This is a genomic window from Algoriphagus yeomjeoni, assembly GCF_049821175.1.
Lineage (GTDB): Bacteria > Bacteroidota > Bacteroidia > Cytophagales > Cyclobacteriaceae > Algoriphagus > Algoriphagus yeomjeoni_A.
Genome location: NZ_CP187512.1, coordinates 4,707,844 through 4,823,186 on the forward strand (window position 1 = coordinate 4,707,844; position 115,343 = coordinate 4,823,186).

90 protein-coding genes (1 of these 90 running past the window's edge) are annotated in these 115,343 nt (G+C 40.7%); 47 read left to right on the forward strand and 43 right to left on the reverse strand.

Features of this window, described 5'->3' with window-relative positions; all coding sequences use genetic code 11:
- Positions 1-509: 509 nt before the first annotated feature.
- Positions 510-3,206 carry an alginate lyase family protein gene (locus ACPUEN_RS19510; RefSeq protein ID WP_425637607.1) on the reverse strand — a complete coding sequence of 899 codons (2,697 nt, stop codon included), beginning with the start codon at positions 3,204-3,206 and terminating at the stop codon, positions 510-512.
- Between the two features lie 244 nt (positions 3,207-3,450).
- On the opposite strand from ACPUEN_RS19510, the gene ACPUEN_RS19515 reads away from it, so the two are divergent.
- The gene (locus tag ACPUEN_RS19515; RefSeq protein ID WP_425637608.1) at positions 3,451-3,840 is read left to right on the forward strand and encodes a DUF302 domain-containing protein; all 390 of its coding nucleotides are present in this window, start codon (positions 3,451-3,453) and stop codon (positions 3,838-3,840) included.
- A gap of 297 nt (positions 3,841-4,137) precedes the next feature.
- Positions 4,138-5,406 (forward strand): aminotransferase class V-fold PLP-dependent enzyme, encoded by a 1,269-nt coding sequence (locus ACPUEN_RS19520; RefSeq protein ID WP_425637609.1) that lies wholly within the window; start codon positions 4,138-4,140, stop codon positions 5,404-5,406.
- Positions 5,407-5,465: 59 nt separating this feature from the next.
- Here ACPUEN_RS19520 and ACPUEN_RS19525 read toward each other — a convergent pair whose 3' ends face one another.
- The 3 genes from ACPUEN_RS19525 to ACPUEN_RS19535 form a co-directional block, all read right to left on the reverse strand.
- The gene (locus tag ACPUEN_RS19525; protein WP_425637610.1) at positions 5,466-5,840 is read right to left on the reverse strand and encodes an iron chaperone; all 375 of its coding nucleotides are present in this window, start codon (positions 5,838-5,840) and stop codon (positions 5,466-5,468) included.
- 55 nt (positions 5,841-5,895) lie between these two features.
- The gene (locus ACPUEN_RS19530; RefSeq protein WP_425637611.1) at positions 5,896-7,455 is read right to left on the reverse strand and encodes a M81 family metallopeptidase; all 1,560 of its coding nucleotides are present in this window, start codon (positions 7,453-7,455) and stop codon (positions 5,896-5,898) included.
- A gap of 138 nt (positions 7,456-7,593) precedes the next feature.
- The gene (locus tag ACPUEN_RS19535; RefSeq protein ID WP_425637612.1) at positions 7,594-8,691 is read right to left on the reverse strand and encodes a VanZ family protein; all 1,098 of its coding nucleotides are present in this window, start codon (positions 8,689-8,691) and stop codon (positions 7,594-7,596) included.
- Positions 8,692-8,842: 151 nt separating this feature from the next.
- Here ACPUEN_RS19535 and ACPUEN_RS19540 point away from each other — a divergent pair, with 151 nt between their 5' ends.
- Positions 8,843-9,181, forward strand: a complete 339-nt coding sequence (locus ACPUEN_RS19540) for a nucleotide pyrophosphohydrolase (RefSeq protein ID WP_425637613.1) — start codon at positions 8,843-8,845, stop codon at positions 9,179-9,181.
- 8 nt (positions 9,182-9,189) lie between these two features.
- Here the strand turns inward: ACPUEN_RS19540 and ACPUEN_RS19545 are convergent, their stop codons facing one another.
- From ACPUEN_RS19545 to ACPUEN_RS19560, 4 genes are all read right to left on the reverse strand, one after another.
- Positions 9,190-10,674 (reverse strand): sulfatase, encoded by a 1,485-nt coding sequence (locus ACPUEN_RS19545; protein ID WP_425637614.1) that lies wholly within the window; start codon positions 10,672-10,674, stop codon positions 9,190-9,192.
- Positions 10,675-10,732: 58 nt separating this feature from the next.
- Positions 10,733-11,443, reverse strand: a complete 711-nt coding sequence (locus tag ACPUEN_RS19550; protein WP_425637615.1) for a 2-phosphosulfolactate phosphatase — start codon at positions 11,441-11,443, stop codon at positions 10,733-10,735.
- Positions 11,444-12,538: a glycine cleavage system aminomethyltransferase GcvT gene (gcvT, locus tag ACPUEN_RS19555; RefSeq protein WP_425637616.1), complete on the reverse strand. Its 1,095-nt coding sequence runs from the start codon at positions 12,536-12,538 to the stop codon at positions 11,444-11,446. It lies immediately after the preceding gene.
- Between the two features lie 108 nt (positions 12,539-12,646).
- Positions 12,647-12,973: a HesB/IscA family protein gene (locus tag ACPUEN_RS19560; RefSeq protein WP_111612711.1), complete on the reverse strand. Its 327-nt coding sequence runs from the start codon at positions 12,971-12,973 to the stop codon at positions 12,647-12,649.
- A gap of 90 nt (positions 12,974-13,063) precedes the next feature.
- On the opposite strand from ACPUEN_RS19560, the gene mce reads away from it, so the two are divergent.
- Together mce and thiL are read left to right on the forward strand one after the other, a co-directional pair.
- The gene (mce, locus tag ACPUEN_RS19565; protein ID WP_425637617.1) at positions 13,064-13,465 is read left to right on the forward strand and encodes a methylmalonyl-CoA epimerase; all 402 of its coding nucleotides are present in this window, start codon (positions 13,064-13,066) and stop codon (positions 13,463-13,465) included.
- 241 nt (positions 13,466-13,706) lie between these two features.
- Positions 13,707-14,735, forward strand: a complete 1,029-nt coding sequence (thiL, locus tag ACPUEN_RS19570) for a thiamine-phosphate kinase (RefSeq protein WP_425637618.1) — start codon at positions 13,707-13,709, stop codon at positions 14,733-14,735.
- Positions 14,736-14,876: 141 nt separating this feature from the next.
- Here thiL and ACPUEN_RS19575 read toward each other — a convergent pair whose 3' ends face one another.
- The 9 genes from ACPUEN_RS19575 to ACPUEN_RS19615 form a co-directional block, all read right to left on the reverse strand.
- Complete coding sequence (locus ACPUEN_RS19575) at positions 14,877-16,454, reverse strand: M1 family metallopeptidase (protein ID WP_425637619.1); 1,578 nt, start codon at positions 16,452-16,454, stop codon at positions 14,877-14,879.
- Positions 16,455-16,624: 170 nt separating this feature from the next.
- The gene (gene tsf / locus ACPUEN_RS19580; RefSeq protein ID WP_111612707.1) at positions 16,625-17,455 is read right to left on the reverse strand and encodes a translation elongation factor Ts; all 831 of its coding nucleotides are present in this window, start codon (positions 17,453-17,455) and stop codon (positions 16,625-16,627) included.
- Positions 17,456-17,664: 209 nt separating this feature from the next.
- Complete coding sequence (gene rpsB, locus ACPUEN_RS19585; protein WP_111612706.1) at positions 17,665-18,426, reverse strand: 30S ribosomal protein S2; 762 nt, start codon at positions 18,424-18,426, stop codon at positions 17,665-17,667.
- A 33-nt stretch (positions 18,427-18,459) separates the two neighbouring features.
- Positions 18,460-18,846 carry a 30S ribosomal protein S9 gene (rpsI, locus tag ACPUEN_RS19590; protein ID WP_111612705.1) on the reverse strand — a complete coding sequence of 129 codons (387 nt, stop codon included), beginning with the start codon at positions 18,844-18,846 and terminating at the stop codon, positions 18,460-18,462.
- 9 nt (positions 18,847-18,855) lie between these two features.
- A complete protein-coding gene (gene rplM / locus ACPUEN_RS19595; RefSeq protein WP_091697417.1) occupies positions 18,856-19,299 on the reverse strand; it encodes a 50S ribosomal protein L13 in 444 nt (147 codons plus the stop codon).
- A gap of 181 nt (positions 19,300-19,480) precedes the next feature.
- Positions 19,481-20,191, reverse strand: a complete 711-nt coding sequence (locus ACPUEN_RS19600) for an RluA family pseudouridine synthase (RefSeq protein WP_425637620.1) — start codon at positions 20,189-20,191, stop codon at positions 19,481-19,483.
- A 79-nt stretch (positions 20,192-20,270) separates the two neighbouring features.
- Positions 20,271-21,347: a sensor histidine kinase gene (locus ACPUEN_RS19605; protein WP_425637621.1), complete on the reverse strand. Its 1,077-nt coding sequence runs from the start codon at positions 21,345-21,347 to the stop codon at positions 20,271-20,273.
- On the reverse strand, positions 21,348-22,040 hold the full coding sequence (locus tag ACPUEN_RS19610) for a response regulator transcription factor (RefSeq protein ID WP_425637622.1): 693 nt from the start codon (positions 22,038-22,040) through the stop codon (positions 21,348-21,350).
- Between the two features lie 151 nt (positions 22,041-22,191).
- Positions 22,192-22,983, reverse strand: coding sequence for a DUF3108 domain-containing protein (locus tag ACPUEN_RS19615; RefSeq protein WP_245947081.1), 792 nt, complete (start codon positions 22,981-22,983; stop codon positions 22,192-22,194).
- Positions 22,984-23,162: 179 nt separating this feature from the next.
- Here ACPUEN_RS19615 and recA point away from each other — a divergent pair, with 179 nt between their 5' ends.
- A complete protein-coding gene (recA, locus tag ACPUEN_RS19620) occupies positions 23,163-24,191 on the forward strand; it encodes a recombinase RecA (protein ID WP_425637623.1) in 1,029 nt (342 codons plus the stop codon).
- A gap of 76 nt (positions 24,192-24,267) precedes the next feature.
- On the opposite strand, the gene ACPUEN_RS19625 is transcribed toward recA, so the two are convergent.
- Positions 24,268-25,515, reverse strand: a complete 1,248-nt coding sequence (locus tag ACPUEN_RS19625; RefSeq protein ID WP_111612934.1) for an ABC transporter permease — start codon at positions 25,513-25,515, stop codon at positions 24,268-24,270.
- A gap of 238 nt (positions 25,516-25,753) precedes the next feature.
- Between ACPUEN_RS19625 and queA the strand changes: the two genes are divergently transcribed.
- The 10 genes from queA to ACPUEN_RS19675 all read left to right on the forward strand — a co-directional run bounded on the left by queA (position 25,754) and on the right by ACPUEN_RS19675 (position 38,116).
- Positions 25,754-26,803, forward strand: coding sequence for a tRNA preQ1(34) S-adenosylmethionine ribosyltransferase-isomerase QueA (gene queA / locus ACPUEN_RS19630; RefSeq protein WP_111612933.1), 1,050 nt, complete (start codon positions 25,754-25,756; stop codon positions 26,801-26,803).
- Positions 26,804-26,903: 100 nt separating this feature from the next.
- Positions 26,904-27,593, forward strand: a complete 690-nt coding sequence (locus ACPUEN_RS19635) for a 2-C-methyl-D-erythritol 4-phosphate cytidylyltransferase (protein WP_425637624.1) — start codon at positions 26,904-26,906, stop codon at positions 27,591-27,593.
- 163 nt (positions 27,594-27,756) lie between these two features.
- A complete protein-coding gene (locus tag ACPUEN_RS19640; RefSeq protein ID WP_425637625.1) occupies positions 27,757-28,602 on the forward strand; it encodes a LiaF transmembrane domain-containing protein in 846 nt (281 codons plus the stop codon).
- A 29-nt stretch (positions 28,603-28,631) separates the two neighbouring features.
- Positions 28,632-29,672, forward strand: a complete 1,041-nt coding sequence (locus ACPUEN_RS19645; RefSeq protein WP_425637626.1) for a sensor histidine kinase — start codon at positions 28,632-28,634, stop codon at positions 29,670-29,672.
- A complete protein-coding gene (locus ACPUEN_RS19650) occupies positions 29,669-30,394 on the forward strand; it encodes a LytR/AlgR family response regulator transcription factor (RefSeq protein WP_425637627.1) in 726 nt (241 codons plus the stop codon). The genes ACPUEN_RS19645 and ACPUEN_RS19650 overlap by 4 nt, the downstream gene beginning before the upstream one ends.
- Before the next feature lie 433 nt (positions 30,395-30,827).
- Complete coding sequence (locus ACPUEN_RS19655) at positions 30,828-31,427, forward strand: TetR/AcrR family transcriptional regulator (protein WP_111612929.1); 600 nt, start codon at positions 30,828-30,830, stop codon at positions 31,425-31,427.
- Positions 31,428-31,494: 67 nt separating this feature from the next.
- On the forward strand, positions 31,495-32,877 hold the full coding sequence (locus ACPUEN_RS19660) for a TolC family protein (protein ID WP_425637628.1): 1,383 nt from the start codon (positions 31,495-31,497) through the stop codon (positions 32,875-32,877).
- A 56-nt stretch (positions 32,878-32,933) separates the two neighbouring features.
- The gene (locus ACPUEN_RS19665) at positions 32,934-34,067 is read left to right on the forward strand and encodes an efflux RND transporter periplasmic adaptor subunit (protein WP_425637629.1); all 1,134 of its coding nucleotides are present in this window, start codon (positions 32,934-32,936) and stop codon (positions 34,065-34,067) included.
- Between the two features lie 4 nt (positions 34,068-34,071).
- Positions 34,072-37,476 carry an efflux RND transporter permease subunit gene (locus ACPUEN_RS19670; RefSeq protein WP_425637630.1) on the forward strand — a complete coding sequence of 1,135 codons (3,405 nt, stop codon included), beginning with the start codon at positions 34,072-34,074 and terminating at the stop codon, positions 37,474-37,476.
- 139 nt (positions 37,477-37,615) lie between these two features.
- Entirely contained in the window at positions 37,616-38,116 is a 501-nt protein-coding gene (locus ACPUEN_RS19675) for a UpxY family transcription antiterminator (RefSeq protein WP_111612925.1), read from the forward strand.
- Positions 38,117-38,238: 122 nt separating this feature from the next.
- Here ACPUEN_RS19675 and ACPUEN_RS19680 read toward each other — a convergent pair whose 3' ends face one another.
- The 5 genes from ACPUEN_RS19680 to ligA all read right to left on the reverse strand — a co-directional run bounded on the left by ACPUEN_RS19680 (position 38,239) and on the right by ligA (position 44,041).
- Positions 38,239-38,943, reverse strand: coding sequence for a hypothetical protein (locus ACPUEN_RS19680; protein ID WP_425637631.1), 705 nt, complete (start codon positions 38,941-38,943; stop codon positions 38,239-38,241).
- Between the two features lie 137 nt (positions 38,944-39,080).
- Entirely contained in the window at positions 39,081-39,269 is a 189-nt protein-coding gene (gene xseB, locus ACPUEN_RS19685; protein ID WP_111612923.1) for an exodeoxyribonuclease VII small subunit, read from the reverse strand.
- On the reverse strand, positions 39,266-40,576 hold the full coding sequence (gene xseA / locus ACPUEN_RS19690) for an exodeoxyribonuclease VII large subunit (protein WP_425637632.1): 1,311 nt from the start codon (positions 40,574-40,576) through the stop codon (positions 39,266-39,268). The genes xseB and xseA overlap by 4 nt, the downstream gene beginning before the upstream one ends.
- Before the next feature lie 2 nt (positions 40,577-40,578).
- Positions 40,579-41,442 carry a 4-hydroxy-tetrahydrodipicolinate synthase gene (gene dapA / locus ACPUEN_RS19695; RefSeq protein ID WP_425637633.1) on the reverse strand — a complete coding sequence of 288 codons (864 nt, stop codon included), beginning with the start codon at positions 41,440-41,442 and terminating at the stop codon, positions 40,579-40,581.
- 148 nt (positions 41,443-41,590) lie between these two features.
- Entirely contained in the window at positions 41,591-44,041 is a 2,451-nt protein-coding gene (ligA, locus tag ACPUEN_RS19700; RefSeq protein WP_425637634.1) for an NAD-dependent DNA ligase LigA, read from the reverse strand.
- 244 nt (positions 44,042-44,285) lie between these two features.
- On the opposite strand from ligA, the gene ACPUEN_RS19705 reads away from it, so the two are divergent.
- Both ACPUEN_RS19705 and metG read left to right on the forward strand, forming a co-directional pair.
- Positions 44,286-44,918 carry a TetR/AcrR family transcriptional regulator gene (locus ACPUEN_RS19705; protein WP_425637635.1) on the forward strand — a complete coding sequence of 211 codons (633 nt, stop codon included), beginning with the start codon at positions 44,286-44,288 and terminating at the stop codon, positions 44,916-44,918.
- 97 nt (positions 44,919-45,015) lie between these two features.
- The gene (metG, locus tag ACPUEN_RS19710) at positions 45,016-47,076 is read left to right on the forward strand and encodes a methionine--tRNA ligase (protein WP_425637636.1); all 2,061 of its coding nucleotides are present in this window, start codon (positions 45,016-45,018) and stop codon (positions 47,074-47,076) included.
- 136 nt (positions 47,077-47,212) lie between these two features.
- Here the strand turns inward: metG and ACPUEN_RS19715 are convergent, their stop codons facing one another.
- Positions 47,213-48,118, reverse strand: coding sequence for a YitT family protein (locus ACPUEN_RS19715; RefSeq protein ID WP_111612913.1), 906 nt, complete (start codon positions 48,116-48,118; stop codon positions 47,213-47,215).
- A 262-nt stretch (positions 48,119-48,380) separates the two neighbouring features.
- Here ACPUEN_RS19715 and ACPUEN_RS19720 point away from each other — a divergent pair, with 262 nt between their 5' ends.
- Together ACPUEN_RS19720 and ACPUEN_RS19725 are read left to right on the forward strand one after the other, a co-directional pair.
- Positions 48,381-49,805 carry a circularly permuted type 2 ATP-grasp protein gene (locus ACPUEN_RS19720; protein ID WP_425637637.1) on the forward strand — a complete coding sequence of 475 codons (1,425 nt, stop codon included), beginning with the start codon at positions 48,381-48,383 and terminating at the stop codon, positions 49,803-49,805.
- A 15-nt stretch (positions 49,806-49,820) separates the two neighbouring features.
- Complete coding sequence (locus ACPUEN_RS19725; protein ID WP_111612911.1) at positions 49,821-50,807, forward strand: alpha-E domain-containing protein; 987 nt, start codon at positions 49,821-49,823, stop codon at positions 50,805-50,807.
- Between the two features lie 107 nt (positions 50,808-50,914).
- On the opposite strand, the gene ACPUEN_RS19730 is transcribed toward ACPUEN_RS19725, so the two are convergent.
- The 7 genes from ACPUEN_RS19730 to ACPUEN_RS19760 form a co-directional block, all read right to left on the reverse strand.
- Positions 50,915-52,051 carry an AEC family transporter gene (locus ACPUEN_RS19730; protein ID WP_425637638.1) on the reverse strand — a complete coding sequence of 379 codons (1,137 nt, stop codon included), beginning with the start codon at positions 52,049-52,051 and terminating at the stop codon, positions 50,915-50,917.
- A gap of 15 nt (positions 52,052-52,066) precedes the next feature.
- Positions 52,067-53,236 (reverse strand): pyridoxal phosphate-dependent aminotransferase, encoded by a 1,170-nt coding sequence (locus ACPUEN_RS19735; RefSeq protein ID WP_425637639.1) that lies wholly within the window; start codon positions 53,234-53,236, stop codon positions 52,067-52,069.
- A 48-nt stretch (positions 53,237-53,284) separates the two neighbouring features.
- A complete protein-coding gene (locus tag ACPUEN_RS19740; protein ID WP_425637640.1) occupies positions 53,285-53,728 on the reverse strand; it encodes a hypothetical protein in 444 nt (147 codons plus the stop codon).
- Between the two features lie 35 nt (positions 53,729-53,763).
- Positions 53,764-55,224 (reverse strand): SusD/RagB family nutrient-binding outer membrane lipoprotein, encoded by a 1,461-nt coding sequence (locus ACPUEN_RS19745; protein WP_425637641.1) that lies wholly within the window; start codon positions 55,222-55,224, stop codon positions 53,764-53,766.
- A 29-nt stretch (positions 55,225-55,253) separates the two neighbouring features.
- Positions 55,254-58,733, reverse strand: coding sequence for a SusC/RagA family TonB-linked outer membrane protein (locus tag ACPUEN_RS19750; RefSeq protein WP_425637642.1), 3,480 nt, complete (start codon positions 58,731-58,733; stop codon positions 55,254-55,256).
- A gap of 202 nt (positions 58,734-58,935) precedes the next feature.
- Positions 58,936-59,850 (reverse strand): FecR family protein, encoded by a 915-nt coding sequence (locus tag ACPUEN_RS19755; RefSeq protein ID WP_425637643.1) that lies wholly within the window; start codon positions 59,848-59,850, stop codon positions 58,936-58,938.
- A gap of 235 nt (positions 59,851-60,085) precedes the next feature.
- Positions 60,086-60,682, reverse strand: coding sequence for an RNA polymerase sigma factor (locus ACPUEN_RS19760; RefSeq protein ID WP_425637644.1), 597 nt, complete (start codon positions 60,680-60,682; stop codon positions 60,086-60,088).
- Between the two features lie 418 nt (positions 60,683-61,100).
- On the opposite strand from ACPUEN_RS19760, the gene ACPUEN_RS19765 reads away from it, so the two are divergent.
- The 6 genes from ACPUEN_RS19765 to ACPUEN_RS19790 all read left to right on the forward strand — a co-directional run bounded on the left by ACPUEN_RS19765 (position 61,101) and on the right by ACPUEN_RS19790 (position 71,716).
- On the forward strand, positions 61,101-62,351 hold the full coding sequence (locus tag ACPUEN_RS19765) for a PepSY-associated TM helix domain-containing protein (RefSeq protein WP_425637645.1): 1,251 nt from the start codon (positions 61,101-61,103) through the stop codon (positions 62,349-62,351).
- Between the two features lie 420 nt (positions 62,352-62,771).
- A complete protein-coding gene (locus tag ACPUEN_RS19770) occupies positions 62,772-63,440 on the forward strand; it encodes a response regulator transcription factor (RefSeq protein WP_425637646.1) in 669 nt (222 codons plus the stop codon).
- Positions 63,437-64,804: a sensor histidine kinase gene (locus tag ACPUEN_RS19775; RefSeq protein WP_425637647.1), complete on the forward strand. Its 1,368-nt coding sequence runs from the start codon at positions 63,437-63,439 to the stop codon at positions 64,802-64,804. Before ACPUEN_RS19770 ends, ACPUEN_RS19775 begins: the two co-directional genes overlap by 4 nt.
- Before the next feature lie 87 nt (positions 64,805-64,891).
- Positions 64,892-69,217, forward strand: a complete 4,326-nt coding sequence (locus ACPUEN_RS19780) for a CusA/CzcA family heavy metal efflux RND transporter (RefSeq protein WP_425637648.1) — start codon at positions 64,892-64,894, stop codon at positions 69,215-69,217.
- The gene (locus tag ACPUEN_RS19785) at positions 69,217-70,377 is read left to right on the forward strand and encodes an efflux RND transporter periplasmic adaptor subunit (RefSeq protein WP_425637649.1); all 1,161 of its coding nucleotides are present in this window, start codon (positions 69,217-69,219) and stop codon (positions 70,375-70,377) included. Before ACPUEN_RS19780 ends, ACPUEN_RS19785 begins: the two co-directional genes overlap by 1 nt.
- Before the next feature lie 244 nt (positions 70,378-70,621).
- The gene (locus tag ACPUEN_RS19790; RefSeq protein WP_425637650.1) at positions 70,622-71,716 is read left to right on the forward strand and encodes an alkaline phosphatase family protein; all 1,095 of its coding nucleotides are present in this window, start codon (positions 70,622-70,624) and stop codon (positions 71,714-71,716) included.
- Between the two features lie 93 nt (positions 71,717-71,809).
- On the opposite strand, the gene ACPUEN_RS19795 is transcribed toward ACPUEN_RS19790, so the two are convergent.
- Positions 71,810-73,345, reverse strand: a complete 1,536-nt coding sequence (locus tag ACPUEN_RS19795; protein WP_425637651.1) for a sulfatase — start codon at positions 73,343-73,345, stop codon at positions 71,810-71,812.
- 206 nt (positions 73,346-73,551) lie between these two features.
- Here ACPUEN_RS19795 and ACPUEN_RS19800 point away from each other — a divergent pair, with 206 nt between their 5' ends.
- The 6 genes from ACPUEN_RS19800 to ACPUEN_RS19825 all read left to right on the forward strand — a co-directional run bounded on the left by ACPUEN_RS19800 (position 73,552) and on the right by ACPUEN_RS19825 (position 78,035).
- Entirely contained in the window at positions 73,552-74,397 is an 846-nt protein-coding gene (locus ACPUEN_RS19800; RefSeq protein ID WP_425637652.1) for a metallophosphoesterase, read from the forward strand.
- 167 nt (positions 74,398-74,564) lie between these two features.
- On the forward strand, positions 74,565-75,350 hold the full coding sequence (locus ACPUEN_RS19805) for a DUF3050 domain-containing protein (protein WP_425637653.1): 786 nt from the start codon (positions 74,565-74,567) through the stop codon (positions 75,348-75,350).
- Positions 75,351-75,448: 98 nt separating this feature from the next.
- A complete protein-coding gene (locus ACPUEN_RS19810; RefSeq protein WP_425637654.1) occupies positions 75,449-75,898 on the forward strand; it encodes a GNAT family N-acetyltransferase in 450 nt (149 codons plus the stop codon).
- Positions 75,899-75,991: 93 nt separating this feature from the next.
- A complete protein-coding gene (locus ACPUEN_RS19815; RefSeq protein ID WP_425637655.1) occupies positions 75,992-76,966 on the forward strand; it encodes an MBL fold metallo-hydrolase in 975 nt (324 codons plus the stop codon).
- Positions 76,967-77,004: 38 nt separating this feature from the next.
- Entirely contained in the window at positions 77,005-77,421 is a 417-nt protein-coding gene (locus ACPUEN_RS19820; protein WP_425637656.1) for a DUF1801 domain-containing protein, read from the forward strand.
- Between the two features lie 35 nt (positions 77,422-77,456).
- Entirely contained in the window at positions 77,457-78,035 is a 579-nt protein-coding gene (locus ACPUEN_RS19825) for a YdeI/OmpD-associated family protein (protein ID WP_425637657.1), read from the forward strand.
- 27 nt (positions 78,036-78,062) lie between these two features.
- Here ACPUEN_RS19825 and ACPUEN_RS19830 read toward each other — a convergent pair whose 3' ends face one another.
- From ACPUEN_RS19830 to ACPUEN_RS19840, 3 genes are read right to left on the reverse strand one after another with little or no spacing between them, the layout of a single operon-like run.
- Positions 78,063-78,767: an SGNH/GDSL hydrolase family protein gene (locus ACPUEN_RS19830; protein WP_425637658.1), complete on the reverse strand. Its 705-nt coding sequence runs from the start codon at positions 78,765-78,767 to the stop codon at positions 78,063-78,065.
- Between the two features lie 18 nt (positions 78,768-78,785).
- A complete protein-coding gene (locus ACPUEN_RS19835) occupies positions 78,786-79,604 on the reverse strand; it encodes a sialate O-acetylesterase (protein ID WP_425637659.1) in 819 nt (272 codons plus the stop codon).
- Positions 79,605-79,626: 22 nt separating this feature from the next.
- Positions 79,627-80,325: an SGNH/GDSL hydrolase family protein gene (locus ACPUEN_RS19840; RefSeq protein ID WP_425637660.1), complete on the reverse strand. Its 699-nt coding sequence runs from the start codon at positions 80,323-80,325 to the stop codon at positions 79,627-79,629.
- A gap of 154 nt (positions 80,326-80,479) precedes the next feature.
- On the opposite strand from ACPUEN_RS19840, the gene ACPUEN_RS19845 reads away from it, so the two are divergent.
- The gene (locus ACPUEN_RS19845) at positions 80,480-81,877 is read left to right on the forward strand and encodes a sulfatase family protein (protein ID WP_425637661.1); all 1,398 of its coding nucleotides are present in this window, start codon (positions 80,480-80,482) and stop codon (positions 81,875-81,877) included.
- A gap of 68 nt (positions 81,878-81,945) precedes the next feature.
- Here the strand turns inward: ACPUEN_RS19845 and ACPUEN_RS19850 are convergent, their stop codons facing one another.
- Both ACPUEN_RS19850 and ACPUEN_RS19855 read right to left on the reverse strand, forming a co-directional pair.
- A complete protein-coding gene (locus ACPUEN_RS19850; RefSeq protein ID WP_425637662.1) occupies positions 81,946-82,281 on the reverse strand; it encodes a HopJ type III effector protein in 336 nt (111 codons plus the stop codon).
- Positions 82,282-82,466: 185 nt separating this feature from the next.
- Positions 82,467-85,616 (reverse strand): PVC-type heme-binding CxxCH protein, encoded by a 3,150-nt coding sequence (locus tag ACPUEN_RS19855; protein ID WP_425637663.1) that lies wholly within the window; start codon positions 85,614-85,616, stop codon positions 82,467-82,469.
- Positions 85,617-85,928: 312 nt separating this feature from the next.
- Here ACPUEN_RS19855 and ACPUEN_RS19860 point away from each other — a divergent pair, with 312 nt between their 5' ends.
- The 10 genes from ACPUEN_RS19860 (at position 85,929) to ACPUEN_RS19905 (ending at position 101,514) form a co-directional block, all read left to right on the forward strand.
- On the forward strand, positions 85,929-89,030 hold the full coding sequence (locus tag ACPUEN_RS19860; protein ID WP_425637664.1) for a SusC/RagA family TonB-linked outer membrane protein: 3,102 nt from the start codon (positions 85,929-85,931) through the stop codon (positions 89,028-89,030).
- A 44-nt stretch (positions 89,031-89,074) separates the two neighbouring features.
- Positions 89,075-90,583 carry a RagB/SusD family nutrient uptake outer membrane protein gene (locus tag ACPUEN_RS19865; RefSeq protein WP_425637665.1) on the forward strand — a complete coding sequence of 503 codons (1,509 nt, stop codon included), beginning with the start codon at positions 89,075-89,077 and terminating at the stop codon, positions 90,581-90,583.
- Between the two features lie 197 nt (positions 90,584-90,780).
- The gene (locus ACPUEN_RS19870) at positions 90,781-93,474 is read left to right on the forward strand and encodes a c-type cytochrome (protein ID WP_425637666.1); all 2,694 of its coding nucleotides are present in this window, start codon (positions 90,781-90,783) and stop codon (positions 93,472-93,474) included.
- Positions 93,471-94,271 (forward strand): 3-keto-disaccharide hydrolase, encoded by an 801-nt coding sequence (locus tag ACPUEN_RS19875; RefSeq protein WP_425637667.1) that lies wholly within the window; start codon positions 93,471-93,473, stop codon positions 94,269-94,271. Before ACPUEN_RS19870 ends, ACPUEN_RS19875 begins: the two co-directional genes overlap by 4 nt.
- 211 nt (positions 94,272-94,482) lie before the next feature.
- Positions 94,483-95,160, forward strand: coding sequence for a hypothetical protein (locus tag ACPUEN_RS19880; RefSeq protein ID WP_425637668.1), 678 nt, complete (start codon positions 94,483-94,485; stop codon positions 95,158-95,160).
- Positions 95,161-95,395: 235 nt separating this feature from the next.
- Positions 95,396-96,454 (forward strand): aldose 1-epimerase family protein, encoded by a 1,059-nt coding sequence (locus tag ACPUEN_RS19885; protein ID WP_425637669.1) that lies wholly within the window; start codon positions 95,396-95,398, stop codon positions 96,452-96,454.
- A gap of 104 nt (positions 96,455-96,558) precedes the next feature.
- The gene (locus ACPUEN_RS19890; RefSeq protein ID WP_425637670.1) at positions 96,559-97,770 is read left to right on the forward strand and encodes a hypothetical protein; all 1,212 of its coding nucleotides are present in this window, start codon (positions 96,559-96,561) and stop codon (positions 97,768-97,770) included.
- A gap of 188 nt (positions 97,771-97,958) precedes the next feature.
- Positions 97,959-98,981 carry a sugar phosphate isomerase/epimerase family protein gene (locus ACPUEN_RS19895; protein WP_425637671.1) on the forward strand — a complete coding sequence of 341 codons (1,023 nt, stop codon included), beginning with the start codon at positions 97,959-97,961 and terminating at the stop codon, positions 98,979-98,981.
- Positions 98,982-99,140: 159 nt separating this feature from the next.
- Positions 99,141-100,307 (forward strand): Gfo/Idh/MocA family protein, encoded by a 1,167-nt coding sequence (locus tag ACPUEN_RS19900; RefSeq protein WP_425640211.1) that lies wholly within the window; start codon positions 99,141-99,143, stop codon positions 100,305-100,307.
- A gap of 181 nt (positions 100,308-100,488) precedes the next feature.
- Positions 100,489-101,514: a proline iminopeptidase-family hydrolase gene (locus ACPUEN_RS19905; protein ID WP_425637672.1), complete on the forward strand. Its 1,026-nt coding sequence runs from the start codon at positions 100,489-100,491 to the stop codon at positions 101,512-101,514.
- A 64-nt stretch (positions 101,515-101,578) separates the two neighbouring features.
- Here ACPUEN_RS19905 and ACPUEN_RS19910 read toward each other — a convergent pair whose 3' ends face one another.
- Complete coding sequence (locus tag ACPUEN_RS19910; protein WP_425637673.1) at positions 101,579-102,484, reverse strand: sugar phosphate isomerase/epimerase family protein; 906 nt, start codon at positions 102,482-102,484, stop codon at positions 101,579-101,581.
- A 110-nt stretch (positions 102,485-102,594) separates the two neighbouring features.
- Here ACPUEN_RS19910 and ACPUEN_RS19915 point away from each other — a divergent pair, with 110 nt between their 5' ends.
- Genes ACPUEN_RS19915 through ACPUEN_RS19930 form a run of 4 tightly spaced genes read left to right on the forward strand, consistent with a single transcriptional unit; the run spans position 102,595 to position 108,824 of the window.
- Positions 102,595-103,317 carry a hypothetical protein gene (locus tag ACPUEN_RS19915; RefSeq protein WP_425637674.1) on the forward strand — a complete coding sequence of 241 codons (723 nt, stop codon included), beginning with the start codon at positions 102,595-102,597 and terminating at the stop codon, positions 103,315-103,317.
- The gene (locus ACPUEN_RS19920; protein WP_425637675.1) at positions 103,314-106,049 is read left to right on the forward strand and encodes a carboxypeptidase-like regulatory domain-containing protein; all 2,736 of its coding nucleotides are present in this window, start codon (positions 103,314-103,316) and stop codon (positions 106,047-106,049) included. Before ACPUEN_RS19915 ends, ACPUEN_RS19920 begins: the two co-directional genes overlap by 4 nt.
- Positions 106,049-107,206, forward strand: a complete 1,158-nt coding sequence (locus ACPUEN_RS19925; RefSeq protein ID WP_425637676.1) for a DUF4249 domain-containing protein — start codon at positions 106,049-106,051, stop codon at positions 107,204-107,206. The genes ACPUEN_RS19920 and ACPUEN_RS19925 overlap by 1 nt, the downstream gene beginning before the upstream one ends.
- A 58-nt stretch (positions 107,207-107,264) precedes the next feature.
- A complete protein-coding gene (locus ACPUEN_RS19930) occupies positions 107,265-108,824 on the forward strand; it encodes a hypothetical protein (RefSeq protein WP_425637677.1) in 1,560 nt (519 codons plus the stop codon).
- A 5-nt stretch (positions 108,825-108,829) separates the two neighbouring features.
- Here ACPUEN_RS19930 and ACPUEN_RS19935 read toward each other — a convergent pair whose 3' ends face one another.
- The 5 genes from ACPUEN_RS19935 to tilS form a co-directional block, all read right to left on the reverse strand.
- Entirely contained in the window at positions 108,830-110,485 is a 1,656-nt protein-coding gene (locus ACPUEN_RS19935; RefSeq protein WP_425637678.1) for a mechanosensitive ion channel family protein, read from the reverse strand.
- A 68-nt stretch (positions 110,486-110,553) separates the two neighbouring features.
- Complete coding sequence (locus ACPUEN_RS19940) at positions 110,554-113,259, reverse strand: hypothetical protein (protein WP_425637679.1); 2,706 nt, start codon at positions 113,257-113,259, stop codon at positions 110,554-110,556.
- A 100-nt stretch (positions 113,260-113,359) separates the two neighbouring features.
- A complete protein-coding gene (mdh, locus tag ACPUEN_RS19945) occupies positions 113,360-114,295 on the reverse strand; it encodes a malate dehydrogenase (protein WP_425637680.1) in 936 nt (311 codons plus the stop codon).
- Positions 114,296-114,442: 147 nt separating this feature from the next.
- Positions 114,443-114,958 (reverse strand): Crp/Fnr family transcriptional regulator, encoded by a 516-nt coding sequence (locus ACPUEN_RS19950; protein ID WP_111612864.1) that lies wholly within the window; start codon positions 114,956-114,958, stop codon positions 114,443-114,445.
- Between the two features lie 3 nt (positions 114,959-114,961).
- Positions 114,962-115,343, reverse strand: partial view of a tRNA lysidine(34) synthetase TilS gene (gene tilS / locus ACPUEN_RS19955; RefSeq protein ID WP_425637681.1) — the 3' end only. 941 nt of this gene lie beyond the right edge of the window; the window shows 382 of its 1,323 coding nt (coding positions 942-1,323); its start codon lies off the right edge, out of view; its stop codon occupies positions 114,962-114,964.

Genomic DNA, 115,343 nt, shown 5'->3' on the forward strand with positions numbered 1-115,343 from the left:
CCCTTTCAGGGCTTTAAAAATGAATTATACCTGTTCATCACAACGGCCTGGCGACCTTTGCTTTGGTATGATGCCCTTTCAGGGCTAGTGAATATAATTTATTCTGATTGAAATACTTGACCTGTGGTTGTTTGTACGGGTGTCTCAGGAATTTCAAAACCCTACTTTAATCCAATTCGATTCAACTTCGGATAATTTCCTTACGCTTCCCAGTCCTAAACTAACGGCAGCGTATCTTTTACCTACGAGTTCGGATCTGGAGATGCGGCAGAGAGTCTTTTTTAGTGGGAGTTCGCAACCAAAAGATACGACGACGGATCTTTTAAATACTCCATCGGATCTGAAGATGCGGCGCTGGATGATTTTCAATTCATGGATGTATCAAAAGGATACGTCGTCGTTTGTTTGAGATACGCGATCGTTGTTTTTGGGTTGGATTACCTTGATTTCCCTAAAGGGGGCATAGTCCAGATAAAAGGATAAGCATAAAATATTGGGTTAGTTGGAATTTATTCTTGCTCCACCTTCACCCCCTCAAACATCACCTCATTCTCACTTACTCTTAATTCTTTTCCGCTCAATGTAGTCACATTCTTCAGAACCACTTCTTTGGTAAGGACATAAGGATATTTTTCTTCGTAAGAATCATCTTTCCTTTCTGAATTGAAATTCCCGAAAATAGCTGGTCCTTGGTATTCTTCGGGGTGATTGGAGTCATCGATTTTTAGATTTTCGATAATAATTTGCTCTGGCATATAGCAGGTGTAGCCAAAGTCATGTTGACCGGAATTGGAGCCATTTATCAAGGAGGCGCTGTATGTTTTTCCACCATTTGGCACAAACGTACAATCACGAATAATTAATTTTCCTTCCCAAGTACTTCCATAATCCGAGCGAAGGTTGATCAGGCTCCTTCCTCTGATTTCTGAATTTTCCACAGTAAATGTTCCAGTACCAATTGCATTGATTCCCATATGTCCTAGTGTGGAGTTCCTGATGGTTGCATTAGCTACGCCCATGTGGGCATCGAAACGGGATAGGGTGCATTTATCGAAAAGCAGATTCTTACTATAGTTTGAACCCATAATCCCCCAATACGTGCTGTCATCGATGTCATTAGTCTGTTTACAGTTGATAAATGATACATTCAGAGATCGGTTGACGATAATGTCGTAAGTACCCATAGTTACCGGCTTCCCTGCGGCGCCTATGGTTGAGAAGGTTTTGTGGCCTGTCAAGATGGTGTTTTTCACCGTCACGAAGGCAGCTTTGCTAATATTGATAAACCCATTATATGGAGCACCATGATCGCCTTCTCCTATGATACGATGTTCTAAGGACTCAATCAGTACATTGGAGCGCTGTATAGAGATATTTCTACTGTAATAGTTGTACTTCGATTCCTCCAGATTGGCTAGTGTGGTGAAAATGCCTCCTTTGATGGTCAGCAACTTTTCATCAATCGGTAAAGCAGTGATTTCGGTTATCTGATCAAAATCCCAAATGATGGGCGCATTGCCATCTACATTGCCTTCTTTATCCACTAAGAAAATATCCGTTTGCGGAGCACCATTGTTTTGGTTTAGTCCATATCGGATATACTTCATCTCCTTGGAATTGGTGACGGTGATCAAAGAAGGACTGGGTAAAGTGATATCGATCTTTTGCTGGTTTCTTTTCAGCGAAGTTATTCCCTCAGGTTTAAAAGGTTTCAGGCTTGAACTAACCAGGAAAACTGAAGCATTACGATTTTCGACTTCCCTGTCGTCAATTATGAATTTTGCTTGGGCAAAGTCAGTGTCAGTTTGTATGATCACTGGTTGATCTTTTCCACTTATATAATAAGTAGCGTCATCGTCTGCCTTCACCTTTAGCTTGTGTTTGTTGGCAAATTCATGAGTCGCTGAGATAGCAACTATATCATCGGTTTTTCCATCGCCTTTGGCACCAAAGTCACTGTATTTTACTAGCCCAGCAGCTATTATTTTTGTGGAAGCAGCTGTCGTCAAAGTTGAGTTTCCCATAGAAGCTTTTTCCGTATCAGAAAGCCAAAGCAAGGGAAATCTCACCGGCATATTCCGAATGACTTCGGGTGTATCAAAATCTGCATCAAGGGTATTCCAAAGGGCAAGATATTTTTCATTCTGATATGCCATGCCTCCAAAAAGTAAGAACGAATGGCGAACGGGCCATTTATCCCAATACATCACATCTTTTTGGTATGGCCAAGTGTTTTTGATTTCTACATAAGGAAAGAGGAATGAGATGCCTTTAGCCAGTGATTTACCGGTTGGAGATTGATAAGAGAATAAGTTCTCCTCATCTTCAGCATAGACCTGACAAAGTGTTGCCATGGCGTCCAGTGTAAAAAGGGAATAGCCATAGGGTTTGGTGCGTTTTAACTCAAGAGGGAAACTCCCGTCTTCTGCCATTTGGTCTGGGAGAAGCACGGTTTTATACATTTCCTTGCAGTAGTCCAGCACTTCTTGATTTCCCACAAGCTTTGCAAAAACTGCTGCCTGCATCGCCCAGCACACACTGTGATTATTGCCATGATCTCGCTCATCAATGCCATAAGGATGCGTAGTAATCCAAGTTAAATATTCAGAAAACCAATCTTTCATCTGTTGTATTTCTGAGGCAGGGATGACTTCCGACCCTTCTACAGCTTGAATTGCTTTGGCCACTTCCATGAGATGGATGGTGTCAATGATTCCGATTCCTCGACCGCTCACTTTGCCTTTGATGGCTTGCGCATAAAGCAAATTTGGGTTCATTCTCGTGGCTTCGTCTATAAACCAAGCCTTGAGATGTGGAGCCAAAGCTTTGACATATTTATCGTCTTTGGTAACCAAATAAGCCGAAGCTAGAGCACCTGAAATCTGGCTAAAGCGAATCATTGCTTCTCGGTGTGCTGTGAAATTTTCTGGATTCGTCAATCCATCTCTTTGGATGTAAGGGCCATCTGGATTTGCAGGATCTGGCCACCAATAGTCTCCTTCAGAATAGAAATCATGAATCCCTCCAGCACTTCTAGTACTGGATTCAGCAGTGACGGTGATTGGTTTTTCCTTGGCATACTCTTCAGCCAGTCGAATGACTCGAGTCCTTTCTTTTGCGAAGTAATCTGTGGTGGTATTCTCCGTCTTTTGGTGAGTAAAAGATGAGCTAAATGTAAAAAGTAAAATAAGGATGCATTGAATCATTTTGGGTCAATTAGGTAAAGAGAACTTAAGATGCAATTTATTAGGGTCCTTTAAAAGAGTTTTAACCACAGTGGTCGCAGAGAATTCCCAAATGGGATTGCTTTGCAATTAACTTATTCCTGATAAGGAATTGTGCGACCTCCCTTTCATGATTATTTAAGTCTAAGTTCTTTAAAGTTATTAATATCTCCTTTCTGTGACAGATGTCACTATCCTTTTAGATGATTTTTTCGTTATTGAAAACATGAACTACTATATAACAACAACCATAGAGGGTGACTTCAATCAAGTGATAGAAAAAGTCACAGAAGAATTGAAAAAAGAGGGATTTGGAGTGCTGACAACTATTGATATGAAGGCTACACTCAAGAAGAAACTGGGTGTGGATTTTTATAACTATCAAATATTAGGTGCCTGTAATCCGCCAAATGCATTTAAAGCCTTGCAAGCAGAAGATAAAATTGGCTTGATGCTTCCATGTAATTTGATCGTGCAAGAAAAAGAAGCTGGTCAGATCGAAGTTTCAGCAGTGGATCCAGTGGTCTCCATGATGGGGGTTAAGAATGAAGGCTTGGAATCTGTAGCAGTAGAAGTGCGGGATAGCTTGAGAAAGGTAATCGCCGCACTGGCGTAACCTAGTATACATTTATTTTACTTAGCTTGGGGAGACGCAGTCTAATTTTTAGCACTTTGCGCTCTTCAGGATTTGTAAAACTAAATCAGGTTGGAGGTTTTTTTTGATACCAGAAAACCAGCTTGATCATTCAGTTAGTTTTTATTTTCCAAGAAATCTAGGATGGTAATATCTAGTAGATCTTGTGGTTTTTTCATGTAAATCAACTCCGATCAACCTGTTTTTTTAACAAGCTGGTAGTATTGGGTTTGATTTATTGATGATCATTTCTTAAATCATGCAATAGCCTAAAATTGTATGAAAAGTAGAAGGTCATTTATTCAAAAGCTTGGAGTTGGGATAGCTATTCCTAGTCTGGTTTCATTTAGATCTTCTGAAGAAAGCACGTTGAAGTATATTGATCAGTCGTTAAATGGAGAAGATTTTTGGAGTGAGATCCGCAAGCAATTTCCTCTAAAAGAGAGCAGAGTTTATTTGAATAATGGCACTTTCGGCCCATCACCTCAGGTGGTTTTGGATGCTTTGCAAAGCTCATTTGTCGAAACAAATACCAGTGGGGAATATGGTCATATAGAGCCCGAGCGTGAGAAATTGGCTGCTTTTGTTGGAATCAAGACGTCTGAGATTTCACTCACTCATAATACGACCGAGGGTATTAACATCATGTGCTGGGGACTTCCACTGAAAGCGGGAGATGAGATTATTATCACCTTGCATGAGCATGTGGGGAATGCTTTGCCTTGGCTCAATAGAGCAAAATTACACGGGATTACTCTGAAGCCTTTTGAACCAAAAGCTACTCAAGCTGAGAATTTGGATCTGATCAAAAGCTTAGTTACACCAAAGACAAAAGTTATCGCTATTCCTCATGTTACCTGTACAACGGGTTTGGTTTTTCCAATCAAGGAAATTTCGGCGTTCGCCCGAAGCAAAGGGATTTTCACAGCAATAGATGGAGCACATGGAGCTGGGACATTCAATCTTGACCTACATGATCTTGGTTGCGATCTCTATGCCAGCAGTTATCATAAGTGGGTTTTAGGTCCAAATGGAACAGGTTTCCTATATGTCAGAGAGGAGATTCTGGAGCAAGTACAAGCCTATCAAGTAGGGGCGTATTCGGATTTGGGTTGGGACATGTATCAAAATCCACCGGAGCTCAAAGGCTATGTTCCAACAGCCCATCGCTTTGATTATGGTAGTCAAAGTCTTCCTATGATGAAGGGAGCTGTGGCCGCGACGTACTTTCATGCAGAAATTGGCAAAGGAAAAGTTGAAGCCAGAGTTCGAGAATTGAATCAATACCTCTTCGATGGGCTAGATGAAATGAATTCGTTATTGGATGTTTTAAGTCCTTCAGAATCGGAATCGAGAATCTCTATGGTGAATTTCAAGCCTAAGAAAATGAATTTCCAGGAAGCTGCTGGCTTGATTAGCAAAGAGGGTTTCCGGATTCGTCAAGTTCCTGAAAGCAAGTTGGATGCTATCCGGATTTCAACTCACATTTATAACAGTAAAGCTGAGATTGATAGTTTTTTGGAGGTAACTAAAAAGGTGCTGGGTTAGGATTTTTAACCGGAAAGAACACAGTATTTTATCAAACAAAGGGGAGTCGAAGTCGATCATTACTTTTTCTTCTTCGCTTTTGCCCTTTGTTCAGCTTCTTCAGCTCTGAATTTTGCAATGTCAGCGATTAACTTCAAAGGCAAGGGCTTGTCATAAGGAATCTGAATTGCACCTTTTGAAGTCACGAAACCTTCCAGCTCTTTCTTGAATTCACTCACGCCACTATTTGTAGGATAAAAGCCAATGTGTTTTTTCGCGGCGGCGAAATAAACCAAATCTTCCGTGGTCTTGTATGATGGCATGTGATAACTGATTACTTCTTTGGCATTTGGAAGTGCTTTGAGGATTGTAGCACGAATTTGCTCCAGCTTTTCCCGAATTTCAGGTGAGAACCAGCTTAGGTATTCTTCGACTGAGGAAGGTTTTGGGTTCATCAATTTTTTGAGATTTTAGATATTAGACTTAAGATTCAAGACTTTTCAATTAAAATCAGTCCAGCTTATTGGCAGCTGGAACCAATTTAGCTTTCAAATCCGGTTCTGCCATATCCTTATCCAACGGGAACATCGGGCGATTGATACGCTTATAACCTAAACGCTCCAAGTCCTGATCTACACCACCAGGCGTTAAAGCCATGATCCAATCTGCTCGAATATCGTAAAGTTCTGGCACCAAATACCCGATTTTTACAACTACTATATCAGCTTCTCTAGGCTTCAATCCAAGGTTAGTGAAGTCACTTTCTCTATGATAAGGCTTACGCTTTTTGGTTACAATTACATGCACAGAACCTACTTTCACTACAACTTCAACTTCCGCTGCGCCATCACCTTCTTTGATCGCTTCCACGGTTCCTTTTAGCATTACAGGCGGGGCAAATCTATCGTCAATCGCTGCGCCGGCAGTCCCCTCTACATTTCCTCCAACTCCTGCTGCAATTGCCTTTTCTACAAACTCAGGCCCTGGGATGGAAGCATAAATCAAAATAGGGCCATTTTCAGTTTTGAATTCTGGTCTTTTCAGGATTTCTGTCAAAGTCCAAGTCACATCACCGGCACCACCTGCAGTTGGGTTGTCACCCATATCTGATATCATGAATGGCTTCTTGTCACTTGCAATGGCCATATCCAGGCTTTCTTCCAAAGTAGCGACCGGCGCAACAAACTCAAATTCATTCCGCACATCCCAAAAGCTCTGAGCCAATTCTTCTGCAGATTCTGTTACAGCTTTCTCGTCATCTCCAGTCACCATCACGACTGCATGATTTCTTGGCTCATCTGCCCAAGCGTAGCCAATCCAAATCGCAGCATCGATCACGCCTTCCTTTTTGGTCATCGGATCTACTTTTGCATAAAGGCTTTTGCCTGGATCAATTCTCGTACTTGTCTTTTCGCCAGGAAGTAAGATTGGAACAGGTATCCAAGCCTTGTAAGCAGGTTTTCCTTTTCCACTTTCCAAGCGATCCAACATATTCTCAACAGCTCTTTGCTTAGATTCCAATGCGTCCTCATGTGGTGCCATTCTATAGCAAGTGATTAGGTCGGTGTTTTGTGCCAATCTCCAAGAGACATTTCCGTGCAAATCCATAGAAGTGGAAATCAAGGTCTCCGACCCAACTACCTCTCGAACACGGATAATAAAATCACCTTCTGGATCATCTAAACCCACCACACTCATTGCTCCATGGATATCGAAGAAAAGTCCATCGTAAGGAAGGTTTTCTTTGAGCATATCTAAGGTCTTCCCCACAAGCTCTTCGTATGCTTCACGAGTAACAATACCACCCGGGATGGCATGACCACGTAAGGTTGGGAACCATTCCGCTCTTCCTCTATCCGTCGAAGCAGAATCCAAGAAAGGATAATATTTGAAAATATCGTTTCCTTCTCTAGTTCGGAAAGCAGCCACATCACTAGTCGCTGGTGAAAAAGTACTGGATTCTATAGCCAAACCTGCGATGGCTATGCGTGGAAGTGGCCTTGATTCCTCCTTCGTCGAGCACGAAATGCTAACTAAAATGGTGAAAAGAATTGCGATAAATTTGTTCATAGCTGATGGCTAGTTTATGTTTCAAGTGAAAAAGATATTTGCCTATATCAGCTTTCAATTTAAACTAACATCTCGAAACATTATCAAAATTTTCTAAGAATGCTCTGATTCTAAATCAATATTTTTTTTAAAGATCTCTCAGTTTCGATCTGATCGACTTGCAAGGATCTGGGTGGTATGTGCAAATCTATCCAGCCAGCCTCGGTGATCTTTTCTGATGAAAGTCACTAAGACCGTACCTACAAACCAAATCGCCAAGAAAAGCAGGTAGAGGAAAAGATAAAGTCTGTTGTCAAATCTAGTATCGATCAGAAATTTAGAGACTTCGCCTACTAAAAAAGGAAGGATCAAAAACACACCATATCGCGCAATAAGAACCTTATAAGTAAGCTTCATGCCATCCATTCTGATGATTCGGATTCCGAGTAACTTTTTTCCAAAAGTCTGACCGTTAGTGATTTTGCTCACGAAAATAAAGTAAAAGAATATCAACCCTACTTTCATTATAGAAAGTACCCATACGTTCTCAGTTAGCCCTTCTATGACATAGGAAGTAAATAAAATTACCAGTAGAGAGTCTACAAAGATTGCTAAAAATCGCTGGGTCAAAGTTACATTGCTTCGATTCAAAAGAGGTTTGCTGGAAACATTAGGAAGGACATCTGAGTATCGGGCAATTACAAAACCTATAAAACATCCAAATGTATTGGTGAACAAGTCATCCACCTCAAAATGGCGGAATCTGCATGGATACAAGCCATAAATCGCTGTGAGCTGCGTGACCTCAAAGAAAAGTGAAGTCAGAAATCCGATCAAAGTTACCAGCCAGGCATTCTTAATTTGGAACAAATACCTGAGAAAAAAGCCCAAAGGCATCAATAGTAAAACATTGAATGCAGTTACCTTGAAGGTGGTACTTTTCACTATACCGAAGAGGGAGATATTTCCCTGAACTTCTCGAAAGGTGTCTTTGATAAAACGGAAGGGAAAATAACTTGGGATAAATCTTCCAGCTCTTACTTCGCAGAAATCAGCAGTTATTTCCGGTAAGGGAAGCAACGTCAAAAAGAATGCTGTCATGGAGTAAAATGCAAAAACATAGAACACCAAACTCCTGTTGAACTGGACATATCCTATTTTCTTATATTGAAAGTAGGCGTAGGGTACAAAGCTCAAAACAGCTGCTAATGGAAAATAGAGGATGGATGTTCGAATAACCTCAAAATATTGATTCATGCACTCTGTTTTAGCGTCACTGAAAGGGCTTTTATTTTTTTGCACCTTTCTATTAAAAGAAAACAGTTAACAATAACTGATCCTTTTAGACACGAATTCAACAGATAGTACAAGGATAGATTGTTAATTTTGACTAAATCATTCCCATACTATGAAAGACGAAATCTCATTAAAAGAAGCTCAAGCTCAAGTTGATCATTGGATCAAAACAGTTGGTGTCCGATACTTCAACGAGTTGACAAACATGACTATATTGATGGAAGAAGTAGGGGAATTAGCTAGAATCATGTCCCGAACGTATGGAGAGCAATCTTTCAAAGAATCAGATAAGGGTAAAGACCTCGGAGATGAAATGGCTGATGTACTTTGGGTGTTAATTTGCTTGGCAAATCAAACGGGTGTGGATCTTACGGAGGCTATGAAAAAGAACTTCGAAAAGAAGAATGTTCGTGACATAGATAGACATAAGAATAACGAGAAGCTGAAATAGGAATCGTATTATTTTTTGTCGTAAATCCCAGTATTTCCTTCTTCCAATAAAGGCATCAAATTCGCCACGATTTCGGGGTTTTCCGCCGCGATATTGATAGATTCTAATGGGTCTTTTTGATGATCGTAAAGCTCATTTGTCGGCTCAGCACCTCTAAAATACTTCGTTAATCTGTACCGATCTGTTTTCAAAGAAATTCCATTTTTGTAATAGGAGTAGGCTACATTTCCAGTTTGAGATTCTTCAGATTTTAGGAGCTTCGCAAAGCTTTCTCCATCCAAGCCTGCAGGCTTCTCTACTCCGGTCAATTCCATCAGTGTAGGATAGATATCCACAGACTCTACTATTGAATTATCGATTTTGGAGATGTTTGAACCCGGTATTTTAAAGATCAGCGCCGAATTTAAAGCATTTCCGAAAAGTGTATGCTTGCCCCAAATTTGCTGCTCTCCTAAATGCCAACCGTGATCTCCCCGGACGATTACGATCGTATTTTGATCTAGTTCCAGAGATTTCAATTCATCCAGAATCAACCCGATCTGCGCATCTGAGTAGCTTGCCGCCGCATAGTAGGCATGCTTGATTTTTCGCGCATACTCATCAGAAAGTACATTGTCCAATCCAGCTTTTTCCTCACCCAATTCATAGCCATTAAACTCACCACTTTCTTGCAAGCTAGCCTTTGCTACATTTTGCGGTTTTTCAGGATTTTCGGCCAAAGAGATTTGGTCTTCGTCGTATAGATCCCAGTATTTTTGCGGAGCAGTGAAAGGAAGATGAGGTTTAAATAGCCCCACACCTAAGAAAAATGGTTGAGAGCTGTTTTTCAATTCCTTAAGTTTTTTGATAGCTAATTGAGTGGTCAGACCATCCGGGTAGCCTAAGTCGTCGACAGCTGCAGCCTCGTAGGGTTTAACTTGCCGATTCTTACTTTGCCGGTTTTCACCGTCAGCATATGCGAAAAAAGCATTCCAACCAGTCCCCCACTTGCCAGGATCGAATAGGAATTCATCCCAACTATAGGGAAGTTCTTTTTTGTCAGAAACCTCCTCCTCATAGCCATACACATAGCCATCTGCCGAATGAGAGATTTTTCCCATTCCTACTGTGTAATAACCATTTCTTCTCAGATGATGGATAAATGTCTCTGGAAGTTCAGTTTCCTGTTTTACAGAAAATTCGTCCTGCATGATGTTGTTGCCCAATTCAGCAATTCGCCCAGGCCTTTTTCCTGTGAGAAAAGCAGCTCGAGATGCACCACAGGTCGGTACTTGTACAAAATGATTGGTGAAACTTACCCCTTGCGCTGCTAGTTTGTCTAAATTGGGAGTGATGATTGTACTGTTTTCAAAATGACCTAATTCTGAGCGAAGATCGTCTACTGCGATGAAAAGTATGTTGGGTTTGGTAGATTGAGCTACTGAATTTATGATGCAGCTAAACAATCCTAAAATAGAAAGAAAGTGTTTTGGGTTTGTGAAAAGGCTAGGCATAAATGATTTTAAAAGGAAAATAATATCAAAATGACATTCATTTTAATAGCCTTAGTAATTATACTTGAATCCCTTTTAAGGTTCCATTTTCCACTGTGCCAACTAGGCTAAATAAATCCAGTGTAAGACAAAAATCAATGTCCGAATCAATATTGTGATTTTGAAGTCGCTTTGCGTGGGAAGCTTGGGAAAGAAAGCCTTTTAAATCATGTCCTTCTTTTTCATAAAGTGATTTCATCGCTAGGGCTGCATCATCTTCAGCTTCATGTGTTCTTTCAAGCGCTTTAGCCAAAGCTCCTGCATAAAGGGAATCCTCCAAGTTGAATTTCCCTTTCCAGCCAGCGCAGTGAATTAGGACGTCTTTGCTACGTGATTGAATGTAGCTGACAGTTGCTTGAAGATTAGGAAAAGCACCAATCAGAATCTCATCGGCTCCAGTAGATTTGGAAATTGCCAAGGTGCCATTCGTAGTAGTCATAGCTAGCTTTTGATCTTGGTGTTTTCCAGAAAGATAGGCTAGGGGAGAATTACCTAATTGAAACCCATCGGCTTTGATGCCATTTCTTTCGCCAGCAATCAGATATCCTGAAGTTGCCATGGCTCTGCATTCTTCCAGGTCAGCGCATGTTTTTATTTCCGATATGCCATTTGCAAGTGCTGCAACCATGGTGGAAGTAGCACGAAATATATCGACCACCACCACGATTTTTCCCTGCAATTCATGCAAATGAATTAATTCTGGACTGAAACAGATTTCTACTTGTTGCATTTATTTTTTCAATAGTGGAAGTTTCTCCACTTGAGCTTTAAGGTTCTTATTTCTTACTTGAATGAAAATTTCGGTGCATGGTTTGCTGAATTCGGTTTTTACATAACCCATTCCAATTCCGACTCCCATGCTTGGAGATTGAGTACCTGAAGTCACCTCTCCGATCACCTCTCCAGCTGCATCTACAATTGGATAGTGTCCTCTAGGGATTCCTCTTTCTTGCATGATGAAGCCAACTAATTTCTTGCTAACACCAACTTCTTTTTGAGCTTTTAGGGCTTCAGAGTTGGTGAAGTCCTTGGTGAATTTGGTGATCCATCCTAATCCTGCTTCTAAAGGTGAAGTGGTATCGGTAATGTCATTTCCATACAAGCAATAGCCCATTTCCATTCTGAGTGTATCTCTTGCGCCTAGCCCGATTGGCTTGATGTCAAAGTCTTTTCCAGCTTCAAAAATAGCATTCCAAACCTTCTCAGCATCTTCGTTTTTCACGTAGATTTCAAATCCTCCTGCACCAGTGTAGCCAGTTCCAGAAATGATGACATCCTGAACTCCAGCAAATTCACCAACAGTGAAATGATAGAATTTAATTTCAGAAAGATTCACAGGAGTCAGTGCCTGTACAGCTTCGATGGCCTTTGGACCCTGAATAGCAAAAAGAGAGATCCCATCAGAGATATTGGTAAGCTTAGCCCCCATAGTATTGTGCTTATTAACCCAAGCCCAATCCTTATCAATATTGGAAGCATTGACCACAAGCATGTACTTCTCGTCTTCAAATTTGTAAACGATCAAATCATCTACAATTCCACCAGTTTCGTTTGGAAAGCAAGAATACTGCGCTTGTCCATTGACGATTTTGGAAGCGTCGTTTGATGTTACTTTTTGGATCAGGTTGAGTGCCTCAGGGCCTTCTACCATGAATTCTCCCATATGGGACACATCAAAAACTCCGACGCCATTTCTCACGCAAAGGTGCTCTTCATTATCAGAACTGTAACGCACAGGCATGTTGTATCCTGCAAAAGGCACCATTTTACCGCCAAGGGCAACGTGCAAGTCATTGAGTTGGATTTTTTTGATTTGCTCTTCCATAATCTGGGTTAATTTTCTAGTGGGCAAAGGTAAGGATTGAGGCGAAGAATGCACTAAAAAAGGCAACCCGTTCAGGTTGCCTTTCAAATGATTTTTAAGAATTGATGCTTATACAGAGAAGCTTTCTCCGCAGCCGCAAGTTCTGCTGGCATTTGGATTGACGAATTGGAAACCTTTTCCATTCAGTCCATCAGTGAATTCTAGGGTAGTGCCTGCTAGGTAAAGTAAGCTTTTTCTGTCTACTAGAATTTTCACTCCTTTATCTTCGAATACGTGGTCTGTTTCCACCTGATCTCCGTCAAAGCCTAAATCATACATTAGACCTGAGCAGCCACCACCTTTCACTGAAACACGTATATTTTCATTTTCTGCGCGTCCTTCCTCTTTTTTGAGCTCTAGGATACGCTCTTTGGCTTTGTCAGAAACGATTATCATATCTTTATTGATTACTTTGTCTTAAGTTGAAGTATTGGGAAAACAGTATTACTCCCAAAATGATTCACTGCAAATATAGCAAATTTAAAAATGAGGAAAATCGAGCATATTGGGATTGCGGTTAAAGATCTTGAGAAGTCAAATGCACTTTTTGGGAAGCTGCTTGGAAAAGAACACTTCAAAACCGAGGAAGTTGACGGGGAAAAAGTAGCGACTTCATTTTTTCAGGTTGGGGAAACGAAAGTGGAACTTCTCCAGGCAACTGATGAAAGTAGCCCGATCGCCAAATACTTGGAAAAAAAGTCAGAGGGAGTTCACCATATTGCATTTGATGTGGAAGATATCAATGCGGAAGTTGAGCGATTGAAAGCTGAAGGCTTCGAAATCCTGAATGAAACACCAAAACTGGGTGCAGACAATAAATTAGTGGTATTTTTGCACCCTCGAAGCACAAATGGTGTTTTGATTGAGTTGTGTCAGGAGAAGGAGTAGGATTTTAAGATTGAAAAATTGGAAGATTGAAAAATTCGGTTTTAATATAATTTAGAGTTGTAAGGTTGGAGAGTGGTAAGGTTTGTAAAAGAGCCTTGACTCTACTTTGAATCTCGTACCCCGATAGCTATCGGGGCGTACTTCGTAAATCCCAATTTCAGGATTTGCCTAAAAAGATAATAGAATTTTAAAATAGCGCCTCCCGATAGCTATCGGGAGCGCCGCCGCGAGAAAAAATATTATGTCAGAAAAGAGAACAGAAATAAGCGATTTGGGTGAGTTCGGTTTGATCGATCACTTGAATGAGAAGGTGATTATTAAGAATTCCAGCACGGTAAAGGGCATTGGAGACGATGCTGCAGTCATCGAAGCTGGAGAACTGGTGAAAGTCGTAACCACGGATTTATTGGTTGAGGGCGTTCATTTTGATCTTTCCTATGCGCCGTTGCCTCACCTAGGTTTCAAAGCTGTGGCAGTGAATGTGTCCGACGTGGCAGCTATGAATGCTGTTCCTAAGCAAATCACTGTAAGCATTGCGCTATCAAATCGTTTCTCTGTAGAAGCTATTGATGCGCTTTACGAAGGAGTCCATGCAGCATGTGAGCATTATGGTGTCGATCTAATTGGAGGTGATACGACGGCTTCTAGAAGTGGTCTGGTAATTTCGGTTACTGCTATCGGAGAGGCTAAGCCCGAGCAAATCTCCTATAGATCCGGTGCTAAAGAAAATGATATTCTTTGCGTGACTGGGGATTTGGGAGCGGCATTGGTTGGGTTGCAAATCTTGGAGCGTGAAAAGGAAGTTTTTCTAGCAAATCCTGACATGAAGCCTGATTTAGGGAAATATACCTTGGTTACTGCTCGGCAATTAAAGCCAGATGCTCGAGTGGATATTATCCATGAACTTCGGGAGATGGAAGTTGTACCGACAAGTATGATGGATATTTCGGATGGCTTGGCTTCGGAGATTTTTCATATTTGCAAAGCATCAGGAGTAGGAGCGACTATCTATGAAGATAAGCTTCCGATTGATAAGCAGACTTTTGATACAGCAGTTGAATTGAATCTTGATCCGATCACTTGTGTGATGAATGGGGGAGAGGATTACGAGTTGCTTTTCACGATTGATCAGAATGATTTTGCGAAGCTGGAAAAACATCCTGATATCCACTTCATCGGTCATATCACCAAATCAGAAGAAGGTAAGTTCTTGGTTACAAAAAGTGGGACTGCTGTTCAGATCAAAGCGCAGGGTTGGAAGCATTTTTGAATCAACCCTAACTCTTGGTTCAAGTCTTCAGACCTGTCCGACGCCAGGCGGGCTTGGACCTTATTAAAAAAAAATAAAAACCTCTTCAAAATGAATTGAAGAGGTTTTTTTGTGTAATAGGCATTTAAAAAAGATAAATCCTTACTTTTTCAGCATTAACCAACCCCTCGGGTCCACATTTGGCTCGCTGATGCTATTAATCAAAACTGGATCCCTACCCAACATCACTACTTCTATCCCCTTATCTGTTTCCACTTCAACAGGCAATTGGAAATCAATTCCCAGCAGTGAAACTTCAAAGCCTTTATTTCCCTTTTTAGAGATTTTCACTTCTGGAATATTTGTGGAATAAAGGTATAGCCGAAAAAAGCCTTCTAAGTCTTCTCCGGTAGAGGAATGGACAAAATCAATAAAATCACGGGTATTCACTTGGTTTTCATAGGTGAATCTCGGGTCATTCGCAAATGCTTTCAACGTCGCAAAGAAAACCTCATCGCCTAAAATCCCGCGTAGCGAATGCATGATATACGCGCCTTTGGTATAAATTTCTGAGTGATAAGCTTCCTCTTCAGTGCTGTTAACAGGACTGGCCACTGGTTTGGAATGGCTAATCGATTTTAATGTGCCATTCACTTTTTCGAAGTAAGCTTCTTCTCCGCCATGCTCTAGGTAGAACAGCCAGTCTCCATATGCGGTGATCCCCTCATGAATCCAGAAATCCGCCCAGTCACCGACTGAAACCTTATTCCCGAACCACTCATGACCTAGTTCATGGTGCAATAAATTATCATAGTTGACTGAGCCCATTTTTACGAAACGATAGAAGTTTCCGTATGCATTGATGGTCTGATGCTCCATGCCGAGATAAGGCGTTTCAACTATGGCAATCTTGTCATTTGGCCAGGGGTATGCGCCAAAATACTTCTCATGAGTTTCGGTGGATACCTTTAGCACTTCCAGAATATCCTGTGCTTTATCTTTGTTTTCCTGCAATACCCAGACATGCATGGGGACTTGATCACCAGAAACAGAGGTGAAGGGTAGCTCTTCCTCATGAAAAACCCCCATGGTAAAGTTGATTCCATAATTATTAATCGGATAATCTGTTGCCCAATGGTAGGTCTGTTTTTCTTCATTCTGCGTGACGTGCTCAAGTATCCCATTAGCTGCTACGAAATACGGTTTAGGAACGGTAATCAATAAATCCACGCCCTCTGCGGCTTCTGAGGACGGATGATCCAGCGCAGGCATGAATATCTTCGCACCTTCTCCTTGCGATGAAAGACCCATCCAGTCATTTCCAAGATTGTCTTTTTTCCAGGTAAAACCCCCTTCCCAAGGTGGATTAAGGGCAATTGGAGTTATTCCTTCGTAAGAAATGTCCACTGCATTACAAGAACAATTAACCACTAGAATATCGAGGAGATCATTTTCATGAGAAAATTCAAGATCGGCCCCATTCACCTGCACACTTGTCACTTTATATTCATCGATAAGGTCTAATCGAAGAGTGTCTACCTGTTTGTTGGCAGAAAATGTAACAGTACTTTTTCCTTTGATTGATTTACTTTCCGGGAAAAGCTCTAGTTCCAGCCTGTAATGTTTCACCTCAAACTTAGCTTGAAGTGGATCAATCGGTCCTCCCCAATCCCAATTTTGGCCGAGGCTAGAAGAAACCAAAGCAACTAGTAAAAGTGCAGTAGTAAGAATATTTTTCATCTGTTGTGGGGTATGAATTTCAAAAACAAAAGCTAATATAATTTGCTGACTTGCTTTCTCGATTAAGGGCTTTGAATTTAAATCTTTCATCTGGCCTTTTTAAACTAAAATAAAAAAACCTCTTCAAACTTAATTGAAGAGGTTTTTTTATGATTTAGAATCTTCTCGGATTAACCGATTGAAACTCTTTTGAATGCAGATACTGTCATTCCTTTGCTTACGCTGTCAAGGTACTGAGCGATAGTCTTGTTGTTGTCTTTCACGAAAGATTGGCTAAGAAGTGTATTCTCTTTGTAGAACTTGTTTAGTTTACCAAGAGCGATTTTCTCAAGCATTTCTTCAGGCTTACCTTCAGCTCTTGCTTGTTCTTTTCCAACTTCGATTTCTCTTTCTACTACAGAAGAGTCAACTCCGTCTTTATCCAAAGCAACTGGGTTCATCGCTGCAATTTGCATTGCCACATCTTTACCAGCTTCCTCTACGTCAGCTCCAGAAGTATTAGTCAATCCTACCAATACACCTAATTTACCATTAGAGTGGATGTAAGGAACTACTGTCTCAGCAGAAATCACCTCGTAATGAGAGATCTCAAGTTTCTCACCGATCTTACCAGTCATCTCAGTGATTTTCTCAGCTACAGTGATGTTTTCGAAAGGAAGGGCAAGGATTTCTTCTACAGAAGTTGCGCCGTTTTCTACTGCAAGGTCAAGTAGTGTGTTTGCAAATGCACCGAATTCTTCATTTTTAGCAACAAAGTCAGTTTCGCAAGTCAAAGTAAGCAAAGTTCCTTTAGCGCCATTTTCAGTCACCTTAGTTACAGCTACACCTTCTTTAGTCTCACGATCAGCTCTGGAAGCAGATACTTTTTGACCTTTCTTTCTGAGGATGTCCACAGCTTTTTCGAAATCGCCTTCTGATTCGGTTAGCGCTTTTTTGCAATCCATCATACCGGCACCGGTCATTTGTCTCAGTTTGTTTACTTCTTGTGCAGTAATTGCCATTGTATTGTCAGTTTAAAATTAAACGGATTATATTTTTTTGAAAAAACATCAGCAGGCAGTTGAAGGCCTATGAGGTTTTATACTTTTTAAGTGGGAGCATTTTTCAGCTTCGAGAAGACTCAAAGATCGAATGCAGGTAAAACAAAAAAATTGAACATAGGCCGAAACCTGATGTTCAATTTTCAATTTATTTCAAATCAAGGTGTGGATTATTCTTTTGTTTCAGCGTCCACAGCTTTCTTCGCTTCTTCCTCTTCAGAAAGTTTAGCTTCTTCTTTGTCTTTCTTGCGCTCTGAAAGACCTTCTTCGATTGCTGCGCCGAACGCTTTAACTAGTAAAGAAACGGACTTGAAAGCATCGTCATTAGCTGGGATAGCGAAGTCAACCTCGTTCGGGTTAGAGTTCGTATCAACTAATGCGAAAACAGGGATACCAAGCTTTTTTGCTTCAGCAATTGCGATGTGTTCTCTTTTGATGTCCACTACGAAAAGAGCTGCAGGGAGTCTGCTCAAGTCAGCGATACCGCCAAGAACATCTTCCATTTTGTCTTTCTGACGGGAAACCATCAAACGTTCCTTCTTCGCAAGGTTCTTGTAAGCTTCCTCTTTCATCAATTTGTCCAAACCGGACATTTTCTTCAATGATTTGCGGATTGTAGCGAAGTTAGTCAACATACCACCTAACCATCTTTCGGTTACGTAAGGCATGTTTAGTCTTTTCGCTTCAGTAGCTACAAGATCTTTCGCTTGCTTCTTAGTAGCAACGAACATCACTTTTTTGCCGGAGCGTACGATTTGCTTGATAGCATTAGATGCTTCGTCGAGGCTAGCAAGCGTTTTGTTTAGATCGATGATGTGGATACCATTTTTCTCCATGAAAATGTATGGAGCCATTCTCGGATCCCACTTTCTCGTCAAGTGTCCGAAGTGAACACCAGCATCTAGTAAGTCTTTATATTCTAATTTGGCCATAATATAATTTGTATATTCTGAAGTAAATCCAGATTAACGTTTTGAGAACTGGAATTTTCTTCTTGCTTTTCTACGTCCTGGCTTCTTACGTTCCACCATTCTAGGGTCACGTGTGAGGAAACCTTCTTTTTTCAATGCAGGTCTGTGTTCTGCGTCGAATTCGCACAAAGCACGAGAGATAGCCATACGAGCTGCCTCTGCCTGACCTGTACTTCCGCCACCATCTACATTGATTTTGATGTCGTAGTTACCTTCTACCCCTACTAGCGTAAGGGGCTGCTTTACTACGATCTGGTGAAGTTCAAATGGGAAGTGAACGTCAAGAGCTCTGTTGTTCACGGTGATTTCACCTTTACCTGGCGCCATGTAAATTCTGGCTACAGAGGTTTTTCTTCTACCGATTTTGTTGATAATATCCATTGTAGTCGATTAAAGAGTGATGGCTTTAGGCTGCTGTGCAGTATGTGGATGCTCAGATCCTTCATACACGTACAAGTTGCCGTATAATTTTCTTCCCAATCTGTTTTTAGGCAACATGCCTCTTACAGCTTTCTCGATCAAGATGGTTGAAGATTTGTCCTTCAATAATCTTGGCGTAGAGATACGCTGTCCACCTGGATAACCTGTGTGTCTCACATAAACTTTGGAGTCCCACTTGTCACCAGTTAGTCTGATTTTGTCAGAGTTGATTACGATGACGTTGTCACCACAATCAGCGTGAGGGGTGAAGCTTGGCTTCGTCTTACCTCTTAAGATTTTTGCTACCTCACTAGCCAATCTACCCAAAACTGCTGCTTGGGCATCCACTACCACCCATTGCTTATCTGCAGTCGCGGCATTGGCTGATACGGTCTTATAGCTCAAAGTATCCACTGTGTAACTGTTTAATATTTAGCTTGTTAAATTTATTTCACCCTCAAAAAGGGACACAAAGATAGGAGTATTTTATTTTCGATGCAAAATATTTCCAATACTAAGTCCTAATTTTCACAGGCTTAGCGTTTTACTACCTCTTAAAACCGGTTGTTTCTAACTCTTTTTCTATCTGAATTTCTTAGCTGGTTTTCTCTAGTTGATTGACCAAAACCTTGAAATCCTTCGGATAAGGGGCATTTACGAAAATTTCTTTGTCGTCCAAACCCTTGAATCCAATCGAATAAGCATGAAGCGAAACCCGCTGCATAATTGGTAATTCTTCTGTCTCTTTTTTTAAATTGAAGCGACGCTTGATAGAAGAAAGGTATAAAGGGTTCCCTCCATATAAGGTGTCACCACAAATGGGCGACTTCAGGTAAGCCAAATGAACCCTAATCTGATGCAGTCTCCCAGTGATGGGTTTGCATTCGACTAGCGTATGCGCGTAGTAGGTTTTCAATGTATTGAAAACTGTCTGCGCCGGCTTGCCATCCTTACTTACTTTGGCGATTCCTTTGTTGTTGGCTAAGAGATTTCGGTCCACCAGCTCATCGCTGAATTCCTTGATCCCTTCCACCACTGCATGATAGACCTTGTTTACTTTTCTGCTTTCAAACTGCATAGCCAAATGCCTGTAGGCTGCTGGATTCGTGGCAATCACTAGACATCCTGAAGTTTCCTTATCCAATCTATGGCACAGCTGGGAATCGGGGGTGTGTGCCTTGGCAAGGTCTAGGATGTTCTGCGCTTCGTGTCTGTCGTCTAAGCTTGACAGATACGGCGGTTTATTGATTACCAGGTAATCCTCGTTTTCAAACAGAATAAGATTGTCAAAATCTACTTTCTTCATGGATTCTCCTGCCTCTTTCAATTGAGGCTGCAAAAGTAAGGAAAAAAGGATGGGTAAAAAACTTCTCTGGGATTTATTCTTAGAGAGTTATCCCTTTAAGTTTATCTTCTGGAGTGTCAATTTTCACCAAAGGCAAAGAAAAACTGAAAATAGATCCTTTACCCACCGTTGAGCTTACAGAAATCTTGCTTTTGTGACCTTCGAGAATATGCTTTACGATCGCTAAGCCTAAGCCTGTACCGCCTTCTTTTTTGTTTCTACTTTTCTCCACCCGGTAGAATCGCTCAAAGATTCGCTTCAGGTCTTCCGGTGGAATTCCAGGCCCATCATCGGTAATATCTACCTGGATGGTGTTTTTATGTGCTTTTAAAAGTACATGTACCTCGCCGCCATTGTGATTATATTTCATGGCATTGAAAATAAGGTTTTGACATACCCTGTATATTTTTTGTCGGTCGCCTTTGGTCAAGTAGGTTTTTCCTTCTTCGAAGTCAAACTTGATATGGATTTCCCGCTTGGAAGCTTTATGCTCCAGTTCTTCCATCACTTCTTCGACGAGTTCCTTGAGATCAAATTCAGAGAAATTGAATTTGATTACTCCGCTTTCCATTTGGTTCAGCGTAAGAAGGTCTTGAACCAAAACATCCAAGGAATCCAGGCTTTTTGCGGCACGCTTTAAGAAACGCATGCGGACTTGCTTGTCATCGATAGCGCCGTCAAGTAAGGTATGAATGTAGCCTTGGGTGGCAAAAATTGGAGTCTTTAACTCGTGGGAAATGTCAGCGATAAACTCGCGTCTGAACTCCGCATTTTTCTGAAGTGTATCAATTTCCTTTTGCCGCGCAATCGCATAGGAGTTGATGACTTTGTTGATTTTGCGTAGGGGAGAGATTGATCCTTTTCTCCCTTTTTCGCTGATTTCGGATAGGTCTTTTCGCTGGATTTTTTCCAGTAAGGAATAGATGTCCCCGATCTCCTTGAAAATCAAAAACTCCAACATGAAAGAGATCAGTAGATAGGAGGAGGAAAATGAAACCCCCCAGGCAACTAGGAGCAAAAGTAAACCTGCTCCGTCCATTAGCGATAAAAAAGCCACAACCAGAGCCGAGATGGCTAAAGCCAGGATCAAAGAAATTCCTCTGGAAGTGGTAAACATTTATTGCCCTAATTCGAATTTGTAGCCTACACCTTTTACAGTAGTGATGTAGTCTTCTCCGATTTTCTCACGCACTTTACGTATATGTACATCCACTGTTCTAGCCAATACAAACACATCTGCGCCCCAGATATTCTGAAGAAGTTCATCTCTACTGAAAACGATATTAGGGTTTTTGGCTAGGAAATACAACAACTCAAATTCTTTCTTGGGCAGTGTAATGGTCTTTCCGGATTTATCAATGGTGTAGCTACCTCGATCTATAATCAAATCTCTGATTTTGATCTGAACCTGCTCCTGCTCTTTTTTTGATTCTCGTCTAAACAAAGCTGAAATACGGCTCATCAGCGCTCTTGGCTTGATTGGCTTGGTGATGTAATCATCCGCTCCCACATCAAAAGCTGCCACTTCAGAGTACTCTTCCATACGGGCAGTCAGGAAGATAATAAAAGTATTTTTTAGCTCGGGAATTTGTCTTACCTGCAGGCAAGTTTCCACGCCATCCTGATTTGGCATCATGATGTCCAGGAGAATCACATCAGGTAAAAATTTCGCAGCAACTTTTACTGCTTTAATTCCATCTTCGGCGGTGGCCACTTCGTAGCCTTCCTTTTGAAGATTGTATTTCAGGATTTCAACAATATCAGGTTCATCGTCAACTACCAGAACTTTGATTTTTTGCTTGTCGCTCATCAGTGATTTCTTAATGTTTGGTTTAAAATTAAGGAATATTTAAGGATTGAAGCCAAACAATAGATTGTTCATGTACGCGCTACACAATGAAAATGACAAGAAAATTTGGTATTAGCAGTACTATGTTATCTTAATGTTATGATCTTTTGAATTAGTTATTTTTCAGTCCCTTAGCAGATATGATGTCTAAATTCAATGACCCAATAAATAGATTCGCTTTGATTTTCACTGGAATTTTGTTCTGATCCTTTGTAACCCAGACCTTCACTGGATAATCACCTCTGAATAGTTTGTTCTTTGGGAGTTGAGGTGAGAAAATGTAAGTTTCTTTCGTGCCAAGGTTGGTGTCAATGGTCTCGGTGCCTTCGTAGATTAACTTTATGTTATATATTTCCTTATCAAAGAATCCACGAATTAAGATTGCTTCTCCTTCCTTTAAATTCTTCAAATCTTGTGTTCTCAAATAATAAAAACCACTGACTAAATCCTGAACTTGTCCCGGCAAATCAAAATCCTTAGTTTCTTTTAGGTTTCTGTTTTCTTTGTCAAAAAGCTTCATCGTAGCTTTCTTATTTTTCTGATCAAAGTGAACGAACTCATGCTTTCTGTATTTCCCTTCTTCAATATGTCGGTAGGACACAGAAGGTAAATTGGTTTCTACATCTAAGTACGTTCCCCAATTATCATTCACTTTTCCGAAAATAGTGGCAGCACCTTTAGTCTTACCATATACATCTATTTTATAGTGTGGTTTGTCATTCTGGTCTTGTGGTCTTTTGGAAACCTGCATTTTTGCGTCTGCTAGATTAAGCCAACCATAAGAAACCTCAAAGGACAATTCCTCTCCAAATGTAAAGGGAGAGTTGCCTGCAAATCCCTGAGCTGAGAGATTAGACAGGGTAATGAAAATGAGTAGTGTAATTGATCCGAGGATTCTTTTCATAAATTTTAATGACAATACCTGACGAAAAGGTGGGTAATCTATAGGTATTACGAAAAAACGTGCCGAAAGGCGATTAAAATTACGAATTTGGCATTCCAAAACAATAGTAGAGGACGTCTTGCTTATAGTCCACTGTTTCTTTACTTTCATATAACTATAGATTCTAACCAAATAAAAGCATGAGTAATAACGCTGAAAAATTAAAAGCACTGCAACTGACCATCGACAAGTTGGAAAAGACTTACGGTAAAGGAGCTGTAATGAAGCTAAGCGATAATAAGGTGGTGGATATCCCGGCCATATCGACGGGTTCATTGGGTTTGGACATTGCCTTGGGCATTGGAGGGATCCCTCGTGGCCGTGTGATAGAAATATATGGGCCTGAGTCTTCTGGTAAAACTACGCTAACCCTGCATTGTATAGCTGAGGCCCAAAAGGCAGGTGGATTAGCGGCTTTCATCGATGCAGAGCATGCCTTTGATAAGAGCTATGCAGAAAAGCTAGGAATAGACACAGAAAATCTACTGATCTCCCAGCCGGACAATGGAGAGCAAGCACTTGAAATCGCTGAGCATCTGATCCGTTCTGGGGCGATTGATATTATCGTGATTGACTCCGTAGCTGCTTTGGTGCCAAAAGGCGAGCTAGAAGGTGATATGGGAGATAGCAAAATGGGATTGCAGGCACGATTGATGTCCCAGGCTTTGCGTAAGCTTACTGGAGCTATCAATAAGACTGGTTGTTCTTGTATTTTCATCAACCAGCTTCGTGAGAAGATAGGAGTGATGTTCGGTAATCCTGAAACTACCACTGGTGGTAATGCATTGAAATTCTATGCTTCAGTACGATTGGATATTCGTAGAATCGGTCAGATCAAAGAAAGTGCAGACAACATCCTCGGTAATAGAACAAAGGTGAAGGTGGTGAAGAATAAAGTCGCTCCTCCGTTTAAGGTCGTTGAGTTTGATATCATGTATGGGCAAGGAATCTCCAAAGTAGGGGAAATAATTGACTTAGGTGTAGAGCTGGATATCATTAAAAAGGCCGGTTCATGGTTCTCTTACAACGGAGAAAAGCTTGGTCAAGGTAGGGAGTCTGTGAAAACTCTGCTTTTGGATAACCCTGAATTGATGGAAGAGCTTGAAGTGAAGATCAAAGCTGCTTCTGGATTATCCAAAGGAGCTAGTGAAGTAGTTATCGAAGAATAACTCCTTTCAATATAAACCAAAAAGCGGTTCCCAAATTGTTGGCAACCGCTTTTTGTTTTTTTGGGTTATGGAATAATTACGTCGTTCTGATTGCTTCTACCGGATCCATTCTGGCAGCAAGCGTTGCAGGTACAATTCCTGAAACTACTCCAATAATAGTAGAGACTCCAAGTCCTAGTATAATATTGCTGATGGATAATACGATTTCCAAAGTACCCAACTGGATAAAGGTTAGGAAATAGACAATAATTATTCCTGTCATGCCTCCAATTAGACTTAGACAAATGGATTCAAAAAGAAACTGGAAAAGAATAAAATAATTTTTTGCTCCCAATGACTTTTGAATACCTATAATGTTTGTTCGCTCCCGAACAGATACAAACATGATATTTGCGATACCGAACCCTCCCACAAGAATTGAAAATCCACCGATTACCCAACCTGCAATCGAAATTATATCAAATACTGACCCAATTGCATTTTGAATAAACTCCGTTTTGTTCAATGCAAAGTTATCTTCATCTCTAGGTCTTAAACCTCTTTTTGCACGAAGTAATCCAGTCAATTCATTTTCCAAAGAGACTAACCCAATGTCCTCTTCCATGCCTTGAACAGCGATTTCGGGCTCCAAACCATTTCTACCTGTGTAATACATTTTTGTGAAAGCACCATACGGAATCAAGCAGGCCTCATCTTTGGATGCTCCGCCAAATAATCCTTCTCCCTCTTCCTCAAAAACCCCGATTACGGTGAATTTCATCCCCTTGATTTTTATAGGTTTTCCGAGTACTTCTTGCTGTGGATAAAGTGTGTTGGCTATTTCTCTTCCTATGATTGCAAAATTTCTAGAGGCATTTATTTCTGAAGCCGTGAAATACCTTCCTTCCTCTATAGATAACTCATAGACATCCTGATAAGAGTAAACTGCTCCAGTCAGAGCCATGCCTTGATAGGCATTGCTTCCTGCTTTTACCGTGGTGGAGGCCGATGCTGATATAGTCACTGCTTTAGCGGATGTGAGTCTCTCCTTAAGAAACTCATACTCGGCCACAGTACCAGGTGGTCTTCTGAAATATTTCCACCATGGGTAGTCTTGTGGTCCACTTGCAAATGGAAATCTATCGACCCGCATAACATTTGTTCCTAAAAATGAAAAGGATGACTTGATGTTATTTTCTAGGGAATCGACTAAAGTGAATACAGCAATGATGGCGAAAATACCGATTGTTACCCCCAAAAGAGATAATATGGTCCGGGTGAGACTAGTTTTTAATGCTGAAATCGCGAAGCGAAAACTTTCCCATGAGAGTTTGAAAAAGAGCATATGTGAATAGTTGGTTTAAAACAATTTGTCAAGTTAGCTGAAATTGCCTGATTTTGTTAGTATCTTTGCATTTTTTAGAGATATTCTAAATCACTCAAGACATCTAAAACTTATCTATGAAATCGAGCAAGTCGGAAACGATATATATTGGCATGAATATCAGCCATGCGAGATTTCTCCCGGTAGCTCCTGATAATCATCTGGACGGGATGGCCTTTAAAAGACTAATAATAAACATATGAAATTATCGGATTTCAAATTTGACGTTCCAAAGAAACTAGTAGCTCATTATCCAGCAGCCAATCGGGATGAATCCAGATTGATGGTTCTCCATAGAAATACTGGTGAAATTGAACACAGAGTTTTTAAAGATATTATCGAATATTTTGGTGATGGTGATGTCTTTGTAACTAATGACACCAAGGTATTTCCTGCAAGACTCTATGGAAACAAAGAGAAAACAGGTGCGGAAATAGAGGTATTTCTATTAAGGGAACTAAATGCGGAATTGAAACTTTGGGATGTCTTGGTAGATCCAGCTCGTAAAATCAGAGTTGGTAATAAGCTTTATTTTGGAGATTCAGATCTAGTTGCCGAGGTAATTGACAACACTACATCCAGAGGTCGTACCATTCGCTTTTTGTTTGATGGAACCGAAGAGGAATTTCATAAGACCATAGATACACTAGGGGAGACTCCTCTTTTGAAGGAATTCATCGAAAGAAAGGTAGAAGCAGAAGATAAAGAAAGATATCAAACTGTGTTTGCCAAGAATGTGGGAGCTGTAGCAGCACCGACAGCAGGATTACACTTTACACCCCATTTGCTGAAAAGACTTGAGCTTCAAGGTGTAGACGTAGCTCCAATTACACTTCATGTTGGCTTGGGTACTTTCCGTCAGGTAGATGTGGAAGATCTGACTAAGCATAAGATGGATTCCGAAAACTATGAGATTCCTGATGGAACGGTAGATTTGGTGAATAGATCATTGGACGCTAAAAAGCGAGTGGTAGCAGTAGGTACTACTTCTTTGAAAACTATCGAGTCGTCGGTTACTGCAAACGGTCGATTGAAAGCTAGCTCTGGATGGACTGATAAGTTTATTATCCCACCTTACGAATTCAAAATCGCAAATTCATTGATTACCAACTTTCACCTCCCAGAATCTACTTTGCTGATGACAGCGGCAGCTTTTGGAGGATATGATTTGGTGATGAAAGCATACAAAGAAGCCATCAAAGAAAAATATCGATTCTTCTCTTATGGAGATGCGATGTTAATCCTTTAATACTTAAAGCTCCGAAAGGAGCTTTTTTTATGTTCACATAGATATAACTTTGTAGTAAAATCTAAGGACTGTTTAATCCTTAGGTTTGCAGAAACTTACTATGACAAACAAAGCTGCAATCCTGGTAGCAGGAGGAAAAGGTACAAGAATGGGCGGGCCCGTAGCCAAGCAATATATGCCCGTTGCTGGCAAACCAGTGCTGATGCGTACGCTTTCTGTATTTCACAAAGTAGACCCAACCATTGATTTAATACTTGTGCTTCCTGAAAGCGACTTCCTTTACTGGGAGGAATTGTGTGCTCAATTTAAATTCAAAATTCCCCATCGACTAGTTGCAGGTGGAAATTCTAGGTTTCAGTCGGTGAGAAATGGGTTACATTCTCTCAAAGCGGGGACCGAACTCGTGGCTATTCACGATGGAGTAAGGCCTTTTGTAGCAGAGTCTGTTATCTCGGAGAGCTTTGAAGTAGCGGAGCATGCCGGTAGTGCTATCGCAGTCATTGCTTTGAAAGATTCTATCAGGAAACTTAGAGATGATGGAAAGTCTTTTTACGAAGAACGTCAGTATTTCCGCTTGGTCCAGACTCCTCAGACTTTTCAGGTTGATAGAATCAAGAAAGCTTTTGCCGTAACTGAACTTCAGCAGTTTACCGATGATGCCACAGTCTATGAAAATCAAGGTTGGCAAGTGACTCTGATTTCAGGAAATCCGCAAAATATCAAGATCACCACTCCAGAGGACTTGGGTTACGCAGAGTTTATTGCAGCGAAGCAGCTGTCCGATCGGTAAGAATTCAGGGTGAAATTTCACCGACTTTTTTGTGTGCTTTACCGACTTTTAGATTGAATTGGCCTTTTGTTTATTCCAGGAGCATGTCCTATCCTGTACTTTCGATCATCAATAAATTTTAAAGGAGATTCCAGCGAGTCTTTACAAATAAAAACTTAAACTGATGAAACGAAATCGCATAAACAACAATGATGGAGGAATGATCTTCGGATTTATAATCCTCGCAGTAGGCGTCCTGATTTTACTTAGGAAGCTGGATATATTTTACCCTGAATGGCTACTTTCCTGGCCAATGATTTTAATCGCTATTGGGGTGATTACTTTGGTTAAGCATGAGTTCAAGAGTTTTTTTGGAGTAATGATGCTGGGGATGGGAACCTTCTTTTTACTTGAGCAGGAATTTGATTTTCATTTTGGCTTACAGCGATTTATATTCCCCATAGCCCTGATATTGGTCGGTATATACCTGATTACCAAAAAGCGAAAGGAGCAGCAGGTCTTAGACGATATTCAGGAAAAAATCAGAGCTAAATCCACGTCTTCCCCTACGTCAGGTGAAGAATATAAAATAGGCGAGGAGTATAATAAAGGAGAAAAGTCATCATTCTCTAGCCAAGCTTCTGGGGCTAAATCATACTCAGGAATGTCCGGTGTCTCTGGTACCAGCTACTCAGACAGTGTATCCATTGACTCGATATTTAGTGGGATCAATAAAAGAATGCTGACTAAGAATTTCCAAGGCGGAAAATTGACTGCTGCATTTGGCGGGATTGACCTGGACCTGACTCAATCGGATTTTACCGGAATGGTTAATCTCCAAGTAGATGTGATATTCGGGGCGATCAAGCTAGTAGTTCCTCCTCATTGGGATGTAAGAGTGGAGGTGACCAATATAGCAGCAGGAGTGGAAGATAAGCGAGTGTATCGTCAGTCTGAAGTAGATCAGGACAAAGTTCTTGTGATCAGAGGGACAGTCTTCTTCGGAGGTTTGGAAATCAAATCTTATTAACGAAATTCCTTCCATAAACTACTATCCTTTTGTTCTCTAGAGTATTTTCAAATCCTTCTAAAAGTAATTGGATCATCCAAGGAGCCGGGTTAATCTGGTTCCTTGGTACGTTTGGATTGCTGATGTTTTATGGAGTGGATCAATCCGTAGCTATGGTAGATTCATTGGTATTTGCGATACTATTTGTTGTTGGAGTAAATGTCATTGATAGAACATTTGATTTCTATGTGCCGACTGGACGCAACAACAGCATGTTGTTGATATTTCCTTTACTCTATAGTTTTATAGCTATTTACTTTCATTATCATCTCCTGAAGTGGGTTTTCGACCAGAATGAGCTCTATCAGTCTTTTCTTCGTGAGAATTTCCTGTTAAAGTGGGTATTCCTTGGAGTCGCTGAGATTTTTGTAGCAATGTTGGCTTTGGCAGTATCCAAACTTGAAGAGCAAAACGAGGCTCAAAAAAGGGAAGTGATGATGAATGAGCTTTCCCGGGAAGCAGAATTGACACAGCTTCGTCAGCAGCTTCAGCCTCATTTTCTTTTCAACAGTCTCAACTCTATCTCTGCACTGACAGTTTCCCAGCCTCAAAAAGCCCGTGAGATGGTACTTCAGCTTTCAGACTTTCTTCGCGGAACGATTCGAAAAGATCATCAACAGTGGGTGAGTCTAGAAGAGGAATTGAGTTACCTGAAAATGTATCTGGATATTGAGCGAGTGAGGTTTGGTCACCGACTGGAAGTCGAGTTTGATTTGGTAGATGAGGTCAAGCAAATGCGTGTGCCGCAATTGTTGATTCAGCCTCTTCTTGAAAATGCAATAAAGCATGGACTATATGGCATAACAGAGGATGTGAAAATACTTGTCCAGGCATATAAGGAACAAAATTATTTGATGCTGAAAATCGAAAATCCTTTTGATCCAGCCGTGGCGGCTCCCAAAGGAACGGGCTTTGGTTTGAGCTCTGTAGATCGTCGGCTTTTTCTGCTTTTTGGCAGAAGAGACCTCTTGGAGTCTAAAGCTGAGCACTCACTTTTTACAGTTATTTTAAAAATACCCCAACAGAAATGATTAAAACTTTAATTGTAGATGATGAGCCTCTGGCTGCAAGTATAGTGCAGGAGTACTTGGCCAAATTCCCCCAGTTTGAGTTGGTTGGAGTTTGTCAAAATGGGTTTCAAGGACTCAAGGCCATACAAGAGCATAATCCGGATTTGATTTTCCTAGATGTCCAGATGCCTAAAATTACCGGTTTTGAAATGCTTGAACTTTTAGATGAGCCTCCTGCGGTCATTTTTACGACGGCTTTTGATCAGTATGCTCTGAGTGCTTTTGATGCCAAAGCAATTGATTACTTGCTCAAACCATTTTCCGAGGATAGATTTTCCCAAGCCATAGAGAAGTTTCTTGCGCAGCAAGGAGCAAATAACGAATCCAGCCAAAAACTGAATGAATTGGCCGAAAAGCGAAACCGCTTAGTTGTAAGGGTCAAAAATGAGATCAAAATCATTCCGACCCACGAAGCTAGTTTTTTTGAAGCCGAGGACGACTACATCGCTATACATACAGCTTCAGGTAAATACCTGAAGAAGATGACGATGAAATCGCTGGAAGAGGCATTGGATCCCAATAAATTTGTGCGAGTGCATAGATCGTATCTGATCAACTTGAATGAGATCACCAAAATAGAACCATATGAGCGTGATAATTACTTGGTGCTACTCAGAGGTGGTGAGAAAGTGCCAGTGAGTAAGACTGGCTATTCGAGACTACGTCAGGTGCTTGGGTTGTAGCTATCAGTTGCTAGCCCCCTTTTACTTTTGGCTCAGCCTGGTGGTTTAGTGAAAGTCCTCTAATTTGTGCCTAGCTGAAGGAAGTATTCAGACTGCTATGTTGTGAAATTGACATAAAACCAGGTGACCTCTTTCCCGTATGTCCATGCCTCTTTGCTTTTGATAGTTCTGAAGAATTTATACTAGACCAAGATTACTTTTTCGCTCACACTTCACTTCTCCCAATGAAGCCAATTGGTTTTACTTTTTGCTTCTAACATCTTTCTTCTTACTTAATATTTTAAAATAATCATTAACTGTTCAATTCTGCGCACTTTTCTATAGTTTTTTATTATTGAATCCGAATATTGTTCGTTTTTAATACGTAAGAAACTTTTGAAGAGATGAAAGTTTCCGTAGTTTTACGTCCTGAAAATTTAGTGTATTAGAATAAATGAGAGAGAAGATTCTAGGTATAGCGATTGAGCAGTTTAGCCAGTACGGTGTAAGGGCCATTACTATGGAGGATATTGCTCGACTGGCTGGAATTTCCAAAAAGACAATCTACCAAGAATTCAAAGACAAAAAACAACTGGTGAAAGAGTCGTTTTCTTTAGTTTTGAAGGAAGATCAAGATACACTGAATAAAGTAATGGAAGGAGATGATGGTGTCATTGAGCATTTGGTGTATACGTCCAAAATGGTTAGAGACCGCCTATCAGGATTGAATCCATTGGCTTTACTTGAGATCCAAAAGTATTTCCCTGAAGTTTGGGAGATGTTTAATGAGTTTAAGGAAAATGTTATTGTGACAGATATAGTCAATGTGATTGAGAAAGGTAAAACTCTTGGCTATTTTCGGCCTGAAATTAATGCTAAGATATTGGCCAATATGCGCGTGGATCAAATTTCGGCTGCTATGAATCCATTAAACTACAATAGAAATGATTATAGCTTATTATCTCTTCATATGGAGATGCTAGATCATTTTTTACATGGTATCTTTACCGAAAAAGGTAGGCAAGCTTATTTATATCAGCAGAATTCAGTTTAAAAACCCTTGAGAAAACCAGCTCATTTACCTAAAAAAACAGATAACAGATCCCTTTTAGAATTATATCATGTTTAAATCAAAGCTTTATTTACTAACGATTGTAGCCTTTAGCTTATTCAATGTGGATGCCTTCGCCCAAAACGTCCAGCCTTTGGAGACACTGCAACTTAATCTCAAGGAAACCTTGGCTTATGCCTTGGAAAACAATGTGGATGCAAAGAATGCAAAACTGGAGATAATGGTATCTCAGACCACGATCAAGGAGGAGACGGCAGCAGGATTGCCACAGCTTAATGGTACTGTTGGGATAAACTATAATCCATTGGTGCAGGTGGTATTCTTACCAAATGAGCCACCTTTTGGTGATCCCACCAATCCTTCTGACGTAATACCTGCACGATTTGGAGTAAACTATTCAGCAAATGCAGGGGTTAATTTGACTCAAATGATATTTGACGGATCATTTTTCGTAGGGTTACGAGCTGCTAAGACATATAAAGCACTGACCGAATATGACAAGATAAAGGTGGAGAATGATGTTATTGAAAATGTGAAAAAAGCCTATTTCGGTGTCTTGGTAAATGCAGAGCGTATCAAACTTTCACAGGCAAACCTTACTAGAATTGATTCACTTTTGGAAGAAACAAAAGCGCTGAATCAAGCTGGATTTACTGAAAAAGTTGACGTTTCGAGAATTCAAGTTCAACGGAACAATACCTTTTCTCAATTAAAGAGAAGCATCACCGCCTATGATATTTCTAAGCAGCTGTTGAAAATCCAACTTGGGTTGCCAAAGAATTACGACATACTAATCACTGAGACTTTAGCGGAGCTAAATCCCGCAGAAGACATCGCAGCTCTACAAGTCATGGAAGGTGCTCATCGTGTGGAAATGGATCAGTTGGAGACAAACCTTGAATTGACTCAGTTGGATCTTAAGTATAATACTTCTCAATACATGCCAACTCTAGATCTAAGTGCTAATTTCAATCGATCCGGTGCCGGAGATTCATTCAATACCCTGTTCAAGTCTATCAATTGGTTCAGCTCTTCGATGATCGGCGTGTCAATGAACATTCCGATTTTTGACGGATTATCTAAAAGTGCAAGAATTCAACGTAATAGAATTCAATTGCAGCAGCTGGAGAATCAGAAATTCTATTTGGGACAGAACATTCAATTGGAGATTTATCAAGCAAAGCAAAACCTAGCGAATGATTTAGAGGTATTGGCAGTGCAACGAGAAAGCATGGCCTTAGCTCAGGAAGTTTATGATATTTCTAAAATCAAATACAACGAAGGTGTAGGTTCCAACCTGGAAGTAGTCGAAGCTGATGCGGCCTTGATAGAATCAGAAATCAATTACCTCGGGGCTCTTTATGATGGTCTTATTTCCAAAGTTGATTTGGAAAAAGCGCTGGGGATTTTAAAAGAAGGAATCACTGACTAAAACAACTTTCTCTACCTGGCAAGAGAATAATTCAACAACGACATTATCAACAAATCATGAACGCAACATATAAATTTTTCCCCTTGATCGCACTTGCATTGGTTGCCATTTCTTGTGCTTCTGAAGACGGAGTGGAGGCTAAAAAAGCTGAATTGGAAAAACTCAAGACAGAGTCAAGCGAGATTACTAATCAGATAAAAGAGTTAGAGGCTGAATTGATCCAGCTTGATCCTGAGTTTGCCCAAGCAAATCATAAATCAATTTTGATCACCACAGCCCAGGCTAAGAAGGGAAGATTTGAACACTACGTAGAAGTGACTGGATCGGTACTTTCCAAAAAGAATGTGAGCATTAGTGCAGAGACTGCAGGCAGAATTCTTGAAGTTCCGGCGATAGAGGGGATGAGAGTGGCTAAAGGTGAAGTTTTGGCACGAATTGACTCTGAGTCTATTCAAAGATCAATCGATGAGCTGCAGAATACGCTGGATCTGGCTACTACGTTATTTGAAAAGCAAGAGCGACTATGGAAGCAGGAAATCGGAACTGAAGTTCAGTATTTGGAAGCTAAAAATAGAAAAGAAGGACTGGAGAGAAACCTGGCTTCTTTGAAAACTGAATTGTCAAAGGCGGTCGTTCGTGCTCCTTTCTCTGGAACCATAGAAGCTGTTCAGGTGCGATTGGGAGAATTAGTTCAGCCTGGTGCTCCGATGTTTCAATTTGTTGGCGAGAGTGATTTGTTTATCGAAGCTGATATTTCTGAGTCCTATGTTGGTGTTTTGGCAAAGGGCGACTCAGTGGATATAAACTTTCCTTCGATCAATAAAGACATTCAAACCAAGGTGTCTGCTGTAGGTGCGATTATCAATCCAAACAATAGAACTTTCAAAGTGGAGGTTTACCTCCCGAATATCCCGATGGTGAAGCCTAATATGATTTCTGTTTTGAAGATTCAGGATTATGAAAATAATGATGCAGTCACTGTACCGAGTTATTTGATTTTAAGTGACAACAGAGGTGATTACATCTTTGTAGTAGTAGATGGGATGGCAAAGAAAAAATATGTGGAGCGAGGAAAGACTTTTGATAAGAATACTGAAATTCTCGAAGGCTTAGAAGGCAATGAAATACTTGTGGATAAAGGCTTCAGAGAGGTAGGAGATAATTTCAATGTGAATATAGCTCAGTTGTAAAAAGATGTCGGAAAATCAAAAACCAAAAATTACACGCGAGTTTGGGTTATCCAGTTTATCTGTAGATAACTCAACCTCAGTGGTGATCCTTACACTGATAATTTCTTTCCTTGGGCTGAATGCTTATCGTAACATGCCAAAGGAGAGTTTCCCTGAGATTGTAATCCCTACGGTATATGTGGGTACACCTTATCCAGGGAATTCGCCGGTGGATATGGAAAACCTGATCACTAGACCGATCGAGAAGGAACTCAAGTCTATCAATGACGTGAAGGATATCACTTCCACATCAGTTCAGGATTTTTCATCTATCGTAGTAGAATTTAATCCGGGTGTAGAAATCTCCAAAGCGATTCAGGATGTAAAGGATGCAGTGGACAAGTCGAAAAGTGAGTTGCCGACTGATCTCGATCAGGATCCAAATGTATTGGAGATCAATACCTCTGATTTCCCGATCATGAACGTGAATATTTCGGGTAATTACTCAGAAGCAGAACTGAAGAAATTTGGTGAGTATCTAGAGGATGAGATCGAGAAACTTGCGGAAATTTCCAAGGCTGACTTAGCAGGAACCGTTGAGCGTGAGATTCAAATCAACGCCGATCCATACAAAATGGAAGCTGTTGGAGTAAGTTTTGGTGACATATCTTCCGCTATTCAGTCAGAGAATGTAACCATATCCGGTGGTAATATTCGAGCAGGGGATTTTCAGCGTACACTTCGTGTAGATGGTGAGTTTACTGATCCGATGGATCTATTGGATATCATTGTCAAAACTGATAATCAAAAGATCGTTTATCTACGTGATGTGGCAGATGTAAAAGACACATACAAGGAGAGAACGTCTTATGCCAGAAGCAAAAATCTACCAGTAGTTACGATCAACGTGGTGAAGCGTAGTGGGGAGAATTTATTGAATGCTGCAGATAAAATCAAGGAGATAATTGATGAAACTAAGGCAAATAGATTTCCTCCAGATCTTGAAATTACTATCACAAACGATCAGTCAAAAGCAACCCGACTCCAAGTGTCTGACTTAGAAAACTCCATCATTTTCGGGGTGATTTTAGTGGTGTTGGTTTTGATGTTTTTCCTAGGTTTTAGGAATGCATTATTTGTGGGGATAGCGATTCCTCTCTCCATGTTTATCTCTTTCTTGGTGCTGAATGCATTTGGGATTACACTGAATCTGATGGTGCTTTTCTCTTTGATCCTTGCGCTGGGTATGCTGGTGGATAATGGTATCGTGGTAGTTGAGAATATCTATCGATTGATGTCCGAAGGCAAGAGTGCTCTTCAAGCTGCGAAAGAAGGTGTTGGGGAAGTTGCTTGGCCGATTATTACTTCTACAGCGACTACGCTGGCGGCATTCCTTCCGCTTGCTTTTTGGCAGGATACGGTAGGGGAGTTTATGAAATTCCTTCCTATAACCTTGATCATCGTACTATCATCTTCTCTTTTTGTAGCGCTGGTTATTAATCCAGTGTTGACTGCACTTTATATGAAGGTGGAGGATGTTACAAAAGATAAGCCGAAGCAAAAATCAATCATTGTAGCTGGAATTTTATTGGTTCTCTCTGCACTTTTTTATCTGATAGGATGGACAGCTTTTGGTTCTTTGATGCTAATTGGCTCGTTACTGACTGTATTTAATATCTTTCTACTTAGAAAGGCAATCCGTTGGTTCCAGACAGTCTTTTTGGTCAAGTTGGAAAATATGTATGAGTCTATTTTGACTTATGCACTGAATGGCAAAAAGCCTTATGGGTTTCTCGGCGGAACTGTACTCTTGCTTGTACTATCATTGATGCTACTGGTAGTGAGAGCTCCCGAAGTCCTGTTTTTCCCAGATAACCAGCCTCAGTTGATCAATGTCTTTGTGGAATTCCCTATCGGTACGGATATAGAAGCGACGAATGACTTTGTGAATGAGATGGAAGACGAGCTTATGGTAGCGCTTGCAGATTATGAGGATATTTTGGAGTCAGTGATTTCCCAGATAGGTGAAGGTACTGGCGATCCAATCGAAGGTCCAAGTAATCAGCCCACTCCACATAAAGCCAAAATCACCATAGGGTTTGTTGATTACATCGACAGGCAAGGAGTAAATACGAATGGTGCTATGGAAGTGATCCGAGACTTGGCTGTGAAATACCCGGGTGTTTTGGTAACTGTAGATAAGCAGAGAAATGGACCTCCAGTCGGAAAGGCTATCAACTTGGAGTTTGCCGGGGAAGATTACGATCAGTTGATTGCCTTTGTCAACAAAACGAAGGAATACCTAAATGATCAAAATATTGCAGGTGTAGAGGAATTGAAGTCTGATTTGTCACTCGGCAACCCGGAAGTAATTGTGGATATTGATCGGGAAAAAGCTAGGAGATTTGGTTTGTCTACTTCACAAATAGCGACTGATCTTAGGACTGCACTTTTTGGTTTGGAAGTTTCCAAATACAAAGAAGGAGAGGATGATTACCCCATTCAATTGAGACTGAAAGAAGGTTTCAGATACGATATCAATACCCTGGTCAATAAGAAAATTGGCTTTAGAGATAAGTTTGGTGATAAACGTGAAGTACCGATTTCGGCTGTGGCCGAAGTGAAATATGGTTCTACCTATGGATCGGTAAAGCGGAAAGATTTAGAGAAAGCCATAACGATTTATTCCAATGTGTTAGACGGCTATAATGCTACAGCGGTGAATGCAAAGATTCAGTCGGTTCTTCAGAATTATGAAGTTCCTGATGGAATCTCAGTAAAGTACACTGGTGAGCAGGAGGAGCAGCAGAAATCAATGGAGTTCTTGATGGGCGCCTTGGGAATTGCAGTTTCCTTGATTTTCTTAATCATTGTGGCGCAGTTTAACTCCGTAACCACGCCATTCATTATCATGGCATCGGTGGTCTTGAGTACTATTGGGGTATTCTTGGGGCTAGTGATTTTCAATATGGACTTCGTTGTGATTATGACGGGTATTGGGATTATTTCCTTGGCAGGTGTAGTGGTAAACAATGCGATCGTATTGATTGACTACACCAACTTGGTACGTGAGCGAAAAAGAGATGAGTTGGGAATGGGGCCAAAAGAGCATTTGCCTTTCCCGCTGATGATTGCAAGTATTGTAGAATCAGGTAAAACTAGATTGCGTCCTGTATTACTAACAGCCATTACGACAGTGCTTGGATTGATACCTTTGGCTATAGGAATGAACATTAATTTCGGGACTTTGCTAAGCTCCTTTGATCCTCAGTTTTATGTGGGAGGAGATAACGCCGCTTTCTGGGGACCAATGGCTTGGACGGTGATATTTGGGCTAACCTTTGCGACCTTCCTTACGTTAGTCATCGTACCAGTCATGTATTTGTTGGCAGATAAACTCAACGTGAGAATCAGCAAACTTAAATCTTGATTGGATTAAGGTTGGTGGTTTTTTTTGTTAAAACCTCCGGGGCTATGTCTCGGAGGTTTTTTGTGTTTTGAGGGATATATTTTTTCCCTTTCAAGCATGGAATTTGTAAGTTCGCCATCCCAAATAGTTGAATGAAGAGATGGAAGAATTAAAGTGGTATGTGATGTACACAACTTCACGATCTGAGAAAAAAGTAGCTGACAGATTAAAGGAAAGAGGCTTTGAAGTCTATTTACCTATGATTGAGGAGCTTCGACAGTGGTCGGATCGCAAGAAGAAAGTCCAAAAGGCCATGTTCAATGGGTATGTATTCGTTAAAACCAAACGTAACCAACTCTGGGAATGCCTGCAGGTTCCTGGAGCAGTTAAGTTTGTGCATTTCTCTGGTCATCATGCCACTATCAGAGAGGAAGATTTGGATATTATAAAGCGGGTAATTGAAACAGGTGTAGGTGTAGAGTCAGATGGGTCTACGATTGATCCAGGGGAAAATGTGAAGGTCATCGGAGGACCCCTTCAGCACATGACTGGAGAAGTTATTGAAAAAGGAAATAAAGATTACTTTCTGATTAGAATTCCAGGGATCTATCAGAATTTATTGATCTCAGTGCCGCGAAAATTCCTAGAGGTAGTGAATTGACCAGGCTTCGAAAAGCTTTCTTATTTCTTGTGGATTTTTGTAGCAAAACTAAAGTCACAAATAATTAACTCTAGTTCTTTTTTACCTTCTAGGTTTACTATACAATCAAATAATGGGACTATTTAATCCTTGAATTTAGAGAAAAAGTATCTTCTATAGACGATTTGCCCTTGTACCAAATGGTCTCCGAACCTATTGAAATTAACATTTCCATCCAGATTATCCGTAAAAGTAGTCAATAAGGTGCCTTCCAAAGCTATATCCGAAAAAGCATTTAGCGAATAGGTAATCCCTCCTCTGAGCGGTACATAGCCAGTTGTTATTTTTTCACGCTGTGGCACTTCATCCTTACTGAAGGATTTGGTTTGTTTGGTATTCACCGCCATTACTCCTATCCCAAACCCTGCATAGAAATTAAACAGACTCCTATTCATGTGGTTTCCAAAAGGCACAATGTAAAAGCTAGGCATCAAGTCAAAATAGTATGCTGAGCCGACCGCAGTAAATGCTGAATTATTTGCAGCCCAGATGTCGGTGACAGCTTTGCTTGGATCACCTCCACTAGAAATCCATTGTACGCCACCGGTAGCTTTCACCTCAAATCTGTCATTTAGCCTTTTGGTTAATGAAGCAGAAATAGAAGGCTTTATCTCAAAATTAATTGCTCGGTATTGTCCACCATTATCCAAATAGGCAAAGGAAGGACCTATGCCTATGCTTAGAATATTATCTCTTGACTCCCTTTCCTTATAAAAGCTTTGGGCAGGTAAATTTATACTTGCAAAAAGAAATAAAACTAATGCGGAAAGTTTGAATAAAGTTGACATAATAGCGGCTCCTAAATAAGTAAAATGACCTTAGGGTAGGATTTGATTGCAAATTTGGCAACAAATATGCCAATCCCCTGCATAGAATTATATTTAAAACAGGGAAAAGGGGAAAAAAGTATATTCTGAATAATAAATTAGGCCCCTTCAAACGCTTTTTTAATGTCCTCTTCTGTAGCTTTTAGCTTACTTCTACAGGCTTTTACGAGCTCAGCTGCTTCTTTGACTAATTCAGAAAGTTCGTCAACACTTTTCTTGCCTTCCTCTAGCTCAGCCAAAATTGTTTCCAATCTGCTCATGGCTACATTGTATTTTAACTCACTCATTTTTCCTCAATTTGTGTAATAGTGCTACTGATTTTTTGATTGGAAGTGTAGGTTTGCATTTCCTCACCAAGTTGGAGCTTTACTGTTCCCACAGGTTTTCCGTTGATTTCTGTTCGGGTATAGCCTCTGGCAAAAATAGCGGCTGGATTTAACTGGCGCAGGAGTAATTCCTTAGCTTCTAGCTTCTGATTATGCTTTTGTAAAAAACTATCCAATCCCCGAACCATATTTTTCTCAAGAGATGCTAAATTATTTTCTTGGATCTGCAGGATATTTTTTCCTGAGATTCTAATGCGACTAACTGAAGAGTTTAACTTCTCAGCCTCAAGTTTCATTCTTCCTTCTGAAATTGCCTTTACTTGATGGGCTACTTGCTGGATTTTGCTTTGTTCTTCACTTAGCTTTTGCCGGGTCGCGCGATCAAGTCGAAGCATGGCTAATCCTAAGTTCTCTTCAAATTCCCGGAAACCAGAAAGTAAAAATTCAGCAACTGCAGTAGGGGTTTTAAGCTTGGTATGTGCAACCAAATCGGCAATACTTTCATCTCTTTCATGGCCAATTCCCGTGAGAACAGGCAAGGAGAAATTTGCAATTTTGGCGGCAAGTCTATAATCGTCGAAACAATCCAGATCCAACTGAGCACCACCTCCTCGAATCATCACCACGGTTTCTATTCCCAATTCCTCTTTTACAGCATCTATTTCATCCAAACTTTTGATCAAAGATGCCACAGCTTCATTTCCCTGCATGGCTGAGGGGAAAAGCTTGTGATAGACTTGGTACCCGTAGGCGTTATTTTCCAATTGATTTACAAAGTCACCGTATCCAGCCGCAGTTGGACTGCTGATAATTGCGATTTTTTGGATTACAGCAGGAAGGAGATGTCTAGCGTTTAACTTAAGTATGCCTTCTGTGGTAAGTCTATCGATGGTTTCTTGGCGAATTCTTGCTCTTTCACCCAGCGAAAAGGAAGGGTCGATATCCTTTACATTGATGCTTAAGCCATAGACTGGATGGAAGTTGACCGCTACTTGAGCGAGTACTTTCATGCCGTTTTTGATACTGGATCCTGTGATGGATTCAAATCTTGCCGCTACAGCCCTATAGGCAAAAGACCATAGGTTTGCTTTAATCTTGGCCTGAACAGTATTCCCCTGCTTTTCTACCAGTTCAAAATAAGCATGTCCTTGAGGTGCCTGCCGGAAATCTGCGATTTCGCCGATCACCCAAATCACCGGATCCAACTCCGTCTCCAAAGCCTGTTGGATCAGCCTGTTGAGTTCGGATATAGATCTGGCATTTTGCATGTTTATTTTAGATTTTGGAATTCTGATTTGATCCTTTGGTTCAGGCTCAAACTTGCTCGAAGCATAGGTAATCTTACTTGATCATCACAGATCCCCATGTGGCAAAGCAAGTTCTTGATCCCTACAGGATTACTTTCTTCGTACATAAGGCCGTTCAGAGGTAAAAGTGAGAATGCAGCGTTCAGACTTTCTTCTTCAGTACCATGGCATAAAGCCTTGAAAGTAGCAGGAAGAGCATTTGCCATTACTGAAATGATTCCTGATCCACCTATGCTATACAGCGCTTTGGTCATCAAATCATCGCCAGATACCAACAAGAAATCCTTTGGCATGTTCGCTGCGATCTGCATGCACTGCTCCAAATTCCCGCTTGCTTCTTTCATTCCGATAATATTAGAATGCTCGGCTAGGCTTAGTGTTGTTTCAGCCGTGATATTGGACATAGTCCTACCAGGGATATTATATAATATTACCGGGACTGGACATGCGTCTGCTATTGCTTTATAGTGAGCAATAATTCCTGCTTGGGTAGGTTTGTTGTAATAAGGACTAACAGAAAGTATAGCGGTAATCCCCGAAAAATCCGTTTTCGAAATATCACTCAATACGGACATGGTATTATTTCCGCCCATTCCATAAACCACTGGTACGCGGCCTGCATTGTATTCAAGACAGGCGTTTAACACTTGTTTTTTTTCAGAAGTAGACAGCGTCACGGTCTCTCCAGTAGTACCCAAAACCACCAAATAGTCCACTCCACCGTCGATAACATGATCGATAAGACGTTTTAGTCCATCGAAGTCAATCGAGTAATCATCATGAAATGGGGTGACAAGGGCTACGCCGGTTCCTTTAAGTTGGTTCATGGTTTATTGGTTTGGGAGGCTAAAGATAATGGGATGATAGGAATTGACATTCTGTTTTTTGAAAAAAAGGGTTTTCTAGTATTCAGTCACAGTTTCCAGTCGCAGTTGGGGGATCACTAACTGAGACTGCGACTGATGACTGTAATCTCTACATACCTATCATCTTCAAAAACTCATCCTCGCTAATCATCGGCACGCCCAGTTTCTGAGCCTTCTCCTTTTTACTTGGACCCATATCTTCTCCCTCGATGATGAAATCGAGATTTTTGGAAACGGAAGAAATATACTGGCCACCATGCGCGATGACGGCATCTTTGATCTCATCTCTTTTAAAATGCACTAATTTTCCGCTAGCTAAAATTCGCTTGCCTTCCAGCGAGTTACCAAGTTTGACGGATTCGCTTGCGTCCACTTCGAAATTCAGGCCGAAACTTTTCAGTCGAGTGATGATCTCTTGGTTTTTTGGCTGCGCAAAAAAGTCCTGAATACTATGTACTAGCGTTTCGCCTACACCATTGATATCTAGCAACTGCTCGGAAGTAGCAGCTTCCAATTTTTCAATTGTTCCAAAATGTCTGGCAAGCAACTGAGCTGTGTTTTCTCCGATATTTCGAATACCCAAAGCGAAAAGAACTTTCTCGAAAGGTTGATTCTTAGATGCTGAAATTCCTTCCATCATGTTTTTGATGACCCCATCTTGGAAGGTATTGGCTTTGAGCTTTTTGATTCGATCGGTTAAATCCTGATTGAGGTCCAGATTGAGCTTTAACAAAATGCCGTGCACAGTTCCTTCCTTTTTACTGACTTCTAGCACCTGTTGGAAATCCACTTTTCTGCTTAGAAAAAGATCCAGAACTACAGCAACTGGGACATAATCTTCGAGTTTAGGAAGGTTGTGATCTTTCAGGTTCGAGATCAGGTAATCTATCATTCCAGTATTGGAAGGGACTTTTTTCTTCCATTTTCTAATTTGATCCTGGAAAGCTCTTAGTACTTCTGCCAGTGGCAACTCGGTGTGTTCGACTAGAAAATCATGAACTTGCTTAGAAGTAATTCCTTCTGTCAACGCATAGAGTGCTTTTTCTAAGGTTATATATAGTATGCCATCTCCCTCAGTCTCATATTGATCCTGCGACATTTCCAGCCCGAGCAATTCCTCTTTTTTTGCTTCCAAAGCATAAATGTCCGATGGGTCAATGATGAATCCCTGATCGATCAAGGCTCTGATTCGCTCCGTTCCCATGGAGTCGATATCCATCGCTCGCTTCGAAACAAAGTGTTCGATCCTTCCCAAGACCTGAGGTGGGCAGGATTCCGCATTTGGGCAATAATGCTTGGCTTCGCTTTCCTTTCGCTCCAGCTCAGTTCCGCATTCAGGGCAGTGGGTGATATAGGAAATAGGTTTTGCTTCGGTACTTCTTCTTTCGGGATTAACTGCTGTGATTTTTGGGATGATTTCTCCACCTTTTTCCACAAAGACAAAATCACCTTCATGCAGGTCCAAGCGCTCAATTTCATTTGCATTGTGGAGGGAAGCCCGCTTCACTGTGGTGCCTGCCAAACTCACTGGAGAGAGATTTGCAACCGGAGTGATCGCGCCTGTTCGCCCCACCTGATAAGTCACAGATAGCAGTTCTGTCTCCGCACTTTCTGCCTTGTATTTGTATGCGATTGCCCAGCGAGGATTTTTGGCAGTAAAACCCAATTCCTCCCGCTGATCGTAATTGTTGACTTTCAAAACCACTCCATCAGTATCCACTGGAAGCGAAAAACGCTTTTCTTTCCAATCTTCTATGTATTGGATTACCTCCTGAATGTTTGCAACTTTTCTATAGGTTTGGGAGACGTTGAATCCCCATTTTTCTATAAAAGATATTGCTTCAGAATGCGTGTCTACACTCAAGTCATCTCCTAATAACTGATAGAAATAGCAATTCAATCGACGCTTGGCGACTACCGAGGAATCCTGCATTTTCAGTGTGCCTGAAGCAGCATTTCGGGGATTTGCTAAGAGCGCATCTCCGGCTTCTTCCCGTTCCGCATTGATTTTCAAGAATTCCTTTAATGGTAAAAATATCTCTCCTCGCACTTCGAAAATTGCTGGAATGTTATCTCCTTTTACTTCCAAAGGAATATTACGGATAGTGCGCACATTAGCAGTCACATCATCTCCTCGGTATCCATCGCCCCGGGTAACTGCCCTTACCAAACGTCCATTTTCATAGACCAAAGAGATGGCAACCCCATCGAATTTCATTTCACAGAAATACTCGAACTCAGGATGTCCAAGCCCCTTCACCACACGCTCATCAAAGGCAATTAGCTCTTCTACTGAATAGGTGTTTCCAAGAGAAAGCATTTTAGTGCTATGCTCCACCGTTTGAAACTCCTTAGTTATTGCGCCTCCAACTCGTTGACTGGGGCTATCTGGGTCAAGTAAATCTGGGAAGCTTGTTTCTAAAGCAATCAGTTCTTCCAAAAGCTTATCGAACTCATAGTCAGAGATCTCAGGGTTACTTTCCTGATAATAGAGATTATTGTGGTGATTGATTTCCTGGCTCAGTTGGGCAATTCGCTTTTCGGCTTCCTGTGGATTCATGGCTTCTATTGAAAAATTAGGGCTTGTAAAAATAGGATTTCGATAGGGAAGGCGCAATTGAATTTTCGGCTTTCACGTTAGGTTGAATTTTTTAGCCACAAAGTGTTGCATGGAAACTTACAGTTATTAGAAGTTGGAAATAGTCGAAAGGTGTATTTTAACAGTACAAGTAGCCAAACTAGTTATATTGTTTATCCTCCCATTTTTTTAAATCTTTGCTTTATCTATTTATCCCCAATTACCCATGCCTAATAAGGCCAATATTGAAAGCAAGATCTTGGATGCAGCCTACAAACTATTTTTGCAAAAAGGTTATCGGCATACCACCATGGATGATATCGCTCAAATGCTTGGGATGAGTAAGAAGACACTTTATAAGTATTACCCAGGAAAGTTTGAATTGCTGGCGGCTTCCTTTGAAGTGACCAAAACGAAGCTTACAGCCAAAGTGGAGGCGATTGTAGATAATCGATATATTTCTTTTCCCCTGAAGCTGAAATCTACTTTGACCGTGATGGCTTCTTTGCTGGGGCCGATTAATCCTGAGCTATTTGAAGATTTGCGGGAACATGCGCCGGAGATCTGGGAGGGTTTGGAGGAGTATATTAAGGAGTCTGCTTATACCCGATTCAAGCAATTGCTGGATCAAGGGATTAGTGAGGGTTTGGTTAATCCTGCTGTTAATGTCAATTTGGTGGTGATGCTATATGCCACAGCGATACAATCTCTTATGGATCCTAAGTTTACAGCACAGTTTCCCGAACCTATCCAAAAAGGAATGAAGATTCCTCCTGCAGATATCTACGATCAGGCAATCACTATTATTTACAACGGTATTCTAACAGATGAAGCACGCAATGAATTTGCAAATGCCTAAGGTAGCCTAAGTCTGATTTCCCTATCTTTGCACCCTAATTCTGCATTGAATTTTAAATTTCAAAGCGGGGTTTACTATTTCGAATCTTAGATTAGACATGAGCAATACCAATTTCAAAAGATATACCATTACTTCTGCGCTTCCTTATGCCAATGGCCCACTTCACATTGGTCACTTGGCTGGTTGCTACATACCATCAGATATTTATGTGCGCTACTTGCGGAGCTTAGGCAAAGACGTGGCCTATATCTGCGGTTCGGATGAGCATGGAGTAGCGATCACAATTAAAGCCAAAAAAGAAGGTAAAACGCCACAGGAAGTGGTGGATCACTACCATCAGATCATGAAGGGGAGTTTTCAGGAGTTTGGGATCAGTTTTGATCATTATTCCCGTACCTCTGCACCGATTCATCATGAGACTGCTCAGGGATTTTTCAAGGACTTGTATGAAAAAGGTGAGTTTCTCGAGCAAAGTACTGAGCAATACTATGATGAGGAAGCAAACCAGTTTTTGGCGGATCGTTATATTGAAGGAACCTGTCCTAAATGTGGCAATCCAAATGCGTACGGAGATCAGTGTGAGAAATGTGGTAGTTCCCTGAGTCCAACAGATCTAATCAACCCAAAGTCAAAGCTAAGTGGGAGAACTCCAGTATTGAAAGAAACCAAGCATTGGTTTTTGGACTTGGCAAAATATCAGAGTTTTCTAAAGAAATGGGTGCTAGAGGATCACGCTGACGATTGGAAAAATAATGTGTTGGGACAATGCCGCTCTTGGTTAGAAGCTGGTGATGGTTTGCAGGCTAGATCTATGACCCGTGATTTGGACTGGGGAATCAAAGTGCCATTGCAAGACGCGGAGGGTAAAGTACTTTACGTTTGGTTTGATGCTCCTATAGGATATATTTCTTCTACCAAGGAGTGGGCTACGGAAAAAGGAGTCGATTGGGAACCGTATTGGAAAGATAAAGACACCAAGCTGGTGCACTTTATAGGCAAAGACAACATCGTATTCCACTGCATTATTTTCCCTGCTATTCTGAAAACGCATGGAGATTATATCTTGCCAGATAATGTCCCCGCAAATGAGTTTTTGAACCTTGAAGGGGATAAGATTTCTACTTCACGGAACTGGGCGGTTTGGCTTCATGAGTATTTGGAAGAATTTCCTGGTAAGCAAGATGTGCTTCGATATGTGCTGACGGCAAATGCTCCTGAGACAAAGGATAATGACTTTACCTGGAAGGATTTCCAGACTAGGAATAATTCAGAGCTAGTTGCGATTTACGGCAATTTCGTGAATAGGGCAGTGGTTTTGACACATAAATACTATCAGGGAATCATCCCTCAGCGCGGAGAGTTGACTGGCTATGATCAGGAGGTTTTGGATGCGTTGGCAGAATTTCCTGAGAAAATTGCAGCCTCCATCGAGCGTTATAGATTCCGTGAAGCATTGGGAATTGTGATGGATTTGGCTCGTCTTGGCAATAAATACCTAGCGGACACAGAACCTTGGAAAGTCATCAAAACTGACGAGACCCGAACTGCAACCATTCTAAATATTGCCTTGAATATTGCTGCAAATCTGGCGATTGTATCAGAGCCATTCTTGCCATTTACTGCAGGGAAACTGGTTGAACTTTTTGGGATGGAAAAGATAGATTGGTCCGAAGCTGGTCAGGAAGAACTCCTGAAAGCTGGGACTTCCTTAGGCGAGATGGGGCTACTTTTCGAAAAAATCGAAGATGTAACCGTAGAAAAACAAGTACAAAAATTATTAGATGCCAAGAAGATGAATGAAGCTGAAAATGCACCCGTAACACCTATGAAAGAGATAATCACTTACGATGATTTTGCGAAGCTTGATATGAGAGTAGTGACAATTTTGGAAGCGGAGAAAATGCCAAAATCCAAGAAGTTACTGAAGCTGAAAGTAGATAGCGGGCTAGGTGAAAGAACAGTCCTTAGTGGTGTGGCTGAGCATTTCGAACCTGAGTTTTTGGTAGGAAAGCAAGTAACCATGTTGATTAACCTTGCTCCACGTAAGATGATGGGTATTGACTCTGAAGGTATGATTCTAATGGCCGAGGACAAAGACGGCAAGCTGAAGCTGATGGTGCCGCATGAGGGCACAGCTAGTGGATCGGGAATTTCTTAAGTAGCAAGTATCTAGACTTGAGAAATTAGATTTAAGAACCAAGAGCCGAGAACTCGGATATGTATTCGAATTTCTTGGCTCTTTTTTCTTGATTCTAAAATCTATAATCTTGATACCTGAGTCTAGCTACTAATGTTTAGTGAAGCGGTCTCTTCTTTATCATCCCACCCTTTGTATCCTTGATAGGGTATTGAATCACAAATGCTTTAGCGTCAATTTTTTCGATTTCCACCAGCATTTTGGTGACTTCCAGTCGGGTGATTACGCAGAATAATACTTTCCTGTCTGGAAGTTGGTTGGCTTTGTCGCCATAGCCTCCATCTGATTTTAAGACAGTGACTCCACGTCCTAAATCAAAGGAAATCATTTGTTTGATGGCTTCATTGTGCGAAGACATGATCATTACCCCTAGGTATTCTTCCACTCCATTGATGATAAAGTCAACTGTTTTGGAAGCAGAAAAATAAGTCAGCATGGAATACATGGCTGTTTCCAAATCCACGAAAATCGCTGCTATTATAAATAGGCATACGTTGAATACGGTAATAAAATCACCAACAGTTAAGCTAGATTTTCTACTTACGGAGATAGCCAGAACTTCCGTTCCATCGATTACAGCCCCTCCTCTGATGGCGAAACCTATTCCACTTCCCAAGAAAAAACCTCCAAATACGGCTATCAATAATTTATCTGCAGTGATGGCTGGGACTTCAATAAAATGTACGAGTAGAGCCAAACCAAAAATTGCCAACGTACTCTTAATTGCGAATGGAACAGATACCTGCTTTGCTCCCAATAAGATAAATGGCAAATTGACTAAAATGATTAAAGCTGAGAGGTTTACTGGAGTGAGCATTTCCAAAAGTAAAGACATACCCATTGCTCCGCCGTCGAAGAAACCATTGGGAAGTAAAAATCCTTTCAAGCCAATACTTGCCATCACTACCCCTATAGCGATGAATAGTCCATCTTTGACTTGTCTCCAAACCGTAATACGTTTCACAAGAGAGTTGTCCTGTATTTTTAAAAGTCGCTTAACCATGGTTCGAAATTAGAGTTTTTTAATCAACTGTTGTCTTTATAAATTTTCCCATCCCAAAAATTAATACTTACCTTAAGAGAGGAAAGTGAGGTGGGTTTAATGTTGATCTAATTAAGGAATTGGTAATTATTGAGCTGTATTATTGATTATCCTTGTCGATAATATGGAATTTGATAAAAATACGCACCTATTTTATTATTTTTTTTGACAATTAGGCTTTTTAATCTATCTTTTTGAGGCTTGTTTTATTTTAGATAAACTTATGAAGACTGACGGATATAACGCAGGAGAGCATTACGATGAAATGATCTCTGAAGACGGGAAGATTAGAGATCATTATGATGAATTTTATAGTCATCTGAAAAAGACGAGCTCTAGAAAAATGAATCATCTCCAACATTCTGCAAACCAAACGCAGCGATCCATGGGGATGACTTTTAACGTCTATCACGATAATCAAGGAATGGAGAAAATCCTCCATTTGGATATTATTCCGAGGATTATTCCTAATTCAGAATGGCAAAAGTTAGAAGCTGGTTTGAAGCAAAGAACTCAAGCACTTAACATGTTTTTGCAGGACATCTACAATGAGCGCAAAATCCTTAACGATGGAATAGTGCCATCAGAGCTTATTCTGAAAAGTAAGGATTATCTGGAGCCTTGCATTGGTCTTACTCCTCCAAAAGGTATTTGGTGCCATATTACCGGTACTGACTTGGTGAAGGCAAAGGATGGAGAATACTATATTTTAGAAGATAACCTAAGATGCCCATCCGGGGTTTCTTATATGTTGGAAAGCCGTGAGATAATAAAACGTGTGTATCCTGATATATTCAATCAGAAAGGAGTGATGCCGGTTTCCAATTATCCTACGAAACTTTTGAAGATGCTTCAAAACCTGTCAGATAAGCCAAAACCTGTAGTAGGAGTTCTGACACCAGGAATATATAATTCGGCTTACTACGAGCATTCTTACCTGGCCTTGCAAATGGGGGTAGAATTAGTAAATGGCGAGGATTTGATTGTTGAAAACAAAAGGGTCTATATGCAGACTACCAAAGGCTTGCAGCAGATAGATGTCCTGTATCGAAGAATTGACGATACGTTTTTGGATCCAGAGACCTTCAATCCAAAATCAATGTTAGGAGTTCCTGGATTATTCGAAGCATACAAAGCTGGAAATATAGCCTTAGCAAATGCTCCTGGGACAGGTGTAGCAGACGATAAGGCGGTTTATGCGTATGTGCCAAAAATCATCAAATACTACCTTGATGAAGAGCCTATATTGAATAATGTACCAACCTATCTATGTAGAGAGAAGGAAGACAGACAGTACGTACTTGATCATATTGAAGACTTGGTGGTGAAAGAAACCAATGCTGCAGGTGGCTACGGGATGTTGATTGGTCCAAAAGCTACGCCCGAGGAACATACCAAATTCAGGGAGTTGGTGAAGAATAACCCAACCAATTACATTGCTCAGCCTACCTTATCACTGTCAACTGTCCCAACTTTGACTGATGAGGGCATCAGTGGGCGGCATGTGGATTTGAGACCTTATATTTTATATGGTCAAGAAATAGAGGTGATTCCTGGCGCGCTAACCCGTGTAGCACTAAAGAAAGGATCATTGGTAGTGAATAGCTCCCAAGGTGGAGGAAGTAAGGATACATGGGTTTTATATTAAATAAACAGAAAGCATATGCTAAGTAGAGTAGCAAATAGTATTTATTGGCTGGGAAGATACCTGGAGCGGGCAGAGAACTATGCGCGATTTATAGATGTTAATTTCAATTTGATGCAAGATCTGCCTATAGATCTAAAGGAGCAGTGGCATCCTTTAATCGCGGCGACTGGTGACTTGGATCTTTATGAGAAGAAATGTAAAGGCTATGAGAGAAATGAGGTCTTATTCTTCTTGGGCTTTGACGCTGAAAACCCAAACTCCATGCTCTCTACCATCAAAAATGCCAGAGAGAATGCGAGAATAATTCGAGAAAATCTAAATAAGGAAACTTGGGAGAAAGCCAATGAGCTCTACTATATGATGCAAGATGGCTTAGAGAAAAAGGTGTGGAAAAAAGAAGATCCAAGACCATTTTTCGAAAAGGTGAAAAATCAGATTTTGTTGATCTATGGCATAGCCGACAGCAGTGTGGCTAGGGTAGAAGGTTGGTATTTCAGACAGCTGGGTCAATACCTCGAACGTGCAGATAAAACTTCCAGAATATTGGATGTTAAATATCATATTCTTCTTCCATCAGACCAGCAAGTCGGGACGCCGCTTGATTTTCTTCATTGGATGGCTTTGCTCAAATCAGTGACAGCCTTCAATACCTACAGAAGATTATATGGAAATATAGAATCAGCAAACGTTGTAGAATTTTTAGTGCTGAATAAATATTTTCCAAGATCAATTTACTATTGTATTAAAGAAGCCGAGAAATGCCTTCACAATATTTCCGGAAATCTAGGTGGGGGATATATGAATTCATCCGAGAAGGCAATCGGTGAATTGCGTTCGAAGCTAGAGTTTGCAGAAGTAGGAGAGATTATAGGGTTTGGCCTACATGAATATCTTGATAACCTTCAATTGAAAATCAATGCTATTTCCAATAATGTGGATGCCAATTTCTTCAGGATCAGAGATAATCATACTCATCAAAACCAAACCCAGACACAGAGTTGATAGGTTCTGATAAAAGCTTTTTCGATAAGTATAAAAAATGCCCAAACAAATTGCTTGGGCATTTTTGGTTACTAGACCTATCGGTTATTCAATTAACCTAAATCGTATTATTCAACTGAACTGTCTTTTAGTACTTTTTCTCTCAAATTATCAAAGCTGAAATCAGCATTTTTAATTAACTGAATTGCTTTTGGAATTAATGCAGCCCCGACAAGCAACCCGCCAATGGAAAGGATATGAAGTGGAGCAGTGAAATAGCTGCCAGATGTAAAAACACCTAGAATCAACAAGGTGCTAAACGGCATTGATACTGCTAAAACGTTGATTCCCAAGTCAAGATCAAATGTTGGGTTTTCCTTTTGAGCGTCATTTTCATATTCAAGCTTTCGGACAGCAGACATATGTGCAAAAGGCCAAAAACTCACTGCACTCTGAGGAAATACTACAGCCAGTAAGACCGCTGCCTCGGAAGGCATAGGTACAAGCCAGATGAATAATCCGCTTAGTAAGAAAGTGAACCCTGCTCTGAAAGTGAGAATAGATGCAATCATGCGAAGCTGATCCCATTTGAAAACCACTGCAATTCCAATGAAAATGAGAACTAATGGAGTCATCATATCCTTCATCATCAGGATGGATGAACTCAGGAATGCTGGCATGCTTTCCATATGTAATCCAAAGCTCAGTAAACCAATAGCTACCAAAATTACCAGGTTGATTGGTTCACTTACCATTGCCAAGAGCAACTCTTTGACTTTTTGGCCATTCGATTTAGCTTTTATCTTTTGGTTTTTGTAATACCAAGACATAGCTAATAAATAGGCTAGAACTAATACAAATAGTTTGTTGCCGATATCAGCCAGCGCGGCCCAAGCCAGTACATCATCTCCCAGGTATTCTACAATAAACGGGAAACATGTTAATCCTGGAGCAAGAGAAGGGAGAAGCAGCATCAGTGTTCGCATTGCCGGACTATCTGCTTTGATACCAAAGAATGGAAGCGAGAACTTGGTAATGATGATCATTACTATGTTAAAGATCAAAGCCAATACCGGTAGAATAAGTAAATCCGGATTGATTTCGATTTTCAACAAAGCCACAAAAATCATTGCCGGTAAGGCTATGTTTAGAATTATGGTTTTTAACCCCTTTTTCTGATCCTCATTTTGTAGTTTTTTCTGGAGAAATATCCCAATAACTATCAACAGAATCAGCGATAGAGTCTTCTGAAGTGCAATACTCATACGATTCTCTACTTACTAGGCTGTCACTTTTTTGAAAGCGTCCACGAAAATTTCCATTTCCTCTTTTGTGCCCATGCTTACTCTACACCATGGTTTGTCGTCGATATTGAATACGCGAATACCAACTCCACTATCATACATGCCTTTCATGAAAGCTTGTCCTTCCATGCGAATAGGGAAGATCATGAAGCTTGTGTGTGATGGGATGATGTCGTATCCTAGTGAAGCGATTTCACCTTTGGTATATTCTCTACAATCGGTGTTCATGTTTCTACAGCTCGTGATGAAACTTGGATCTTTCATACTTGCAATGGCTCCATTGAGCGAAGTGACACATAAACCCATAGTGCTTCTTACTTTAGAAGTAATGCTTTCGATTCGCTCTGGAAGTGCAACCATGTAGCCGATTCTGAGTCCAGCCATTCCGTGAACTTTGGAGAAAGTTCTGGCTATGATTACATCCTTTCCTTCGGCTACTAACCCTACCATGCTGCTTTCTTCTGGTTTGTCAAGGAACTCCAAGTATGCTTCATCTACGAAAACAGGTGTTTTTTCAGAGACAGTTGAGCAGAATGCTTTGAGTTTCGTGGCGTCTGTGATGGAGCCGGTTGGGTTATTTGGATTACAGATATAAACCAAATTAGTCTCCGAATCCACAGACTTTGCCATTGCCTCTAAGTCATGCTGATAGTCACCTGTCAATAGTGAAGGCTTCCAGGTGGCGCCGAGTTTTTGCGCTGTATTCATCAGTGACATGTAGGATGGATCCGCCGACACGACATTCCCGCCATTCATGAACTGTACGAATGCAACTTTTTCCAATATATCTGATGAACCTGGAGATAGCATGATGTGATCTGGGGTCACTCCTTCCTTTTCGGCGATCATATCGATAAGAACTTTTGCTTCTCCATGACCATATCTATTGCCTAAGGCAATAGAGTCAGAGATGGCTTTAATTACTTTAGGCGAAGGGCCATAAGGGTTTTCATTGGCATTTAGTTTGGCAACTATCCGTGCTTCATTGTAATTAAACATTGGAATGTGCTCATTTAGAATAGAATCTGGCTGATATGCGGCCAATGCTTTATTTTTTGGTAGAGCAAAAGCTGGAGCGACAGCCATTGTTCCCATTGCCATTAGGCTGGATTTGATCCAAGTTCTTCTGTTGATAGAATTGTTCATAACGATTAAATAAGGTTGTGTATAGATTTTTTGATTTTATAGATAGTGCTAATTGACTCTTACTGTATGGTATTTTCTAAAAGGGACATTTTTATAGGTGCCTGCGAATTCTAATCTGACTTGATTTCCTGGCTTTGCGTCAGCTAAGCCTAAGTCAGCCCAAGAAATGACCAAAGCGGCGCTTCCATCTGAGTCAGTTACTAGTTTTGCCACTTCATTTGTGTTGTTGATAAAAACAGCAATGTTCAGATTAGGCACCGGGATAGAGTCAATACCCTTAGTATGATCTAGAATGTTGGTTTTGTCTAGTTCAAGAAATTTGGACCCAACTGTCACTGAGGAGGAAGCGCTAAAAGAGGTTCCGTTCAGTAGAACCAACACTGGGGATGCTACATTCGGTGTGACCAAATCTTCCGCTTCGACGCAAGATTGAGTGAAAGCAAGAGTGGCGAAAGCTGCCACTACTAGGTATATATTGAATGACTTTTTCATATAAAATTGAGTTGAATGATTAGAGGATAATTTGATTATTCTACCCACCAAAGTGGAGTTCTCATATTGTCAGATCCGCCTAGTTTGCTTACACCTTCATCGAGATTAGCCTTGTTTAAAGAATATTCCGAAGTAGGATACTCAAGTCTCGTAGGGAGCACACCTTCATTGGAAAACACTGAGCTAGGATGTGGGGCGGACATCATTGGATAGCCTGTCCGACGATATTCATTCCATGCTTCAACACCTTGTCCAAACAGAGCAATCCATTTTTGAGTCATGATACTCTCTTTAGTTACCCCGCCTATTCTGCTCATATAATCACTTGGCATGGTCAAGCCTTGCTGATGGAATGATGCTTTGATCGCGCTTTCAAGATATGCAGCAGCATCCCCATCTATATCTCCATCCAATGCAGCTTCAGCTTTGATGAATTCCACTTCAGCATAGGTCATTAGTACACTAGGAGCCGTAGGGTCCAAATATTTAAGTCCAATTCGAGATGCGTTGAAGGTGCCAGCTGCGGCATCTGTGAGACCATTTGGCAATCCAGCATAGGAACCATCTTCTAATGGCTGCGCATAAACTGTGATTCTTTCGTCGTCTAGTTCAAGTAGCTTGTTTATGAGCGTTGTGCTAATATTCCAATCTGATCGAGTTGAGAATACATCAAACATTTTGTTTCTGCTCCCAATTACATCGTAATGCACTAGTTCAGCTGCCTGAGCATTACTCTCGATGATAGGGTATTTTACAGGGTCAGAAAGAATCTGCGTCATGATAGCACTAGATTCTGCAGGTTTTTTAGCTGCTTGGCGGTTTGCTATTCTCAAGGCAAGAGAATTCGTGAAGCGCTTCCACCTCATGATATCCCCGTTAAACAATATATCCCCAACTACCGCTGGCCCCGATGTAGAAAGAAGGTCGTTCGCCTCCATTAAATCAGCTAAAATACCAGCGTAAACTTCCTCCATGGAATCGTAAGCGGGAGAGTTAATAGCTTCTTCTGCTGTTCCTTGGAGAGATTCAGAGTAAGGTATAGGGCCGAATACATCAGAGAGGTATGCAAAGGAGAAAGATTGCATGGTCATTGCTATCCCTAAGTAGTTGGAGTTTTCATATTCAGCTCCAGCTGTTGTTAAAGATTTAACCCGTTCGAAATTGATCAGCGATTCATTGTAAATACTATTCCAAGTGCCTGAGGAAATAGTAAGCGGTATTTCATAGCTGTCTCCTTCAGCATTGATATAGATATTTCTGGATAGATGTTGGATCCAGCACATAGCGGCATCTATATTCAGGCGCTGGTATCTGGTACTGTGTCCCCAGTATCTGTCAACTACTACTTGTATCGCATTTGGCAGGAGTAGGGAAGGAGATATAGAAACTGGATTGTTTGGATCCGTGTTGGTTTCTTCAAAATCTTTGGTGCAGGATGTAAGCGTACCAAAAGTGAGAAGAAGTATGGCGATGGTTGATTTATATAGTCTGTTCATGATAAGTTCTTAATAGGTAGAAAATTAGATCAGAATGTCACGTGAAGATTGAATCCCAAATTGCGGGTAGAAGGCATTTCTCCATAAGAGAACCCTTGGCCGTTGCCGCCTTTGCCATCTACTTCAGGATCCATATGAGGATGGTTCTTGTGAAGAATGGCTAAGTTTCTTCCCACAAATGAGAGTTTCATCGTTTGAATGAACTTGTTTCCAAGGAAGTTTTTTGGAAAAACATACCCCACAGACACTTCTCTAAGCTTTACATAAGTGCCGTCAAAAATTCCTGATTCATGGTACGTTCTCGGATTCTGAGAATTCCAGAATGTTCCCGTGCTTGCTATGACATCATTTGGTACATAAACAGGTTCTTCTGAAGTTCCTATATTCTTTACACCCTGGCCTATAACACCTTCTTCTCTACCAATAGCCGTCTCGGCATATTGCCCAGTTTTTCTAGCGAGACCAGTACCTACGTCGAATATATCTCCGCCCATTTTCATGTCAATTAGCGTGTTTAACTCAATGCCTTTATATGCTAATGAGTTGGACCAACCGCCAATCCAGTCTGGTTGAATATTTCCAAGGATGTGTGTTCCCTCTTCTAAAACTGGAAGGCCATTATTGAAGATTAATTCTCCTTCAGGACTTCTCAAATACCGCCTTCCATAGAGAGAGCCATATGGTTGGCCTACTCTAGCTTCAGATGTTAATGAGTTTTGGGTACCTAAAATGTAGTTCTCCAAACCTTCGGCTAGTTCAACCACCTTATTCCTATTTCTTGCAAAATTGAAAGCCGTGTACCAGCTAAATCCAGATGCAGTACTTATAGGAGTGGCGTTAATTGTGAGTTCAATCCCTTGGTTTGTGATCTCACCAGCATTAAGAATTTGGCTGGAATAACCTGAAGCTGTGGAGATAGAAACTGCCAAGATTTGGTTGACAGTCGACTGGTGGTAGTAAGTGAAATCAATACCAGCTCGTCCTTCAAAAAACCTCAAATCTAAGCCTACCTCTTTACCGGTAGTAATTTCAGGTTTTAGGGTTCTATTGGCTATTTCATTGGATTCAGCATAGGTAGGGGTAGTACCTGCCCAAAGACCTTCTGAAGAATAAACTTGATTTAGCAAATAGGGATCTGCGTCGTTACCAACTTGTGCTATACTCCCTCTTATTTTAGCAAAGGATAGAAAGTCAGACTGAACATTGAAAATGTCAGTTAGAACAGCACTCAATGCTACAGATGGATAGAAGAATGAATTGTTGCTAGTAGGTAAGGTACTAGACCAGTCATTTCTTCCTGTTACATCTAAGAAGAGGTAATTGTTGTATCCGAATTGTGCAGACCCGAATACACTATTCACTACTTGTTTTCTGATGGTACTTGAAGGGGTAACAGGGCTTGCGTAGTTACCTAAGTTGTAAAGCCCATCTATTGTCAGCTGTCCTACATTCACCGAAGTGCTTTTGTAGTTATTTACTCTATTATTTGCTCCAGCTTGGATTTTTAAGGAAAGCCTTGGAGACAAATCCTTGTCGAAAGTCAAGATTACATCACTATTGGTTTCCTGACTGTTCAGAACTGCTTCAGTGTAAGAACCAAACCTTTTGACATTGTTTTTGAAGCTTTCTGCACTGTTGATATTTATGCGTGTATCAGACCAGTAATCAGTTCCTGATCTTGCCATGATGCTGAAGTTCTCATTGATATCATAATTAAGCGCGATGCTACCAACTAAACGGTCCTTCTCGTTGGAATTTGGTAGATACTTCTGGTTGAAAAAGGGATTTGAAAAGTATTCGTGCTGCCAGTTTGCGTATGGATAATTATCTCCTGGTCGGAAGGTTTGTCTTTGGATTTCATAGTAATCTTCCCAATTTTTCAGCTTGGTGTAATCAGTATGTCTGTGAGCCCAGATAAAGTCTTGGCTACCTGTAAAACCTCTATTGTCTGACCCTGATTTTATGTATTCTGCATTTACACTCATTTGAAGGTTAGGGACAAACTTGTATGAAGTGTTCAGCTTGAAGTTGTTTCTATAGTAGTCATTGTCAGCCATTATACTTGTCTGATCCAGTCTACCTATGGCAAGCCGAAAGCTGCCTTGTTCATTCCCACCTGATAGTGCTATGGTATTGGTTACGCTTTGCCCGGTCTCCCAAAAGTCGTCCCAGTTGTTTGGTTGTGGAAGCAATGGCACACGCTCGGGAGCCGAATACCAAAGAGGAACTAACCTACCATCCATCGGTGCTCCCCAGCTTTCATCTACGCCGGCGGTACCTCTAATCCCATCGGCATCAAAACCGTTTCTTCCATCTACATACCAAGTTCTATAGCCAGAACCTCCGCCATACGTATTCTGGAAATTTGGTTTAACTAATGGATTGTCCATTGTCATATTGCTATTGAACTCAATGCCGATTCCCTTGGTCCCTGATCCATTTTTAGTGGTTACCATGATGACTCCGTTTGCAGCACGTGAGCCATACAATGCGGCAGCTGTGGCGCCTTTTAGGATAGTCATTTCCTTGATGTTGTCAGGGCTGATTTCAGAAAGCCCGTTCCCGTATTGTCTGCTGGAAGTTTGCTCTAGCGGTACTCCATCCACTACCACTAGTGGTTGGTTATTGCCAGCTACAGAAGATGAACCCCTAATGACTACATGAGCGCCACTACCTGGCATAGAATTGCCTGTTACTTGTACACCGGCGACTCTGCCAGAGAGGCTATTCGCAACGTTAGAAGGGCGTGATTCAGTCAGGGCATTTCCATCTACACTTTGAGTAGAATAGCCTAAGGCTTTTTTATCTCTTTCAAGTCCAAAAGCTGTCACTACTACCTCATTGAGAGCCAAATCAGAAGATGCCAATTCGATGGTGAAAGTTGATGTAGATCCCACTGTTATTTCCTGCGTGGTGAATCCAATGAAGGAGACCATAAGAATGGGGTTCTCAGTTTCGTCATTAAGAGTGAGTGAGAATTTCCCGTCAATATCAGTGACAGTGCCGTTCATTGTTCCTTTAATGAGAATACTAGCTCCTGGAATTGGGACTTGATCATCATCTAGTACAATACCTTCAATGGTTCTTTCTATATTCTCAACAGTCCTGGTGGCTATTTGGTAGCTAAAATTGTTTGCAGGTTCTGTTGGTGTTGTGGGTGCTGTGGTATGAGAAGGTTCCAGCATATAAAAGTCTCCTGCACCTTTTCTGTAATTGATCTGACTACCTTTCAGAATACGTTTCAAGTTTTCCTCTGCAGTTAGTTTGGAGTTAATAGCAGCAGGAATTTTTGTTTCAGGATCTACTAAAGAAGAAGGGTAGGCTATGGAAATAGCATAAAGATCCTCAAGTTCTTTTAGAGTTGATTCTAGATTTTTGTTTACCGACTTCACATTAGAAGTTGGACCTTTGGCAAATTGTGTGAGATTTTGGCCTTTTGCAGAGATTGGGAGTGCCAGCACTCCTGTTACCCCGGCAACCAATAGATAACGGGTAAATTTGATGAGCATAGATTAATAGGTTAGTGGTTAGAATGATTACTCGCGTTTATTTTGGGCTAATTGCTAATCATTCAATTACCTGGGTTTGGTTAAAACCTAGGTATCACTAGTGTAATTTTCCAGCTTCAGGATTATCCAAAGCTGTTTGCTCGAACTGAAATTTCTATTGTAAATGGTTCGCTTACGATCCGGCCGAAAGGCAAGCGGTATTCTATTGTATTCTGATTAAATTTTTGTCAAGGTTGATCTTTGTATTGAAAAGTACTTCGATATTATTGATCACTTCATTGGGATTATCGGTTAGCGGTAAGCTTCCTGAAATAAGTTGGTTGGTTGGTGGTATTTTTTGATCTATTAGTTCCAAATCATATAATTCTGTCACCACTCCCAGGATATCTTCCAGATTTTCATTTTGCATGCGAAGCTTGCGATCCTGCCAAGCGAGAAGCCTTAGTGGATCAGGGACTTTTTTGGTTTCAATATGATTCTTTTCTAAGTTCAGTTTTATTGTCTCTCCTGGCACTACCATTCGATTTGTCTCACCTTTTTCTCCCTGATACCCCAATTTTACACTTCCTTCTATTAGGGTCAGTTTGTGTACTGGGTGCTGGCTTTTAAAATTAAATTCAGTACCGTAGACCTCCACTTCCATTACTTCTCCTTCATTGATCACAAACCTTTTGATGTCGTCATTTTTTGCAATATCAAAATATGCCTCTCCGGTTAAATCCACTTTTCTTTCAAAACCATTTATCCTATTGTAGCTATAGGCTAAGGAAGAATTGGAATTTAGCAAAGCGGTAGAGCCATCAGGTAGGTTGATTTTCAAAGTCTCGTTTGACCCTGTTTTATAAAGTACCAGTTCTTGTTTTACTGAATGCCATAATCCAAAGCTTGTGGCAATAAGTAGTAGAAATGATGCTGCAACCTTCGAGTAGTAAATTGTTCTTGCTTGTCTTTTAGCTTTTTCCTCATTTCTTTTAATCCCTGCCTTTATTCCTACTAAGATTTTTTTTCTCAAGACCTTTAACTCCTCTTCATCTAGTTGGTCTAGGTAGTTTGATTCGTGAATATCTCCTTCCTCAAAGTGTTCTTCTTGAAATAAATTGGAACTTTCTTCTGTCATCACTTTTGTCTTATACTATATAAGTCAACTCTCACGTAATTATCCTCCATTGTAGACTGAAAAAAAACCAACTTTTTTAAAAATTAAATTTTATGTGGTAAAAAACTGATAAAAATTACCCTAGATCTTGATTTCTTGCAAATAAGTGTTTTGAAAGGATTGCAAAGAAAATGCTACTATATGAAAGGTTTATGAGTACTTATTGAGGTAAAATGCTACTAGAACAAGACTGCAGTCAATAATTTAAAAAGTGGTCTACGCCAAAGGCGATAAATGATGACAAGGTGAGTTCTCTCAAACTTATCCTAATGTCTTTTAATGCACGCATTAGATGTTTCTCAACGGTACTTACCGATATTTCCAGATTTTGAGCGATTTCAATATAGCTTAATCCCTTATTGAACCGGAGCTTATAGACTTTTTGACGCTGAGGCGGAAATCCTCCCACTACCTTTTTGATATTTGATTTTAAATCGTTGTAGAGAACCTTTTCTTCTACTGATAAGCTGGTTTGTTCTCCTTTAGATTTTTCCTTTTCAGAATATTTGTCCCGTATGTTTTGCGATTTGTATTGGTTGATGATCCGATAATTGACAGCTGTGAATAAATAAGATGAGAGAGAAGTGTGGATTTCCAGTTTCCCTCTTTTTGACCAGAAATCAATAAACACCTCTTGAACTATTCCTTCAACAATTTCTTTTTTGCTCAGCTTTTTGTATCCAAAATTGAAAAGTCTTTCCCAGAAAAGATGATATACTTCAATAAATGCTGATTCGTCATCATTTTTGATTCTTTCAACTAATTGGAGTTCGATTATTTCTTTTTCTGACATGGGGCGCCTCAGTTGGTAACTGACTTCATTAAATTGAATAAATAATAAAACTAGGTTGTAAATATTCAATTAAATCTAATAAACTATGCCAAATTATCAATAAGTGGGTATAAATGGAATATAATACATGGATTATTTTGAGAAAAATGTCAAAAATGGTTTAATGTGAATCCATCCACTATTATTTCTTTCCTTCAATTATTCAATTTACTGTAAATCAAAGAAATACGAAATCCGCCTCATTTTTGAATTACAAAGTTGATTTCAATCAGAGATGAATTCTTTTCTTCCCACTGCTCCTGTTAACTGTCTGATTAAAAAAGAATTTTAATTTTTCCTTAGATTAAATCTAAATAATTAAATACTTTTTTAATTTTGCCAACTGAATCAATACTCAATTCCTTAGAACACACCATTTATGCAGCCTAAAAAAACCACTGCTTGGAAAAGTATCCGGAACATTTTTGACCAAATACACCTGTATGCTGGATTGATTTCTGGACTGGTGGTGATTGCAGTATGTCTTAGTGGTACTATTTACGTGTACAATACAGAAATCCGGGAGTTTATGGATTCAGAATTATACTTCGTGGAGGAATCTGGTACTAGACTTTCAGCAGATGAACTGAAAAGCGAGGTTGAAAAAAGCTCTGAATCGAAAGTAGTGGGATTGATGTGGAATGAGGATACAGATCGAAGTGTGCAGTTTACCTTAAAAAAGGAAGGTGAAGAGGGCAGAGGAAATACTTTTTATGTGAACCCCTATACGGCTGAGATTTTGGGTAATAGTTCAGATAAAACTGCAACCACTGAATTCATGGGGTATATGTTCAGCCTTCACAGATGGTTGTTGCTGGATAGAGTTGAGGAGCCGATTTTGGAAAGCATGGGTAACCGTGACTTGGGTAGATTTATTAACGGGGTGGCGACCTTACTTTTTCTTCTTGGTGTGATTACCGGAATAGTAATCTGGGTTCCTAATAAAGTAAAAAGCTGGAAGCAAGGCTTAAAAGTAAAATGGTCTGGTAATTGGAAACGAATAAATCACGATTTGCACAACACCCTGGCATTTTATTCATTGATTGTCTTATTTATTATGGCGGCAACCGGGCCTTTTTGGTCTTACACTTGGTATAGAGAAGGCTGGCAAAAGACCTGGGACACCTATCAAGAGCCTGCTCCAAGAGGTGAAAATGCTGAAAAGCCAAAGTCTGAACCAACTGCTGAAGTAATTGAAGCAGTAGAAAGTATTCCTGCAGTTCTTTCGCTCGAGGATATTTTTGCAAAAACTAATGCTGAGCTTCCTTACGAGGGAAATATCAGAGTGTCTCTTCCTTCCAATCCCTCAGATCCGATCAGTGTTAGTAAGTATAAAACTGGTTTTTTTGCCAGATCAGGTTCAGATCAATTGAAGCTATCAGCTGCAGATTTATCAGTAGTGGAGGCTAATTTGTTTTCGGATTTGCCTTGGCGTCAGCAGGTGGGTAGATCAGTTAAGTCACTTCACGTAGGTGATATCTTTGGTCAATTTTCGAAGTTCCTTTGGTTTGTGGCATGTTTGATCGCCACCTCTTTGCCGATTACAGGAACATTAATCTGGTGGAATAAGCGAAAGAAAAAACCATCCAAGAAAAAGCCTGCTCAATCAAGAGTCGCTGAAATGGCATAATCCTTAGAAGACCTTCTGATTTCGGAGGGTCTTTTTATTTAACTACAGAGTTCACAGAGGGTGACGCAGTGGGCGCAACTATAGTTGGCTGTCCTGCTTCTCCAGAAGCTGGGCTCGGTCATATACCTTGTCGTTTTAGTATGAATCCTTACAAACCAGAATTCTTTTAGTGATTTAGAGATAAATACCAGGACGGTAATTTTGTCCCTAACGGGACTTTTGTCATTTCCCATAACAATTTAAGAGAATCTTAAGCTTCAGATTTACCGACCTTGATTTGATTTGCTAACTTTTGCGAAGCAAAAACAATTACAAAGTAGATTGGAAGGAAAAGAAACCACATCAATTTCCCTTCAAGCTATTCTGCTTAGCGATGACCTTTGCGAACCTTCGTGCACTTCGTGGCTTAAAAAAATTAACATGCGAATTCTAATCGTAGAAGATGAACCAGGAATTTCCAGCTTTTTGAAACAAGGGCTGGACGAGGAATCCTATACGGTGAATGTTGCTGAAAATGGAGAAAAAGGACTTCAGCTTGCTTTGAGTGGTGAATACGATCTCCTATTATTAGATTGGATGTTGCCCTTAAAAAGTGGCGTAGAGGTATGCAGGGAATTTCGAAAGCAATTTGCTGATACACCAGTTATTTTTCTTACTGCAAAAGATACCGTAGATGAGACCATCACAGGTTTGCAGTCTGGGGCCAACGATTACATCAAAAAACCCTTCCATTTCGAAGAATTACTGGAGCGAATTCGGGTGCAATTAAGGTCGAAGGTTAATACTGAAGAGAAATATACCCTTGGCCCCATTTCTCTTTATACAAACAGGCATCAAGTTTTTCTTGAAGAAGAGGAAGTCCAGCTGACGCAAAAGGAGTTTGCTTTGTTGGAATACCTAATGAAAAACAAAAATCAAGTTTGTCGTCGCACCCAGATTATCGAAGAGGTATGGGATATACACTTTGATTACAATACCGGTGTGATTGATGTTTTCATGAATTCACTTCGAAAAAAACTTCATTTCAGTACCAATGAAGACTACATCCATACGGTTCGTGGTGTCGGCTACATAGCCAAAGAATTATGAACATTTCATACAAAGAACGCATAGCAAGTAGGTTAACCTTGGTCACAGCCATGATCGTATTGGTGGTGTTTGCGATTATTTATTTGGTGGTGGATTATACTGTAATTCAAACTATTGATCGTGAGTTAAAACTAGAGACGGATAAGCATGTGGGGCAGATTTTTTTGGTAGATGGTGAGATTCGTTTTGCGCACAAAGACGAATGGCAGGAGATGGAGCATAGTCAGATACAGCTTAATCCGATTTTCATTGAGATAGTAGACATGCAAGGAAACTCTATGGATAGGTCACCAAATTTAGGTGAAAATCACCTGAGTTTTTCTTTAGATAGAGGTGAGATCAATGAGACCTTGACATTGAAAACCGGTGGCAGGGAAGTTCGTCAGATGCAAATCCCACTAAGACATTCTGGAAGACTTGAAGGCTATATGTTGGTGGCGAAGTCCTTTGAGGATGCCCGGGAATTGCTCACAAATCTTAGAAATATATTACTCTTACTTTATCCTGGGATACTCATTTCCTTGTTTTTATCGATGAGGTTCCTTGCAGGTAAAAGCATTCAGCCCATTCAGAAAATCATTCAGAAGACCAATCTTATTTCACAGAGCAATTTAAATGAGCGAATTCCTGTGGCTGAGCCGAATGATGAGATTGCTCAGCTTACCCGGTCCATTAATGAATTGTTGGCAAGATTGGAGCAGGCAATGACTCGTGAGAAGCAATTCACCTCTGATGCTTCACATGAGTTGAGAACTCCTTTGTCAGTGCTGAGGGGCACCTTAGAAGTGCTGATTCGAAAGCCGAGAAGTTCTGAAGAATACGTAGAAAAAGTAAAAATGGCTTTAGGAAGCATAGACCGCATGTCAGAAATGATCGATCAATTGCTTTCCCTTGCAAGAGTAGGAAAGGGGAAAATGGTACGAGATGAAGTTGAATTGATTTCTTTTACACAGAATATTGGGGAGCAGTCAGCCAAGGAATCTGGAAGAGAAATCCTAGTTGAGACCAATCTATCCAAGCCCATTTTTAGATTGGTGAATGAGAAATCTCTGCAGATGATTTTGAACAACCTCCTTCAAAACGCGATCAAATACTCAGCTCCATCCACTAAAATTTTGATGCAAGTAGGTAGTCATGAAGGTGCTCCGTTTATTTTAGTAAAAGATGAGGGAAAAGGAATGGCAAGTGAATCTTTGGCTAAGATTTTTGATCCATTTTATAGGGAGCTTGATGAAACATGGACAACTGTCCAAGGTACAGGATTGGGCCTTGCTATAGTGCGGAAACTCGCACTAGAATCCGATATTCAAGTCGAAGTGGAAAGTGAAAAAGGTAAAGGAAGCTTATTTAGATTGATTTTTTAGGAGCTAGATTTAAGGCAATCTTAAGAGAGTTTTTAGGGCTTTGAGAAGCTAATAGTCCATTTTTGTGATTCAATTATTACCTCCCACATGTTAGATAGAATCATTCAATGGAGTATAGGGCATAAGCTCATCATATTCATTTTTATAGCAGCTTGGATAGGTTTTGGAGTTTTTTCTCTAAGTAATCTCCCCATAGGAGCAGTGCCAGATATTACCACAAATCAGGTACAGGTGATCACCACCTCTAGAAACCTCGCAACTGAAGATGTAGAAAAATACCTGACCTATCCAGTAGAACTGGAGATGGCAAATATCCCTGGTATTGTTGAAATCCGCTCCGTTTCTAAATTCGGACTTTCGGTGGTCACTATTGTTTTTGAAGATAAAATGGGGACCTATCTTCCGCGGCAGTTGATTGCAGAGCGGATCAAAATGGCTGAAAAAAACATTCCTGCAGGTTTTGGAACGCCGATGATGGGACCGATCTCCACGGGTCTTGGAGAGATTTATCAATATGTGATCGATGTAGAGCCTGGTTACGAAAATGAGTATACCACAACTGATCTTCGGACTATTCAGGATTGGGTAGTACGTCGACAGTTATCCGGTATCGAAGGTGTAGTTGAAGTGAACACCTGGGGAGGGTTTCTAAAACAATACGAAGTTGCCATCAATCCTGAGCGATTGAAAGGCATGCAAATCGACATTGCTGATGTGTTTCATGCGATGGAAAAAAACAATTCCATCGCTGGGGGTGGCTATATTGAAAAAACCAATGAGAGCTTTTTTATTCGTGGAGAAGGGTTGGTTACTAGTTTAGAAGACATAGGAAACATAGTAGTTGAGGTAAGAAACGGTGCTCCAATTTATATTCGGGATATAGCTGAGGTTGGATTTGGGCATGCAAATAGATTTGGTGCTATCACGGCAAACGGAGAAGGAGAAAAAGTACTAGGTCAGGTGATGATGCTGAAAGGCGCTGATTCTAAAGGGACCATAGATCGGGTGAAAGATCGCCTTGAAGAAATGAAGAATTCTCTTCCTGAAGGTGTGGTGATAAATGGATTTCTGGATCGCTCCGAACTTATAGCTAGAACGACTTTTACGATTGCAGAAAACCTGATTTTAGGTTGTTTGATTGTAGTATTCGTTGTCGTTTTACTACTTGGCAATTTTAGGTCCGGGTTAGTGGTAGCTTCGGTTATTCCGCTGGCATTACTTTTTGCATTATCGATGATGTATCTCTTCGGTGTGGATGCCAACCTGATGAGTCTGGGAGCGATTGACTTTGGGATTATTATTGATGGTGCAGTGATTATCGTGGAGTACATTGCCTACCAATTCACCCGGGCAGATCATCAGCTGGCTGGTCTTTCTCAAGCCAAAAGGCAAGAGGCTAAAGATGAAATATCCTTTAAGGGAGCTTCTAAAATGATGCACTCTGCAATTTTTGGACAGATCATCATCATCATCGTATTTATTCCGATTTTGTCACTTTCAGGTGTGGAAGGAAAGATGTTCCGTCCCATGGCTGAAGTGTTTTCCTTCGCTTTGGTCGGGGCTATGATTTTGGGGCTGACGTACGTACCGGTTGTTTCAGCTCTTTTCTTAAAGACTACTCCTCCAGGTCCTAAGAATATTTCTACGCGAATTATTAACGCTCTTACCAAAGTTTATGATCCTGCGATTACCTGGGCTCTGGACCATGCTAAGGTGGTATTGATTGCAGCTTTTGGACTTTTAGTGGGCACAATTATGATATTCAGTACGATGGGTTCCGAATTTGTACCTACGCTGGACGAAGGGGACTTTGTTATTCAGCCTTTTTTGAAAACAGGAACAACACTGACAAATACGGTGGAAACGATCACTGAAATTGAAAAAATCTTAAAGGAATTTCCTGAAGTAAATCAGATTGTAACAAGAATAGGTGCAGCTGAGATTCCTACAGATCCTATGTCGATGGAGGAAAGCGACGTGATCGTGACTTTGAAACCTCGCTCGGAATGGACCACTGTAGAAACCAAGGATGAGTTGGCAGAGAAATTCAAAGAAGCTCTTTCTATTATCCCGGGGATGGAATTTGAATTTACTCAGCCGATAGAGATGCGTTTTAATGAGCTGATTACTGGTGTTCGAGCTGACTTGGCAATCAAAGTCTTTGGTGAGGATTTGGATGTGTTACTGGCCACAGCTGAGAAAATTGAAGCTGCAATACAGGGTGTAGAAGGTGCTGCAGATATCATTTTGGAAAAAGTGGATGGCTTGCCTCAAATGAAAATAGAATACAACCGAGGCAAAATTGCCAAGTTCGGATTGAATATTTCTGACCTGAATGAGGTAGTTTCTATGGGCTTTGCAGGGATGACAGCAGGCACAGTTTTCGAAGGCGAAAAGCAATTTGACCTTGTGGTGAGGTTTGCGGAGCCTTTCCGCAAGGATATCAAAAATTTGGAACAAGCTTCCATTCAGCTTCCAAATGGGGGTTCGGTGCCACTTTCAGAACTAGCAACAATCAGCTATACCAAGGGGCCGGCGAAAATTTCTCGGGACAATACCCAGCGAAGAGTAGTGATTGGAGTGAATGTGCGTAATAGAGACCTGCAGTCTGTGGTGGATGATATTCAGGCTATTGTAACTAATCAAATTGAGTTGCCGGAGGGGTATTTGGTCGATTATGGTGGGCAATTTGAAAACCTTCAAAAAGCCAGGAATAGACTTATGATCGCCGTTCCAGTAGCATTATTTCTGATTTTCATTTTGCTCTATTTTGCCTTCTCATCCACTAAGGATGCACTGATGATTTACTCAGCAATCCCGCTTTCTGCGATTGGTGGAGTGCTTCTCCTTTGGGCGAGAGATATGCCATTCAGTATTTCTGCTGGCGTGGGATTCATAGCACTATTTGGTATCGCAGTATTGAATGGAATCGTACTAATCGAGCATTTTAAATCCATGGAATCACATTATATCAATATCAAAGACCTGGTGATTAGGGGTGCCAAAGAGCGTTTAAGACCGGTATTGCTGACTGCATCAGCAGCAGCACTGGGCTTTTTGCCAATGGCAATTTCTAATTCAGCAGGGGCAGAAGTGCAGCGTCCACTAGCGACAGTGGTTGTTGGAGGATTGATTTCTGCCACTTTCCTCACGTTAATAGTACTTCCAGTTTTGTACGTTTTATTCAAAACTAAAACTGGCGGAGCTTCCAAAGCTTCCAATAAAGTCTTGACTTCCTTAGTGCTCATTTCATTAATTTCTTTCACCGCAAATGGGCAGCAAACCCCATTAACACTAGAGCAGGCAGTGGAGATAGGCATGGAGCGAAATCTCAATCTTCAGGCTGAAAGCAAATCATTAGAGATGGCAAATGCTAAGATCGGTCAGGGTTGGAATCTTGATAAGACTAATGTTTATTATTCGGAAGATAGAAATGACATCGCCGAAAATGGAATTTTTAACAGGAAGTGGGGAATTAGTCAAACTCTGGCTTTTCCTACACTTTATGGGGCTCAGAAAAATGCCTTAGAAGCTGGAGCCGAGATGCAGCTCAGTCAATTAGAACTTCAGAAAAGAAAACTGAAAGGTGAAATCAGTAAAGGTTTTATAGAAGTAAAGTATTGGCAAGACTTGATAGAAAATTACAACTATCTAGATTCTCTGTATGCTGAATTTTCACGCGCAGCCACAAGAAAATTTGAAACTGGTGAAAGCAACTACCTGGAGAAGTTAACTGCGGACGGAAAGCGTCAGGAGATCGGGCTAAAGAAAAGCGAGGCGAACGAGAATTATCTGATGGCGCTGGATCACCTGAAATTATTGTTGAACTGGGAGGGTGATTTGCAGCTTGCAGAAGAAGAAATTACACTCGATACCTCCTTAATGCAAGATTGGTCAACTCATCCGGGAGTGGAATACTATGAAAGCGCGGTGAGCCAATCTGGCTATCAGATTCAGAGTGAAAAACGAAAGCTTCTTCCTGAAATCACGATGGATGTTTTCCGCGGAACTAACCCAGGCGCAAATGCTAAAGTTTACCCAGGATTCCACGCAGGATTGTCTATCCCTCTATTTTATGGAGCTCAAAAAGCGAACGTTCAAAGCAGTGAATTTCAGCAGCAAAAAATTCAATTGGAAGCAGAGCACTATAGAAACCAGCTGGAAAATCGCGCTCAGCAATTACAGAGACAACTGGATCAGAATATTCGAGTGATTACTTATTACGAAGAGGAGGGCAAAACACTCTCGCTTCAGATCCTGGAACAAGCTCAGAGATCTTACCAAGAGGGAGAAATTGATTTTCTCCAGTATGTCCAGTTAATGGAGAACTCCAGGACGATCACACTAAACTACCTGCAGAGCAAATTTGCATATCAACAAACTATTTTGGAAATCAACTACCTTCTGAACTGATGAAGAATTACACCATAAAATCATTCTTTTCCGCTTCGCTTTTAGTGAGCAGCATGTTTTTCTTTCAATGCTCAGGATCTGGTACATCCGAATCTGAGGGGGTAGAAGTGGAAGTTGGGACAACTTCGGGCCCTTTTATTACGGTTTCAGAAAGGCAATTTGAGACTATGAAAATGTCTTGGGGAAGCCCGAAACTCGAGGAGTTTTCAGAAGGGATTTCTGTGCAGGGCATGGTAAAAGTCCCGGTTGAAGGCATACAGGAAATTTCAGCTTATTTCGGTGGTTATGTCAGTGGATTGGAGTTGTTGGAAGGAGAAGCTGTGAAAAAAGGGCAAGTTCTTTTCTATCTGGAGAATCCAGATTTTATCCGTTTGCAGCAAGATTTTCTGGAAGCAAATAGCCAATTAAGTTATTTGGAATCAGAATATGAACGCCAAAAAACACTGTATGGAGAAAGGATTTCTTCGCAGAAAAACTACCTGAAAGCAGAAGCTGACTTTCAATCTACTAAAGCAAAGGCTGAAAGTTTGAAGCGTCAACTGGCGATGATCAACATCAATACAGATCAATTAAAGCCAGAAAATATTCGATCCAAAGTACCTGTGTATTCTCCGATTAATGGGTTTGTGGATGCAATTCACTTAGTTCAAGGGTCCTTCTTGGACGTGGCAGGCAAGGCAATTACCCTGATCAATACAGCACACATGCATATAGAGTTGGTGGTTTTTGAGAAGGATGCAGCCAATATTCATAAGGGGCAAAAAGTAAAGGTTACTATTCCTGATCTCTCGAATACGAGCCTAGATGCGGAGGTATTTATGGTGGGTCAGTCTATTAATAATGAGCGTCAGATTAACGTACATGCTGATTTGGTCAACGAGGAAGATGAGGCGAAGCTAGTGACGGGGATGTTTGTAGAGGCGAAGATGATCATGGACCCGAAGGAAGCATGGGTGGTTCCAGCGACTGCTGTGGTAGCCGCAGAAGGAGAAAACTTTGTTTTGGTACAGCGTGAGAAAACCGAAGCTGGCTTTAGATTAGAGAAAATTCCGGTACAAACTGGCTTGACCAGCGATAGTATGATTGAGCTTTTACCAAATGCTTCATTTGATGCAAATACGGTGATTCTCACCAAAGGAGGATTTAACCTTTTGCCTTAACTTTTGAATTGTAAAATTACAACGGTATCTCAGGAGTTTAATTTAAATTCCTGAGGCCCGTTGCCGGTTTTGGAGGAAGCGTGTAGCCGACACAACCTTACGCCTATCGATTTTCAGATTTATTCATGGCCGCTGGCATATTTCATTTTTTGATAAAGTAGACATAATCAGCTATGGTCTGTATACGATTACTTTTGGTAAATTGTCTTTTCACACATTAAGTCTCAATATTTCAATACTACTTATGTTTAAGAACTCGATTAGCTGGGTGGCTGTAGCACTCTTGTTTTTTCAAATAGCAACAGTAAATGCCCAAGATTACAAGACCGAAAACATCATTCTGATCACCTTGGATGGAATGAGGTGGCAGGAAGTTTTTACCGGTGCAGATTCATTATTAGTTGATGATACTGGGATGATTGAATCTCCAGGCTCATTATTGCCTGATTTTTGGGACGTAAATCCTATTAAGCGTAGGGAAATGCTATTTCCTTTTCTATGGAATACAATTGCTACTCATGGTCAAATCTATGGTAACCGAGCTTATGGGAATATGGTGAATAACAGTAATTCCATGTGGTTTTCTTATCCGGGATACAATGAGGTGCTAAGTGGTTTTGCCGATGATGAGCGTATCACAAGCAACGATAAAATCAATAATCCAAATGTGACTTTCCTAGAGTATCTCTACCAAAAACCTGAGTTCAAGGATAGAGTCTTGGCTTTTGGCTCGTGGGATGTTTTTCCTTACATAATAAATGAAGAACGTAGCGGAGTACCCGTAAATGCAGGTTTTGATATTGCCGAAGGCGAAAATCTTAGCCCAGAAGAGTTGCTCACCAACAAGATGCAATCTGAAATCCGTGGCCCATGGGGTGAAGTGCGATTGGACGTTTTTACCCAGAATTATGCTATGGCTGCTTTGAAAAATAAGAAGCCAAGAGTACTATATATTTCCTATGGCGAGACAGACGACTGGGCGCATGAAAATCATTACGATCAGTACATTTGGTCGGCGAAGCAGACAGATGCATACATAAAAGAGATTTGGGATTTTGTGCAATCAGATCCTCAGTACAAAGACAAGACTACTTTGATCATCACAACAGATCACGGACGTGGCACCAGCAAAACTTCTTGGAGAGGGCACGGTTCCTCCATAGCAGATGCCGGACAAATCTGGATGGCTGCCATTGGTCCCGATACACCTGCTTTGGGTGAAATGAAATCCCAAGGGCAATGGGAATCAGCAAGAATAGCCCGGACTATTTTTGAATTGCTGGGAATAGAATACCCTGATCCAAAAGCTGGGAAATTGATTGAAGAGATGGTGAGGTGAAGAAGGGGAAATGATAAATATATAGCTTGAGTTCTTAGCCTAAAGCATAAAGCTTGGGCTAATTTTTTTGATCAAATCGTAAATTACCTGTTTTCAATTTGGTATTATCAGCTCCAATAAAGTCCCGTCCTTCTCCGGATACTTCACATTCTTGTTTGCCATTTCACTTGCCATGGCTTCCATCATTACTTTGAGCTGAGACGGGTTGCTTTCAGCGAGATTTTCTGTTTCAAATGGATCTTCCTTTAGATTGAAAAGCTCATAGGCAGCTTCACCTTCAACGGGATATTGATAGATTACTTTCCATTCGGATTTTACCAAACTGGTAAAGTAATTGGAGCGGTGATTTCCATGGGGGAAATGATTCAAAAACACCTCGTCTCTACTCGTGTTTTGCTCAGCATTTAGCTGAGTCTGAAGCGGGAAACCATCCAAGATATGTCCTTCGGGATTTGGAATGTCTGCCAATGCTAAAAGGGTAGGAAACAGATCTATGATAGTTCCAACTTGTTCCTGAATTGCATTTTGGGCGATTGGTAATTTCAATTGGTGCGGTGAAGTTGAATCCGGACTTATCCAGGCAGCAATGAAAGGAACGCGCATTCCACCTTCCCAGTGATTCCCTTTTTTGCCTTTTAGCGGAGTGGAACTGCTGTAGTCATTTTCTATTGGCAGGGGTGCATCCGAACCGTTATCTCCCAAAAATAGTATCAGTGTGTTTTCTCCTAATCCTAGCTCCTTCACATGCTGCATAATGTCACCCAGAGATTTGTCAATTCCTTCTATCAGCGTGGCGTAGGCTTGAGCTTTTTCCGGCATGCCGGAGTCTTTATACTTTTCCGCAAAGCGGGGATCAGAATAGAATGGAGCATGTACTGCATAATGCGCCATGTTTAGAAAGAAAGGTTTTCCTTCTTCCTTCGCTTGTGTGATAGCTGCATTTGCTTCTAGCGTCAATGCCTCAGTTAGAAAAATGTCCTGACCATGGTACTTTTCCAAACCGGGAACTGCCCTTGCTTTATTTCCACCTGTATGTCCAAAGGCCTCTGTACCCAAATAACTGCCTGGCTGACCTATAGAACTTCCTGCAATATTGATATCAAAACCCAGATTCAGTGGGTCTTCACCTTCGCTGTTGAATGGACCAAAATGGGCTTTACCAACATGGATTGTCTTGTAGCCATTTTGCTGCAAAAGCTTAGGAAGAGTCAAGGAGGTTTTGGTCAGTCCATTCCAGTTCCAATCTGCTGGGCCAAATTTAGTGCGGTTGTTTTCTTCGGATTTTATCCAGTTGGTGACGCCATGACGCGCCGAGTTTTGACCGGTAAGAATGGATGTTCGGGATGGAGAACAAACTGAGTGGGCATAGAAATTAGAAAAGCGAATTCCCTGGCTAGCTAGTTTCTCCATGTTTGGAGTGGTATAATATTCATTCAAATCATACTTAACTGGCTTGCCATCTGCATCTGTGAGAAATGGAACCGAAGTATCCATCAGGCCCATGTCATCCACCAAAAACACGATGATATTTGGAGGGGAAATAGGTTCTTTCTTGCTGGTGCAGGCAATCGAGAAAATAACTAGCAGTGTATAGGTCGCAAGGAATGGAGTCAGTTTAGGTTTTTGCATTTTATTGAATTGAGACTTGAAGGAGTGTTTGCTAAGGTATAAATTTTGGGTTATTGAGTTTTGTGGGAAGTTACCTTTTCACAATTCGCATTTCATACGTAGTATTTTAGTTAGCTGGTTTAAAAGTAAAAGCAACCTCTCACTACTAGCTTTTCGGGAGTCTTTTAATTAGGTTTAATTTTTAGCATTTCAACGCCCTTCCATTTATGAGCAGAAGAAAATTTATCAGAAACACACTTATCGGAGCAGCAGGGATAGGAGTAGGGACTGGACTTTATGCTTGGCAGGTGGAGCCGTTTTGGCTGGAGTTTGTGAAAAAGAAAATGCCAATCAAAAACCTTCCAGATGAATTGAAAGGAAAGACGTTAATGCAGATCAGCGATGTTCATATTGGAAACAGGTTTGACTATCAATACATCATTGATTCTTTTGCGAAAGCACAGCAGCTAGACCCGGATTTTGTGGTGTACACTGGAGATTATGTGAGTTATGAAGATGAGCGACAGTTCAGCCAATTGGCAGAAGTCTTGACCCATGCCGTGAAAGGCAAGCTTGGAACTGTTGGGATTCTTGGGAATCATGACTATGGGAAAAATTGGTCAGAGCAGGAAGTGGCAGATCAGATCTCTTCGCAACTCGATCAGGCTGGAATTCAGATGCTGTCGAATGATAAAGTTGATTTGAATGGCTTAACGATAATTGGCCTGGATGATTACTGGGGTTTGAATTTCAATCCAAATCAAATAATGAATCGAGCTGATTTTGCCCAGCCTTCCGTGGTTTTATGTCACAATCCGGATGTATGTGATTTAGAAGTTTGGCATCAGTACCAAGGTTGGATTTTGTCTGGTCACACACATGGAGGACAAGTAAAACCTCCGTTTTTAGATCCGCCTATTTTACCAGTAAAAAATCCTGCTTTTTCTTCAGGAGAAATAAGCCTGAATGATGGACGTACGCTGTATATCAACCGAGCGATTGGTCACTTATGGCAGGTCAGGTTAAACGTGAGGCCTGAAATTACTTTGTTTGAGCTGGAGAAAAAGGGGTGAGAGGATATTGGTTATTATTAATTAGCTTTTTGGCGGTTTTTTAACTGGAAGTAAAAAAAGACATTAAGTGCTAAACTCTTCCTGAATTTTTTCAGTTTTGCATCCGGGTAAATGAGTTGCTTCGTAAGGTTTATTGCCAATTCGAATTTCTCACCCAAAAAGAACGCATGACTAATACGAATAGAATTGCTCTGATCGAGCAGGAAATCTCTGGCTTGAGAAGCCAACTACAACATCACCCGCTTTATACTAACCTTCAGAATCTCGATGATATCCGGCTTTTTATGGAGAATCATGCCTTTGCAGTTTGGGATTTCATGTCCTTGCTGAAGGCACTTCAGATGAAGTTGACCACTGTGCAGATCCCTTGGACACCAAACCAAAATCCAGCCTTGGCGAGATTTATCAACGAGATCGTTCATGGTGAGGAAAGTGATATCAATGAATTAGGCGAGCCCAAAAGCCATTATGAAATGTATCTGGATGCCATGGGTCAGCTTGGTGCCAGCACTAATCGGATTGTCAGCTTTGTAGAATTTATCCAAGAGGGAAGGACGATTGCAGAAGCATTTGAAGATGTCCAAGTCGATGACTGTGTTGTCGAGTTTGTGAAGTTTTCATTTGCCGTGATTGCTACCCAAAAACCTCATCTCATTGCTTCAGCCTTTACTTTTGGAAGAGAAGATGTGATTCCGGATATGTTTATTTCTATCCTGAAGCAAGCCGATGCAGAGAATATTCACTACAATAAACTTCGCTATTACCTAGAGCGCCACATTGAGTTGGATGGCGATGAGCATGGGCCTTTATCCTTAAAAATGATCTCAGAACTATGTGGTGAAGATGAGCAGAAATGGGAGGAGACTTTGGAAGTGGCTAAACAGGCTCTTCTGCAAAGAATCTCGCTTTGGGATGGGATCGCTAGGCAAATAGGTAAAGCGGAATTGGTGTAGGTTTTTTTCTACCGAAAACTGCTCGGTATCATCTTGAAAAAAGTATAACTCAATAGCCAACACAGCCTTATTTGCAGTGAGACACACTTAAAAAGTTTATGACTTACCCAATCAGTAAAATAGCACCATCAGAATATCCGCAAGTTGTAGAGCTTTGGGAGGCTTCTGTCCGTGCAACGCATGAGTTTTTATCGGAAGAAGATATCCTGTTTTTCAAGCCACTGATTTTGAATGAGTATTTGAAAGCAGTGGATTTGAACTGTGTCCGAGATGATGATGGAGTGATCTTAGGTTTTTCTGGTGTGGCTGAAGGAAATCTGGAGATGCTTTTTGTCCACCCGGATCATGCAGGAAAGGGAATTGGGAAAGCCTTATTGATCCATGCAATTAAGAGTCAGCTTGTCAGCAAAGTGGATGTGAACGAACAGAATCCGAAAGCAACCCAATTCTATCTGAAGAATGGGTTTGAAATCATCGGTCGCTCAGAACTGGATGGGACAGGCAAGCCTTACCCAATTTTGCATCTGGAGCTGCTCAACCAAGCTTAAATTGTCCAGGTATTTTCCTTTCAATTGATATCGGATTTGATGCTTATCTTGAGGGTCAGTTTTCTGAAAAAAATCTCATAGACCCAACTACTCATGTTTAAGAGTATCTCTGCATTTTTAGTTCTTTCAATACTCTTTTTCGCTTGCGAAAGCACGACTCCAACAGGAAGTAGTGTCATAGATACTTCTAAAATCGCTTCAAAGGTAACTTCCATAGTCGTTCTCGGCACAATTCAAGACGGAGGATCTCCCCACATCGGTTGTACTAAAGAGTGCTGCAAGGATCTTTTCGAAAATCCAGACAAGGATAGACAAGTGGTTTCTCTTGGTTTATATGATGCTGCAACTGGAAAGAAATATCTGTTTGAAGCTACTCCAGACATAACTAGACAGGCCAAAGCATTGAAGAGTTTTGGGATGAAATCTGATGAAGAAATTCCGGATGGAATTTTCTTGACTCATGCACATATTGGACATTACGCAGGCTTGATGTTCCTCGGAAAAGAAGCTCGGGATGCCAAAAGAGTGCCCGTATTTGCCATGCCGAGAATGGCGGAATTTCTTCAGAATGATGGGCCCTGGAGCCAATTGGTGAACAATGAAAATATTTCCTTGGTCCCAATTGAAAATGAAAAAGTAGTTATCCTATCCGAGCAATTACAAGTGATACCGCTGCAAGTTCCACATAGGGATGAATTCTCCGAAACTGTTGGATACAAGATTATTGGTCCGGAAAAGAGTGCTTTGTTTATCCCTGATATTGATAAATGGGAAAAGTGGGAGAAGGATATTGTAGATGAAATCAGGAAGGTGGATTATGCTTTTGTAGATGCGACATTTTTTAGTGGGAAGGAGCTTGATAATCGGGATATGTCGGAAATTCCACATCCATTTATCATGGAAAGTATGGAGAAGTTTGCTGGCTTAGCTGCTGAAGAAAAAGCCAAGGTTGTATTCATTCATTTCAATCATACCAATCCTGTCATAGATCCGTATAGTGAAGAGACGAAATTGGTGTTGGAAAAGGGATTTCGAATAGCCAGGATTAGAGATGTTTTTGAATTATAAAATGTAGGCTGCATTGTGAGCTATAAATTAGATGGAAGATGGAATTAAAGACAGAACCAGAAGTAGCAGCGGTTTTTTCGAAGTATCCCGACTCGGTTCGGAATAAGATGTTAAACCTTCGCCGCTTGGTGTTGGAGGTTGCTGAGGAAATTGGGTTGTCGAGCTTGGAGGAAACGCTCAAGTGGGGCGAGCCTAGTTTTCTTGCTAAAAAAGGAAGTACCATTCGTATGGACTGGAAAGCCAAAAATCCTGATCAATATGCGATGTATTTCAAATGTACGAGTAAACTGGTGCCCAGTTTCCGCCTGGCATACGCTGAGGTGTTTGACTATGAAGGGAATAGGGCGATTGTCTTTAAAATGGATGAAGAAATCCCGGAAACTGAATTAAAAAACTGCATCAAAACTGCTTTAACCTATCACCAAGTAAAGCAACTTCCGATGCTGGGATTATAGTTTAAATTGATCTTTCGCTAAATAATTGTTTTAAAATGAATCCAAAAGTTGACTTCTTTTTTGACAAAGCTTCTAAATGGCAGAAGGAATACAAGCAATTAAGAGCGCTGATTCTTGATTGTGGATTGACCGAAGAATTAAAATGGGGAGTTCCATGCTACACACATCAGGGGAATAATGTGGTTTTGATTCATGGCTTTAAGGAATACTGCGCACTTCTTTTTCACAAAGGAGCTTTACTCAATGATTCGGAAGATATTTTGATCCAGCAAACTGAAAATGTGCAGAGCGCTCGTCAGATTCGGTTTACCAATCTCCAAGAAATAGTAGATATGGGTAAAATCTTGAAATCCTATGTGTACGAAGCGGTTGAAGTAGAAAAAGCAGGGTTGAAGGTCGAATTGAAGAAGACCAAAGAATATGACATTCCTGCGGAATTCCAAGTCAAATTGGATTCAGACAACGTATTAAAAGAAGCTTTCTATGCGTTGACTCCGGGGAGACAACGTGGCTATCTTTTACATTTTGCGGCAGCAAAGCAAGCCAAAACCAGAGAGGCAAGAGTGGAAAAGTTGATACCACAGATTCTCAATGGAAAAGGCTTGAACGATTAAGGTTGTATTATTCGCTTGACCCACTCCTCAATCAGGAAAAGCTAAAAAAGCCACCTGAAGCTCACCTATTTTTTTGTAGCCGTCTTCATTCATATGGATAGGATCTGTGTAATAAAGATCCTTATTATACACATTATATCCTCCCAGTGTAAACTGGTCCAAATAGGGGATTCCATGCAGTTGACATATTTGTTTCTGCATATTCACATGCTCTACCATGCCATTTTCGGCAAAAGGATCATAGGCACCTCTGTCATTGAATGCCTTGCTGGAAGTGAAAAAGTAAATCTGTGCATTTGGGTTGATCTCGTAGATTTTTTTGATACAGTAATTGATCCCACCAGCCTGAGTTACCAATTTTTCTTTGTCAAAATCATCGAACTCCGTGAAGTCAGTATAGCTACCTATTTCCCGATTATTGGTGTAATCATTGGTGGATGCCCAAAGAATATAGATGTCAAAGACTCCTGCTTCGTTCACTTGCTGTTGTAGGGATTTCCCTTGTAGCGATGAGAAGCCAGCTCCGCCTACACCATAATTGGTTATGGTCATTCCCAGCTTTTCTTTCCACATTTCTTTTGCGATATCACTGGCTGGAATTACGGAAACAGAGCCTCCAAAAACCGCGACAGACTTACCGTAATTATAAGATGCTTTCAGATCTTGCTGCGCAAAAATGCTCGTTGACAATAAAATGAAAGCGATACTTAAGAAGTGTTTTACTTGACTCATTTGGGGAAGTTAATTTGACTAGTAGTTGAAAATGGAAGTACAGTTTGACTGGATCTCTAGCATTTCGGAAGCATAGCGAGTGCCAAGTGCATGGTAGGAATCAGAATCGAAATGTGTTTCGTCTCCTTTGTGATTCAATCCTTCAGCAGAGACTAATCCTATACAATCATTTGAATTTGCAATTTGCCTGATTACTCCGTTCATGTCTTTTGCGAATTTTGCTTTAGGGTAGAAGAAATACCCGATTTCCCCTATAACGATAGGAATAGATGAGATACCCAAATCAGATTTGAGTGAATCAAGCATAGCTTCAAATTTTTGAGGGTATGTATTTAAGCTATTCTTAGAATTAGAATCTGATTCCCCTTGATGCCAAATGATTCCTTTCAAGGTCCCAGATTCCATAGCTTTTTTGGCTCGGCGGATCATGTCGTCGTATGGATAGGTGTTTGTTTGTCTGTGGATAGAATCTGCAAACCAGGCGTTTATCGAACTTCCGCCAACTGCGGTGGGAATCAGGCCAATTTTAATGTTTGATTCTTCGTTAGCCATGATTTTTCCAAAAGTCAGCCCAAGACCAGTGCCTGCTCCGGGTTTGTCAAAGTGCATAGGGTCTTTTGCCAAAACCCAATTTTCATTTTTATCCAACATGAACACGCGTGGATGGGTGAGCGTGTCGATAGCTTGCACTTTGCCTCTACCTGCCATGTTGGATTGTCCCATCAGAAGATAGAGGTGCAGGTTCTCTTTGGAGGAGTCAAAGGATAAGTTTTTTCCGCTGGAGCAACTTAAAGCTAGTAATCCGAGAAGTAGTAGAAGGAGATTATTTGGTTTCATTATAGGATTGTTCAATCTATTGTTATTTAAAATACTCCAAAATCCCCTTAGCTATCAATGCATGACCAGCTTCGTTTGGGTGATTTCCTTGGGACATCAGGTCTGGAAGATTTGATCCTGTTTTTACACTTTCTTTGAATGACTCATAAGTATCTGCTAATCCAATCTCATATTTTTCGGCTAGCTCGCGAATCCGCATTGAATGTTGATCTAAAATGGTGTCATCTTCATGTAAATCAACTTTCTGATCAGGGGAAGGTGTCAAAAGAATGATTTTAATATCCTTTTCCAACGCTTTTTGGATCATAGCTTCCCAAGCTGTTTTTGCGCTATCCAGCCCTATCCTTCGATCGTTTAACGCATAATCAATAAAGAGCACATCTGGATTATGATTTAGAACTTCTGTTTCAAAACGCTGAACTCCACTTTTTGAATCTTCACCTCCGATAGCTGTATTGATCAGATTAATTACGGCAAATGGATATTGGGCAGTTAGCTCCTTGTAGACCAAAAATGGATAAGATTCCAGGGTGTTTACAATTGGAGTTTTGAAATAACCCGATGGAACAGAATGGCCGTGGAAAACCAAGTTGATGGTTCTATTCCCTGGCCATTTCTTTTGAAGTTCGACTTTTAGCTCACTCAAATACTCAGATTTATTTTCTCTGGGTTGAAATGATAGTAAAAGGATTGAGAAGAGTGAGATGTAAAAAAGCTTCATTTTCGAATGGGTTAGATGGGGTTTAAAGAAAGTAATTTAGTGATGATCTTGTTGAGGAGCTCTCTTTTTTTATCGATGGAAACTGTATTATACCAAAGATAATTAGGATGCTACAGGACACTAAGGTTGTGCTTTTCTTCCTATTTTAGAAACTATGGAAAATAACCTGACCCTTCAAAAACTACTATTTTGCCTTTTCATTCTTATGGGTTCTTCTGCTTTTGCGCAGCAAGAAAAACCTAATATTATTTTTATCCTAACCGATGATCAACGCTGGGATGCCCTGGGGTTTTCCGGAAATTCTATCATCCAAACGCCAGAAATGGATAAGCTGGCATCTCAGGGTGTTTACTTCAAAAATGCCTTTGTCACCACGCCGATTTGCGCCGCAAGTAGAGCAAGCGTATTGACTGGACTTTACGAAAGAACTCATGGCTATACATTCGGGCAGGTGCTGAATGAAGGATACGCTCAGAATTCATATCCAGCTCAATTGAAAAAGTTAGGCTATGAAACAGGGTTCTTCGGAAAGTTTGGAGTGAATTATCCAGGGTTTGCTGAGCTTTTTGATCAAGGAGATTCCTACGACAGAGATGTGAAATATCCTGATCAAAGAGGGTATTTCTATAAGACGATAAATGGCGATTCAGTCCATCTCACTAAATATACTTCGTATCAAGCGCAGGAATTCATCAAGAGTCAATCCTCAGATAAGCCATTTATGCTTTCGTTGAGTTTCTCAGCTCCACATGCTCATGACCCTGCAGCCGACCAATACTTCTGGTCTGAAGATGTGGATCATTTATACTCAGATATTAAGTTTCCAAAGCCTCTTTTAGGCAAGGAAAAATACTTTGAACAGCAGCCAGACTACGTGCAAAAAGGAGAGAACCGGACCCGATGGTACTGGAGATATGATACCCCAGAGAAGTACCAAAAAAGCATGACAGGTTATTATCGGATGATTTCTGAAGTTGATCTGGAAATCGGTAAAATCCGCAAGACGCTGGAGGATAAAGGGATGGATAAAAACACCGTGATCATCTTCATGGGCGATAATGGCTACTTCCAAGGCGAGCGACAGATGGCAGGCAAATGGCTGATGTATGACAATTCACTCCGAGTTCCGATGATTATTTATGACCCGAGAAATCCAGGGCATCGAACGATTTCTGACTTCGCATTGAACATTGATATCGCACCAACTGTACTTGAGTTTGCAAACGGAATAATTCCTGAAGAATATCAGGGACTAAGTCTAGCGGATTACGTGGTTGGAGATAACCCGGCAATTGAAAGGACGGATTTTGTGGCTGAGCACCTTTGGAAAGTGAATATCATACCGGCTAGTGAAGGGCTTAGAACAAAAGAATGGAAATACTTTAGGTATCAGGATGATTTGGAGTGGGAGGAACTATACGATCTAAAAAAGGACCCTTTGGAGAAAAAGAACTTAGCTGGAAAGAAGGGGTACGAAAATACGCTGAAGGAAATGAGAGAACTTTTTGACAGCAATGCTAAACGTCTGGAGGCTGATAAGATTGATTATTGAGTGGCATCCAGCGATCAGTCGCATTATTTTGGATAACCTAACTGCGACTGACTACTGAGTACTGAACCTTACTTTTTCTCCAATGCTTCTCCTTCAAACTTGAGCCCGTCCCAGCCGGATTGCATAAAGTTTCGAATGTTTTGATGATCATTTCCTTCTGGATTTTCCAACACATCTATTCTATAATAGTCTCCAAAAAGTGCTAAGGTTTGTTCTTGAGTTAGGTTTTGAAGCTTAGCAAAGAAAAAAATCTTGCAGCTACCGTTGTTCTGCCCGGCTTCATTTACTGTATTTCCATTCGTAAAACGAGTGGGAGTGAAGGTGTAATTAGTATCGATGTGCTCGATCACATCAGTAAATGCAATTGTTTCGGGATTAGATGTGATTTGGTCTGGAAGATTCATGCGGTAATATTAGTGAAATTAGGATTCAGAGGCAGTGATCAGTCTCAGTAATCAGTCGTAGAGTTGATACTTTCGACAGACCACAGTCAACAGTCGACAGTCGACCGTGGACTGTGGACTGTGGACTATCGACCATAAACCATGGACTATCGATTGTTTGAAAACTGACAACCGACAACCGAAACCTACTTCTCCATAGGATGTGCTTTTAGCAAATCATCAGGCTGATAGAATCCACTATGATCTTTGATTTCTTCACGAACTTTCTTTACCAAATCCGGTGAAATAGCGGAGGCTGAATTCCCAAAGGAGTTTCTCACGAAGGTAAGCACTGCAGCAACTTGTGAGTCGTCCAACATACCTTCGAACGGAGTCATTGGCACTTGACCTGGATAGTCTTTTCCAAGAACTGTTATTGGTCCCATCACACCTTTCAATACGATTTTGATCAGACGCTCTTCGTTACCAGTTACCCAAGGAGTGCCGGCAAGTGGAGGGAAACCTGAGGCAGAAAGCCCTTGGCCATCCGGCTGGTGGCAGGTACTGCAGTATCCTTCTCTGGCATATATTTCTTTTCCCAGAACAAATAGTTCTCGATCTGAACCCGTCAAAGAGGACTTGATATCCTCTTCTTTTTTCTCTTTCACAGAAAGTCCTGAAATATGTGCAACTGCTGCTTCATAGGCAGGCGTAATCCATTCTTCCATTTCGGTGTCTTCCCCAGCAGAAAGCACCTCAAGACCTTCTTCTCGTGGCATCCAGGATGCTGCTACTATAGCTTCCAATCGAACTCGACCATTTTCATCTTTGATAGCCTCAGCCATCAACTCTTTTTGATTCGAAACTTGATGTCCAGTATATCTGAGAACTCTTACTGCCGCGGCTCTTGCTCTGTAGTCATCTGCTTGTAGCAATTGTTCCAATAGATCGGTGTTGACCTTATTGATCCCCCAACTCACCCAAAGCGCTTCGAGTGCATGGTGCTCATATCTAGGATCGTCTTTGTCTAGTTTGCTTTCCCAGTCTGCTACTGCATCATAGACTTCCTGCTGATCTCTACCTCGCAGTTCTCTTCGAGTTCTGTACCGGGTTCTGTATTCCGGAAGTTTCAGATTTTCCAATAACTCCGGTATGCTCGCCCCATCGATTTTCGCTGGAGTAACCAATGGCCTAGAAGGATACGTGATTCGGTAGATTCTACCATGCTGATGATCTCTGAGAGGATCACGCGCGTTGTGCTGCATGTGGCCGATCAGGATATTGTGCCAATCGACTACATAAAGTGAACCGTCTGGCGCAATTTCCATATCCACTGGGCGGAAGTTTCTGTCAGTTGATGAAAGCAAATCCTGTCGCCATTTAGTAGAAAATCCGATTTCTTCATCGATCATCTGATGTTGCTTTGTACCTAGGAATCCAATGGTATTGTTGATAATCATATCTCCCTGCACATCCTCTGGGAAATGTCTACTTGATATAAATTCCAACCCTGAAGTTGGGCGAACCATCTGATCTTTCTGGATCAGGTTTCTTCCTTTGTTGTTCGCATTCCCGTAGCGTGGAAGTAATGATGCTGGCATCATGTAGTTAACATTCGGTCCAGAAGTCTCTGCATAGAAGTTTTGTCCCCATTCGTCAAAGGCAATTCCCCAAGGGTTTGGAATGCTTACCTGCGCGACTCTCTCCAGCTTATGTCTGTTTGGTGTGTATCTGTAAAATCCACCATTCGTAGCGCGAACAGGTCCGTAAGATGTTTCCACATTGGTGTGAAGGAAAACTCCCTCTGCCATATAAATAGCTCCTGACTCATCAGTAGTAAATGCCGAAATTGCATGGTGTGTGTCGTGATCGTCAAAACCGCTTAGTAAGATTTCTTTGCGATCCGCTTTGTCGTCATTATTATCGTCATATAGGATCACAAGATTATTTCCTTGAGAAACATAAACTCCTTCTGCTGCCAGTTCAAACCCTACTGGAATGTGTAGATCATCCGCGAAGACAGTTTCCTTGTCCGCTTTGCCATCATTGTCGGTGTCTTCGTAAATCAAAAGCTTATCCGCAGGACGGGAATCTCCAGGCTTGTAATGAGGATAGCTTGGCATAGTTGCTACCCAAAGTCTGCCTTTGTTGTCAAAGGAAAGCTGAACTGGATTGGCAAGATTTGGCCATTCTTCTTCGGATGCGAAAAGTTCGATTTTATATCCTGGAGCTACGGTTAGCTTAGACAGGGCTTCCTCTCCATATAGGTATTCTAGATTTCCGTTTCTCTCTGGATTGTAGTTCGTTTCTACTTCAGGCAGTGTTTTGGTTTTTGCGTCTGCTGCTGCAAGGTCTTTTCTTTCTCCCTGATTTGCCATCCAGATCGCAGTGTCGCGAATGGCTGTCATCTGCCTGATTTTTTCTAATTCAAAAGGGTAATTATCCGGTCCAAAAGGATCATATCTTCTTCCGAATACGTGAACACCATTTGGGATTTTATAATCGTTTCTCCAAAACCAGTTTTTTTCCTGAACAGCTTCATGGACTAATTCGCGATTTGATTCATTCTTGATAGGTGATTCTCCAAAAATTTCATCTGCAAGGAGAACCGCTAGTTTTTTGTATCCAGCCTCATTCAGTTGTGAACCGTCTATAGTAAGGTCTTCCTCTGACTCCAAATACCATTGCTTGCTTGGGGTAAAAGCATCTACAAATAACACCTTATTGTTTTCTGCAATCTCCCGCATTGCTACGGTGTAAAGATTTAGATTTTCGTTTTCGCTTTTTCCATCCGGTACATCTATTTTTTCCGAGAGGTCTTCAAAAGCAATAGGAGAGACAATTACCAGTTTTGGAGAAAGCGTATCGTGATATTTCTGACGGAGCGTATGTTTAATAAAGGCATCTAATTCCGCTTTGTAGTTTTCTAATCCATCAACACCTTGGAATGATTCATTGTATCCAAAGAAAGAAATGACAATATCTGTTTCTAGCCTTGTCAACCATTCGTCCGGCTTTTCTAAATGACCTACGCTTCCAGAGGGAGTCGCATACTCAACTTGAAAAGCTTCAGCTCCCGGGAAAGCCCAAGGATCATTTGTTCCGGACCTAGGTCTAAATCCGGGGGTGTCTGCTGGGTCGGAAAGGTTCCTGATGTAAAGATTTTTCTCAGGATGTCGGAGATGCATTTCCGTCTCAAAACTTCCATAGTCCATCATTCTGGATCCTAAGTTGTTTCCTATTAGGGCGATTCTTGCATTTGGTTTTAATTCGATGGTTTCTTTCTGGGTGCATTGAAAAGAAATCAGTCCTACTAGTAAAAGGACGAAGAGGTTTATGGGTTTCTGTCGAAGCATATTCTTTATATAAGCATTAGGGATTTAATAATAGGGATAAAACTGCGGATATTCAATTTATTTAGGGCTAATGCCTAGTTTTTATTTGATGTGTGGAATCGTTTATTATTATATTTTTATTATTTGTATATGCTATTTTTTTAATTTTAATATAGAATATATTTTATATAAGTATCCTGTACAGTGCTGTTGTTTATAGTATTTGTTTAAATATTTTATAAGACGTTTTGTTTCAGGATAGTGCAGGATAGGAATGGCTTAATAGAGAGGTTAATTGGATGAGTTTTACAATTAATATTTAAACCCAACCCTATGCTAAACAATTATCAATTATTAATAAAAACCCGGTTTGTTGGGATTTTATTAGCCTTGTTTATCGTGTCTGTGTCCTCATCATTTGCACAGTCGATTACAGTGAAAGGTACAGTTGTGTCTGAAGATGACAATGAGCCTGTTCCAGGAGCTCTTGTTTCGGTTAAAGGCACGCAATCAGGAACCGTTACAGACATTGACGGTGGATTTACCATCCAAGCCTCAGTAGGCGAGACTTTGGTAATCAGCTTTATTGGATTTACTACGAATGAAGTGGTAGTCAACCAAAATACAACCAATATTTTGGTGACACTTAAATATTCCACCTCAGACCTCTCTGAAGTAGTAGTAGTAGGTTACGGTAGTCAAATCAAGAAAGAGCTGACAGGTGCAATTCAATCCGTAAGCGAAAAGGAGTTAAAAGATCTGCCAGTTTCTTCTGTTGCCCAAAAGCTTCAGGGTAGATTGGCTGGTGTTCAAATTAATCAGACAACAGGAAAGCCAGGCCAAGGAATGAATGTTCGTATACGAGGCCAGCTGTCAGTTTCCGGCGGTAGTTCGCCTTTGTATGTTGTCGATGGATTTCCTATCACAGGAGATATTAATGCCTTGAACCCTGACGAAATTCAGGAGATCACTGTATTGAAAGATGCGGCATCCACATCGCTTTATGGTTCTAGAGCTGCAAATGGTGTCGTACTGATTACCACTAAAAAAGGTGTCACAGGACAGACTAATGTAAATTTGAATGTTTTTACTGGTTGGCAGACAGTTCCGGAAAATGGAAGGTTGGAAATGCTTAATGCTGAAGAATTTGCTCAATTCAAGAAGGAATATTATACAGATGCTGGTCAGCCTGTACCTGAAATTTTCCAAAATCCTGCCGATTATCGAGATAAGGATAATGACTGGTATGGCGCCATGCTTGAAACTGCTCCTGTGACTTCATATAACTTGACAGTGACGTCCAATAAGGAGAAAGTTAATACTGCTGTTATTGCCGGCTTTTTTGATCAGAAAGGAGTCGTAAGAAATACTGATTACAAAAGGTATTCACTTCGATTAAATACAGATTATGCTGTTTCTGAAAAAGTCAACATGGGAATCAATGTTGCTCCAAGTTATGTGTATGACAACACCCCTCAAACTGATGGATCAAGAGGCACCGGGATTTTGTTTAATGCGCTCCACACATGGCCAGTTATGCCGATTTATGAAGACAATGGAGAGTTGACTTCCTTTAATAGATTCCCCGCCAATACAGGAAATATCTTTGCTTATCCTAACTGGTTAAGATCAGCAGATGAGATCACAAATGAGACGAAAGTTATCAATGTACTAGCGAACACTTATCTTGAATGGAAGCCAATTAAGGGTTTATCACTTAAGACTACTTTTAATGCGGAACTTAATAATTCCAATTACTTCTTCTTCAACCCTTCAACTGCCACGAATCAAATCAATGTGGCAATCCCAACAGTTGCGCGGTCAGTTAGAGATGAATATCAGAATTTATCATGGCTGAATGAAAATATCGCAACCTATGGTAGCTCTATAGGAGATCATAATTTTCAAATGTTATTGGGCTTTTCCAATCAGAAATTTAGACAAGATCGTACGAGAATAGCAGCAGATACCTATGCTGACGATAGACTTCCGACTGTTCAAGGAGCGATTAATATTAATAGAGGTGGAACAATTTCAGATGTTAACGAATGGGCTTTGACTTCTATCTTCTCTCGTCTTACCTATAATTTTAAAGGGAAGTATCTATTCACGGCATCTGTTAGAGGTGATGGTTCATCACGTTTTGGAGCAGATAACCGTTGGGGTGTTTTCCCATCCACCTCGTTGGGTTGGGTTCTGTCCGATGAAGGTTTCCTAAATACTAGTTCTACAGTTTCCTTTACTAAACTGAGAGCTAGCTACGGAGTTACGGGTAACAATAATATTGGTAACTATACTCAATATGCCTTGGTTAATAATACTATTAATGCTGCTTTTGGAAATACAGTGTTTCCTGGCGCAGGGGTTACCTCATTGAGTAACACAAACTTAGGCTGGGAAACTACCACGCAATTTGATATAGGTTTGGACCTAGGCTTATGGGAAGATCGAATCACTTTCGTGTATGACTATTACACTAAAAATACTACCAACTTGCTCTATGCGGTGCAGGTTCCACAAGAATCAGGATTCACCAATTTCAATGATAATATAGGCGAGATTAAATTCTGGGGCCATGAGTTTTCCATTACTTCGGTAAATACCCCAGGAGCTTTTAGATGGACTACGAATGCAAACATTTCATTCAATAGAAATGAAGTGCTTGAGCTTGCAGATGGAATTGACAGAGTTTATGGAGATTATCACATCACTAAAGTAGGAGAGCCTTTCGGACAATTTTATGGATTGAAAAAATTAGGAAATTATGCCAATGCAGAAGATCTGGCAAACTCTCCAAAAGTCCCAGGCAGATCCACAGTAGGAAGTATTAAACTTGAAGATATTAACGGTGATGGAGTTATTACAAACGGTGGAGATAATGATGATAGAACCATTATTGGGAATCCATTCCCAGATTTCACCTATGGGATCATCAATAATTTCGCTTATAAAAATTGGGATGCAAGTATCACAGCATCAGGTTCTCAAGGAAATCAGTTGTATATGAGACACTTGTATTCTACGGCGAACCTAGATGGGGTATTTAATATGGTAGCTAAGGTTGCTGATCGCTTTAGATCTCCAGAGAATCCAGGTGAAGGTATATTTGGAACTACAGTTGGTGGCGGTAACGTGACTGGTATCGAGCGTGATTGGGCCAATAGCAACTTCGTGTATGATGCCTCTTACCTCACAATTAGAAATATCACCATAGGATATACTTTGAAGAATTTACCAAAGACATTCAAATCAGCAAGAATTTACGGTTCTGCTCAGAACGTTTGGGTATTTACGGATTACTGGGGTGGATCTAATCCAGAGGTTAGTATGCAGAACAACGGAAATGGAGATGGAGGAAACCTAAGTCCGGGAGTGGATTTGGCTGGATACCCAGTGCCTCGTACAATCACTTTTGGTGTTAATGTTACTTTCTAGTAGAAAGTAGTTCACCTCATTCATTCACCTAAAAAAGAAAAACAATGAAAAAATATATCTTAGCCATCTTAGTGTCAACTTTAGCACTCACTGGCTGCGACGACTTTCTTACGGTAGTCCCAGAGACTCAATTGAGTTCGGCTACCTTTTTCAAAAATCGAACTGACTTTGAACAGGCGGTAAATGCGGCTTACGTTCCGCTAAGGACGATTACAAATGACCGTTCATGGTTACTTTCAGAGATGCACTCTGATAATACCTATTATGCGCGAAATGTGCTCTTTGGTGCAACAGATAACCAAGAGGATTTAGCTGATTTCTCAGTTCCTGAATCTAATGGTACTACAGCCAATACACACGTATTAAACCAATGGAGACAGGATTATCTCATTATTTCAAGAACGAATCAAATCCTTGCTTTAATAGATGACGTTGATTTTGATGCTGCTGCAAAAGCAAATGTGAAGGGTCAGGCGCTTTTTCTTAGGGCCTATGCCTATTTCGAGTTGGTTAGGTATTTTGGAGCTGTTCCGCTTCATTTGACTCCGGTTGCTACCAGAGAGGAAGCTGCGCTACCATTGTCTACGGAAGCAGAAATCTATACTCAGATAGAGCAAGACTTGAATGAAGCTGTTCCCTTATTGCCGAAAAAAGCAACTCAAGAACCAGGAAGAGCAACCGAAGGATCTGCTAGAACACTATTGGCCAATGTCTATATTCACCAAAAGAAGTGGGGTCCAGCAGAACAGATTTTATCTCCAGTATTAACTCACGGATATCAATTGATGCCAAGTTATGACATGGCTTTTCCTGGCAATACGTCAAACAAGAATAATATGGAGTCTGTGTTTGAAGTTCAGTATATTGAAGGAGCAGCTGGATTGAATGGTAATTTTATTTATCAATTTATGCCAAGACCTATCAGTGCGGCCGAGCTCCAGCCTATCATGGGAACAAGCAATCCTCAGAATATTGATGGCGAAGGAAACAATATCCCTACGCCTGATATAATTGCAGCTTACGAGGCAGGTGATTTAAGAAAAGAGGCTTCTATCGGTAATGTTTTCCTTGCGGGTAGCTTCAGAGATGACAAGAACTATCCATACATTAAAAAGCATGCTAAGCACCACTCGCAACATAATAATACTGGAACAAATTGGGTGATCTATCGCTATGCAGAGGTTCTACTATTTATGGCAGAAGCGCTTAATGAACAAGGTAAGCCAGGTGAGGCTGCTCCATACTTAAATGATGTTAGAGAAAGAGCAGGACTTTTGCCTACTACTGCGACTAGTCAAGCGGAGATGAGAGAGGCTATTTTCAAAGAGCGTAGAGTGGAGCTCGCTTTTGAAAACAAACGTTGGTTTGATATAGTGAGAACCGATCGGATTGAGGAAATAATCGTGCCTTATGGACAGCGAATCATTGCAAACCCTCTGGATTACTATTACCCACCAATCGCTGGAGCAATACCAAGAAGTAATGCATTTACAAACATCAAGAAGTTTTATGCCTATCCAGCAGCAGAGTCCGACTTGAGTCCTTATTTCTAATATTAAAAGATTAGGATTACCCAACAATTAGATATAATTATATCTATACTGTTGGGTTTTCTGATTTTTGCTTTTGTTACTTTCTGAAAGTATAATAAGCAAAGAAATAGACAGTATATTTCATGAGTGGTTTCTGAATTGAGAAATTATTCACCAAATTAAAAATCTAACTATTGCTATCAATTAACACTTGTCCTATGAGATTAAATTATTCAATAAGGAATTTATTTCTCTTATCAGTGCTGACTCTCTTTTCAGTATCCTGCGCGTCTGATAACGAAGAAGAATCCAAAACAAGACAGCTTACTGGAAACCCAAAATTAGATAAGCTAAACCTGCCCGATGGCTTTGTGGCGGAGCACCTCTTAAGCCCGGGGGAAATGGACGAGGGATCGTGGGTCGCGATGACTTTCGACGATAAGAATCGACTGATCACTGCAGATCAATATGGCTTTCTCTACAGGCTGGAAATCCCTGAAATAGGAAGTGACTCACTAACACCGAAAGTAGAAAAACTTATCATCGGAAATGTTGCAGAGCCGCAGGTAGGAATGGGCTATGCCCAAGGATTACTGTACGCGTTTAATAGCCTATATGTGATGGTGAATCACAATGGAAATGAGACGTTTGAAGAAAGTACTGGTTTATATAGAATTCAGGATTTGGATGGCGATGATCAATATGAGTCGGTTACTAAGATCAAAGGCTTCACTGGTCAGCCAGGTGAGCATGGACCTCATAGCATCAAGCTATCACCAGATGGCCAGTCTCTTTTTATAGTAGCTGGGAATCATACAGATGTGCCAGAAATGGATTCTTACAGACTTCCAAATGTATGGCAGGAAGACAATCTTTTTCCTGAAATCAAAGACCCAAGAGGACACGCAAACAGCAGAATGGCTCCAGGTGGATGGGTGGCAAATATTGACCCAGAAGGTAAGAATTGGGAGCTGATTTCAGCTGGATATAGAAATCCATTTGATATTGCCTTCAACGAAGTTGGAGATCTATTTACATACGATTCTGATATGGAGTGGGACTTTGGAATGCCTTGGTACCGTCCAACTAGAATCTGTCATGTGACTTCAGGAAGTGAATATGGCTGGAGAACAGGTAATCAAAAATGGTCACCAAACTACCCTGATAATTTACCTGCGACACAGAATATCGGACAGGGATCGCCTACCAATGTGATGTTTGGAACGGGTGCTAAATTCCCTGCTAAGTACAGAAACTCACTTTTTGCATTTGATTGGAGTTTTGGAATAATCTATTCTATGACTTTGACTCCGAAAGGAGGTACCTATGAAGCCAATGCTGAAGAATTTATTTCTGGTTCTCCTTTGCCACTTACAGATGGGGTTATTGGTCCTGACGGAGCCATGTACTTTATGACTGGAGGTAGAAGATTGGAATCAGATCTGTACAGAGTTTATTATGAAGGAGACATAGAAGGAGACGAAGGTTCATTGACTATGGCCGATCTTCCTGCTGAAGCAAAAACCCGTCGTGAATTGGAAGCATTGCACGTGGATGGAGCCCCTGCTTCAGGACTTGAGCTGGCTTGGTCACACTTGAATAGCCCGGATAGATTTGTGCAGTACGCTGCCCGTATTGCAGTAGAACATCAGCCAGTTAGTACTTGGAAAGCAAAAGCATTGGCAGAAACTGATCCTGCAAAATTAACTATGGCAATGATTGCCTTGGCTAGACATTCGGACAAAGGAGCTGGAGAACCAATGATCCGAGCTTTGATGGGGATTGATTATAAGAGTTTGGATGAAACAGGAAAACAGAATTTACTCAGAGCTTTTGAGTTGATTTTAGCTAGACAAGGTGAGCCAACAGGTTCTTTAAAATCTGATTTAGTGGCATATTTGGACAGTAATTTCCCGGCAAACAATAATAATCTTGACCGTGCATTAGCTGTACTTTTAGTGTATTTGGATGCTCCAAGTGCTGTGGAAAAGACGTTGGCTTTACTTGAAAATGCGAAAGACGATCCGGACTATCAGAAGACATTTACATCATCTTCAGATCTAATCATGAGAAACCCTCAGTACGGACTGGACATAGCCAATATGCTGGCAAATGTACCTCCAGCACAGCAGACATACCTTGCTACGGTACTGGGTGGGGCTGAAGAGGGTTGGACACCAGAGCTTCATGAGAAATATTTTTCTTGGATTCAGGATGCGTTCAAATATAAAGGAGGCCGTAGCTATGTTGGCTTTATTGATAGAGCTAGAAAGATGGCATTGTCGCATGTAGCGAAAAGTGATTTCGATAAATACAACGAACTTTCAGGAGCTGCGCTATTAACTGGGAATGGAAATGACCTGATCAATACGGATATTCAGCCAGAAGGTCCAGGCAGAAGATGGACCGTGGAGGAAGCAGAACCACTAATGGCAGATTTGAGCGGAAGAGATTTAGCTAGAGGCAAAGCAATTTTTGCGGCGTCTCAGTGTCTTTCTTGTCATACGATGGGTGGTCAAGGTGGAATCATTGGACCTGATTTATCCCAGTTAGGAACACGGTTTTCTACAAAAGATATCTTGGAAGCTACAATCAACCCAAGTGATGAGATCTCTGAGCAATATGTAGCAAGTGTGATTGAGTTGAAAGATGGAAGCTCTGTGATGGGTAGAATAATCAACGAAGATGGAACCAGCTATTCAGTTTCTCAGAATCCATTTTCTCCTGATGTTTTGCGTAAAGTGGAGAAAAGTAATGTGGTACTTGTCAAAGATTCTAAAATATCCATCATGATGCCTGGCATGATCAATAGATTGAATGAGGAAGAGCTGAAGGATTTGATGGCCTATTTAGTTTCAGGTGGCAACCCGAATCATGAAGTATATCAAACTAAAGCCCAAGCAGAAGAATGAAAAATCTATTAAAGTCTAAATGGTTGAGAATTGAAGCGCTAGGATTTGGAGCAATGATGGTGATAGGCTTGGTGAATTGCCAGCAGCCATCGGAGAAAACTACTGCTGTCGAACCAATGATTAGTTCAGAAGCTGAGTTTGAGCCTATTTTTGATGGAAAAACGCTTGAAGGGTGGGAAGGAGATTCTGTGTATTGGTCTGTGAAAGACGGAGCAATTACAGGGACAATCACTCCTGAGACGCTTTTGAAAGCTAATACTTTCTTGATCTGGCAAGGTGGACAGCCTGGAGATTTTGAGCTAAAAGCTGAGTTTAAAATCTCTGAAAGTGGGAATTCCGGTATCAACTACCGAAGCGAGATGGTAGAGGACGTTCCTTTTGCACTGAAAGGATACCAAGCTGATATTGACGGGAAGAATAATTACACTGGTCAGAACTATGAAGAGCGTAAGAGAGCCACTCTTGCTTACCGAGGACAAGAAACAAAGATCACCCCTCAACCTGATGGGGTGGGAGTTCGTGAGTTTGTAGAGCGAAATGCCTGGAAAGGTCTTAATGTAGAAAAGGAAATCGGTGATCGCGCAGAGCTTGGGGCATTGATCAAGGCAGGTGAATGGAATAGTATTCACATCGTAGCCAAAGGAAATGTGCTAAAGCATTTCGTAAATGGTCAGCTGATGTCCGAGGTGCATGATGAAGATCCTAAAAACAGGATGGAATCAGGATACCTTGGCGTGCAGGTTCACGTAGGTCCGCCGATGATAGTTCAGTACAAGGATGTGATGTTGAAGCAGTAGTTAGACAGTTCAATTGAAATTTTGAAGTGGCCCTTGCAGAAAAGTAAGGGCCATTTTTTTGTGTGTACCTAGCTGGCTTTATCCGCTCTTATATTCTCATCCGAACGCTAATTGTATAATGCTCGTTATAAAAAAGCTAGCGCCACCTTTTTGCAAAGGACTCTTTACTAGCGATTCAAAAATTCAATTTTATACTACCTAACCACTAATTATGAATTACCATATCATCATTAATAAAGTACAAACAGTAGATGAATTACCGGGAAGTTGGAGCAATCAAGATTTGATTGAATTACTTGACCGTTTTGGTTTTCCGGATGCAGCTAATTCCTCTACAGCGGAGTTGAAGGAGTTGCTAAATATGGCAATCTCTGATTTTGAACCTGCTGAAGCAGCTGCGATTTTGCTCGATTATAGGCTGTCAAAAGAACTCAATGAAGGTCAGATTGATCAGATGTCTCACGATATGCTTTTAGATAAAATTTCTGAGGAATACCCGAAAATAGGCTTGCATCATCAGTTATTCAATATCAACCAGCTTTTGCACAAAGCTTACAACGGTAAATTTCCAAGCGCAAAAGCAACAATTGCTGAATTTGAAATTAATAGCAAGGATGAGGGTGCTGAAGAAATCACCAAAGAGATCGTGTTGAAGGCGTTGCAGCACACCTTAAATGATAGCAACTTGATTAAACGTCTTTTTCCAGATCAATTGGAAGGCAAAGTCAATTTCGAAGAAGCGGATTCTATTATTTGGGTGTTGAGAAAAATAGAAGGTGAACAATATCAACTCATCACCTCGGAATACTGGATTGCTCGAGATGAATTTCTTGAAGCTGAATTTGATGCGGAGGTTCATCTATTCGAAGAGGAAGAAAGCGAGGGTTAATAGTTAAACAGGTATTTTCCATTCTAATCAATGATTGCTGACTGATACACTCGGCATTATACCAAAAATCACACATGGTCCAAGTTGAAAAACTTGGACCATTTTTTTATTAATGGCATCTTTCTCACATATAAGTTGCATAACTTATTCCCGTGCTTTCAAACCTGACCCATATAGGGCAGGACAGTGTCAGAAGGCCTTTTTAATAGATTACAGACTAGTCTAAAACCCAATAATGAACCTCTCAGATCCATCCAATTGGAAAGATAAATTGTCCAATTTTCGTCAGCTTGGCGGAATAGAAACTTCAATTCTAGATAACGGAGCAGGACGTGGAACTAGAATCGCCTGGATCAATACTGGTACAGGACTTCGATATAAAGTGGTGTTGGATCGGGGAATGGATATTCTGGATGCCTTTCACAATGAACATAGCTTATCCTGGATCAGTAATGCAGGTCATGTATCTTCTCAACCTTTTTCTAACCAAGGAATAGATTGGCTGAGGACATTCGGCGGAGGATTGCTGACTACTTGCGGAATATCTTCCATGGGACCTCCGAACGAAGATGAAACTGGAAGCAGAGGACTTCATGGAAACTACAGCAATACTCCAGCAGAACTGATTTCAATCAAGCAACCGAATATTTATTCAGGAGATTTGAATTTTGAAATCGTAGGTGTAATTCGCGAGACAACGACTTTTGGTCCAAGTCTGGAATTGAAAAGAACTATTTCTGGATCCTTGGGGAAGGCTGAAATCTCTTTAAAAGATGAGGTTTTCAACAGAGGAAATTCCCCCGCTCCCCACATGGTTTTATATCATATCAATTGCGGTTGGCCTTTGATCAATGAAGGAACTCGGATAGTCTGGAATGGAGAAATCCAACCTAGAGCCAGTGACGATTCCATGTCTGAATTCAATAAGAAAAATAGGTTCACTAAATGCTCGGCTCCGCTGGAAGGCCACTCGGCTTTTGGTGAAGATGTAGCTTTCATAGTTCCAAAAGCAGATCAAAATGATCAGGTCACTTGTGGCTATATGAACGATGCATTGGAATTGGGTTTAAGCATTTCTTTTTCCAAAAAGCAAATGCCATGGCTAATTAACTGGCAGCATTGGGGTAAAAATGAATACGTGACAGCACTCGAACCAGCAACAAATCCTCCAATTGGTCAGGCTGCTGCAAGGAAGGATGGCACATTGATTTTGCTTAAACCTGGAGAAAGTAGGATCTATGAAATCAAGATGAAAGTGCTAAAGGGGGCTTCAGTCAAAGAATTTAAAATGTAAAATGGTAAAAATTTAAAATTGGGGCGGTATGAAGAATTTTCAAATTTTTCAATATTCCAATTTTTCAATCAATTTCAAATCTCAAATATCAAATCAATAAACCCATGAGTTTAGCAAAAAAAGCTCTCGAACAGGGAGAAGGAATACTAAGATTAACCCCAACTTGGGTGCCGCGTTCATTTTGTGTTCCGGGAAGAAGGATCAAATTACATCCAGATGATTATTATAGCCTAGGTGGAGAGCGTGGAGGAATTGACGAGCGATGGTTTTCATCTACCACCCCAGCTGAAAATGGTCCTCTAACCAGTAAAAATGAAGGTTTAAGTCATATTGCTTTCGAAGCGGATGGAAAGACTGAACTGTTTCTACTGAAAGATGCAATAGACGAACTAGGAGGGGGAATTATAGGTAATCGTCTTTGGGACAAGTATAAGTCTTGGCCTATGTACTCTAAGTTTTTTGATAACATGGGCCCGCTTCCCCATCACATTCACCCGAGTGATGAGTTTGGTAAGCTGACTGGACAAAACGGAAAGCCGGAAGCTTATTATTTCCCGCCTCAAGTCAATAATCATGGCGGAGATTTTCCATATACATTCTTTGGGATTGCTCCTGGTACATCCAAAGAGACTATTCTTGAGTGTCTGAAAAATTTCAATAAAGGAGATAATAAAATCACTAATTATTCTCAGGCTTTTAGACTTCAGCCAGGTACTGGTTGGAATGTTCCTCCGGGAATGCTTCATGCGCCAGGTTCTTTGTGTACCTATGAGCCGCAGAAAGCTTCGGATATTTTTGCGATGTACCAGTCTTTGGTGAACGAGGCAATTATTCCGGATGAGCTGCTTTGGAACGCAACGCCAAAAGATCGCTGGGGAGATTTTGAATTACTGGTAGAGATGATCGATTGGGATTTGAATGTGAATCCAAACATTATGGACAACCATTACATGGAGCCAATCGCAGTGGAAGATAGAGCAGAGATGAATGCCAAGGGGTACGATGACAAATGGATTTGCTACCGTTCTCATGACTACAGTGCGAAGGAACTTACAATTTTCCCTGGTCAAACTGTGACTATCAAAGATGCTGCAGCATACGGTATGATCATGATGCAGGGATATGGTAAAATGAATAATTGGGACATAGAAACTCCTGCTTTGATCCGCTTTGGACAGTTGACACATGATGAGTATTTTGTTACTGAAAAAGCAGCGCAAGCAGGTGTGAAAATCACAAACCATTCTAAGACTGATCCTATTGTGATGCTGAAGCATTTTGGTCCAGATAATCCGGATTTGAAAGTGGTGGAATGAATTGGGATTTACGATTTACGATTTTTGATTTACGATCTTCACGCTAGTGTTAATCTTCAAGATAAAATGTGAGTGCTTGGCGGTTTCAATCAAAGAAACTAATAAAGAATGTAGAATAATGAATTTTGAGTAATGAAGTTAGATCACCTGTACTTCAATCTTTTAACTAACTAATAACCCATATTACCATGAGTCAAAATAATTTTCCAAAACTACATAATGCTACCTGGCCTGGAATAGTGGGCAAAGGAGCAGATTCTGAACCTGTAATACCTTTCGATTCCCTTCTGGCAATGACAGCAGCAGCTGAAGTTGATGGGGTGAAATTTGACGGAGTCGATTTAGGTTTGCTAGAGCCTCATTTCAAACTGGATAATTCGGATGAAACCAAGATTCTAGCGGAAAAGCTTCAAAAACATAATTTAGTTGCAGGCTCTTTAGTCGCGCCGATTTGGGCTGGATCTGCTATGGGAACTGCTGACCAGCGCAAGACTTTTGTAGAAATGGTTCGCAAAGCATGTGAATTCGGTAAGGAGCTAAATGATCTTGGCGTTCGAAGCTACGGTGTAGTTAGAATTGATTCGGCTGCTGGCGTAGAAGATTGGGCTAAAGATCCTGCTGGAAATACGAAAATCATTGCAGAAACATTCCGTGAAGCCTGTGATGTAGCGGCTGGCTACGGTGAGAAACTTGCGACTGAAGGTGAGATTTGCTGGGGCGCGATGCACAGCTGGAAATACATGGTGGAGCTGCTAGAGATGGTGGATCGACCAAACATTGGTTTCCAGGCAGACATGTCGCATACCTTTCTGTATACTATGGGCTACAATGCTCCAGAGCATAGAATTCTCCCAAAGGATGCAGATCTGAATGACCGAGAGGCAGTGAAAGCTGCTTTGAAAACTGTAACTGATGCACTTAGACCATGGACAATTGATTTCCATGTGGCACAAAACGACGGTTCTGTTTTTGGACAAGGCTCACATGACAAGACAGGAAGACATTGTCAAGCTACCGATCCAAATGGAGTTTTAGATATTACTCATGATGCGGGTTATTGGCTACGTGATGAGAAAGGTGAATTGACCAAAGCTTTCAAGCATATCTGCTGGGATGGATGCATGTTCCCAAATGCAGTGATGAACGACCAGCAAACCTGGAATGATATTCTTGCGGCATTGGTGAAAGTGAGAAATGCACACGGTTGGTAAAGCTGAAAGCTAAAATCAGAAATCTGAAAAATATGCGAAGTAAGATGGGTGGGAATTTTGAATCACTAATTCTAACCTTAGTCGACTCAACACGCTACAACCTTCCTATTTTGCAACTTTCAACCCAATCTTCCAATCTTTCAATTTTAAAATTTTACAATTATGAATAAAAAGCAAATAAGAATAGGACTCATCGGAACTGGTTTGATGGGTCGAATCCATACAAATGGTTACAAACGAGTGCCTGACTTTTTTCCAGAATATGAATACGTTCCTGTACTGCAAGCTTGCTGTTCAAGAAGAGAAGATAAGGCGAAAGCATTTGCTGAGCAGTGGGGTTACAAATCCGTCGAAACTGATTGGAGAGAATTGTTAAAGCGAGATGATATCGATGCTGTTGATATTTGCACGCCAAACGATACCCATGCTGAGATTGCAATTGCCGCGGCCGAAGCTGGGAAAATGATTCTCTGCGAAAAACCACTTGCCAGGACGGTAGCTGAAGCCGAAGGAATGGTGAAAGCAGTGGAAAAAGCTGGAGTGAAAAATACGGTTTGGTATAACTACAGAAGAGTGCCAGCGGTGACATTGGCAAAGAAGATCGTGGCTTCAGGCAAGCTTGGACAGATTTTCCATTACCGAGCAAATTTCCTTCAGGATTGGACGATCAGTCCGGATTTGCCTCAGGGAGGTGATGCACTTTGGAGATTGGATGCTGATGCTGCAGGTTCGGGAGTGACCGGTGATTTGCTGGCACATTGCATAGATACTGCTATGTGGCTCAATGGCGGAATTAAGGATGTCTCTGCCATGACTGAAACATTTATTAAGGAGCGTGTTCATCAGGGAACAGGAGAAAAGAAAAAGGTGACGATCGATGATGCCTGTTTATTCCATTGTCATTTTGATAATGGTTCTCTAGGCTTGTTCGAGGCGACTCGTTATGCCCGAGGGCACAAGGCGCTTTATACTTTTGAGATCAATGGTGAGCATGCTTCCATCCGCTGGGATCTACATGATTTGACTCGATTGGAGTATTTTGATCATAGTGACGAAGGTGAAGTTCGAGGCTGGAGATCTATTCACGTGACGGATGGAGATCATCCTTATATGGATAGATGGTGGATTCCCGGAACCTCCATTGGTTATGAGCACTCATTTATTCATCAAGTGGCGGATTTCTTCCATAGCTTAGAAACCGGTGAAGCTTGCCATCCTACATTCCGCGATGCATTTGAGACCCAGAAAGTTTGTGAAGCGGTGATCAACTCAGCAAATGATAGAGCCTGGAAGGACACTGGTGTGGACTGGATAGAGAAAGTCTGAAGAGCTGAAGTATAAAATCAGAAGTATAAAAAAATCCAAGTCGAAAGGCTTGGATTTTTTTATGATCCTTGATTTGAATGATATTTTAGTAGCTGTATCAAAATGAAAGGGATCAATACATTTTCAGGTTGAATCTATGATTTCTTTCTGGTAGATTAATAGTTCAAAAAATGGCACACCTATGAAAAACCTTTGGTTTCTACTTCTTTCAGCAGCAATTATCTTTTCTTCCTGTCAAGCATCAAATCAAACTGAGTCTATCGAATCAGAATCAACTTTAGATGAGTTTGAGGAAAGCATCAAGATGATCCCAATACAAACTCCAAAGGGAGAATTCAATGTTTTTACCCAGCGAGTAGGGGACAATCCAGACATTAAAGTCTTGCTGCTTCATGGCGGACCTGGCATGACTCATCAGCAGTATTCCAATTTCATAGACTTTCTACCCCAAGAAGGAATCGAATTCATATGGTACGATCAGTTGGGATCGGCCTTTTCAGATCAACCTAGGGATTCCACGCTTTGGACAATCGACCGTTTTGTGGATGAAGTGGAGCAAGTGCGAGTTGCACTGGGACTTAATAAAGATAATTTCTACCTCTATGGCCAATCCTGGGGCGGCATGCTGGGGATAGAATATGCACTTCAGCATCAGGAAAATCTCAAGGGATTAATCATTTCCAATATGATGGCAAGTTTGGATGATTATGAGAAATACGCTAAGGAAGTTCTAGGTCCACAGATGCCTCCAGCCGTTTTTGCGGAGTTAATGGAAATAGAAAAGAACAATGACTTCGAAAACCCTCGCTACATGGAATTGCTGGGTGAGCATCACTATCCTTATCATGTACTTCGCAAGCCTGCGGATGAATGGCCTGCGGAAATAAACAAGATGATGGGAGAAATGAACCCAGAAGTCTATGTCTATATGCAGGGGTATAGCGAATTTGGGATTACTCCAGGTGCTTCGCTGGAAGGCTGGGATCGAAAGTCCGATTTAAAGAAAATCACTGTACCTACGTTAGTCATAGCAGGCACTCATGATACCATGGATCCAGCTCATTTGGAGTGGATGTCGGAAGAGTTGCCGAATGGGCAATTTTTACTTTGTCCAAATGGTAGCCACTTGAGTCAATACGATGATCCAGAACACTTCTTTCCAGGTTTGATCTCTTTTTTGAAAGAGGTAGATCAAATGGAAAAGTAGATAAAAACGAAAAACCCCTTTCACATTCAATTGAAAGGGGTTTTTATTGGAATCATTTTTTATTCTAAAAAAACTGCTTCATCTTTTTCAATCCGGTAGTGGCAACTACCTGTGCATCCTGAGCCCAGTAAGTTTCATTGAAAAGCTCCAGCGACATGAATTTATGCCCTCCCAATGCTTTTATTGTTTCGGCTATTTCTTTCATTGGGCCAATACCATCGCCAGGATAAACACGATCACTGTCTTTTTGCTCTAGGCGAGGTTTGGAAGTAAAGTCATTCATATGAAATACCTCGATAGCATTTCCATTCACAAGTTTCAATCCTTCAAATCCGGATCCGCCTCTAAATAAATGATAGACATCTGGAAGGATTCTAGCGTCAGGATCATTTGCAGCAGCGGCAGTGGCCAATGCTTGACCTAGCTGATGAAAGGGATCGAAAGCTCCCCAAAACTCTAGCTGTGGCATTACTCCGGTTTTTCTTCCCAGCGCGATTAGCTTAGCATATTGCTCACCGGCTGCAAGCAAGTCAATGGGATCAGTCGCCCCGATAGCTGGAGCGGCCACACGTTTGCATCCAATGTCTGCCAGCATTCCCATTTCTTTTTCCATCTGCTCAAAACCAGCGGTGCTTTTAGCTACATCCTGTGCCATCCAAGGTGCAAATCCAATTGCGTTTACAGGAATAATTTTAGCATCAGAAAAAAGTTTTTTTAGCGATGCCAGAGACTTTCCACTTTGGATGTAGGTTTCCATTTCAGAGATCCATAACTCTATTCCATCATAGCCAGCTTTGGCAGCGACTTCGATCATTTGGGGTAAGTCCAGTTTTTGGCCACGCAAGGTGCTCGTGTTTAATGAAAACTGTATCGTTGATTCCTTTTTCTTCGTAGGGGTAGCAAACGCTGAGGCGAGAGGCAAAACTGTCGCTCCAAGTGCAATAGATTTAAGCAGGTTTCTTCTTTCCATTAGTGGTTTATTGAAAGTTAAGAGGGATAATCCATTTAAGTACTATTTTTACCGTTCAGATGATTCCTTGAAAAAGAGAGGATATTCTAATCTAGTATAGTGCCGAACATATGCTAAAAATAAACTTTTTCGCACCTTTTCTTCTGTTTTTTCTGATTGCTGCCAATACGTTTGCTCAGTCTCAGACCTATTTGTCTTTATACAAAGATCAGCTACCCTATTTTCAGGAGCTTATCACGGGAGGACAATATCAAGAATCGCCAAGAAACTATGAAGGCGACCCGTATTATTTGGACAGGACTTTTGGAGAAGGCACATTGTCTATCAATAAAATTAAGTATACAGAGGTCCCATTGATATATGATGAAAACGCTGATGAAGTAATTACTTTTCATCCAATTCACCGTCAAAAGATTTTAATAAACGCTGAAAAGGTGGAAGAATTTCAACTCAAAGATGGGAGCGTTTTTAGGAAATATGTAGGGAATGAAACCTATCTACACGATAAGAATGGGTTCTATAGGGTGGAGAGTGATGGCAAAATCAAAGTATTGAAAAAATATTACAAGACTAAAGACCCAATAAAAGAGGTAGGTAAATTCACTCACAAATTCGAAGAGTTCTCGGATTATTTTTACTATTACGAAGGCGGATTTGTCCTTGTTCGGAGGAAAAAACAAGCCATCAAAAGCCTGGGGCTCAATAAGAAGGATGTGAGAAAGTATTTCAAAGGCAAGTCACTTTATTTCTCTACCGATAAGGAAAGGTATATCCTGGAGTTAGCCAAGCTAAGAGAAGACAGTTCAAACATATTTAATGGCTTTGCTGAATGAAAAAAATTCTACTGCTGATTTTAGTTGTTTTCTTTTTTGCTGATTTAAAGGCCCAGACTTACAATCCTAAGTTTACAGGAATGTATTTAGGTATGCCATTTGAAAGATTTGTTGAAAGAATAGAGGCAGAATCTACTTACAAGTTTTTCTTCAAAAAGGAAGATGTAGAGAATCTTCAAGTCAATTTGCAGGCAAATGATTCTGATGTCAGGATGATTTTGAATCAAGTATTTTCGGAGACCGGCTTGACCTATTCAATTGATTTGTCGAATAGAATTTGGATCTCTAAAGGGCAGAAAATTCAGATTGATTTCCCTAAAGACTATTTTTTAGTTCAGGATCGGCAAGATAATCTGGCAAATCCCGGAGATTCTTTAGGTGCATTTGATAAGAACAAGCGATTTGTGATAGGGAAGTCAGCCGATGATCCACAGTCCAAAACAGCAGTATTAAGTGGTGTGGTGACCAGCATAGAGTCTGGCAAGCCAATGAATGGGGCTATTGTTTTAGAAAAAGTTGATTACAATCAAGTGTCAACTGACCAGAATGGAAAGTATCAGCTGACCCTTCCCAAAGGAAGACACACCATCTGGGTACAGAATATTGGAGGCTTCCAAGAGCAGCGCCAAATTGATCTGAAAGGTGATGGGGTATTCAATATGAGTATTGAGGAGACCATACTATCTCTTGACGAGGTAGTAGTAAGTTCTGGCGCGCTTTCGAGCGTGAATAAGCTTGATATGGGCGTTCAGTCCATCAGTATTGCAGAGGTAAAAAGACTACCCGCGGTATTGGGTGAGGTAGATGTGCTCAAAGGGATTTTGATAATGCCGGGAGTGAATACAGTTGGTGAAGCTACTTCTGGATTTAATGTACGAGGCGGGGCGGCAGATCAAAATTTGATTCTTTATGGTAACTCTACCATTTTCAACCCCACGCATGCTTTCGGTTTTTTCTCAGCATTCAATGCAGATCTCGTAAATGGAGTAGAACTCTACAAGGGATCTATTCCTGTCAACTATGGTGGACGACTTTCTTCTGTATTGCAAGTGGACCCAAAATTTGGAAGAAAAGAAAAAATAGGCGGATCCGGTGGTATAGGTATCCTTACTAGTAGATTAAGTCTGGATGGTCCGATCGGAGAAAAGACAACTTTTATGATTGGAGGAAGGACTACTTACTCGGATTGGGCCCTGAATTTATTGGATGAGGAAGCTGATTTGAATGATAGTAAAATCACCTTCTATGACATCAATGCAAATATTCAGCATACCATTAATGAGCAGAATACTTTAGAGTTGACTGCTTATTTGAGTCAAGATGATTTTCGATTTGACCCAGATACTACCTATTCTTACCAAAATGTAAATCTTGCCTTAGGTTGGAAGCACTTTTTCAATGACGCATTGGAAGGAAGGTTTACTCTTGGAAGCGATAGTTATGAATTTGGAATAATAGGAGTAGAAAACCCATTGAATTCCTTCGATTTTGGATTCAATGTTTATCAACTCTTTTTGAAAGCAGATTTTGAATACCGAAAGAGCGAAAAGCATATCTTCAATTTTGGTGTACATGGCATTCAGTACCAGCTGAATCCTGGCAGAAATAGTCCATTTGGCACGGAGTCAATCGTTCTTGAAAAAGAGCTGGATGAGGAAAATGCCCGAGAGGTTTCCGTGTTTTTTGGAGATGAATTTACAGTTTCCGAAAAGCTATCAGTGAGTTACGGAGGTCGTTATATGTTTTATCAATTGCTTGGGCCTATGACCGTTAACCAATATGTGGAAGGTGCTCCAATCACAGATAGTAATGTAATAGGAGAGGTGACATTTGTTGATGGTGAAAATGTCAAGACCTATCATGGACCTGAATTTAGAGTTTCCGCCAGGTATACCTTGGATAACAGGTCTTCTGTCAAAGCTGGGTTTAATACCATGCGACAGAATATACATTTGCTGTCAAATACATCCTCGATAGCGCCAACGGATTCCTGGAAGTTGAGCGATACGTATATCCGTCCCCAAACTGGAGGGCAGGCATCTGTGGGTTATTATAGAAATCTTGCGCAAAATAAGCTGGAGTTTTCTACAGAAGTTTATTATCGTTATATGGCTAACCTGTTGGATTATCGATCAGGAGCTAATATTATTCTCAATGAAAATATAGAACAGGATGTACTAAACTCTGATGGGAAGGCTTACGGCGTGGAGCTTTTACTTAGAAAAAGTACTGGCTTACTACAGGGGTCTATAGCTTATACCTATTCACGTTCTTTGATGAGAACCTCAGATGACCCAAGTATTGAGAAAATTAACAATGGTGATTTTTACTCCAGTAATTTTGATCAACCGCATCACTTGGTAGTTAATGCTAATTATGAATTGAGCAAGCGGGTTAATACTTCCTTAAATGTTAATTACAGCACTGGTCGTCCGATCACGTTGCCGATTTCCAAGTTTGAATATGCAGGTTCTGAGCGAGTGTATTTCTCAGATCGAAATGCATACAGAATACCAGATTATTTCAGAGTGGATTTTTCAATCAATCTAGAGGGAAGTCACAAGATTAAAAAATTGGCACATTCCTCTTGGTCACTTGGAGTTTATAATTTGTTAGGTAGAAGCAATCCATACTCTGTTTATTACACTCCTGTAGAAGGTCAGTTGAGAGGTTATCAATTGTCAATTTTTGCTCAGCCTATTCCGTTTATTACTTACAATTTCCGTTTCTGATGAATAGACTCGTGCTTCTAATATTTTCCTGTATACTACTCCTTAGTGGATGCAGAGAGCCATTCAATCCAGAAATTGAACCTGCAGATCTGTCTGTTTTGGTAGTGGAGGGATATTTGGATACAGAGGGATTACCGAGCAAGTTGAAGCTAAGTTATACCCAGAATATTCAGACTACTGATTCTTTTGTACCTAGCTATCCATCTGCTCAAGTTTTTCTGAGATCAGAGTCTGGAGAGCAATATCCACTAACTGATTTAGGTTCTGGAGAATTTGAGTTTGAGCATAACATTCCCGAGAATCAGGATTACAGACTTTACATCTCAACCAATGATGGAAGAAGTTATACTTCTGATTTGCTTCGCCCTATTCTTACGCCTGAGATCATTGATGTTGGTTTTGTGCAAAATGAGCTGGGAGTTGAGGTTTATTTGACAACAAAAGGAGATGAAAACGCCGATGATTTCTTGTGGACATTTGAGGAGACCTATGCTTTTCGCCCTAAGTTCCCATCCTATTATAAATTTGATCCTGAGACAGCAGATATAGTTTTTAGGGGTCAAGATGAAAGAACAGATTTGTGCTATCGAGGTTCAGTGAGCTCTGATTTAATATTGGAAACCTCTTCAAGATTTGAAGACCAATTCGTTTTCAGACAGTCAATTACCCAAATTCTAGAAAATGATGAGCGGCTAGGATTAAAATATAGCATTTTGATTTCCCAGAAAGCACTGGATAAAAAAGCATCTGAATTCTGGGAGATTCTTCGAAAAAACTCAGATGATATAGGATCGATTTTTAGCCCGTTGCCCTCAAATATAGGTGGCAACATCAATAATGATCAGGATCCGGATGCGCCTGTGGTAGGATTTGTAAGCTTGGGTACGATTAGACAAAAGAGATTGTTTATCTCTGTGCAAGAAGTAGCACCTTGGATTGTATTTGAGCCCGCCTATGGAGGATGTTTTGTTGAACCGGATACCATACCCAAAGCTGAGTATGCTCAATCATTTGCAAGCGGCAGCTTTGTTCCTGTATTTCCAATTTTTTCTGAGTTTAATGAATTGGAGCCAATTGGGTATCAAGGATCGCCTAGACCATGTTCCGATTGTACGCTTAGAGGAACAAATGTAAAACCTGATTTCTGGCAGGATTAATATGAACCTATCACAAAAATGCCTCGCCATATTAATTTGTTCTCTGGGTTTCATCACAATGACCTTAGGACAGACTATTGAAAATGAAACAGTCTCTTTTACCATTCCAAAAACAATCTATTTTGGAGGAGAAAGAGTTTGGATACATAGTAAATCTCTAAATGGAGACATTCCTACCGAATCCAAGATCATTTACGCAGAGTTGCTGAATCGCTATAATGAGTCAGTTGCGATTGCTAAGATGCCCTTAGAGGATGGTCAGAGTTTTAATTTTCTTCAGATTCCGCCAAATCTGCCATCTGATAATTATCTTCTTCGGGTATTTACCAGAATAAGTCCATACCAAAATTTAGAGGAAGGATTAGTTCAACAGTTCATCACAGTATTTAATAAAACCGTTCCTCCTACAGTAGTTGCTGAGCGAAAGCTGGTTGCAATAAATCAAGAGTCAAGTGAGATCGTGTTATCCCAACTCATAAATGAAGCTGGGAGCACCTTAAAAATTGAATTGCCTACCGGTGTTGAACAATCCAATTTGAGCATAGCCACATTGAATCCTTTCTTAGCTGAGCAAGGGATGATTTCTTCATCGTCTGCCTATGAGTCTATAGATGAGCATAATTTGATCCCAGAGCTTTTTGGGCATGTCATCGAAGCCAAGCTAGATGAAGCTACAATAGATACCACCAAATTGTATTACATGTCTCTGCATGGAGAAAAGTCAGCATTGTTTACAGATCGCCCAGATGCAAATGGAAGCATGTACTTCGATGCAGGAGGGATGAGGAACTGGAAGTATTTGGTTGCCCAAGCTGATGAAAATGGATCTTTATTGGATTTTGGAGTAGTTTCTCCTGCTCCAGCAACTCATTTTAAAAAAGAATTTATTTTCCCTCAACTTGAAATAAGTCCAGAAGATCAGACTTATCTACAGGAATTACTGAAAGGCGGGCAGATAGAAGGCTACTTCGTCAATGAGTATGATGCGACACAAATGCCAGTAGTGACTGGGTTTTTGGAAGATCGAACCTACCTGCTTGATGATTATACCAGATTTGAAACTGTTGGTACGGTGATTAAGGAGTATGTCCCTGAGATTTCGCAAAAGAATATTCAGAAAAAGAAAGAATTTCGAATTTTAGACAATGTCATGAATACAGTGTTTGACTCCAATCCACTTATGCTAGTGGACGCATTGGTTGTTTTTAATTCAGATGAGCTGGCAGCATTCGATCCTACTAATTTCAAAAAGTTAGATGTGTTGACACGGACTTTTTTCTTAAATGAAGAGAAATTTCCAGGGGTAATGAGTTTCAGTTCTTATAAGAATGATTTTGGAGGATTTACTATCCCTTCGAATTCAATCTATCTCGACTATGAAGGTGTTCAGCCTCAAGTAAAATCTACCGAATCGCTTTATACAGCTCCAAAGGATGATCAAAGAATTATGGATTGGCGAACTGTACTTTACTGGTCTGATGTCCCAGGTTCAGAGCCTGTTAGTGCCTCAATGGAAATAAAGCTCCCTGATCTTAAAGGTAAATATCAGATCACACTGAAAACTAAAACTCCCCAAGGAGAAGCAAGAAATTACACACGAACTTTTGAAGTGAAATAGATTGCTTAATCATTTTTTCGCTTAAGTTCTGACTGAAGGAAGTCATTCAACTTTGCTTCATATCCACCGCTATATTCAGGGACAAGCGTCTTTTTTTCAGGAAAAGATTCCATGTGCAATGTCTGAGTAGGGAATGCAAATCGCACCCCGATTGAATTGGCAAGCTTCACAATCTTTACCAAAATCTCATGTCTGCATCTCAGTTCTTCACCCCAAGTAGGCACTTCGAAGAAAATGTAAAACATGATGTCCTGACTATAAGATGATAGATTGTTAAAATACACATGAAACATATCCTTTCGCGTATCTGGGTGAGCCAATACAATTTCCCGAAGACCCTTTACAAATTCATCGATCAAAGCAGGAGGTGTGTCATAAGTGACTGTTAGTGTGGTGTAAAACCTTCTGTATTGTCTCAAACCATGATTGTCTAGCACTGCATCCGCTATTTTTCCATTAGGCACATACATGAGAGAATTTCTAAAAGTCCTGATTCGGGTAGATCGAAACCCTACTTCTTCCACAGTTCCATCGATATCACCCGAAGTGATCCAATCTCCCACTTGGAAGGGTTTGTCAATGAAAATCATCACCGATCCAAAGAAGTTTTTAATGGTGTCCTGAGCAGCTAAAGCAATAGCTACACCACCTATAGAAAGACCAGTTAGGAATGGGATAATGTCGAGGTTCAGTCCATCTCTAAGGATGAACAATGTACCAACGATGATGACGAAAGCTTTGAGGGTTTTTCGCATCAAAGGCACTAACTGATCATCTAAAGTGGACTCTGTCTTAGTTGCTAGCTTGGTAAAATAAGCCGCTACCACATCTGCCAATTTGTAAAAAATGATAGTGATCAGAAAAGGCTTCAGTGTTCTAAACACAATCACTATCCAGGACCAAATCTCGATTGGCAATTGCAGCACTCGTATGAAAAGTGAAAGTAAGACCACAATTAGATAGAAGCTTATCACTCGAGCGACGGGCAAAATATAATCTTCACCCACCTTACCGTAGCCATACCTTTTAAATAGGTAAAGTATCAATTTGTCAACTACCAAGGTGAACACCCAATGCGCAAGAAAAACCAATAGGAGTAGGATGAATAAGCCTACCAATTGCCATAAATGGAGTCCTAGATATTGCTCATTTCCGATTTTAGGGAGGATATTAAGAAGCTTTGCGGTACCGAAAGGATAAGTCTCAGAGTGAAGTTTATCTATCTGGGTGACACTAAAAGCTGAATATTTCCAACTTTCACCGGTTTTTTTTAGAAATATTCCCGGCAGTTTTTTCTTATCGAAATAATAGATGTTTTCATCCTGTGCGGATGTGCTATCTGAGTAGTTTTGCTCGTTTGGAATATCGTTAGTTCGAATTAGTATTCCTTTACCCTCAAATATCTGCTTCAGTTTTACAGCAAGACGCTCTCCATTTTTTGCCTCAACATCTGAGAGGTCCAGTGTTTTCGCTGCATTTTCTGGCTTATAATTTCCTTCTTCCAGATTATAAAAAAATGAGAGTGTCGTATGATACGGTGAATTCAGATTTACTGAATTTGCAGCTTCATAAATATCCTGATTATCTAAAACCAGCTGCGCAAAAGAGTTAGTACTAACCCAAATGAGTAGGAGTATGGATAGGAAATACTTTTTCGGCATGAGTAGAATCTGTAGTTTTTTGCAAGGTAGCCATTCGTAGGCCCAAGCCAAAGAAAATTTGGTTCAGCTTAATCTGCTAATTGAAATTCTGTAAGTGTGGAGCCACTTATCGTCCTGATCAGATATTGACCTAGGGATGACTGATAGGTAACCTGTATTGTACTAGTACTTTCTAGCGGCATGGTGGTCTGAAGATTTCCACTCATGTCATACAGGTAACAAAAGCCTTGATTGAGATCAGTAACTGCAAATAATTGCCTGTCAGATCCGAAGTCAAAATATTGATAGATGAGATTTTCGTCAGAAACTCGCGTGCTGAAGAGGTTTTTTTCACTTCTATCAAGAACGGTTACCTCGTTATACTGTCGTGAGATAAATACAAAATCGTTTTGTTTCTGATCTGGCACAAGCAGGAATTCACTATCACGATCGTCCTTGACAAGTTGGTTCCTATATCCAATCTCCCCATTGAAGTTGGTATGTATTACCTCTCCATTTGCAGTAATTCCCACCAACTGGCTAGACCTAGACTTCGGGTCGCGCCAGGATATCAGCCCAGACGTGAAAGAATCGCCTAATTTGATCGAAGAACCCGCTTGGCTTTCGCCTCTTCGGTTAAAAAGCTGAAGAGCCCCATTTTCAGTCAAAGCCACCATGTAATCTCCTTTTCCTGGTACGCGATAATGAGCCGGTGCACCAATAGTTTTGGCTCCAATGCGATTTGGATTCCAGCCTTCCAGCTTGTCACCCGTCTTGTCTATTAAATATAAGTTGCCGGCTTCGGTACTGATGAAAAAGCGGTAATCTTTTGAGTTGCTATAATCAACTAAGTTGAGATGTGTGATTTTCTCTCCGTTTGCTCCTAACGGATAGCCTGGAAGTTGAGTTCCTAGCCTATCAATTCCATAGATTTTATCAGCTGTAGCGACCAATAGCTGAAGCTTTCCATTTTTGTAGTAATCAATTTGAAAAGCATCTGAAACTATAGGACCTGTAAGTTGCTCTGAATAAACTTCCTGACCAGCAGAATTGATTAAATGGAGAACATTGTTTTGGTCCTGTACCAGTAAATCTTCCGTATTATCCTGATAGTTGATAATTGATTTTGGACCATAGATTAACTGGTTGTCAAAGGAAATTCTATTACTCGGCTGCAGAGAAATTGCATCGGTAGTTTCAATAGTCGGTTTGGAGTCACCATCATATGGAAAGCTGAGTGTAGCCTCTGTCTTGCCCTGAAGCTGGTTTATTTTAAAAGAAACCCAAGGGAAGGAAAGGAATGCCTCTGAATATTTCTGTAAGAATGAACTCCAGGATGGATTTGCCTTTTTTGTCCAAGTGTCCCAAATATTATTTGTAAGGTAAATACGACTAAAGCCAGAAGTTGGGCTCAGGTCCTTTTTCGCTTCGGGAGCTCTAGAAGATTTTCCCCAGGTACTTCCAGAATTGATATCGTCCAGCATCAGCTTCATTGCTTGCTGAGAATTGGTGAAGATTAAAACATCATTTTCTGAAGTAATAAAAGTTTGCCCAAAGCCTGTGAATTTTCCACCAAATAAATGTGCAGGGAATTCTTCCTCTGAAAGGTAAAGAATCTCATGTCCTGAATAGAAATCCGACCCTTCGTCACTCTCGCTTTCTTGAAACTCTTTGAGTTGCTGTATAGCAAGATCTGCATCTCTAGTTCGAGCCAACAGCGCGAGGTTTTGATCAGCACCTCCAGCATTTTCAAGATCCAGTAAATACAATTCTCCTGTAAATGAATCTAAAAATCCCTTGTCTAATAGCTTGCGTTGTATGTCTCCACTGAAAGTTGCCCTCGCTGTAAAAGCGCGATTGGTGATTTTCTGAGTTTCATAGATGCTCTCTAAATTAATCTGAGTCAGTGCTAGCGTACGAATGGAGATTACATCCTCGATGGCTGCAAGATTTGCCTGGATAGATGGAGTGAAATTAACATCTTCTTCATAAACCACCGGTCCTTTGAAAACCATCTGATTTTCTTCCAAAATAAGGTCCAGAGAGACGACTCCAGGCATAATTTCCAAAGCAGCAATTGTCGGGCTTTCTCTCAATCCACCAACACCTTTTAGCAGGCTGGATAATCCTTTGCCGTCGATGATAAGTCTGCCTTGTGCATCGGAATTATAAGGGATAGTTTTTGCTAGGGAGTAAAAACTTAATTGGTCTTCATTGACATAAAAGCGGATAGCTTCTTCTACTAAGAAGGAGGAAGATGATATCACCGCCAAATCTCCTAATAATGTAATGCTCCAAAGTCGATTGTTGTCAGCATCATAGTATTCCAATACATCTTGATCAGAGTATTTTCGAGATTGGAATCTAGATCCTGTTGGGATTCTTGATTCAATTTCTTCGATGAAATCTGTAGTAGTGGATGTATTGAGATTGATGGTAAAAAGTAGTTCGAATGTCTCAATACCAGTGGAATGAAGGCTGATGGTAGCTTGTTGGCCGTTTAGAGATTTTGCTATTTCGCCTGATTCTCCATTTAGGCTGTCTAAGGTAATGAGTTGGTCAGATAGTCTTTGAAAAGCTGGGAATGCTTTTAAAATTTCCCAAACCGGATCATTTACCAGTGTGTTCCATTGATTTGCACCTGCGTAAGTTTCAAAGACAAAGACGGCATTTTGGCTGATTACTTCTAAGCTATTGATTCTGCGAGTTGAAAAGTAGGATTTGTAAACCCAGAAACCTCCTGCAGCTAGGAGTAAGGTGATAAAAAGTATAAGAAGGCTTTTCCAGATCTTCACAGGTTCAACGATGGTTCAGACAACATATTACAAAAATCAGACCTAAGAAACCTTCGCAAAAGCTAGAGAATCTCAGGTCTGATGTATAACTAAACTAGTTTTACTTACCTAGTTTGTTCAAAACTTCCATCACTTCTTTCACATGACCTCTAGAAGTCTCAAGAAGTGCTTTTTCTTCAGCGTTTAAGTCTAGTTCCAACACTTTCTCAACGCCGTTTTTGCCAAGAATAACTGGTACACCAAGGTAGCAATCGTCGATTCCGTACTCACCTTCTAGTTTAATACAAACTGGGAATACTCTTCTTTGATTTTTCAAGATTGCTTCTACCATTTGCGCAGCTGCAGCTCCTGGAGCATACCAAGCAGAAGTACCCATTAGCTTTACTAGCTCTCCGCCACCGAACTTAGTTCTTTCGATGATTGCATCAAGTTTGTCTTTTGCTACTAATTCAGTCACTGGAATACCAGCTACAGTAGTGTAACGAGGCAGTGGAACCATAGTATCACCATGCCCGCCCATCAGGATGGCCTGAATCTCTTTTGGAGAAACATTCAATTCTTCAGCGAGGAAAGCTCTGTAACGCGCTGTATCCAAGATACCAGCCATTCCAATCACCTTATTTCTAGAAGTACCTGCAGTGATGTGTGCCTGATAAGTCATTACATCAAGAGGGTTTGAAACCACGATGATGATTGCGTTAGGTGAATGCTTAATTACATTCTCAGTCACAGATTTCACTATGCCAGCGTTGGTTTCGATCAAGTCGTCACGAGTCATACCTGGCTTACGAGGAAGGCCAGAAGTGATCACAACTACATCTGAATTGGCAGTTTTAGTATAATCATTTGTGCTTCCAGTGGTACGGCTATCGTATTGATTAATTGGTGCCTTCTGGAAAATATCAAGTGCCTTACCTTCAGCAACGCCTTCTTTGATATCGATTAATACAATTTCCTCAGCGATTTCACGATAAGCCAATACGTCTGCGCAAGTTGCGCCCACGTTACCAGCTCCTACTACGGTTACTTTGCTCATTAGATTTATAGATTTTTTATGAATTTTTTGCGTTAAAAAGCGGCGCTAAGATATTAAACAATGCCTAGTATCGGAAACCGAGTCCAGAATTCTTTGGAAGTAATTAAGGATTTTTGACAAAAGTGAAAACTGAAAGTTTGAACTAGGTTATTCAAACATTTGACGCAGGCTGAAAAATCCAAAGGATTCTCTGTAGGAGCGAAAAAGTCTTTGATTGTTTTGGTTATAGTATTCCGCAAGTGAAGTCATCATTTTTGCCTTGATCTTTGGATTGCTGTCAAAAATCTCCTGCATCGCAAAATGAGGGATTACAATCAGTTCTGCCTCATCTGACACTATTAATGCAGTGTAAGTTCTCTTGGCATTTTCGATCAATGAATTTTCTCCAAAGGCCTCACCTCGCTTGATTTCAAGAATCGTTTCAAAATTATCCTTGATGTCAATAGTTAGGGATATTTCTCCGCTTTTAACTAAATAAAGCGCCTGACTTGGATCTTTACTGAAGAAAACTACCTCGTCCTTCACATACTTTCGATGATGCATAGCAGGGATAAATCGAGCCATTTCCTTTTCCTTCAAGTTTTCAAAAAACTTAATCTGCCCTAGAAAATGGAACATATTTTCCTCAGCTTCAGTGTATGTTTTAGAAAATGGATTCCGCATTGTTTATTGCTTTTTTAGATAAAGTAATTTCCGTGTAGCTGCTGTTGATTTTGCCCAATCAGCGATTCTATATCCAATTACCCAAGCTATTTGATCTTCTGAAATTAATACTTTTATACCTCGTTTTTTCACCACAGGTACCTTTAAATCTATCAAAAAGTCAGAGATTTTCTTTGCATTTTTCATGCCAAGAGGAATAAACCGATCACCTTCCTGCCAAGTCCTGATCTCGAGCGGAAAACTCAAGCGTTCTAAATCAAGCATGGCATTTTGCCGACTTTTGTCCAAAGCCTCGCGGCCATCTAATTTTAGGAGTTCATATCCGCCTTCCGGTAAGGTAAATTCAATATCACTGGCTGTAATTGAAATCGATTCAAACTCACTA

Bases quoted from the DNA above. Each gene is read 5' to 3' on its own strand.
- ACPUEN_RS19510 (WP_425637607.1), bottom strand. From the start codon at position 3,206: ATGATTCAATGCATCCTTATTTTACTTTTTACATTTAGCTCATCTTTT.
- ACPUEN_RS19515 (WP_425637608.1), top strand. From the start codon at position 3,451: ATGAACTACTATATAACAACAACCATAGAGGGTGACTTCAATCAAGTG.
- ACPUEN_RS19520 (WP_425637609.1), top strand. From the start codon at position 4,138: ATGAAAAGTAGAAGGTCATTTATTCAAAAGCTTGGAGTTGGGATAGCT.
- ACPUEN_RS19525 (WP_425637610.1), bottom strand. From the start codon at position 5,840: ATGAACCCAAAACCTTCCTCAGTCGAAGAATACCTAAGCTGGTTCTCA.
- ACPUEN_RS19530 (WP_425637611.1), bottom strand. From the start codon at position 7,455: ATGAACAAATTTATCGCAATTCTTTTCACCATTTTAGTTAGCATTTCG.
- ACPUEN_RS19535 (WP_425637612.1), bottom strand. From the start codon at position 8,691: ATGAATCAATATTTTGAGGTTATTCGAACATCCATCCTCTATTTTCCA.
- ACPUEN_RS19540 (WP_425637613.1), top strand. From the start codon at position 8,843: ATGAAAGACGAAATCTCATTAAAAGAAGCTCAAGCTCAAGTTGATCAT.
- ACPUEN_RS19545 (WP_425637614.1), bottom strand. From the start codon at position 10,674: ATGCCTAGCCTTTTCACAAACCCAAAACACTTTCTTTCTATTTTAGGA.
- ACPUEN_RS19550 (WP_425637615.1), bottom strand. From the start codon at position 11,443: ATGCAACAAGTAGAAATCTGTTTCAGTCCAGAATTAATTCATTTGCAT.
- gcvT (WP_425637616.1), bottom strand. From the start codon at position 12,538: ATGGAAGAGCAAATCAAAAAAATCCAACTCAATGACTTGCACGTTGCC.
- ACPUEN_RS19560 (WP_111612711.1), bottom strand. From the start codon at position 12,973: ATGATAATCGTTTCTGACAAAGCCAAAGAGCGTATCCTAGAGCTCAAA.
- mce (WP_425637617.1), top strand. From the start codon at position 13,064: ATGAGGAAAATCGAGCATATTGGGATTGCGGTTAAAGATCTTGAGAAG.
- thiL (WP_425637618.1), top strand. From the start codon at position 13,707: ATGTCAGAAAAGAGAACAGAAATAAGCGATTTGGGTGAGTTCGGTTTG.
- ACPUEN_RS19575 (WP_425637619.1), bottom strand. From the start codon at position 16,454: ATGAAAAATATTCTTACTACTGCACTTTTACTAGTTGCTTTGGTTTCT.
- tsf (WP_111612707.1), bottom strand. From the start codon at position 17,455: ATGGCAATTACTGCACAAGAAGTAAACAAACTGAGACAAATGACCGGT.
- rpsB (WP_111612706.1), bottom strand. From the start codon at position 18,426: ATGGCCAAATTAGAATATAAAGACTTACTAGATGCTGGTGTTCACTTC.
- rpsI (WP_111612705.1), bottom strand. From the start codon at position 18,846: ATGGATATTATCAACAAAATCGGTAGAAGAAAAACCTCTGTAGCCAGA.
- ACPUEN_RS19600 (WP_425637620.1), bottom strand. From the start codon at position 20,191: ATGAAGAAAGTAGATTTTGACAATCTTATTCTGTTTGAAAACGAGGAT.
- ACPUEN_RS19605 (WP_425637621.1), bottom strand. From the start codon at position 21,347: ATGTTTACCACTTCCAGAGGAATTTCTTTGATCCTGGCTTTAGCCATC.
- ACPUEN_RS19610 (WP_425637622.1), bottom strand. From the start codon at position 22,040: ATGAGCGACAAGCAAAAAATCAAAGTTCTGGTAGTTGACGATGAACCT.
- ACPUEN_RS19615 (WP_245947081.1), bottom strand. From the start codon at position 22,983: ATGAAAAGAATCCTCGGATCAATTACACTACTCATTTTCATTACCCTG.
- recA (WP_425637623.1), top strand. From the start codon at position 23,163: ATGAGTAATAACGCTGAAAAATTAAAAGCACTGCAACTGACCATCGAC.
- ACPUEN_RS19625 (WP_111612934.1), bottom strand. From the start codon at position 25,515: ATGCTCTTTTTCAAACTCTCATGGGAAAGTTTTCGCTTCGCGATTTCA.
- queA (WP_111612933.1), top strand. From the start codon at position 25,754: ATGAAATTATCGGATTTCAAATTTGACGTTCCAAAGAAACTAGTAGCT.
- ACPUEN_RS19635 (WP_425637624.1), top strand. From the start codon at position 26,904: ATGACAAACAAAGCTGCAATCCTGGTAGCAGGAGGAAAAGGTACAAGA.
- ACPUEN_RS19640 (WP_425637625.1), top strand. From the start codon at position 27,757: ATGAAACGAAATCGCATAAACAACAATGATGGAGGAATGATCTTCGGA.
- ACPUEN_RS19650 (WP_425637627.1), top strand. From the start codon at position 29,669: ATGATTAAAACTTTAATTGTAGATGATGAGCCTCTGGCTGCAAGTATA.
- ACPUEN_RS19655 (WP_111612929.1), top strand. From the start codon at position 30,828: ATGAGAGAGAAGATTCTAGGTATAGCGATTGAGCAGTTTAGCCAGTAC.
- ACPUEN_RS19660 (WP_425637628.1), top strand. From the start codon at position 31,495: ATGTTTAAATCAAAGCTTTATTTACTAACGATTGTAGCCTTTAGCTTA.
- ACPUEN_RS19665 (WP_425637629.1), top strand. From the start codon at position 32,934: ATGAACGCAACATATAAATTTTTCCCCTTGATCGCACTTGCATTGGTT.
- ACPUEN_RS19670 (WP_425637630.1), top strand. From the start codon at position 34,072: ATGTCGGAAAATCAAAAACCAAAAATTACACGCGAGTTTGGGTTATCC.
- ACPUEN_RS19675 (WP_111612925.1), top strand. From the start codon at position 37,616: ATGGAAGAATTAAAGTGGTATGTGATGTACACAACTTCACGATCTGAG.
- ACPUEN_RS19680 (WP_425637631.1), bottom strand. From the start codon at position 38,943: ATGTCAACTTTATTCAAACTTTCCGCATTAGTTTTATTTCTTTTTGCA.
- xseB (WP_111612923.1), bottom strand. From the start codon at position 39,269: ATGAGTGAGTTAAAATACAATGTAGCCATGAGCAGATTGGAAACAATT.
- xseA (WP_425637632.1), bottom strand. From the start codon at position 40,576: ATGCAAAATGCCAGATCTATATCCGAACTCAACAGGCTGATCCAACAG.
- dapA (WP_425637633.1), bottom strand. From the start codon at position 41,442: ATGAACCAACTTAAAGGAACCGGCGTAGCCCTTGTCACCCCATTTCAT.
- ligA (WP_425637634.1), bottom strand. From the start codon at position 44,041: ATGAATCCACAGGAAGCCGAAAAGCGAATTGCCCAACTGAGCCAGGAA.
- ACPUEN_RS19705 (WP_425637635.1), top strand. From the start codon at position 44,286: ATGCCTAATAAGGCCAATATTGAAAGCAAGATCTTGGATGCAGCCTAC.
- metG (WP_425637636.1), top strand. From the start codon at position 45,016: ATGAGCAATACCAATTTCAAAAGATATACCATTACTTCTGCGCTTCCT.
- ACPUEN_RS19715 (WP_111612913.1), bottom strand. From the start codon at position 48,118: ATGGTTAAGCGACTTTTAAAAATACAGGACAACTCTCTTGTGAAACGT.
- ACPUEN_RS19720 (WP_425637637.1), top strand. From the start codon at position 48,381: ATGAAGACTGACGGATATAACGCAGGAGAGCATTACGATGAAATGATC.
- ACPUEN_RS19725 (WP_111612911.1), top strand. From the start codon at position 49,821: ATGCTAAGTAGAGTAGCAAATAGTATTTATTGGCTGGGAAGATACCTG.
- ACPUEN_RS19730 (WP_425637638.1), bottom strand. From the start codon at position 52,051: ATGAGTATTGCACTTCAGAAGACTCTATCGCTGATTCTGTTGATAGTT.
- ACPUEN_RS19735 (WP_425637639.1), bottom strand. From the start codon at position 53,236: ATGAACAATTCTATCAACAGAAGAACTTGGATCAAATCCAGCCTAATG.
- ACPUEN_RS19740 (WP_425637640.1), bottom strand. From the start codon at position 53,728: ATGAAAAAGTCATTCAATATATACCTAGTAGTGGCAGCTTTCGCCACT.
- ACPUEN_RS19745 (WP_425637641.1), bottom strand. From the start codon at position 55,224: ATGAACAGACTATATAAATCAACCATCGCCATACTTCTTCTCACTTTT.
- ACPUEN_RS19750 (WP_425637642.1), bottom strand. From the start codon at position 58,733: ATGCTCATCAAATTTACCCGTTATCTATTGGTTGCCGGGGTAACAGGA.
- ACPUEN_RS19755 (WP_425637643.1), bottom strand. From the start codon at position 59,850: ATGACAGAAGAAAGTTCCAATTTATTTCAAGAAGAACACTTTGAGGAA.
- ACPUEN_RS19760 (WP_425637644.1), bottom strand. From the start codon at position 60,682: ATGTCAGAAAAAGAAATAATCGAACTCCAATTAGTTGAAAGAATCAAA.
- ACPUEN_RS19765 (WP_425637645.1), top strand. From the start codon at position 61,101: ATGCAGCCTAAAAAAACCACTGCTTGGAAAAGTATCCGGAACATTTTT.
- ACPUEN_RS19770 (WP_425637646.1), top strand. From the start codon at position 62,772: ATGCGAATTCTAATCGTAGAAGATGAACCAGGAATTTCCAGCTTTTTG.
- ACPUEN_RS19775 (WP_425637647.1), top strand. From the start codon at position 63,437: ATGAACATTTCATACAAAGAACGCATAGCAAGTAGGTTAACCTTGGTC.
- ACPUEN_RS19780 (WP_425637648.1), top strand. From the start codon at position 64,892: ATGTTAGATAGAATCATTCAATGGAGTATAGGGCATAAGCTCATCATA.
- ACPUEN_RS19785 (WP_425637649.1), top strand. From the start codon at position 69,217: ATGAAGAATTACACCATAAAATCATTCTTTTCCGCTTCGCTTTTAGTG.
- ACPUEN_RS19790 (WP_425637650.1), top strand. From the start codon at position 70,622: ATGTTTAAGAACTCGATTAGCTGGGTGGCTGTAGCACTCTTGTTTTTT.
- ACPUEN_RS19795 (WP_425637651.1), bottom strand. From the start codon at position 73,345: ATGCAAAAACCTAAACTGACTCCATTCCTTGCGACCTATACACTGCTA.
- ACPUEN_RS19800 (WP_425637652.1), top strand. From the start codon at position 73,552: ATGAGCAGAAGAAAATTTATCAGAAACACACTTATCGGAGCAGCAGGG.
- ACPUEN_RS19805 (WP_425637653.1), top strand. From the start codon at position 74,565: ATGACTAATACGAATAGAATTGCTCTGATCGAGCAGGAAATCTCTGGC.
- ACPUEN_RS19810 (WP_425637654.1), top strand. From the start codon at position 75,449: ATGACTTACCCAATCAGTAAAATAGCACCATCAGAATATCCGCAAGTT.
- ACPUEN_RS19815 (WP_425637655.1), top strand. From the start codon at position 75,992: ATGTTTAAGAGTATCTCTGCATTTTTAGTTCTTTCAATACTCTTTTTC.
- ACPUEN_RS19820 (WP_425637656.1), top strand. From the start codon at position 77,005: ATGGAATTAAAGACAGAACCAGAAGTAGCAGCGGTTTTTTCGAAGTAT.
- ACPUEN_RS19825 (WP_425637657.1), top strand. From the start codon at position 77,457: ATGAATCCAAAAGTTGACTTCTTTTTTGACAAAGCTTCTAAATGGCAG.
- ACPUEN_RS19830 (WP_425637658.1), bottom strand. From the start codon at position 78,767: ATGAGTCAAGTAAAACACTTCTTAAGTATCGCTTTCATTTTATTGTCA.
- ACPUEN_RS19835 (WP_425637659.1), bottom strand. From the start codon at position 79,604: ATGAAACCAAATAATCTCCTTCTACTACTTCTCGGATTACTAGCTTTA.
- ACPUEN_RS19840 (WP_425637660.1), bottom strand. From the start codon at position 80,325: ATGAAGCTTTTTTACATCTCACTCTTCTCAATCCTTTTACTATCATTT.
- ACPUEN_RS19845 (WP_425637661.1), top strand. From the start codon at position 80,480: ATGGAAAATAACCTGACCCTTCAAAAACTACTATTTTGCCTTTTCATT.
- ACPUEN_RS19850 (WP_425637662.1), bottom strand. From the start codon at position 82,281: ATGAATCTTCCAGACCAAATCACATCTAATCCCGAAACAATTGCATTT.
- ACPUEN_RS19855 (WP_425637663.1), bottom strand. From the start codon at position 85,616: ATGCTTCGACAGAAACCCATAAACCTCTTCGTCCTTTTACTAGTAGGA.
- ACPUEN_RS19860 (WP_425637664.1), top strand. From the start codon at position 85,929: ATGCTAAACAATTATCAATTATTAATAAAAACCCGGTTTGTTGGGATT.
- ACPUEN_RS19865 (WP_425637665.1), top strand. From the start codon at position 89,075: ATGAAAAAATATATCTTAGCCATCTTAGTGTCAACTTTAGCACTCACT.
- ACPUEN_RS19870 (WP_425637666.1), top strand. From the start codon at position 90,781: ATGAGATTAAATTATTCAATAAGGAATTTATTTCTCTTATCAGTGCTG.
- ACPUEN_RS19875 (WP_425637667.1), top strand. From the start codon at position 93,471: ATGAAAAATCTATTAAAGTCTAAATGGTTGAGAATTGAAGCGCTAGGA.
- ACPUEN_RS19880 (WP_425637668.1), top strand. From the start codon at position 94,483: ATGAATTACCATATCATCATTAATAAAGTACAAACAGTAGATGAATTA.
- ACPUEN_RS19885 (WP_425637669.1), top strand. From the start codon at position 95,396: ATGAACCTCTCAGATCCATCCAATTGGAAAGATAAATTGTCCAATTTT.
- ACPUEN_RS19890 (WP_425637670.1), top strand. From the start codon at position 96,559: ATGAGTTTAGCAAAAAAAGCTCTCGAACAGGGAGAAGGAATACTAAGA.
- ACPUEN_RS19895 (WP_425637671.1), top strand. From the start codon at position 97,959: ATGAGTCAAAATAATTTTCCAAAACTACATAATGCTACCTGGCCTGGA.
- ACPUEN_RS19905 (WP_425637672.1), top strand. From the start codon at position 100,489: ATGAAAAACCTTTGGTTTCTACTTCTTTCAGCAGCAATTATCTTTTCT.
- ACPUEN_RS19910 (WP_425637673.1), bottom strand. From the start codon at position 102,484: ATGGAAAGAAGAAACCTGCTTAAATCTATTGCACTTGGAGCGACAGTT.
- ACPUEN_RS19915 (WP_425637674.1), top strand. From the start codon at position 102,595: ATGCTAAAAATAAACTTTTTCGCACCTTTTCTTCTGTTTTTTCTGATT.
- ACPUEN_RS19920 (WP_425637675.1), top strand. From the start codon at position 103,314: ATGAAAAAAATTCTACTGCTGATTTTAGTTGTTTTCTTTTTTGCTGAT.
- ACPUEN_RS19925 (WP_425637676.1), top strand. From the start codon at position 106,049: ATGAATAGACTCGTGCTTCTAATATTTTCCTGTATACTACTCCTTAGT.
- ACPUEN_RS19930 (WP_425637677.1), top strand. From the start codon at position 107,265: ATGACCTTAGGACAGACTATTGAAAATGAAACAGTCTCTTTTACCATT.
- ACPUEN_RS19935 (WP_425637678.1), bottom strand. From the start codon at position 110,485: ATGCCGAAAAAGTATTTCCTATCCATACTCCTACTCATTTGGGTTAGT.
- mdh (WP_425637680.1), bottom strand. From the start codon at position 114,295: ATGAGCAAAGTAACCGTAGTAGGAGCTGGTAACGTGGGCGCAACTTGC.
- ACPUEN_RS19950 (WP_111612864.1), bottom strand. From the start codon at position 114,958: ATGCGGAATCCATTTTCTAAAACATACACTGAAGCTGAGGAAAATATG.